This is a genomic window from Streptomyces mayteni, from assembly GCF_054783955.1.
Map to the genome: position 1 here is coordinate 1 of NZ_BAAGPR010000025.1, position 87,075 is coordinate 87,075.

General features: G+C 70.5%; 116 protein-coding genes. 65 read left to right on the forward strand and 51 right to left on the reverse strand.

The features are described from left to right. Nucleotides 1-534: 534 nt before the first annotated feature. A complete protein-coding gene (locus ACYVPE_RS13980) occupies nt 535-741 on the reverse strand; it encodes a hypothetical protein (RefSeq protein WP_461033868.1) in 207 nt (68 codons plus the stop codon). Nucleotides 742-816: 75 nt separating this feature from the next. Between ACYVPE_RS13980 and ACYVPE_RS13985 the strand changes: the two genes are divergently transcribed. Next, nucleotides 817-1,110: a hypothetical protein gene (locus ACYVPE_RS13985; RefSeq protein WP_461033869.1), complete on the forward strand. Its 294-nt coding sequence runs from the start codon at nt 817-819 to the stop codon at nt 1,108-1,110. Then, entirely contained in the window at nt 1,107-1,355 is a 249-nt protein-coding gene (locus ACYVPE_RS13990) for a type II toxin-antitoxin system RelE family toxin (protein WP_461033870.1), read from the forward strand. The genes ACYVPE_RS13985 and ACYVPE_RS13990 overlap by 4 nt, the downstream gene beginning before the upstream one ends. A gap of 51 nt (nt 1,356-1,406) precedes the next feature. Here the strand turns inward: ACYVPE_RS13990 and ACYVPE_RS13995 are convergent, their stop codons facing one another. After that, a complete protein-coding gene (locus tag ACYVPE_RS13995) occupies nt 1,407-1,532 on the reverse strand; it encodes a hypothetical protein (protein WP_461033871.1) in 126 nt (41 codons plus the stop codon). Between the two features lie 252 nt (nt 1,533-1,784). On the opposite strand from ACYVPE_RS13995, the gene ACYVPE_RS14000 reads away from it, so the two are divergent. Further along, nucleotides 1,785-1,979, forward strand: a complete 195-nt coding sequence (locus ACYVPE_RS14000) for a hypothetical protein (protein ID WP_461033872.1) — start codon at nt 1,785-1,787, stop codon at nt 1,977-1,979. After that, on the forward strand, nt 1,976-2,506 hold the full coding sequence (locus tag ACYVPE_RS14005; protein WP_461033873.1) for a hypothetical protein: 531 nt from the start codon (nt 1,976-1,978) through the stop codon (nt 2,504-2,506). The genes ACYVPE_RS14000 and ACYVPE_RS14005 overlap by 4 nt, the downstream gene beginning before the upstream one ends. 193 nt (nt 2,507-2,699) lie before the next feature. On the opposite strand, the gene ACYVPE_RS14010 is transcribed toward ACYVPE_RS14005, so the two are convergent. The 4 genes from ACYVPE_RS14010 to ACYVPE_RS14025 all read right to left on the reverse strand — a co-directional run bounded on the left by ACYVPE_RS14010 (nt 2,700) and on the right by ACYVPE_RS14025 (nt 4,822). Continuing rightward, nucleotides 2,700-2,993: a hypothetical protein gene (locus ACYVPE_RS14010; protein ID WP_461033874.1), complete on the reverse strand. Its 294-nt coding sequence runs from the start codon at nt 2,991-2,993 to the stop codon at nt 2,700-2,702. Between the two features lie 192 nt (nt 2,994-3,185). Continuing rightward, nucleotides 3,186-4,028 (reverse strand): hypothetical protein, encoded by an 843-nt coding sequence (locus ACYVPE_RS14015; RefSeq protein ID WP_461033875.1) that lies wholly within the window; start codon nt 4,026-4,028, stop codon nt 3,186-3,188. A gap of 6 nt (nt 4,029-4,034) precedes the next feature. Continuing rightward, the gene (locus tag ACYVPE_RS14020; protein WP_461033876.1) at nt 4,035-4,607 is read right to left on the reverse strand and encodes a sigma-70 family RNA polymerase sigma factor; all 573 of its coding nucleotides are present in this window, start codon (nt 4,605-4,607) and stop codon (nt 4,035-4,037) included. Between the two features lie 11 nt (nt 4,608-4,618). After that, nucleotides 4,619-4,822, reverse strand: a complete 204-nt coding sequence (locus ACYVPE_RS14025; protein WP_461033877.1) for a hypothetical protein — start codon at nt 4,820-4,822, stop codon at nt 4,619-4,621. Between the two features lie 633 nt (nt 4,823-5,455). Here ACYVPE_RS14025 and ACYVPE_RS14030 point away from each other — a divergent pair. Further along, nucleotides 5,456-5,629 (forward strand): hypothetical protein, encoded by a 174-nt coding sequence (locus tag ACYVPE_RS14030; RefSeq protein ID WP_461033878.1) that lies wholly within the window; start codon nt 5,456-5,458, stop codon nt 5,627-5,629. Nucleotides 5,630-5,881: 252 nt separating this feature from the next. On the opposite strand, the gene ACYVPE_RS14035 is transcribed toward ACYVPE_RS14030, so the two are convergent. Next, nucleotides 5,882-6,310 (reverse strand): hypothetical protein, encoded by a 429-nt coding sequence (locus ACYVPE_RS14035; protein WP_461033879.1) that lies wholly within the window; start codon nt 6,308-6,310, stop codon nt 5,882-5,884. 163 nt (nt 6,311-6,473) lie between these two features. Here ACYVPE_RS14035 and ACYVPE_RS14040 point away from each other — a divergent pair, with 163 nt between their 5' ends. The 3 genes from ACYVPE_RS14040 (at nt 6,474) to ACYVPE_RS14050 (ending at nt 7,860) form a co-directional block, all read left to right on the forward strand. Beyond that, nucleotides 6,474-7,052, forward strand: coding sequence for an endonuclease domain-containing protein (locus ACYVPE_RS14040; RefSeq protein ID WP_461033880.1), 579 nt, complete (start codon nt 6,474-6,476; stop codon nt 7,050-7,052). A gap of 215 nt (nt 7,053-7,267) precedes the next feature. Beyond that, nucleotides 7,268-7,609, forward strand: a complete 342-nt coding sequence (locus ACYVPE_RS14045) for a hypothetical protein (protein ID WP_461033881.1) — start codon at nt 7,268-7,270, stop codon at nt 7,607-7,609. Then, on the forward strand, nt 7,606-7,860 hold the full coding sequence (locus tag ACYVPE_RS14050) for a type II toxin-antitoxin system RelE family toxin (protein WP_461033882.1): 255 nt from the start codon (nt 7,606-7,608) through the stop codon (nt 7,858-7,860). Before ACYVPE_RS14045 ends, ACYVPE_RS14050 begins: the two co-directional genes overlap by 4 nt. Nucleotides 7,861-7,966: 106 nt before the next feature. Here ACYVPE_RS14050 and tpg read toward each other — a convergent pair whose 3' ends face one another. Genes tpg through ACYVPE_RS14065 form a run of 3 tightly spaced genes read right to left on the reverse strand, consistent with a single transcriptional unit; the run spans nt 7,967 to nt 10,917 of the window. Continuing rightward, the gene (gene tpg, locus ACYVPE_RS14055; protein ID WP_461033883.1) at nt 7,967-8,521 is read right to left on the reverse strand and encodes a telomere-protecting terminal protein Tpg; all 555 of its coding nucleotides are present in this window, start codon (nt 8,519-8,521) and stop codon (nt 7,967-7,969) included. Then, the gene (gene tap, locus ACYVPE_RS14060; RefSeq protein WP_461033884.1) at nt 8,522-10,615 is read right to left on the reverse strand and encodes a telomere-associated protein Tap; all 2,094 of its coding nucleotides are present in this window, start codon (nt 10,613-10,615) and stop codon (nt 8,522-8,524) included. Continuing rightward, nucleotides 10,612-10,917 (reverse strand): helix-turn-helix domain-containing protein, encoded by a 306-nt coding sequence (locus ACYVPE_RS14065; protein WP_461033885.1) that lies wholly within the window; start codon nt 10,915-10,917, stop codon nt 10,612-10,614. Before ACYVPE_RS14065 ends, tap begins: the two co-directional genes overlap by 4 nt. A gap of 78 nt (nt 10,918-10,995) precedes the next feature. On the opposite strand from ACYVPE_RS14065, the gene ACYVPE_RS14070 reads away from it, so the two are divergent. Next, complete coding sequence (locus tag ACYVPE_RS14070) at nt 10,996-12,837, forward strand: zeta toxin family protein (RefSeq protein ID WP_461033886.1); 1,842 nt, start codon at nt 10,996-10,998, stop codon at nt 12,835-12,837. Here ACYVPE_RS14070 and ACYVPE_RS14075 read toward each other — a convergent pair. Beyond that, nucleotides 12,801-13,085 carry a hypothetical protein gene (locus tag ACYVPE_RS14075; RefSeq protein WP_461033887.1) on the reverse strand — a complete coding sequence of 95 codons (285 nt, stop codon included), beginning with the start codon at nt 13,083-13,085 and terminating at the stop codon, nt 12,801-12,803. The genes ACYVPE_RS14070 and ACYVPE_RS14075 overlap by 37 nt on opposite strands. Before the next feature lie 206 nt (nt 13,086-13,291). On the opposite strand from ACYVPE_RS14075, the gene ACYVPE_RS14080 reads away from it, so the two are divergent. The 3 genes from ACYVPE_RS14080 (at nt 13,292) to ACYVPE_RS14090 (ending at nt 16,595) form a co-directional block, all read left to right on the forward strand. Next, nucleotides 13,292-15,967: an ATP/GTP-binding protein gene (locus ACYVPE_RS14080; RefSeq protein WP_461033888.1), complete on the forward strand. Its 2,676-nt coding sequence runs from the start codon at nt 13,292-13,294 to the stop codon at nt 15,965-15,967. A gap of 31 nt (nt 15,968-15,998) precedes the next feature. Further along, complete coding sequence (locus ACYVPE_RS14085; RefSeq protein ID WP_461033889.1) at nt 15,999-16,181, forward strand: hypothetical protein; 183 nt, start codon at nt 15,999-16,001, stop codon at nt 16,179-16,181. Nucleotides 16,182-16,262: 81 nt separating this feature from the next. Continuing rightward, the gene (locus ACYVPE_RS14090; RefSeq protein WP_461033890.1) at nt 16,263-16,595 is read left to right on the forward strand and encodes a hypothetical protein; all 333 of its coding nucleotides are present in this window, start codon (nt 16,263-16,265) and stop codon (nt 16,593-16,595) included. 123 nt (nt 16,596-16,718) lie between these two features. On the opposite strand, the gene ACYVPE_RS14095 is transcribed toward ACYVPE_RS14090, so the two are convergent. The 4 genes from ACYVPE_RS14095 to ACYVPE_RS14110 form a co-directional block, all read right to left on the reverse strand. Next, nucleotides 16,719-17,009, reverse strand: coding sequence for a hypothetical protein (locus tag ACYVPE_RS14095; protein WP_461033891.1), 291 nt, complete (start codon nt 17,007-17,009; stop codon nt 16,719-16,721). Continuing rightward, nucleotides 17,002-17,301 carry a hypothetical protein gene (locus ACYVPE_RS14100; RefSeq protein WP_461033892.1) on the reverse strand — a complete coding sequence of 100 codons (300 nt, stop codon included), beginning with the start codon at nt 17,299-17,301 and terminating at the stop codon, nt 17,002-17,004. The genes ACYVPE_RS14095 and ACYVPE_RS14100 overlap by 8 nt, the downstream gene beginning before the upstream one ends. A gap of 93 nt (nt 17,302-17,394) precedes the next feature. Continuing rightward, nucleotides 17,395-17,769 (reverse strand): toxin Doc, encoded by a 375-nt coding sequence (locus tag ACYVPE_RS14105; protein ID WP_461033893.1) that lies wholly within the window; start codon nt 17,767-17,769, stop codon nt 17,395-17,397. Between the two features lie 3 nt (nt 17,770-17,772). Further along, nucleotides 17,773-18,018: a hypothetical protein gene (locus tag ACYVPE_RS14110; RefSeq protein WP_461033894.1), complete on the reverse strand. Its 246-nt coding sequence runs from the start codon at nt 18,016-18,018 to the stop codon at nt 17,773-17,775. Between the two features lie 174 nt (nt 18,019-18,192). Between ACYVPE_RS14110 and ACYVPE_RS14115 the strand changes: the two genes are divergently transcribed. The 3 genes from ACYVPE_RS14115 (at nt 18,193) to ACYVPE_RS14125 (ending at nt 21,151) form a co-directional block, all read left to right on the forward strand. After that, entirely contained in the window at nt 18,193-18,858 is a 666-nt protein-coding gene (locus ACYVPE_RS14115) for a hypothetical protein (RefSeq protein ID WP_461033895.1), read from the forward strand. Between the two features lie 176 nt (nt 18,859-19,034). Continuing rightward, nucleotides 19,035-20,240, forward strand: coding sequence for a hypothetical protein (locus ACYVPE_RS14120; RefSeq protein WP_461033896.1), 1,206 nt, complete (start codon nt 19,035-19,037; stop codon nt 20,238-20,240). Between the two features lie 137 nt (nt 20,241-20,377). After that, entirely contained in the window at nt 20,378-21,151 is a 774-nt protein-coding gene (locus tag ACYVPE_RS14125; RefSeq protein ID WP_461033897.1) for a hypothetical protein, read from the forward strand. A 338-nt stretch (nt 21,152-21,489) separates the two neighbouring features. Here the strand turns inward: ACYVPE_RS14125 and ACYVPE_RS14130 are convergent, their stop codons facing one another. Further along, the gene (locus ACYVPE_RS14130; RefSeq protein WP_461033898.1) at nt 21,490-21,615 is read right to left on the reverse strand and encodes a hypothetical protein; all 126 of its coding nucleotides are present in this window, start codon (nt 21,613-21,615) and stop codon (nt 21,490-21,492) included. Between the two features lie 155 nt (nt 21,616-21,770). On the opposite strand from ACYVPE_RS14130, the gene ACYVPE_RS14135 reads away from it, so the two are divergent. From ACYVPE_RS14135 to ACYVPE_RS14150, 4 genes are all read left to right on the forward strand, one after another. Next, nucleotides 21,771-22,046: a hypothetical protein gene (locus tag ACYVPE_RS14135; protein ID WP_461033899.1), complete on the forward strand. Its 276-nt coding sequence runs from the start codon at nt 21,771-21,773 to the stop codon at nt 22,044-22,046. A gap of 147 nt (nt 22,047-22,193) precedes the next feature. Next, nucleotides 22,194-23,282, forward strand: coding sequence for a helix-turn-helix domain-containing protein (locus tag ACYVPE_RS14140; protein ID WP_461033900.1), 1,089 nt, complete (start codon nt 22,194-22,196; stop codon nt 23,280-23,282). A gap of 44 nt (nt 23,283-23,326) precedes the next feature. After that, entirely contained in the window at nt 23,327-23,524 is a 198-nt protein-coding gene (locus ACYVPE_RS14145) for a hypothetical protein (protein WP_461033901.1), read from the forward strand. Nucleotides 23,525-23,887: 363 nt separating this feature from the next. Continuing rightward, a complete protein-coding gene (locus tag ACYVPE_RS14150; RefSeq protein WP_461033902.1) occupies nt 23,888-24,571 on the forward strand; it encodes a hypothetical protein in 684 nt (227 codons plus the stop codon). A gap of 14 nt (nt 24,572-24,585) precedes the next feature. On the opposite strand, the gene ACYVPE_RS14155 is transcribed toward ACYVPE_RS14150, so the two are convergent. The 8 genes from ACYVPE_RS14155 to ACYVPE_RS14190 all read right to left on the reverse strand — a co-directional run bounded on the left by ACYVPE_RS14155 (nt 24,586) and on the right by ACYVPE_RS14190 (nt 32,938). Next, a complete protein-coding gene (locus ACYVPE_RS14155) occupies nt 24,586-25,917 on the reverse strand; it encodes a hypothetical protein (protein ID WP_461033903.1) in 1,332 nt (443 codons plus the stop codon). 117 nt (nt 25,918-26,034) lie between these two features. Further along, complete coding sequence (locus tag ACYVPE_RS14160) at nt 26,035-26,793, reverse strand: DnaB-like helicase C-terminal domain-containing protein (protein ID WP_461033904.1); 759 nt, start codon at nt 26,791-26,793, stop codon at nt 26,035-26,037. Nucleotides 26,794-26,995: 202 nt separating this feature from the next. Beyond that, nucleotides 26,996-27,553 carry a hypothetical protein gene (locus ACYVPE_RS14165; protein WP_461033905.1) on the reverse strand — a complete coding sequence of 186 codons (558 nt, stop codon included), beginning with the start codon at nt 27,551-27,553 and terminating at the stop codon, nt 26,996-26,998. Between the two features lie 463 nt (nt 27,554-28,016). Then, the gene (locus ACYVPE_RS14170) at nt 28,017-29,339 is read right to left on the reverse strand and encodes a cell wall protein (protein WP_461033906.1); all 1,323 of its coding nucleotides are present in this window, start codon (nt 29,337-29,339) and stop codon (nt 28,017-28,019) included. Nucleotides 29,340-30,468: 1,129 nt separating this feature from the next. After that, nucleotides 30,469-31,119, reverse strand: coding sequence for a GIY-YIG nuclease family protein (locus tag ACYVPE_RS14175; RefSeq protein WP_461033907.1), 651 nt, complete (start codon nt 31,117-31,119; stop codon nt 30,469-30,471). A gap of 114 nt (nt 31,120-31,233) precedes the next feature. Beyond that, on the reverse strand, nt 31,234-31,854 hold the full coding sequence (locus ACYVPE_RS14180; RefSeq protein ID WP_461033908.1) for a GNAT family N-acetyltransferase: 621 nt from the start codon (nt 31,852-31,854) through the stop codon (nt 31,234-31,236). Next, nucleotides 31,851-32,627 carry a GntR family transcriptional regulator gene (locus ACYVPE_RS14185; RefSeq protein WP_461033909.1) on the reverse strand — a complete coding sequence of 259 codons (777 nt, stop codon included), beginning with the start codon at nt 32,625-32,627 and terminating at the stop codon, nt 31,851-31,853. The genes ACYVPE_RS14180 and ACYVPE_RS14185 overlap by 4 nt, the downstream gene beginning before the upstream one ends. A gap of 77 nt (nt 32,628-32,704) precedes the next feature. After that, nucleotides 32,705-32,938, reverse strand: coding sequence for a hypothetical protein (locus ACYVPE_RS14190; protein ID WP_461033910.1), 234 nt, complete (start codon nt 32,936-32,938; stop codon nt 32,705-32,707). Nucleotides 32,939-33,189: 251 nt separating this feature from the next. Between ACYVPE_RS14190 and ACYVPE_RS14195 the strand changes: the two genes are divergently transcribed. From ACYVPE_RS14195 to ACYVPE_RS14275, 17 genes are all read left to right on the forward strand, one after another. Further along, entirely contained in the window at nt 33,190-33,687 is a 498-nt protein-coding gene (locus tag ACYVPE_RS14195) for a hypothetical protein (protein ID WP_461033911.1), read from the forward strand. Nucleotides 33,688-33,770: 83 nt separating this feature from the next. Next, nucleotides 33,771-33,959, forward strand: coding sequence for a hypothetical protein (locus ACYVPE_RS14200; protein ID WP_461033912.1), 189 nt, complete (start codon nt 33,771-33,773; stop codon nt 33,957-33,959). Nucleotides 33,960-34,069: 110 nt separating this feature from the next. Beyond that, on the forward strand, nt 34,070-34,393 hold the full coding sequence (locus ACYVPE_RS14205; protein WP_461033913.1) for a hypothetical protein: 324 nt from the start codon (nt 34,070-34,072) through the stop codon (nt 34,391-34,393). Between the two features lie 145 nt (nt 34,394-34,538). Next, entirely contained in the window at nt 34,539-34,832 is a 294-nt protein-coding gene (locus tag ACYVPE_RS14210) for a WhiB family transcriptional regulator (protein ID WP_461033983.1), read from the forward strand. A 328-nt stretch (nt 34,833-35,160) separates the two neighbouring features. Then, entirely contained in the window at nt 35,161-35,562 is a 402-nt protein-coding gene (locus ACYVPE_RS14215; protein ID WP_461033914.1) for a hypothetical protein, read from the forward strand. A 4-nt stretch (nt 35,563-35,566) separates the two neighbouring features. Further along, entirely contained in the window at nt 35,567-35,746 is a 180-nt protein-coding gene (locus tag ACYVPE_RS14220; protein ID WP_461033915.1) for a hypothetical protein, read from the forward strand. A gap of 63 nt (nt 35,747-35,809) precedes the next feature. Beyond that, entirely contained in the window at nt 35,810-36,007 is a 198-nt protein-coding gene (locus ACYVPE_RS14225) for a hypothetical protein (protein ID WP_461033916.1), read from the forward strand. Further along, nucleotides 36,004-36,318 (forward strand): hypothetical protein, encoded by a 315-nt coding sequence (locus tag ACYVPE_RS14230; RefSeq protein WP_461033917.1) that lies wholly within the window; start codon nt 36,004-36,006, stop codon nt 36,316-36,318. Before ACYVPE_RS14225 ends, ACYVPE_RS14230 begins: the two co-directional genes overlap by 4 nt. A 217-nt stretch (nt 36,319-36,535) precedes the next feature. Further along, nucleotides 36,536-36,790 (forward strand): hypothetical protein, encoded by a 255-nt coding sequence (locus tag ACYVPE_RS14235; RefSeq protein WP_461033918.1) that lies wholly within the window; start codon nt 36,536-36,538, stop codon nt 36,788-36,790. After that, nucleotides 36,787-37,401: a hypothetical protein gene (locus ACYVPE_RS14240; RefSeq protein WP_461033919.1), complete on the forward strand. Its 615-nt coding sequence runs from the start codon at nt 36,787-36,789 to the stop codon at nt 37,399-37,401. Before ACYVPE_RS14235 ends, ACYVPE_RS14240 begins: the two co-directional genes overlap by 4 nt. Further along, nucleotides 37,398-39,302, forward strand: a complete 1,905-nt coding sequence (locus ACYVPE_RS14245) for a DUF2637 domain-containing protein (RefSeq protein ID WP_461033920.1) — start codon at nt 37,398-37,400, stop codon at nt 39,300-39,302. Before ACYVPE_RS14240 ends, ACYVPE_RS14245 begins: the two co-directional genes overlap by 4 nt. 264 nt (nt 39,303-39,566) lie before the next feature. Then, a complete protein-coding gene (locus ACYVPE_RS14250) occupies nt 39,567-40,088 on the forward strand; it encodes a hypothetical protein (RefSeq protein ID WP_461033921.1) in 522 nt (173 codons plus the stop codon). Then, the gene (locus ACYVPE_RS14255) at nt 40,088-40,312 is read left to right on the forward strand and encodes a hypothetical protein (RefSeq protein WP_461033922.1); all 225 of its coding nucleotides are present in this window, start codon (nt 40,088-40,090) and stop codon (nt 40,310-40,312) included. Before ACYVPE_RS14250 ends, ACYVPE_RS14255 begins: the two co-directional genes overlap by 1 nt. A 1,026-nt stretch (nt 40,313-41,338) precedes the next feature. Continuing rightward, entirely contained in the window at nt 41,339-42,874 is a 1,536-nt protein-coding gene (locus ACYVPE_RS14260) for a hypothetical protein (protein ID WP_461033923.1), read from the forward strand. Between the two features lie 8 nt (nt 42,875-42,882). Next, on the forward strand, nt 42,883-43,302 hold the full coding sequence (locus ACYVPE_RS14265) for a conjugal transfer protein TraB (RefSeq protein WP_461033924.1): 420 nt from the start codon (nt 42,883-42,885) through the stop codon (nt 43,300-43,302). Nucleotides 43,303-43,534: 232 nt separating this feature from the next. Next, nucleotides 43,535-45,883 carry a hypothetical protein gene (locus ACYVPE_RS14270; protein ID WP_461033925.1) on the forward strand — a complete coding sequence of 783 codons (2,349 nt, stop codon included), beginning with the start codon at nt 43,535-43,537 and terminating at the stop codon, nt 45,881-45,883. Between the two features lie 105 nt (nt 45,884-45,988). Beyond that, on the forward strand, nt 45,989-46,492 hold the full coding sequence (locus tag ACYVPE_RS14275; RefSeq protein ID WP_461033926.1) for a hypothetical protein: 504 nt from the start codon (nt 45,989-45,991) through the stop codon (nt 46,490-46,492). A 120-nt stretch (nt 46,493-46,612) separates the two neighbouring features. Here the strand turns inward: ACYVPE_RS14275 and ACYVPE_RS14280 are convergent, their stop codons facing one another. Beyond that, nucleotides 46,613-46,906, reverse strand: coding sequence for a hypothetical protein (locus ACYVPE_RS14280; protein WP_461033927.1), 294 nt, complete (start codon nt 46,904-46,906; stop codon nt 46,613-46,615). Nucleotides 46,907-46,971: 65 nt separating this feature from the next. Between ACYVPE_RS14280 and ACYVPE_RS14285 the strand changes: the two genes are divergently transcribed. From ACYVPE_RS14285 to ACYVPE_RS14335, 11 genes are all read left to right on the forward strand, one after another. Then, entirely contained in the window at nt 46,972-47,103 is a 132-nt protein-coding gene (locus ACYVPE_RS14285) for a hypothetical protein (protein ID WP_461033928.1), read from the forward strand. Beyond that, a complete protein-coding gene (locus ACYVPE_RS14290) occupies nt 47,103-47,579 on the forward strand; it encodes a DUF3307 domain-containing protein (RefSeq protein WP_461033929.1) in 477 nt (158 codons plus the stop codon). The genes ACYVPE_RS14285 and ACYVPE_RS14290 overlap by 1 nt, the downstream gene beginning before the upstream one ends. A gap of 227 nt (nt 47,580-47,806) precedes the next feature. After that, nucleotides 47,807-48,094 carry a hypothetical protein gene (locus tag ACYVPE_RS14295; RefSeq protein ID WP_461033930.1) on the forward strand — a complete coding sequence of 96 codons (288 nt, stop codon included), beginning with the start codon at nt 47,807-47,809 and terminating at the stop codon, nt 48,092-48,094. A gap of 132 nt (nt 48,095-48,226) precedes the next feature. After that, nucleotides 48,227-48,637 (forward strand): hypothetical protein, encoded by a 411-nt coding sequence (locus tag ACYVPE_RS14300; protein ID WP_461033931.1) that lies wholly within the window; start codon nt 48,227-48,229, stop codon nt 48,635-48,637. Next, nucleotides 48,634-49,119: an AAA family ATPase gene (locus ACYVPE_RS14305; protein WP_461033932.1), complete on the forward strand. Its 486-nt coding sequence runs from the start codon at nt 48,634-48,636 to the stop codon at nt 49,117-49,119. The genes ACYVPE_RS14300 and ACYVPE_RS14305 overlap by 4 nt, the downstream gene beginning before the upstream one ends. After that, on the forward strand, nt 49,116-49,373 hold the full coding sequence (locus ACYVPE_RS14310) for a hypothetical protein (RefSeq protein ID WP_461033933.1): 258 nt from the start codon (nt 49,116-49,118) through the stop codon (nt 49,371-49,373). Before ACYVPE_RS14305 ends, ACYVPE_RS14310 begins: the two co-directional genes overlap by 4 nt. A gap of 17 nt (nt 49,374-49,390) precedes the next feature. Beyond that, a complete protein-coding gene (locus tag ACYVPE_RS14315) occupies nt 49,391-49,822 on the forward strand; it encodes an RRQRL motif-containing zinc-binding protein (protein ID WP_461033934.1) in 432 nt (143 codons plus the stop codon). 92 nt (nt 49,823-49,914) lie between these two features. Continuing rightward, a complete protein-coding gene (locus tag ACYVPE_RS14320; RefSeq protein WP_461033935.1) occupies nt 49,915-50,190 on the forward strand; it encodes a hypothetical protein in 276 nt (91 codons plus the stop codon). Next, a complete protein-coding gene (locus ACYVPE_RS14325) occupies nt 50,187-50,771 on the forward strand; it encodes a WhiB family transcriptional regulator (protein ID WP_461033936.1) in 585 nt (194 codons plus the stop codon). Before ACYVPE_RS14320 ends, ACYVPE_RS14325 begins: the two co-directional genes overlap by 4 nt. Continuing rightward, the gene (locus ACYVPE_RS14330; protein WP_461033937.1) at nt 50,771-51,541 is read left to right on the forward strand and encodes an Lsr2 family DNA-binding protein; all 771 of its coding nucleotides are present in this window, start codon (nt 50,771-50,773) and stop codon (nt 51,539-51,541) included. The genes ACYVPE_RS14325 and ACYVPE_RS14330 overlap by 1 nt, the downstream gene beginning before the upstream one ends. Before the next feature lie 92 nt (nt 51,542-51,633). Next, complete coding sequence (locus ACYVPE_RS14335; protein ID WP_461033938.1) at nt 51,634-51,798, forward strand: hypothetical protein; 165 nt, start codon at nt 51,634-51,636, stop codon at nt 51,796-51,798. 147 nt (nt 51,799-51,945) lie between these two features. Here the strand turns inward: ACYVPE_RS14335 and ACYVPE_RS14340 are convergent, their stop codons facing one another. Then, on the reverse strand, nt 51,946-52,926 hold the full coding sequence (locus ACYVPE_RS14340; RefSeq protein ID WP_461033939.1) for a ParB/RepB/Spo0J family partition protein: 981 nt from the start codon (nt 52,924-52,926) through the stop codon (nt 51,946-51,948). Further along, nucleotides 52,923-54,203, reverse strand: a complete 1,281-nt coding sequence (locus ACYVPE_RS14345) for a ParA family protein (protein ID WP_461033940.1) — start codon at nt 54,201-54,203, stop codon at nt 52,923-52,925. The genes ACYVPE_RS14340 and ACYVPE_RS14345 overlap by 4 nt, the downstream gene beginning before the upstream one ends. A 497-nt stretch (nt 54,204-54,700) precedes the next feature. Between ACYVPE_RS14345 and ACYVPE_RS14350 the strand changes: the two genes are divergently transcribed. From ACYVPE_RS14350 to ACYVPE_RS14360, 3 genes are all read left to right on the forward strand, one after another. Continuing rightward, on the forward strand, nt 54,701-55,612 hold the full coding sequence (locus ACYVPE_RS14350; protein ID WP_461033941.1) for a replication-relaxation family protein: 912 nt from the start codon (nt 54,701-54,703) through the stop codon (nt 55,610-55,612). 166 nt (nt 55,613-55,778) lie between these two features. Further along, nucleotides 55,779-56,630, forward strand: coding sequence for a hypothetical protein (locus ACYVPE_RS14355; protein ID WP_461033942.1), 852 nt, complete (start codon nt 55,779-55,781; stop codon nt 56,628-56,630). Nucleotides 56,631-57,165: 535 nt separating this feature from the next. Next, nucleotides 57,166-58,548: a replication-relaxation family protein gene (locus tag ACYVPE_RS14360; protein ID WP_461033943.1), complete on the forward strand. Its 1,383-nt coding sequence runs from the start codon at nt 57,166-57,168 to the stop codon at nt 58,546-58,548. Nucleotides 58,549-58,759: 211 nt separating this feature from the next. On the opposite strand, the gene ACYVPE_RS14365 is transcribed toward ACYVPE_RS14360, so the two are convergent. Further along, on the reverse strand, nt 58,760-58,969 hold the full coding sequence (locus ACYVPE_RS14365) for a LexA family protein (RefSeq protein WP_461033944.1): 210 nt from the start codon (nt 58,967-58,969) through the stop codon (nt 58,760-58,762). Continuing rightward, the gene (locus tag ACYVPE_RS14370; RefSeq protein WP_461033945.1) at nt 58,966-59,214 is read right to left on the reverse strand and encodes a hypothetical protein; all 249 of its coding nucleotides are present in this window, start codon (nt 59,212-59,214) and stop codon (nt 58,966-58,968) included. Before ACYVPE_RS14370 ends, ACYVPE_RS14365 begins: the two co-directional genes overlap by 4 nt. Before the next feature lie 180 nt (nt 59,215-59,394). Between ACYVPE_RS14370 and ACYVPE_RS14375 the strand changes: the two genes are divergently transcribed. Then, nucleotides 59,395-59,832, forward strand: coding sequence for a hypothetical protein (locus ACYVPE_RS14375; RefSeq protein WP_461033946.1), 438 nt, complete (start codon nt 59,395-59,397; stop codon nt 59,830-59,832). Nucleotides 59,833-59,842: 10 nt separating this feature from the next. Here the strand turns inward: ACYVPE_RS14375 and ACYVPE_RS14380 are convergent, their stop codons facing one another. After that, nucleotides 59,843-60,175: a hypothetical protein gene (locus ACYVPE_RS14380; RefSeq protein ID WP_461033947.1), complete on the reverse strand. Its 333-nt coding sequence runs from the start codon at nt 60,173-60,175 to the stop codon at nt 59,843-59,845. A 110-nt stretch (nt 60,176-60,285) separates the two neighbouring features. On the opposite strand from ACYVPE_RS14380, the gene ACYVPE_RS14385 reads away from it, so the two are divergent. Continuing rightward, the gene (locus ACYVPE_RS14385) at nt 60,286-60,645 is read left to right on the forward strand and encodes a hypothetical protein (protein ID WP_461033948.1); all 360 of its coding nucleotides are present in this window, start codon (nt 60,286-60,288) and stop codon (nt 60,643-60,645) included. A gap of 128 nt (nt 60,646-60,773) precedes the next feature. Here the strand turns inward: ACYVPE_RS14385 and ACYVPE_RS14390 are convergent, their stop codons facing one another. Beyond that, nucleotides 60,774-61,289 (reverse strand): hypothetical protein, encoded by a 516-nt coding sequence (locus tag ACYVPE_RS14390; protein WP_461033949.1) that lies wholly within the window; start codon nt 61,287-61,289, stop codon nt 60,774-60,776. A gap of 141 nt (nt 61,290-61,430) precedes the next feature. On the opposite strand from ACYVPE_RS14390, the gene ACYVPE_RS14395 reads away from it, so the two are divergent. From ACYVPE_RS14395 to ACYVPE_RS14410, 4 genes are all read left to right on the forward strand, one after another. Then, on the forward strand, nt 61,431-61,796 hold the full coding sequence (locus ACYVPE_RS14395; RefSeq protein WP_461033950.1) for a hypothetical protein: 366 nt from the start codon (nt 61,431-61,433) through the stop codon (nt 61,794-61,796). Then, complete coding sequence (locus tag ACYVPE_RS14400; protein ID WP_461033951.1) at nt 61,780-62,295, forward strand: DUF6879 family protein; 516 nt, start codon at nt 61,780-61,782, stop codon at nt 62,293-62,295. Before ACYVPE_RS14395 ends, ACYVPE_RS14400 begins: the two co-directional genes overlap by 17 nt. A gap of 8 nt (nt 62,296-62,303) precedes the next feature. Continuing rightward, entirely contained in the window at nt 62,304-63,158 is an 855-nt protein-coding gene (locus ACYVPE_RS14405; protein WP_461033952.1) for a helix-turn-helix domain-containing protein, read from the forward strand. 343 nt (nt 63,159-63,501) lie between these two features. Beyond that, on the forward strand, nt 63,502-64,074 hold the full coding sequence (locus ACYVPE_RS14410) for a TIGR02391 family protein (protein WP_461033953.1): 573 nt from the start codon (nt 63,502-63,504) through the stop codon (nt 64,072-64,074). 70 nt (nt 64,075-64,144) lie between these two features. On the opposite strand, the gene ACYVPE_RS14415 is transcribed toward ACYVPE_RS14410, so the two are convergent. The 4 genes from ACYVPE_RS14415 to ACYVPE_RS14430 all read right to left on the reverse strand — a co-directional run bounded on the left by ACYVPE_RS14415 (nt 64,145) and on the right by ACYVPE_RS14430 (nt 65,973). After that, complete coding sequence (locus ACYVPE_RS14415; protein WP_461033954.1) at nt 64,145-64,840, reverse strand: HNH endonuclease family protein; 696 nt, start codon at nt 64,838-64,840, stop codon at nt 64,145-64,147. A gap of 88 nt (nt 64,841-64,928) precedes the next feature. Beyond that, on the reverse strand, nt 64,929-65,282 hold the full coding sequence (locus tag ACYVPE_RS14420) for a hypothetical protein (RefSeq protein ID WP_461033955.1): 354 nt from the start codon (nt 65,280-65,282) through the stop codon (nt 64,929-64,931). Nucleotides 65,283-65,395: 113 nt separating this feature from the next. Continuing rightward, nucleotides 65,396-65,551, reverse strand: a complete 156-nt coding sequence (locus ACYVPE_RS14425; RefSeq protein WP_461033956.1) for a hypothetical protein — start codon at nt 65,549-65,551, stop codon at nt 65,396-65,398. Nucleotides 65,552-65,790: 239 nt separating this feature from the next. Beyond that, nucleotides 65,791-65,973, reverse strand: a complete 183-nt coding sequence (locus ACYVPE_RS14430; RefSeq protein ID WP_461033957.1) for a hypothetical protein — start codon at nt 65,971-65,973, stop codon at nt 65,791-65,793. Nucleotides 65,974-66,210: 237 nt separating this feature from the next. On the opposite strand from ACYVPE_RS14430, the gene ACYVPE_RS14435 reads away from it, so the two are divergent. Beyond that, nucleotides 66,211-67,521: a cytochrome P450 family protein gene (locus ACYVPE_RS14435; RefSeq protein WP_461033958.1), complete on the forward strand. Its 1,311-nt coding sequence runs from the start codon at nt 66,211-66,213 to the stop codon at nt 67,519-67,521. A 243-nt stretch (nt 67,522-67,764) separates the two neighbouring features. Here ACYVPE_RS14435 and ACYVPE_RS14440 read toward each other — a convergent pair whose 3' ends face one another. After that, nucleotides 67,765-67,920: a hypothetical protein gene (locus ACYVPE_RS14440; protein WP_461033959.1), complete on the reverse strand. Its 156-nt coding sequence runs from the start codon at nt 67,918-67,920 to the stop codon at nt 67,765-67,767. Nucleotides 67,921-68,567: 647 nt separating this feature from the next. On the opposite strand from ACYVPE_RS14440, the gene ACYVPE_RS14445 reads away from it, so the two are divergent. Then, a complete protein-coding gene (locus tag ACYVPE_RS14445) occupies nt 68,568-68,885 on the forward strand; it encodes a hypothetical protein (RefSeq protein WP_461033960.1) in 318 nt (105 codons plus the stop codon). Nucleotides 68,886-69,073: 188 nt separating this feature from the next. On the opposite strand, the gene ACYVPE_RS14450 is transcribed toward ACYVPE_RS14445, so the two are convergent. Then, a complete protein-coding gene (locus ACYVPE_RS14450) occupies nt 69,074-69,340 on the reverse strand; it encodes a hypothetical protein (protein WP_461033961.1) in 267 nt (88 codons plus the stop codon). 246 nt (nt 69,341-69,586) lie between these two features. Between ACYVPE_RS14450 and ACYVPE_RS14455 the strand changes: the two genes are divergently transcribed. Beyond that, nucleotides 69,587-69,784, forward strand: a complete 198-nt coding sequence (locus ACYVPE_RS14455; protein WP_461033962.1) for a hypothetical protein — start codon at nt 69,587-69,589, stop codon at nt 69,782-69,784. Nucleotides 69,785-70,302: 518 nt separating this feature from the next. Here ACYVPE_RS14455 and ACYVPE_RS14460 read toward each other — a convergent pair. After that, nucleotides 70,303-70,470 (reverse strand): hypothetical protein, encoded by a 168-nt coding sequence (locus ACYVPE_RS14460; RefSeq protein ID WP_461033963.1) that lies wholly within the window; start codon nt 70,468-70,470, stop codon nt 70,303-70,305. Nucleotides 70,471-70,775: 305 nt separating this feature from the next. Between ACYVPE_RS14460 and ACYVPE_RS14465 the strand changes: the two genes are divergently transcribed. Next, complete coding sequence (locus ACYVPE_RS14465) at nt 70,776-71,267, forward strand: RICIN domain-containing protein (protein WP_461033964.1); 492 nt, start codon at nt 70,776-70,778, stop codon at nt 71,265-71,267. Between the two features lie 145 nt (nt 71,268-71,412). Here ACYVPE_RS14465 and ACYVPE_RS14470 read toward each other — a convergent pair whose 3' ends face one another. Next, the gene (locus ACYVPE_RS14470; protein ID WP_461033965.1) at nt 71,413-71,685 is read right to left on the reverse strand and encodes a helicase associated domain-containing protein; all 273 of its coding nucleotides are present in this window, start codon (nt 71,683-71,685) and stop codon (nt 71,413-71,415) included. Nucleotides 71,686-71,811: 126 nt separating this feature from the next. Between ACYVPE_RS14470 and ACYVPE_RS14475 the strand changes: the two genes are divergently transcribed. Then, a complete protein-coding gene (locus ACYVPE_RS14475; RefSeq protein ID WP_461033966.1) occupies nt 71,812-72,912 on the forward strand; it encodes a hypothetical protein in 1,101 nt (366 codons plus the stop codon). Between the two features lie 6 nt (nt 72,913-72,918). Here ACYVPE_RS14475 and ACYVPE_RS14480 read toward each other — a convergent pair whose 3' ends face one another. Beyond that, on the reverse strand, nt 72,919-73,248 hold the full coding sequence (locus ACYVPE_RS14480) for a hypothetical protein (RefSeq protein ID WP_461033967.1): 330 nt from the start codon (nt 73,246-73,248) through the stop codon (nt 72,919-72,921). Nucleotides 73,249-73,667: 419 nt separating this feature from the next. Continuing rightward, the gene (locus ACYVPE_RS14485; RefSeq protein ID WP_461033968.1) at nt 73,668-73,826 is read right to left on the reverse strand and encodes a hypothetical protein; all 159 of its coding nucleotides are present in this window, start codon (nt 73,824-73,826) and stop codon (nt 73,668-73,670) included. 378 nt (nt 73,827-74,204) lie between these two features. On the opposite strand from ACYVPE_RS14485, the gene ACYVPE_RS14490 reads away from it, so the two are divergent. Then, the gene (locus tag ACYVPE_RS14490) at nt 74,205-74,504 is read left to right on the forward strand and encodes a hypothetical protein (protein ID WP_461033969.1); all 300 of its coding nucleotides are present in this window, start codon (nt 74,205-74,207) and stop codon (nt 74,502-74,504) included. Nucleotides 74,505-74,702: 198 nt separating this feature from the next. On the opposite strand, the gene ACYVPE_RS14495 is transcribed toward ACYVPE_RS14490, so the two are convergent. From ACYVPE_RS14495 to ACYVPE_RS14520, 6 genes are all read right to left on the reverse strand, one after another. Then, on the reverse strand, nt 74,703-75,110 hold the full coding sequence (locus ACYVPE_RS14495) for a PPOX class F420-dependent oxidoreductase (protein WP_461033970.1): 408 nt from the start codon (nt 75,108-75,110) through the stop codon (nt 74,703-74,705). An 89-nt stretch (nt 75,111-75,199) separates the two neighbouring features. Next, entirely contained in the window at nt 75,200-75,403 is a 204-nt protein-coding gene (locus ACYVPE_RS14500; protein ID WP_461033971.1) for a DUF1918 domain-containing protein, read from the reverse strand. Between the two features lie 213 nt (nt 75,404-75,616). After that, nucleotides 75,617-75,904: a helicase associated domain-containing protein gene (locus ACYVPE_RS14505; protein WP_461033972.1), complete on the reverse strand. Its 288-nt coding sequence runs from the start codon at nt 75,902-75,904 to the stop codon at nt 75,617-75,619. 32 nt (nt 75,905-75,936) lie between these two features. After that, nucleotides 75,937-78,393, reverse strand: coding sequence for a tetratricopeptide repeat protein (locus tag ACYVPE_RS14510; RefSeq protein WP_461033973.1), 2,457 nt, complete (start codon nt 78,391-78,393; stop codon nt 75,937-75,939). Further along, on the reverse strand, nt 78,390-78,821 hold the full coding sequence (locus tag ACYVPE_RS14515) for a hypothetical protein (RefSeq protein ID WP_461033974.1): 432 nt from the start codon (nt 78,819-78,821) through the stop codon (nt 78,390-78,392). Before ACYVPE_RS14515 ends, ACYVPE_RS14510 begins: the two co-directional genes overlap by 4 nt. A gap of 177 nt (nt 78,822-78,998) precedes the next feature. Continuing rightward, on the reverse strand, nt 78,999-79,301 hold the full coding sequence (locus ACYVPE_RS14520) for a hypothetical protein (RefSeq protein ID WP_461033975.1): 303 nt from the start codon (nt 79,299-79,301) through the stop codon (nt 78,999-79,001). Nucleotides 79,302-79,489: 188 nt separating this feature from the next. On the opposite strand from ACYVPE_RS14520, the gene ACYVPE_RS14525 reads away from it, so the two are divergent. Further along, nucleotides 79,490-79,870 (forward strand): hypothetical protein, encoded by a 381-nt coding sequence (locus ACYVPE_RS14525; protein ID WP_461033976.1) that lies wholly within the window; start codon nt 79,490-79,492, stop codon nt 79,868-79,870. 115 nt (nt 79,871-79,985) lie between these two features. Next, on the forward strand, nt 79,986-80,285 hold the full coding sequence (locus ACYVPE_RS14530; RefSeq protein WP_461033977.1) for a hypothetical protein: 300 nt from the start codon (nt 79,986-79,988) through the stop codon (nt 80,283-80,285). Nucleotides 80,286-80,346: 61 nt separating this feature from the next. Here the strand turns inward: ACYVPE_RS14530 and ACYVPE_RS14535 are convergent, their stop codons facing one another. After that, the gene (locus ACYVPE_RS14535) at nt 80,347-80,589 is read right to left on the reverse strand and encodes a helicase associated domain-containing protein (protein WP_461033978.1); all 243 of its coding nucleotides are present in this window, start codon (nt 80,587-80,589) and stop codon (nt 80,347-80,349) included. 208 nt (nt 80,590-80,797) lie between these two features. On the opposite strand from ACYVPE_RS14535, the gene ACYVPE_RS14540 reads away from it, so the two are divergent. Further along, nucleotides 80,798-82,015, forward strand: a complete 1,218-nt coding sequence (locus tag ACYVPE_RS14540) for a hypothetical protein (protein WP_461033979.1) — start codon at nt 80,798-80,800, stop codon at nt 82,013-82,015. A gap of 351 nt (nt 82,016-82,366) precedes the next feature. On the opposite strand, the gene ACYVPE_RS14545 is transcribed toward ACYVPE_RS14540, so the two are convergent. From ACYVPE_RS14545 to ACYVPE_RS14555, 3 genes are all read right to left on the reverse strand, one after another. Next, entirely contained in the window at nt 82,367-82,576 is a 210-nt protein-coding gene (locus ACYVPE_RS14545; RefSeq protein WP_461033980.1) for a hypothetical protein, read from the reverse strand. Nucleotides 82,577-83,402: 826 nt separating this feature from the next. Next, nucleotides 83,403-83,846, reverse strand: coding sequence for an RICIN domain-containing protein (locus ACYVPE_RS14550; protein WP_461033981.1), 444 nt, complete (start codon nt 83,844-83,846; stop codon nt 83,403-83,405). Between the two features lie 163 nt (nt 83,847-84,009). Next, nucleotides 84,010-86,493, reverse strand: coding sequence for a helicase associated domain-containing protein (locus ACYVPE_RS14555; protein WP_461033982.1), 2,484 nt, complete (start codon nt 86,491-86,493; stop codon nt 84,010-84,012). Nucleotides 86,494-87,075: the final 582 nt, after the last annotated feature.

Consider the following 87,075-nt stretch of genomic DNA (forward strand, 5'->3'; position numbering starts at 1 on the left):
GGTACAAGCGCGCTGCGCGCGCTTGCAGGACCGTCCGCTTCGCGGACGGAGCCCCGCGCTTCGCGCGGGGCAACGGATTCCCGCTTCGCGGAAATCCGACACGCAGTTCGATTCGCGCTTCGCGCGAATCCCGCCTCCGCTCCGCTCCGGCGGAAAAGCGGCACCTACGGTGGGGAGGGGTGGCTGCATCGCGGGATGATGCAGCCTGTGTAACTACAGGAATCCCAGGCAGGGCCCGGGTTGGGAGCCGGTGAGCGGGTCGAGTGTCCTCAAGGTGCGGACGGGCCTGGTCACGCACCCCGAGGCGTGGTGACGCGCGGGCAGTCCCGCGCCACCTTCCGGGTCCCGCCTCTCGGGAGGGGGACCCGGGGCGTCATCACACACCGTGCGGACGGTGTCGCTTCGCGGGTGACGGGTCATCAGGTAGAGTGTCGGGATGCCCTCCATCGCGCATCACTGCCAATGATGCATCCGTGTAGCTACGGGAGAAAGATGCCTACCCCGTATTGTCGCCCTGGTCGGCGGCTTTTCTTGTCACGGAACGAATTCCTGAAACCGGATGACGCCTTTCTCGTCGGGCGTGTAGATGGCGGCCTGCCCTTCTTTGGATTCTCTGGGAAAGGGGAGGTAGAAGCCTGCTTTGATGGCTTCCTCCGACATTCCGGTGACATCGAGGATTTCGCCGTCGAGCGGGCCGCCGAACAGCTCTCGCCGGTCCCTCTCCGCGTGCGTGGGCTCCATTCCGGCACCGTAGCGGGGCGTGGTACCCGGCGGCGAGTTCGCGCCCTACTCTGGCGCCGGACGCGGGAGGTGCGCATGGACGAGGTGGCCGGCCGGCCGGGTGGTCCGACGTGGACGACGTACGTGGACGGCGAGCAGGTGGTGTTGCCGGCGAGCATCGACGGGGTGCGCGCCGAGCTGCCGCCGGAGCAGCGCGGGGAGTTCGACGCGGCGATCGGGGCCGCCGCGGCGGAGGACCTGCACATGGTGCTGTGGGGCTGGGCCTCGAGGTTGCGGCCGGAGATCGAGGCGGCGAACGAGGCCGCCTTCCAGCGGCTGGAGGCCGGCGACTTCAGCGGGCTCACGGCCGAGGAGGACCTGGACGTATGAGTCGCCGCTACCGCCTCCAGTACTCGGACGAGGCCCTGGACGCGCTGAAGAAGATGACGTCGAAGCGGCGTCGGCGGTTCGACGCGGAGATCGCGCAGGTCGCCGCCGATCCGTACGCCTACGGTTCCGCGGTGGGCGGGAATCGGGATCGGCGCCAGGCGCCGCTGGCCGGCACGGTGACGGTCTACTGGGTCAGCCACGGCGTGCTGACCGTGACCGTGGTCCGCATCGCCCACACCGACTAGCAGGGGTGGGCCCCGGGCCATAGGGGGAGACCGGCCGCGGGGCCCGTGACGTCACATGTCGCGGTGCAGCAGATGCACGATGGCCATCCACAACGCCCGCGCGCTCAGCGCGCTGACGATGCGCTTGGTCATCTCCACGCACAGTTCCGTCGGGCGGGTCGACTTCTTGTCGCCCATGCCTTTCACCTCCTATCGGTTGAGCAGCAGCGGGCTTGGAGGCTCCGCAGTGCGGGCTCCCCGCTGCCGCCCTCCCCCACAGGTGAAAGGCGCGTCCAGGCTACCGACGCCGCCGCCCGCGTGGGTGACATTCCGTCAACCCCGACCAGCTGTCAGGAGGCCGGCGTGTCCCTCATACCGGTGAATCCCGCTCTGGGCCGGATCCGCAGATTCCCGTGCGCCGGCCGGGGCCGGTCGGCGAGGATCGGTTCCATGGCTTCCGAACTCCCCGAACCGCTGCCTGGTGACACCGCGCGCCTGGACCAGCTGGCCGCGCAGTGGCGCGAGACCCCGCCCGAGGCCCGCCTCGAGGTCGAGCAGGCCGCCGACGCGCTGCGCGCCAACCCGAGCCCCGAAGCCGGAGCGGCCCTCATGGAGGCACTGCGCCAGGCCGGGGTTTCCGAATGAGCAGCCCCCATGCCGACCGTCCGGTCCTCCTTCCCTCCAGCATCGAGTGGAACGCCGATGCCCGACTGGTCGGCGCGGCCTTAGAGATCGTGTGGTCGGCCGCCGCGTGCACTCTCGACGACACCCGCTACCGGGTGCCGGCCCTGAAGTGGCAGATCGCCACCGAGGTGGTCGGCGACTGCGCCAACACCGACGACCGTCCCGAGAACGTGCGGCTCCTGTCCCTACCCGCCTACGCCCTGGACGCGGTGTGGGCATGCCACGCGGCTCTTCACGCCGCTGACAGCGACCCCGACGACGCGCGCTTGGCCGACCTGCTGTCGTACTACCTCGACAGCGTCCACAGCACCGATCTACGCGGTCTCCTCGCCGCCGTGGAGAGAGTCCTCGCGGTGCTCACCCTCGACCTGCCCGCCACCCGCGAGCTGGTCACCCACCTCGTCCTGACCTCAGCACCCAGCCCGGAAACACGGGCAGCGCTCGACGAGGTCCTGGCGGCATGGCGCAGAGCCGGAGTCCCCTGCTGAGGCGCGCACCGGGCCTGAGCACCTGTAGGCCCCCGGCTCCGCACCCCACCACCAGGACGCACCGACCGCGGGTGTGTGCTGCCCCTGTGGTCAGGTCTGTGCCACCCCTGTGCCCCAGTAGGGCCGATACTGGCTTTTACCTGCGGTTTCGTCGCCTCGACGGGCTGACCATACGTGTGTGGGGCTCCGGCGGTCAGATGCGGGTCAGGCCCGACGGATGCTTCAGGACGAGACCGCTCGTCTCGCGGTGGGCCACGCCCCATCCAGCGGCGACGAAGGCGTCGCGGAAGGCGCACTCCACCTCCTGGCGGTGGGCGGCCCGGCGGTCGGCCACGCGGACGGTGCAGCCGTGGGAGTGGTACGAGATCAGCACGTCCACGGTGGGCACGGGGATGCCGAGCTCCCCGAGCGTGGCGAGCGCGTCGGCGATGGGGGCCGCGGCGGCGGCGATGAAGCTGGCGTCCAGGCGGCCCGGGGATGTGGTCACCCCCCGCACTATGCCCTGCGAGGGCCGCCCGGCGGGCCCGTTTGGGGTATGTGCCGCCTCTGTGCACCGGCGGTTGCCGCCCCCGGGCTGAGCAGGGACTTCGCCGCCCCGGCGGGCCGGCCATAGCTGTGTGGCCCTGCTGGGGCGGTGTGCTGGTCGGCCCACCGGCGGGGTGGGCCGACCCTGCTGCGGTTATGAGGCGAGGTATTCCTCCATGCGGGCGGCGAGGGTGGTGTCGGGGCGGGGGATGTCGCCGAACTGGGGGTCGTGGTCGACCTTGAGCTGGTCGACAGCTTCGGTGAGGTCGTCCGCGACGTCCGAGCCTGTGGTGCCGGTGTCCCCGAACGAGGAGAGCGTCTTCAGGAGCAGGGACTCCACGGTGGTGTAGCCGCGGCGGTAGAGGTCGGGGTCCTCCCAGGAGTAGAAGGCTCGCTGCGGCAGGTGCCGGACGCTGCGACGGGCTGATGGGGTGGTGTGGTGTTCGAGGACCTCGAGGCCGACGGCTTCGTGGGCCCAGTGTTCGGCGTCGCGGAGTTCGCCGCGTTCCATGTGGGCGAAGTAGAGGCAGAGGGCGGCGGTGGACTTGCCGGTGCCGGCGCTGAACTGCCACCAGAACTGGGCGCCTTCGAACCGGTCGGCGAGGTAGAGGAGGGAGGCGAAGACGAGGGCGCCTTCGCCGCCGGTGTCCCCGTCGACCAGGCCGGCGAGATCTGCGGCGGCGTGGGTCGTTCGGATGACTAAGCGGCACAGCTGTGTGAGGTCGCTGGCGGCCTGGTCCTGCATGGCCGCTGGGGCTGTTGGCGAGGCGGCGGCCACCGAGGGTCTGGGGCCGGTGGTGTCGATGACCCATTGGGCGCAGGCGTCGCGGTGGAGGGCCTGCTGCCAGAGGATCTCGGCGATCTCTTCCTCGATCATGCGCCGGGACGCGGCGATCTCGTCGGCGAGGTCGTCGGCGTCCGTGCTGGGGGGCACGGCGGCCAGGGCCAGGCGAACGTCGATCTCGCGGATGCTGCGGCGGGGGCGGCGTGTGCTCATGTCCTGTTACTCATCCTGGTCATCGTTGGGGTCCTCCGTGATGTCGAGGCCGAGGTCGCGAGCGAGCCGGGCCCGGGCGCGGCGGCGGTGCGCCCGCACCGTCGCCGGGCTGACGCCCATGATGGTGGCGACGCGGTCGGGAGGCGTGTCAAGGACGTACTGGAGCACGATGACGTCGTACTGGCGCTCCGGTAGTCGGGCGATCGCGGCGTACAGGCCCAGGTCGCTCTCCAGGGCGGCGAACTTGTCCCGGAACGTCTCGAGCGAGGCGCGGCGGAAGGCGGCGTTCGCGGTGAAGGTCGGCTCCCGGCCGATCTCGCGGAGGCGTTCGGCGATGGTGTGCCGCAGGATGCCCCAGGCGATGGTCCTCGGGGATTCCTGGGCCATCAGCCAGTTCCAGTGGACCGCCAGGCTTTTCATGACGTCCTGGACGACCTGGCGGGCCCAGGGCGGATCGTCGAGCTGGATCTCGGCGTAGCGCTTGTAGACGCCGTAGTACTGCTGGTGGAAGGCCCAGAAGGAGGTCGGGAGCCATTCCGCGGTGAGTTCGCGGACGGTCCGGTCGAACTCGGGAGGCATGTCGGACACCATCACAGATCACCGCCACGGTCCCGCGTCGCGGCGGGGGTCGCCGCGGGTGGGGTGAGGTGGTGCTGGCGCTGCGTCAGGTCGGCGACGCCGATCCGCACGCCGGTGCCGAGCATCCAGCAGACGCTGGTCTTCACGTCGGGACCGAGTACCCGCAACGCGAGGATCACCGTCAACACGCTGTTCGCGACATCGTGTGTCGTCACTCGGAGATACCTTCTCAAAGTAGTGGGGGCGGGGCTGACCAGGCATCTCCCCCTACGCCTGGCCTGCCGCCGTCGAGCGTCGTCGCTCAGGGTCATCAGCTTTGCCGATGGCACTGCGAAACGTTGACACCACTTAGCACTTTTTTCGGAAGTGCCACTTCCGGTATCCGGCATATGCCAGACGCACAAGGCAAGTTGAGGGACTGTCAGTTGGTGACATGTACTCAACTTCGCGCCTGAGCAGGGAAGACGCACGACATGCACGTGCATGGCCTCTAGGGCTCGAACCACCCCTCACGGCGGCATACCCCACCAGCCCCAACAGAGGTGACGCACATCACAGGGCGCACAGCGGATCCCCCACCACCACCGTGCGCTCCCACCACCCACGCCACCCCGCCGCCGCCCGTCCGACTTCGACGGAAGCACCACCGACAACCAGCACGCGGGCGAGAATTCCGGCCGTTTCTCCCCGCCCCGCCCAAGGCTCTGACCTGCGCCGCACGCCCCGGGTGGCGAGGTCCCGCAGGTCGCATGGAGCAGATCCCGCCACCTCTGTCCTGCTCCCCACCCGTATATGGGTGCCGGGACCGAACCGCCTCGGCATCCACACGTTCACCGGGAGGGGAATCCATGGGGAAGAAGACGTCGAGCAGCGGGCGGCGGTGGCGTCGGCGCGGCCGCCAGGAGGGCGCCGACCGCGCCGGTGCGGCGGCGGCCAGGGAGGTTAGCCGTGGCGTCCTGCACGGCCTCGGGTCGGCCGTGGCCCGGATCGCCGTCGACACCGCGCGCGGCTGGCTCCAGTAGCCGGCACCATCTGTGGGAGTGCCCGCCGGTATCCGTCAGCAGACGGTCGGCGGGCACCCGCACGACCAGGCCGCTCCAGCCGCCCGCCGCCGGGCCCGCGGCCACCACCGCCATCAGGAGTAAGGTCGGGCGCCCCGAGCGGTTCCGCCGCAGGCCAGAGCTGGGACGGGGGTGGGGCAGGCACAGGGGCGGCACAGACCCAAGCACAGGGGTGGCACATGTCTAGGGTGACCCGGGTGACGTGCGCTCTGGCTACCACACCTTCTGGTCTGGCGAACGGTCTACCGTCACCGCGATGAGTCTCGTGGTGCCGTTGTGGACGCCCAGCAGAACGTGTTCCCAGTCGGTTCGGCTGAGCCACACCTTCCCCATGAGATGGGAGGTCCATTCGAGCAGTTGGCGCCAGGTCCGGATCTTCTCGGCAGCGATGCCGTAGCTGCTCGCGTCCGGCTTCGGGTTGCATACGTGGTGGTGGGACTGCCAGCGAACGCTCGCGGGCATTTCCATGAAGGCGTTGATGTCGAAGGCTTGCCCACCGTCGGGCCCGGTGCGTGCGGATTCCCGCTCTCGGATGGCTCGCTCGGTCTGGTTCACCTCGCTGTGGTCCACCCACAGGAATCCGGTGCCGTCGTCGATGGGCTTGCCGCATTCATCACAGATCAGTTCGAGAACGCGCTCCATGCCTCTTCCTCCCCACGCTCCTTCTCAGGTGCTCAGCTTGCCCGGCCGCCGTGGCGTGCGCACGGGGATCGGGAGATTGTCCGTCCCCGCCGATCGGCGGAATCAGTTCGGGCCGGGTGGCGTGGTCCCGGGGGCTGGCTGTGCTGGGAAATACCGTCGCCGCGTGACGCTCGCCTTGTTCAGGTCGATGCCCTGCCGGTCCGCGCGGAACGATCCAGGCCGGGAAAGTGCCGATCCGCTGCTGGCTCGCCAGGAGCGCGGCGAGCGCGGGCTCTACCACCTGGACGGCTTCTGGGGCCGCAGGTGCGGTGGTCGTGGCATGGGCTGCGAGGTTCCGCGACCGGGGTCGGTGTTGGCGGCCTTGGTTCCCACCAAGGAACGTTGCTGGCGCTGTTGGGGTTGGCCGCCCCACGTTCCGCGTCCCTGGGAAGGGCCGCTGCCGCGGCAGTGGGCCGGAAGCAAGATCCCGCGCTGGTACGTCTGGTGGCGCCTGTTCGGTCTCCAGCAGGGCCGGTGCGCCGGCTGCGGGGCCCCGGCCCAGGCCATCGATCACGACCACGGCACCGGGGCCGTACGCGGGCTGCTGTGCCTGTCGTGCAACCGCGTGGAGACTATGTACGCCAGCGGGCAGCGCGTGTGTGTCCACGCGGATCCCTGCTTCGTCGACTACTGGAAGAACCCGCCCGCCGCCGAGTTCGGCTGGCTCAGGCTCCGGCCCGAACAGTTCCGCCACGCCGCCTAACAGCCAGGCTGCGGCTGCCGGCCCTCGAGGCGTGGCACCCAGAACCGCCCCGCCGATAGGCAAAGGGGGCGCGTTCGCCGCAGCGCGCGCCGGATCGAGGTTCGTGTGCGCTGGGCGGGATCGGTCACAAGGCGGGGTGCTGACGGGGGTGGTCGGCGTACCGTGGACGGGCGTAAGAGCGTGGCATGGGGAGGTCCGGGATGTGTGCTCAGCCGGTGGGTCCGCAGGAGTGGCCGACGCGCTCGCCGTACTGGATCGCCGAGGATGAGGGGCCGCAGTCCATCGCGGAGTTGAAGGCGGCGCTCGCCGACTGGCCGCAGGAGCTCCAGGCGTTCGTCGCCAGGTTGGAGACGGCGCGGTTCGAGGAGCTGCGGGACCTGGTCGCCGAGTACCGCATGGTGTGGCTGGCGCGAGCGCACCCAGCGATCCAGGACGCCATAGAGGCCAGCCAGGACGGCCCGAGCGCGGACGCGGTGCCGGCGGAGTCGGTGTGGGCCGCCTACGATCCCGAGACCCTCGAGGCGCTGCCGGATGCCGCAGCCGGGGCCGCCCGGTGAGCTACAAGGTCAGCTACAGCTCCGACGCCCAACGCGGGATCGGCACCCTCACCCCGCAGCAGCGAAAAGCCGTCATGGACGCCGAGCGGACACTGGCGCACCGCCCCCGGGAGGTCGGCGAGGTGTACGAGGGCAGCGGGCCGCAGGCGTTACGGCGCCTGGTTCTGCCCGCGGCGCGGGTGTCCATCGGGTACCGCGTCCACGACCACACCGTCCAGGTCGTGGTCGTCTGGCTCATCGGCCATCCCTAGAGCAGGCCGACCGCCGGCGGGGTGATCACGGGCGCGGCCATCGAACCACAGCCGGAAGGGCCGGCCTCACCGCATGGTGGGGCCGGCCCTTTTCGTTCGCAGGCGCTCAGAGTCCGATGTCGAGGTAGTCGATGTCGGTGACCTCAACGTCCAGGCCCTGGGCGCGGCGGCCGCGGTCTTGGAAGTAGGCGAATCCGAGGCCCTGACCCAGGAGCTGCCGGAGCTCGGTCTCGTCGGCGCCGGCCTGGTGGGCGGCGAGCAGCGCGCCCGCCGTGTTCGGCTCGATGGTCTCGGTGACGCGTCGCAGGCGCGGGTCGTCGGTGGAGCCGGGGGCGGCGGTGAACCCGAACCGGGCGCGCGTCTCGACCGCGATGCCGGCCTGGGTGGCGCGGCGGATCGCCCGCTGCCGGATCCGCGGCTGCCACGAGCGGCGTGCCTCGCGTTCGAGGGCGGCGGCCAGCTGCGGGCCGGGCCGGCGGATCTGGCCGGCGAGGTAGCGCTGCACGGTGCGAGGGCTGATCCCGAGCCGAGCGGCGACGGCCCGCGTGGAGCCTTTCTCAGCGCGGAGGATTACGCGCATTCGGGCCGCCGGAGTAGCCGGGAGCGGCCGGGTCTGGATGGCCTGGAGCGCGTTCTCGATGGCGTCCTGAACCTCACCCATTTATTCGTCCCCCCGGGAGTCGTCGTCTTTGATGTGCCGGGCCGGGTTATGGCCCTGCTCCATTACTTGGGCGGCCCACCAGAATTCGCGGGCGCCCTCCAGCTTGACCATTCCGGGGCTGACACCGAGCCGGAAAATGCCGGGCAGTGGCTTCCCTGATGTCGCGTCACGCGGTAGGAGGTCGGTCGGCGAGGGGGTGGCGGCGGGGTAGACGACGCAGTCGGAGAGGACGGCGAGCGGGTACCGGCCGGCGGCCGCCATCTTCGCCATCTTCCGGTGCATGTTGGTGCGCGCCTGGGCGATCACGGCGGCCCGGATGTCGGGGCGCCAGGTCGGGCGCTCCAGGGCCGGCCAGCGTTCGCCGGCTCGGTGCCTGATGCCCTGCGGTCGCTCGCGGAGCTTCCCGATGCCGCCCTTCACGGTCGCCTTGATCGCGCTCAGTACGGCGGCGAGGGCCGGGTCGGTGGCCTTGTGCTGCTCCATGGCGGCCAGGAACTCCGGCTCTGACATGTCCTTGGTGACGCCGAGGTCGGCCATGGTGGCGAGGTAGGCGTCGCGCAGCCGCTGGTACCAGGGATCGAGGTAGGGGCCGGCCTCGGGGCGGATCCACGCCTCGAGCGGGTGGACGGTGGCTCCGAGCTCTACGGCGTAGGCGACGGTGGGGGTGGCGTACCAGGCCGGCCCGGCCGGCCGGCGGCCGGAGGGCGTGAACGGGCTTGGGAGGCGCGGGTCCAGCTCGAGGTCGGAGAGGTCGACGTACCAGGCGCCGGGCAGCTGCTTGTCGAAGCGGGGGCCGTCGGTGTGCAGCGCCTCCCCCAGGCCCACGACGAGGCGGTTCGCGGCGGCCGCGAATGCCATGTTGACGTCCAGGCCGACCGCCCACGGCTGCGCGCACTCGTCGTCGTCCAGGAGGTCGACGTCGCGCACCCACTCGTAGGCCTCCTCGTCGAGGACCTGGTCCTCGCCGCGCCCTTGGGCCACCGGGTGCTCGGGCGGGGCTTCGGGCGGCGCAGGCTCCACAACGGTGGTGAGGGAGCCGGGGACGGTGCCCGACGTCCAGCCGTCTCCGTCTCGCACCGCGCGGGTGGGCGGGCGCAGGGCGGTCATCAGCTCGAGGCCGGAGACGGCCGTACTGCCGCGCGGGGTGAGCACCCGGGTCGCGTAGGTGCCGAGCACCCGCACGATGTCGCCCGCCGGCAACTGGTCCACGCCGCCCCAGGAACGGACGTCCAGGGCACCCCAGGGCAGCACGGTGAGCTGGACGCACTGGCGGGCCCCACCGGCCTCGACAGGCCGGTAGACGCGCGCCCACGGCCCGAACCCGCGCCGGGTGAGCTGCCACCCGGCCGCCGTCACGTCGCGCACGACCTCGTGGTCGTCGGCGAGCCGCAGGCCGCGACGGTCCGCCAGCTCGCCTGGGAGCCCGAGGTGTTCGGCTGCGGCCGCGGTGAGGACGACGAGGGGGTCGGCGTCCCGACCGGCGCGGTGTAGCCGTCCCTGCCCGAGGCCGGCGGCGAGGGCCCACTCCACGAGCTGCGGGATGGTGGCGGCCGGGCAGTCCAGGGTCCGGCCGTCGACCAGGTGGACGGTGCCGGCACCGTCGAGCACGGCGAGCGGCCCGGCCGGGAACCGCGCGTCGGTGGTGCCGGCCGGCGACATCGACGTCTTCGCGGCGCGCGGCGCGGCCAGCCGGCGCGAGCTCGTCGACGACCTGGTCGTGCTCGTGTCCGCCGACCCGGCCGGGGCCGGGACCGCGGCCGCCGGCGCGACGTCGACGGCGGCCTGGTCGGCCGGCCCGTCGTCGCGGCCGCCGTCCTCCGGCACGTTGACCTGCGGCGCGGCGGGGGCCGGGTAGCGGGCAGCGAGGCCTTCCAACAGCCGGCCGTAGGCGGCGCGCTGCTCGCCGGACGGCTCGGCTTGGCCGTTCTCCCATCGGGCCACGGTGCGCGTGCTCACCCGCAGCGCACTGGCCACCTGCGCCGGGGTCAGGCCCGACGCCTCCCGCAGCCGCAGCCGCTCCGCCGGATACGGCAACGGCTCCGCCTGCTCAAGGAGCGCGTCGACCGCGCCGAACAGATCGTCCTGTGCACTCATTGGTTCTCCCCTTCTTGTGGCGGGATGACGGTCTGAGTGCCTCCGAGAACGGCGGCGCGGCGGTGGGCGGGGAGCTTGGCGACGGCGTGGTCGACGCCGCACAGCAGGTCGACGGCGTGCATGCCGTAGTGGGCTGCGAGGCGGTCGAGGTCGGTCAGCGACCAGGTGGTCGTGCCGGCTTGACGGCGGGAGATGGCCGTTTGATCAAGGCCGATTCCGCGTGCCACGTCGGCCTGAGTTTCCCCTGTGGCGTACATCAGCGCGGCCACCGCGAGCCGCACGCCCTCCCCTGAACTGGCCATATGTGATCTCCGCATCTAGAATGTGAGAACAGCATAGCCGCTGGTGGTGGGATCTGTCCTGATTTTGAAGGGATGCAGGTGAGCGAACGCGAGGTCGTCCCGGTCGTACTACCGGCGGAGACGAACCGTCAGGTGCTGGACCACCTGATCCTGCCGGCGTGGACCAGCGGCGCCGTCTCCCAGGAGCAGCCGGTCGTCGTATTCGTCTCCGGTCCGCCCGGGGCCGGCAAGACGGAGGCGGCCGACCTGGTGGAGGCTGCGCTCTCCCGGCGTGGCCGCCCGGTGCGGGTGGGACGCGACCTGTACAAGCGGGCGCACCCCGAGTACGAGCGGCTTCTGGCAGAGGATGTGCGCACGGCCGGGGTGCGGGTGCGGCCGGACACAGCCGGGTGGCAGTTCGGTGTCGAGGAGCGCGTGCGGGACTTGGGGTTGGACGCGGTCGTCGAGACCGCGCTGGCCGATCCGGACGAGGTCCGCGCCACGGCGGCGGCATACCGTGCTTCCGGGCACCGGATCGAGGTGGCGGCGGTGGCCGCGCCGATGGCGCGGACGCAGTTGGGGATCGTCGACCGGTTCCTCGAGGAACTCGCGGCCGGGGGCGGCCGGTACGTGTCGTGGGAGAACCACGACACCTGCAGCAGGGCGCTGGCGCGGACGCTCGCGATGGTGGAGGCCGAAGGGCTGGCCGATCGGGTCATGGTGGTGCAGCGCGGCATGGAGGTGCTGTACGACAACGAGCTCGTGGACGGCGCGTGGCGGCGCCGGCCAGCGGCCGGACAGACCGTGGAGCGGGAGCGGGCCCGGTGGTGGTCGGCGCGGGAGACGGCCCAGTTCCGACAGGCGCTGGCGATCACGGACCGGCGCGTGCACAGCGGCGCGCTGGATGAGGACCGGCGGCTGGCGGTGCAGCGGGACGTCGAGCGGGCGGCCGCGTTCGCGGAGCCGGTCCGGCGCGTCGCACAGCCGATCCCGGAGCCGCCGGGCGTCGCGTACCACGGGCTGACAGCGGAGGAGCACCAATGGATCTACGACAAGCTGATCGTCCCCACCTTGAGGGCGATCACCCCCCAGGAGCGGCCGGTCGTCGTCTACGTGATGGCGCAGCCGGGGGCGGGCAAGACCCGGATGGGCCGGCTGGTGCGCCGCTCGCTGCGGGGGCGGCCGATGTGGATCATGGGCGACAACTTCAAGGCGGCCCACCCGGACTACCTGCGGCTTCTTCGTGAGGAGCCCCGGACGGCTGGCGCGCGGATCCGCACTGACTACAAGGCGTGGCAGCGCATGGTCGAGGCGCGGGTGCGGGCGGGGAGGGGGGACGCGGTCATCGAGATCGCGCCCGGCGATGTCGACGAGTTCGTCGAGAGCGCGGAGCTGTTCCACGACGCCGGGCACATGGTTCACCTGGTGGTGATCGGCGCGCGGGCGGCCGACAGCCGCCAGGGCACCGCCGCGCGCTTCGCCTGGGCCAGCCGCAAGGGGCTGCCCGGGCGGTTCACCACGCGGGCCGGCCACGACCGGTGCTTCGCGGCCGTCGCCGAGGCTGTGCGGGCCGCCGAGGACGGCTCGGTGGTCGACTCCGTGACCGTGGTGCGGCGCGACGGCACGGCCGTCTACCGCAACGAACGCCTGCCGGACGCGCGGTGGCGGCGGTGCCCGGCTGGCGCGGGCGTGGTGGTGGCCGAACAACACCGGCCCTACACCCGCCAGGAGGCGACCGAGTTCCTCGCGCTCCAGCGGCGGCTACGCCGGGAGCTGCCGCAGTACCGCGACGAGCTGCTGGACATCACCCGTCTCGCTGCGCCGCTTCTCCCCTTCGACATGCGGCCCCTGCGTCTTGGCCGGCCGGCCGCGCCCGCGTTCCTGCCCCTCCCCGCGACGGCGGGCTACTCCTCGCCGAGCGCCTTGAGGCGTGCCGCGTAGATGGCGGCGAGCCGCGCGACCTCCTGGTCGTCGCCGTCCTCAAGTGCGTCCCGGTCAGCGAGACAGGCCTGTTGTTCCACGGTCAGGCGCTCGATCCGAGCCTCGTCCGGCGTCGGGCGCCGTCGCTCGGCCAGGATCTCCTGGGTGTACCAGGCGATCACCTGGACGACCGCCTGCTGCACCTCCTCGAGGCCGTCGCCGGCGTCCTCGCTGGAGGATGGCTCGGGGGAGCTTGCTGGGTCGCGCACGGGATCCACCTTCGCTGTGGGGATGAACAGTGGGCTCATTGTCGAAGGCCGTCGCCCCGCCGGGCAAAGGCGGGGCGCGCCGGAACGTGGCGGCCGTGCGCCCGGCGAGCCTGATGGCGGCCGCGGGCCGGGGGAAGGCGGGGTGTAACGCCGCGGTGCGCGGCGTAGGTTGAGGGCTTGAGCAGCGTCTTCAGTGGGGGGTCGTCGTGGCGGGTCGGGATCTGCGGGCGTTGTTCGGCTCCAACGACGGGGCCGCGCGGGAGGTGTTCACCAACCGGGAGACGCAGTGGGCGACGGTCACCGGCGCGTTGTCGCAGCATCTGCGGCACGTGGCCACGCCGGGCTTCGACGTGCAGGACGTGGAGGCGCCGCGGACCAACCTGCTGGTCTTCCACGGGGTCGGCGGGATCGGGAAGACGACGCTGTCGCGAAAGCTCGAGGCGGCCCTGGCCGACGGCGAGCGGCGGCCCGAGGCCTGGGTGGCGCCGGCCTGGCCCGGTGGACGGCCGCGGCTGGTGCCGGTGCGGATGGACCTGGCCCGCTCGGCCGGCACTGACTTCGAGCGCCTGGTCCTCACTGTGCGGGCCGCGCTCGCCGGGATCGGCCGGCCGCTGCCGGCGTTCGATCTGGCGCTGCGCCGCTACTGGGACCACAACCACCCGGGTGAGCCGTTGGAGGAGGTCCTGCGCAGGGACGGGCTGGCTCGTGCCGGTCGGGCGATGCCTCAGCAGATACAGTCCGCGCTCGCCGACGTCGCCGGGATGCTGCTGCTGCCCGGCACGGTCGGCTCTCTCGTCGGCCAGGTGACCGGGACGCTGGTGGGTGCGTTGCGGGAGCGGCGGCAGTCGGTGCGCGCGTTGGCCGGCTGTCGGCGGCTGGCGGACCTGTTGGAAGCCGATCCCGACATCGAGGCGCTGTCGTACTACCCGCATCTGCTGGCGTGGGAGTTGGCGCAGGTGCCGGCCGGCAGGCAGGTGGTGCCGGTGGTGCTGCTGGACACCTTCGAGGACGTCGGCGACCGGACGCACCGCGACTTCGAACGGCTGGTGCAGCGGTTGGTGTGGCTGATGCCGAACTGCTTCTTCGTGATCACCGGCCGCAGCCGGCTCCAGTGGGCCGACGGCGCGCTCCATGGCCAGCTGGACTGGACCGGCCCGACGGCGTGGCCGGGGCTCGCCGACCACCCCGGCACCCGCGCCTCCGCCGTGCCCCCGGCCACGGGCGCGGGTGGGCGGCAGGTGCTGGTCGGTGACTTCAGCTCGGAGGACCGCGAGGGCTACCTCGCCCGCCGCCTCGCCGCCGCCGGCGGCCAGCCGCTGGCCACCGGCGAGGTGCGGCGGGTGATCGCCGACCGCTCACACGGCCTGCCCCTGTATCTGGACCTGGCGGTGATGCGCGTGCTGGAGATCCGCCGCACCGGCCGCACCCCCGAGCCGGCGGACTTCGACGCGGACTTCCCCGCGCTGGTGGCCCGCACGCTGCGCGACCTCACTTCGGAGGAGAGGCACGTCCTGCGGTCGGTGTCGTTGCTGGACTCCTTCGACCTGCCGCTCGCCACCCGGGCCGCCGGGCTGGAGCGGGAAGCCGCGGCGCGACGACTGGCCGAGCGGCCCTTCGTCCGCGAGAACCCGTTCGGGCTGTGGCCCTACCACCTGCACGCGCTCGTCCGCTCCACGATCCGCACCGCCCCTGACACCTCGGATGACGGCTGGACACCGCGCGACTGGCACACGGCCGCCCAACGCGCCCTGGCCGGGCTCGGTGAGCAGTGGCGGACCGGCCCGGACGGCGACCGGGCCCTGCTGGTCGGCTGCCTACGCCAAGGTCTCGCCCTCGCCGCCGACTTCCACCTCGAGCTGAGGTGGCTCGCCGACGCCGCCTGGACGTATGTCAGCGACTCCGTGTGGGAGCCGATCGCGCTTGCCGCCCGGCCCGACGCGACCTCGAGCGGCCTGAGCACCGCGGCCGACGCCCTCGTGGAGACGCTCTCCGCGTTGGCCCGCCGGCAGCACGAGCCGCGCACCCGCACCGCCGACCGCTTAGCGGCCGTCGTCGACGCGAACCTGCTGCCGGCCGGGCTGAGGGAGATGCCCCTCTACTACCTCGCCAAGGCCCACCGCGACCTCGGCCAGTCCGCAGCCTCCCGGCACGGGATGGCCCGGGTCGCGGCGGACGGCGGACGGCTCGCGCCGGCCGCCCGCCGGGGCCTGGCCCACCTGGCCCGCCTCGCCGGCGACTTCCCCACCGCGTTGGAGACCGCCGCGAACCTGGGGTGGGCCGGCCGGCACCACCGCGTCGAAGGCGACGTCTGGTGGCCCCACGCCGCGATGGACCGCGCCGCCGTCGCCTACGCCGCCGCCCGAGACGAAGCCGAGCAACACGGCGTGGCCGGCGAGCGGGCGACCTCCCAGGCCCAGCGCGCGTTCGTCCTCGCCTTCACCAACCCGGCCACCGCGGACGACGAGCTGGAGCTCGCGGAGCAGCTGCTCGCCGGCCTCAACCTCCGCGCCACCACGGTGACGACCCGGATCGCCGCCCTGGTCCGCGACGCCGGCACCGGCGGCGACGTCGAAGACCGGGCCCGCCTGCTTCGTGCTGAGGTCGACGTCGCCGGGCTGGCCTCGGTCCAGCCGACGCTCGAGCTCGCGCTCGCCTTCCACCACGCCGTCACCGGCAACGGCGAGCAGGTCGCCGCCGTCATCGCGCGGCTGCGTGAGCTCACCGCTGGAGGCGACTACGCCTACTACGTCGACATCGCCCACTTCATGGCCGACCTCCCCCTCGAGGCACCCTCGACGGCCCGGTGGATCGACGACGAACCGGCCACCCGGCAGCGGTGGCGGGCCCTGGTGACCGGCCGGCGCGACCAGCTGGCGGCGTGACGCCCGGCCGGGAAGCGGGAGGATACCGGGCATGACGACCCATCACGGCGACACGAGCACCGTCTTCGACGAGGACGTGCCCGTGCTGGAGGCCACCATCACCCTGGAGCCCGTCGACGGCTCACCGGCGCGCACCGCGACCGGCCCCGTCAGGGCCGACGAACACCTTGCCGACGACCTGCTCGCCCTCGCCGCCCGCGCCGCGCCGGCGTAGTGGTTTTGTCGATGTGGCGGACGTGGTTCCCAGGGCCGGCCTCGGGAGGGGTCCCCAGCACCCCGCTCTAGCCTCTGCGGCATGGGGTGGATTGTCGTTGCAGCGGTCTTCATGTTCGGCAGCGCTGGCATGATCGCCTACGTCAAGCTGATGGCCAGGGCGATGCAGAAGTACGCGGTCGGCGCCGTCGAGGTACTTCTGCTCCTCATCGGAGCCGGAATCCTCTTCGCCGCCGGGTTCTTCACCGCCCACCTCGGTCTCGGGATGGCGGAGCAGCCGAGCCTCTTCGTCGGCATGGCCGTTCCGGCGGCATACGCGGTCGGCCGCCTCTCCTGGGTCGCGCTGGGGCTGCCGACTCCCTGGAGCGACTACGAACGCTGGCGCGAGCAGGATCATCGCGACTACTGGAGTTGATAGCGAGCGAGGCGGGCGCCTGCGGCCGCGGCGCGGCCTCACGCCCGTCCCAGTCGCGATCCACGCCGGCATGTGCCCTGCCGATCATCCGGGTCCGGCGGGAGTAGCGGCCGCGGCGGACGGTCAGTAGGGCTGGACGCGGGTGAGGACGCAGTGGGGCGGTTCGGCGTCGGCGACGATGACGTACTCGGCCACGCCGAGGGAGCCGTCAGCGCCCAGCGGGATACGTCGCTGCTGTGGCCACTTCGACGAGGCCGTGCTGCCCGGCACCTCGCCGCGGTGCTCGTTGATCGCGACCGTCGCGGCGAAGACCGCGGAGAACAGCCGCGGGTCGGTGGCCGGATCTGCCAGGAAACGCTCGACACCGGGAGCGAGGTAGCAGGGCCACCCGTCGCCGTCGTCGTGGTCACTCAACGGGCAGTCCCTGGGCCCGTCGCCGCGCGATGACGTCCTCGATCGTCGCCTTGGGCAGCGTGCCGTCCAGCGCGGCCGCCGTGACGCGGTCGCCGTCCGGGTCGGTGTCGAGCATCGCCTCGCACCACCAGCGCCGCAGCACCGCCTCGGCCCGGTCCAGCGGCGCGGTGCCGAGCTCGCGGTAGAACTCCATACGCCTGGGGGCGGACAGCGCGCCGGCGATCCCGTCGATGGTCCGCGGCACCCGCTCGCCGCCCTCGGGCTGGTGGTAGTGGATCGGCTGTACGCTCATGCGCCTCATTCTCCCGTTCACGTCACGTCGCTGTCGACGAAGTCGACAACCGCGGAGCCACGAATCCGCGGCTCCCGGCGCGCGGTCGCGCCCTCAGATTCGCCAGCTGCGGATCCGGTCGGCCGCGTCGTAGACGTCGGCCCGGCCTTCCAGGATGTCCCGGGCGAGGTCGACCAGCGCACCGTAGGGCGGATCGATGCCCTCGCCGGAGATGTGCATGTAGGCCACGGCCATCGAGCAGGCAAACCGGATGTTGCTGGCCGGCAGGGGCTTGAGCAGCGCGAGCGTGTGCAACAGCGCCGCGGAGCGCCAGGCCGCGTCGGAATCCGTGCCGAGGCGGGGCGGGTCGACGCGGTGGCGGGCCACGGCGGCGACGAGGGCGGAGAAGTCGGAGATCGTCGGCTGCTTGGGCAGGACCTCTTCGTGTCGCTGGAGTAGCCAGGGCACGTCGATGAAGATCAGGGGCATCGGTCAGGCGGCCTGGGTCCTGGTGTCGTCCGAGGGTTCGTCGTCGGGGAAGGCGGCGGCGAATTCGGCGGCGTGCTGCTCGTAGAAGGTGCGGAAGACTTCCGCCCCCTTCTTCAGGGCCCGGTGCCGCTCGATGTCGGCGGCCGCTGCCTCGCGGACCAGGGCCTTGAGACTGGTCCCGCGTTCACGTGCGATAGCGCGGAGCGTCTCGAGCTCGCCTTCGCTGAATTCCACGTTGAGAGCTGGCATACCCCACACCGTAGCGCGCCGGTACCGGACTAACAATTTGCCCAGTTCAGGCGGCATGATGGCAGGTACCTGTGGGCGGACTCATGAGGAGCCCCTGTACCGAAGGGAGTGCCTGCGGAGCGAGGGCCGGGCCGGGTAGCGTGCCCTGGCAAACAGGGAGAGGGGTGCGAGGACGTGGCAGTGTTTCCAGAGTTCGTCCCGGATGGCAGGATCACCGCGGAGGAGATCGAGGCCCTCCTAGCAGTGGGGCGCGCCAGCGCCGATGCTCGGCACGAGCTGGAGTCAGCGCGCTCGCTGGGCAACCGCCTCCATTCACTCATGAGCACGGCGGAGAGCTACGGCGTCGGCATGACGTTCCAGCTCCACGAAGAGGCCCTCTTTGGGTTGTTCAAGGTCAGCGGGCGCTACGAGGACGCGGTGTCCGTGGCCGCTTGGCGCTGGACCAGCGCCTGCACCGTCCTGGGCATTTCGCTTCTGGACCGGATTGTGCGCGGTGCTCCGGCGCTGTCCGTGGCGACGCTGAAGCAACTCGTCAAGGAGCCAACCGTCGCCGAGTTGCGCGCCGCGTTGAGCATCCCGTGCGATCAGCTGATGGTGGCGCGGGAAGCCGACGAACGAACCCGCACACAGGAGACTCGCGACAAGCTCGTTAGCCAGCTCAATGTGATCGTGTCGGATATCTCCGATCAGCTGACCGTCCCTGAAGCTGTAGCCGAGGCCCACCGCGTGAGCGAGGTCAGTGATCCCCGCTGGGATCTGGTGCACGAGTCGGCGTTGCCCTCTCTGTTTCCTCTGGCTGAGCAGCTCCCCTACGAGATCAGGCAGTACCTCAAGCAGTAACCCGTGCCGTGGTTGGGGCGGGTTCCGGGTCGGTTGTTGGACGTTGTGGCCCTGCTGTGAGTGGTGCTGCGCGGGACGCGACCGGCCAGTAGCCTTCCGTGCTGAGCGAAGTCGGGGAGGGCGCGGTGAGGTTGGTCGGGGAGTTCGTCATCAGTAGCGTCGTCGGGGAGCGCTGAGTGCCGGCGAGCGCGTGGGACACCGCTACCCGGGAGGTGATCTGGCTCGGCGAGCAGATCTCCGGTCTTCCGGCCGGGCTGGCGCGTGGGCGGTACGAGTGCCGGGCGTGCGGCGGGAAGCTGATTCTCAAGGGGGTCGGGCCGGACAAGAAGGTCTCGCCGTACTTCTCCCACCAGGGCGGCGGTTCCTGTGCGGCGCCGGCGGAGGAGACCCGGATCGACGCCGAGACCGAGGTGGTGATCCAGCTGCGGGACACCATCCGCGCGATCCCCGGCGTGAGCGCGACGACCGAGGTCCCAGAGGACTCGCCAGGCGCCGGAGCGCAGCTCCCGCCGGTGATCATCGCCCAGTGCGATGACGTCACGGTGGCCATCGAGCGCCCGGGTGTGGTGTTGCCCGGGCCGGAGGTGCTGGCCCGCCGGGTGCGGGCGGTGGCGGGGCGTCATCCTGGCGCCCTGCACGTGTGGTTCCTCAAGCGGGACCCGGCCCAGTTCGGTCCGGCCGGGGAGCTCGAGGTGTTCTACGGCGGGAAGAACCACGTCCATCAGACGGTCGCCCCGACCGCGCAGCAGGAGGCCATCGTCGCCGCCGGCGGCCACGTCTTCTGGCTCGACGGGAAGCTGGTGCTCATCCCCTACGGCGTTCACGACTTCGTCCACGCACCGCGGCCCGAGCAGGACTGGACGAACTGGCCCGGCTGGGCCCGTGACCCACGCGAGGACTGGCGGATCAGCAAGCCAGGGCCGGCCGCGGACGCCGGCCGTTGGGGCCTGGTGCCCACCGCGCTGTCCTCAATGACCCGCACCCGCGCGTTCTTCCGCCCGGAGCAGGCCTACCGGGTGATGGACGAGCTGTATCGCAGCCAGGCTGGCCGGCACGCCTGGCGCAACCGTCACGCCCGCGAGGTCTACCAGCAGCGCATCGCCCCGTCCCAGGCACAGGAGCCGGCGCTTCCGGAGGGTCGCACGGACGCGCCGCCCGAGGCCCCGCTCACGGAGCAGGGCCGAGTCGCCGCGTCGGCGCCTCCGGCGACGACAACCTCGACTCCCCCATCCACCGCGACGCCAGCCAGCGTGCCGACGCCGCCGGGCGTCATCCCGCCTCCCCCGGCCTACCCGCCGAAGTCGCAACCGTCGGTGGCCGCTCCGGCGCCGCGGCCGTGGTGGCGGCGTTTCCTCCCCGCAGGGCGCGGGCCCGGGCGGTAGGCCCATCAGCGATGGTCTCCATCTGGCCCGGCTGCCGTAGGGCCACGGCCAATCGCCGGGTGGCGCGGTTCAGTTCAGCGGGTCCTGGACAGCGTCACGGTGCGCTCGAGAAGACATGGTGAGAGGGGAAGCTGCCGGTGCCCGAGTCCGACGTCGTTCTACCCGTCCCCGCACGGCTGTCGCCGGTACGCGACGACCATGCCTGGCACTTCCCGGACATCAGCGGCCACCGCGTGCATGTGCGGCTGCGGGTCTGGCCGACCAAGGAGGGCGGCCACCTGGTGGTCGCCACCGATTTGGGGCTCGGCGCCGGGCTGATCAACGCCGCCGAGAGCCTGGTCCGCGCCGCGCGGCACGAGTTCGGGGAGGACGTGACGGCCGTGCGGCACTTCCCTCCGCATTCGATGACCGCGTTCGAACGCGACACGTTCGACGTGCTGCTGCTCGATGACAAGGGAGTGGCCCGGCCCCGGCGGTGCACCGCCCAGGTCCTACGGCTCTTGGGCGCCAGCGTGGTCGGCTTCCCCGGCGACGCGCCGCCCGGCCCGACCGACGCTACCGCCCCGATCGTGCCGCCGCAGAGTGTCCACCTCGCTCGGCTGACGGCCGCCGCGCTGCGGCTTACCCAGAGCCGGGCGACCGAACGCCAGCCCAACGGCTACCCGACCCAGCGCGGCCCGGTCGCCGAGCCCGACCTCGACGCGATCAGCCAGCTACGCATCACCGCCCCCGTGCTGCAGCACCTCGCCCACTTCATCGCCACCTTCGTCGTCGACCACGATGGGACTGCGGCCGGCGCGAAACGCGAGAAGAAGCTGGAGCGGATCATCGACGCGCTCAACAAGCAGGCGTGGGCGCTGACCGAGTTGTGCGACGACCTCGTCGACGAGGAACGCGACCAGGCGACGTAGCCGAGCGCCTGGGGCCGGCGGCGGTTGGGTGCGCCGTGCTCAAGGGGATCGTCGCGCCAAACCGGCGACCTCTTGGCCTGGCTGGCGGGGCAGGGGCGCACACGGACGACGCTGCGAAACGCCCGCCGAGCAGGCTCATCTGCGTTGTGGGGACCTCTGGGGGCGCAGGAGCGGGTTCCGCGCGCCGAGGTAATCCCCGCATATTTGCCGCGTATGCGTGCATACCGACGGCCCCGCCAGCGTGATGATGGTCGGGCAGGCGGGTCGCGCGGAGCCGGGACCTGCGCTTTCCTCGGGTAACGACCACACACATCACAGATGCGTAACATCGAGAGGTTTCACCGCTGATCGGATTCGATCGAATCCCGACCATTCTTGCCGCGAATCGACAGGTCGACATGGCGGATCATGGCATTTTCGCGCCCGAACAGGCGAGCCTGCGTAATGCGCCCGGCGTTTCCCATTCAATGTGATGATTGCCTTCTATGGTGCTTCTGTGTCGCACAGTTGACCCGCTGCCGCTTCGGCAGGTACCAAACAGATACGAAAAGAGGCCCGGCGTGGAATGTCGAGCCCCACCGGACCTCTTTCACCTTTCCGTACGACCATGGAGCAATAGATGCCCCCTGATCACGCGCCGGACCAGCGCCATACCCAGCACTCGGCCCAGCGGCGGTTCGACCGTAGCATCCCGCGTTTTGAACGCGCCGAAACTCTCAACACCCATGCCTTCGGGGTCAACATGCAGCTGGGAACGCGCTTTCTCGCGCTGCTTGTCCTGCCCATCGTGCTTGTCTACGAGGTCGCACTCGTGCCCATGGTGGCCGGTTTGATCGCCGGCCCGGCCGCTGCCTGCCGCATCAGGCTGCGCTACCAGCGGATCCGCCCCGCCTGATACCGCAGGGGTGTCGGCCGGACATGCTCCGGCCGACACCCCGCGGCCCACCGGCACACCGCCCTACCCGCCTGGAATTTCCGCCAGGCCGGCCGTAAACAGCCCAGCACCGAGGCGAATTTCCCGGTGCCCCCCTCGAAGGCATTCATGAGCGACGACAGCGACGACCTGGTGTGCCACAACGCCGGCTGCACCAACGCCCTCCTCAAGAAGCCCGGTGCCGGACGCCCCAGGAAATGGTGCTCCGAACAATGCCGGCGTTCCGCCAACCGCACCCCTGCCTCCGAGCCCTCCGGCGACGCCGCCGCCCGACACACCGGGTACGTGGTCGAACTCGCCGAAGAACTCCGGGGACGGGCGGACGAACTCCTGCGCCTGGCTCGCGATCCCGCCCTGGCCGTCGATGTGCCGATGCGGTTCCTCGACCTCCTCGAGACGGTCCGCCGGGACCTGAACGACCTCCAGGCGGCGGCCATGCAGCAGGCCCGTGACCGCGGCGCCCGGGTCGTCGACCTCGCCGCGCGCCTCAGCGTCAGCGCGGACACCATCAGCCGCCTGTGGCCGGCCGACGTGATCGACCGCCGCATGGCCAAACGCCAAACTGTCGGCGAGTCCCACCCCATCGCCCCGGCCTCCGACCCGCCAGCCGCCGACAGCGTCCCGCCGCCGCGGCGCCCCCGAACCGGCACCGGCCCCTCCGAAGGCCCCGTCGCCACCCTCGCCCGCGCCCTCTCCCACCTCCAGCGCTCCAGTGGCCGCCGGCACCGGCGCCTCGGCTACGACGCCGGCGTCTCCCCCTCCTACATCTCCCGCGTGATGTCCGGCGAGCGCTGTCCCTCCTGGCCGGTCGCCCGCTCCATCACCCGCTCCTGCGGCGGCGACCCGGACGATATCCGACCCCTGTGGGAAGCCACCCGGGGCATCATCACCCCCACCCCCCACGGCTTCCACGCCGCCCTACGCGGCCTCTACCTCGCCGCCGCCCGCCCCGACGACCACACCCTCCGCCGCAGCACCCAAGGTCTGCTGACCAGCTCCGACATCACGCGCCTCCTCCACGGCGCAGGACCCCCCACCGACTGGCCCACCGTCGACCGCCTCGTCCACGCCCTCCACGGCGACCCGACGACCATCCGCCCCCTGTGGGAAGCCGCCCGCCACGCCGCACCCCGCTCGCACAGCGCCACCCGCCACGGGCCCGTCCCTCGAGGCCTGCCCGCAGCGGCCTTCGGCTGACCAGCCCCCTCGCCCCTGACCGCCCGCTGCCCACGGAGACCATCATGACCACCACCGTCACCGACCCGCCGGCCACCAGCCGCGCAGGCATCGCCACCGCCATCAACGACAGCATCGGCCGCCTCGTCCGACAGCGCGCCGGCATCTGGAGCACCGCAGCCCTCGACGAACTCACCCTGCTCTACCAGCGCTGGCACCACGCCGTGGACGGCACCGCCCCCGGCCACAGCTCGCGGGCGTGACGGGCCAACAGGCAGCGTCCATGGCTGCCGCCTGCGGGCGACTGGTGCAGGGGTCTGGTGCCGAAGTCACCATAAACAGACAATGACTCCGGGGCAGCGTTCTGTGAGGAAGCTGGGAGACAGTGCGTCGTCCCCAAGGGCGCGTGTCGAACCCTCACAACGCTGGTACTGGCCGTAGACCCGGCTTCGGTAAGAAGGAATAGTCGTTGCGTCCACCGAGGGGGAAACATGGCGGGTGAACAGCTTCCGGGGGTTCCCGGGCAAGGAGGTCGTCGTGCACTACCGTCAGGCAGTGGTTTTTCGCCTGTGCAGCGGGGCAAGAGGGAAACACACTTAGGCGCTCCGCCACCACCTCCTCTCCTGATGGCGCCGATCCATCAGCCCGGTGGCTTTCCTACCGATGCTTCCGCCCCCGACCGGCGACAATGCTGGGACATGCTCGGCCCGAGTGTGCAGAACAAGCTTCGGGAGATGGCTGGCACCGTGCTGGAATGGTGGGCCCGGTTGGAAGACGGCGATGATGGACGTCCCACCGCCTACGTCTTCGGGCCCAACGGCCTGTGCAAGGCCACTCCCACGACCCGGAATGGCAAGCCGGCATATCTGGTTGAACGTCTCAGGTTGGACGCAGGAGCGATACGGCAACAGTCCTTCAGCACAGCGGCACCCCCGATCCGGTCACGAGCCGTCTCCCGCATGTTCCGCCGCGCCCCGACCGCCGCCCCTCCGCGCACCGAATCCGTGCACCCGCTGAACCTGTCTGCTCACACCCTGGCCGTCCTCGGGAACTTCCCCGTCGAAGTACAGGACTTCCTCCAGCGCCCCTTCCTGCGGGACGACCGACGTGTTGTCGCGGACTTCTACTACGCAGAATCAGTCGAGTTCGCGAGCCAGCGCGTGTTCGCCCTCTTCTGTCTGTCCGCCGACCGGAACGTGACGCTGGCCACAGGAACCCGCATCCTGCCCCGAGGCAAGCCGCTGGACCGCGCGCAGTGGCAGATCGAGTGCTATCACTCCCTGGTCCGGACTCCACCCCGGCCGCGGTGAGCACTGCCCCGCACTCAGCGATATCGGTACAAGTGCTGGAGGCGCAAGGCATCCTTCTGCCAGTGGGCGCGGGCCGCGTTCGCCTCGAGTGGGACGTCTCGTCCCAGGCGGGTGGCCAGATCCCGGTACAGGTGAGGGGGGTTGGTGTCGGTGGAGGCGAGCAGCACGGCGAGCAGTGGTTCGTCGGGCGGGGTGTTCTGGTCGATGTGAAGCAGGACGGTGAGCTGGTCGTCTGGCCTCAGGTCGGGCAGGGCGGATCCGAGAGCACGTCGTAGCCGAGTCCAGGAGGTGGTCGTCCGTTCGCGGGCGGCCTTCTTCAGCGCTCCCGTCACGGCGGCGCTCATGCCGGCCAGCGCGTCGGACGACAGGGCGGGCGGGCCAGGGGGCGGCGACTTCTTCGCCTTGTTCTTCGGGGGCTGCTGGGTTCTGGTGGGCTCGCGCTTTCGCTGTGCGGGGGGCGGTGCGGCGTCCTTGCGGCGGGTGCGGGCCGCTCGCCGGGACTCCGCCCTTTCGCGGACTGACCGAGCGCGGGCGATCCACGACTCCGCCTCGCGGCGCTCCGCCGGGGTCACCCAGTGCCGGGCGGTGGAGAGGCAGGTGGCCAGGGCGGCGGCTTCGTTGACGGCCGTGCCCTGGTGGTGCGGTGAGCGGCGCTCGGCTTCGGCAGCCTGCCAGCCCTCGGCCTGGGCCTGGGGGCTGCGTGCGAGGGCGGCGAGCGCGGCCGCGCGGAGTTCAGCGAGGGCGCGGTCGGCGACCAGGCGGGTGAGCAGCGCCAGCGTCTCGGTGGTAGCGCCGGCGGCGCGTGCTTCCTCGAGGGCGGCGGCCAGCTCGGAGCGGATCCGCCGCTGGGTCCGGCGCGCGACCTCCAGGGCGCCGTCCGGGGTGGTCGTGCCGTCCCATCCGGGCAGCGTGGAGGCGGCGACGTCGCCGGCCTGCACGATGAGATCCTCGGCATCCCGCGCGGCCACGCACGTCGCGCACAGGCCGGACGCATCGGCCGCGCCGCAGTCCACGCAGGGCAGGGCCCGCTGCGCGGCGAGGTCGGCCTCGTAGGCGGCCCGCGCCGCGGCGCGGGCGGCTTCCCGCTGCGGGGCGGCCGCTTCCCATGCGGCCTCGTCCCTGGCGCGGGCGGCGGCGTCCTGCTCCCGGTTCTTGGCGGCCACGGCCAGCTGTTCGTGGGTGAACTCCCGCATCCGGCGCTCGACTTCGGCGCGCCGCTGGCCGGCGGTGAACTGGGGTGCGGGCATGGCGATGGCGACGTCGGCGGCGATGCCCAGGCGTAGCGAGCGCCGGTTGTCGCGGACGTCCTCGCACGGGCCGCAGGGGCCACCGGTGTCCAGTCGCATCCCGTCGTCGCATCGGGGCCCGCCGCAGGCCTGCGTCGTCGCTGTGGGCCTGGAGCAGGTTTGCCGGGACGTCGATCCCTAGAGCGGTCAAGGCGGTGGTGAGCTGGGCCTCATCGGTCATCGGTCGCTGTCCTCTGAGGTGATGAAGCGGCAGTAGGGGGCTTCGAGTAGCAGGTATGCGGTACGGCCGCTGGGGGCACCCTTGAGTGCCTGAACGGTGGTCTCTGGCTTCTCGGGGGTGTTCCTGTCCCAATAGGGGATCTGTCGGTGAAGCGAGACAACGGTGTCAGCGTTAGCGACGGCATCGGCGTGGATGTCGTTGAGGCCGGGGTGGCCGGTGGCGTGGGGCTCGGGGAACGCGACGACGAGGACGGCCGCGTTGTGCTCGACGGCGAAGCGCCGGAGGCTGCGCATGTGGCGGGCGATCGCATTGGGCGCGGAGGGCTCGCTGAAGCCCTGGATGGAGTCGATCACGATCAGCGCGGAGGGCTCGCCGCGGTCGGTCAGCTTCATGAGGCCGCGCTCGACGTCGACCAAGGCGCTGTTGTCATCGCGGCCCGCGCTGGCGAAGTTGAACGGGCCTCGGTCCATGTGTTCACCAAGCGCGTCGGCGTCCGAACGTCGTTCTGCTGGCAGGCCCTGGAGGATGTCCAGACCCAGGTGGGCGGCCAAGGCCTTCTCCTGAAGAGTGCGCAGGTCCCACTCCGACGATCCGAAGACGACCCCCCGGCCCGCCAAAGCGTTGTGGGTGGCGATGTTCAGAGCGAAGGTGGACTTGCCGACCGTGCTCACGGACGCGACGACCGAAACAGCGCCGGAGCGGAGCCCGAGCAGAGGTGTGACCTGCGGCCAGGGGGTGGTCCAGGTAATGCTCATCAGAAGTCGCCCTCCGTGGTGACGATGCGGAAGAAGAGGCCCTCGTCCTGCGTGCTCACGGGTCTTTCCCCATCCCGAGATGACGGTGTGATGCCGGCAACGCCGGTGTCGTCGGCATGGGGAAACGGGCCCCGCCCGAGCGCTGAACACTGAGCCCAGCCTGACGCTCCCAGGCGACCTGCCACCCGGGAGCCTCCGTGTTTCAAACGACGGCCTCGAGGGTGACGCGTTGAGGCGCAGGAGGCGTCGGTGCGCATACCTTGCAAAGCCGGTACTTCGTCCCGCCTCTGGGGCCAGTGCGTTCTTCCATCCATTTCACCAAATCGTCGGGCGAGAGGATGTTGAAACTTGAGACGATGCCGCTTCGGCTGTTGTGGTGCGTGTACGAGAACAGCAGCTCCTTGAACAGGGCGTCTTCTGATACCTCGGGGCTACGCGGTTCCCACAGTCCTCCGGGACATGCCACCGTCTGGCAGGTCACGCGGTGAATGGCTGTTGTGCCGACCGCATACGGGTAACCGGCCTGGTCGGCGAGGCGCCTCTTGTCTTCCAGCCCCTGCACCCGTAGTTCTTCGAGCTCCGGGATCTTGGCGAGACAGTGCTCGCAGTCTCCCCGGCATCCCTCAGCATCTTCTCTCCGGACATCATCCCCACGCGGGTCATGGCGAGCGGCCAGCAGGGAAGCGCCTTCAGCGATGACAGCACGCGCTTGGGCGGCCGTAGCTTTCCCTGCGATGACTGTGTCCAGCAGCTCCAGCACAGCCGGGACTTCCACGGAGGCCCCCCAGCCGTCCTGAGCCCGTCGGGGCCTGGGCCAGTCTCTGCCCCAGGCCCACAGAGTCTCAGGCAACGTCTGGCCCGCGAACTGCAGGTCGAATTCGTCCCTCACCACCCTTCCCCCGAACTGTGGTGCAGGTTGCCCGTTAGGAAGAAGGTATTGAACGTCGACCAGCTCGTATTGCGGACGTCCCGCGCTGGCGACTCCCTCGTCGGTGCTGGTGTCCTTTTCCGATTCCGCTCGTACCGGCGGGTGCGGGTGACGCCGAACAGGTTTACGCATCTTCCTGCGCTTCTTCGGCACGATCTTCCCTTCGGCGAGCACAGTGGGAACTCAACGGCTCGCTATTATCGCTGACTTACCCGGCTGAGATGGGCGATTCGAACGAATAGCCCACCCCGCTGGCGGCCTCAGGAACGGTTCCTACCAGGAGCTGGGTATCCCGTCATCGCACGTGCGGAGAAGCTGCTAGGCCTTGAGCCCAGGCGGTCATCCGCCAGCCGTAGAGGTCGAAGGTGTCGTCCTCGCCGTGCTCCTCCAGGTGGTCCAGGAGCTTCCAGGGCGCGTAGCGGGCGGCGGCCCGGGCCTGACGGCGGTCTTCGTCCGTGCGCGCGGCCGCGGCCCGCATAGTCGCGGCAGCGGCTTCGAGCTGCGCCATCACCTGGGCCGCCTGGCGCTGCGCGAGGTAGGCCTGCCACGCCGGGCTGTCCTCCGGAGACACGGCGGCGGCGCGCGCCGCCCGGGTGGTAGTCCGGTCCTTCAATTGGGCGGTGATGTACGCGGCCGGCCTCGAGGGGCGCCAGTCGAGGTACCAGGCGTGAAGTTCGGCGACGATTTCCTGCACGCCCATGCCCTCGTCGATGAGCGGTCGCAGGGCGAACGCCAACCGCCGCAGCCGCTCGGTCTGGGTCCAGGCCACCAGCGGCCGCACGCGCCGGGCGATCGCGATGTCCATGGCCACCTGGAGCGGGCTGCGGCGCCGCCGGGCCGCCTTGCTGCTGGTCTTGGTGGGGGAGGTCGATGTGGATGAACGGCTCGCGCGCTCGCGCGAGGTGTCCTTCAACCCACCACCTACCTCAACTTTCTGTCCTACGGGGTACTGACCACGAGAATGGGGCGCACGGCCCGCCGAACTGCCGCCCGGCCGGCGGTTCTTCACCGCCCCATCCGCAGCGTTGCCGGCAGCAGCGGCGGCTTGCCGCGCGGCGGCGACAGCCCGTGCCCGGCCGGCCTCGGTCACACCGACGACCCGCGCCTCGTAGCCGCCCCCGGACAACCGGTGCCCCATCGCCGCGTCGAACACCGGAGGGATCACCGCACCGTAGATCGTGGCCGTCGCCGTGTAACGCCGCCCCGGCAAGTGGAGGTTCGCCTTCGACCCGTGCCGGACCCACGCCAGCGCCCCCAGCTCCCGCAGCACCGCGACATGCCGCTTCACCGTCGCCACCGACACCCCCAACCGCGCCGCCGTCCCCTCGAGGTCGTACAACACCGTGCCCAGCGTGTAGTCCATCCGCCGCGCCAGGTCCTGAGCCACTTTCAGCGTCCGCTCGCCCGCCTGCGGATGCAGCCCCGCCCCGACCAACCACGACACCGAGCGCAGCCACACCCGCGGCTGCGCCTGCCGCGATGCCGTTGCCTTCACCTCCTGCGCGGCCCCGCGCACCAGCCGCACGTCCAAGACGTCGACCGCAAGCGTCTTCCCCGCCAGCACCTGGTCGTCGACGGACGCCGGAGTGGGCGGAACGATGCCTGCCGCGGCGCTCATCGGATCGTCCCCACGAGCTCTTGGCGGCCGCCGCGGGACACGACGAACGGCCGGGCGGTGTGGCGCCGGCCGCGGGGGCCGGCGTGGGCGGAGAAGGTCTTCACACCCACCCAAGGACCCGGCGAAGCGCCTTTGTGACCGGCCGGCGCCGGCAACATGACCAGACGGGCCACACGGCGAGCGGAACGACACGGACCACCCGAACGGGTGGCACGACAGGCCGCGAGACAGAGATTCCCCTTCATACCCGTGACAGGGATCTCCGAGGCGCCGATTGTGACGCCCTGGGCAGCCGAACCGCCGATGACGAGGGACGAAGGCGAGGAACTCACCGCAATAGAGGTCTCAACGGACCCTGCGGTGTGACGCCCCAGAGCGGGAAATCGTGTGACGTCTGCCACCCAGCTGGCACGCCTGGGCTGACAGACGGCATGGAGGTAGTGCAAAATGAGGACAGCTCCTCTCCATGAGAGGGCGTGCGAAAGGCCCTCCTGGTGGGGGTTGGTTCTGGTGAACCGGTACTTCGCTCAGATCCACCCGGGTGGTGCTGGGAGATCGGAGCCTTCGCCGGGGTTGGTAAGACCCCAGGCGGTGGAACGCGAAGGCCGCAGGATCCGCAGGTGGTTGGTAGCCACCACGCGGGCGCGGCCGGCGATCTACGTCATCCTCAACCCCTCGGAGCAGAGGTCTGTCCGCTGCCAGATCCGGCGCGGAAGCACGAGGAGGCACCCGACCGGAGCGACGCGCGAGTCGCTACCACGGCGGGTGCCGGTGTGTGTCTGTCGGTTGGCAGGGGTACCCTGCATCATGTCGACATCCTCCGCTGAGAGATAGAGGGTGTTCGGCGCGGCCTCGGACCCCCGGCAAAGACGGTCCTTGGCCACCGGGCCCCAGCCACTGGCTGCGGGCCCGTTTACATATGGATCAAGACTTGTGGGCGACACCCTATCTCGGCTGCGCGCCCCATGGGGCAGCCGGGGCAAACGTGTCGTACCGTCAGTGAGGTTCTGGCAGGCCATCAGCCGATCCCACCATCGGCCGCGTTCTCCACTCGTTCGGAGGACTCCGGCTTGATCGATGCCAATGCAATCGGTCAACTCGACCAAGCCGACGCACGCTCGCTGCTCCGTCACGAGCCGCCCTCCCCCACAGCGTTGTCCGGGCCGAGCGAGGCGATGGTGTCGAGATACGGGGCATCGATGGCCCACTCGGTGCTGTGACGGGGGTGTGTTGCTCGGACTCGCGCGTAGGTCGCTGGCGAGTCATCATACTTTCCGCAAAGGCAGTAATTTTCGCACCATACGCCGTTGAATGGCACCTCGCCGCCACAAGGATGTGGCGGCTCGAAGAAATGACTCCCGGCTTGGTGGCCACACGCGCAGCGGCCAGGCTCTGGTTCTGCGGGGTACCCCCAATGCGGCTTAGCTTGGTCATATTTTGGCCAGGAGCGAGGCTGGTCGATTCCCCCATTCTTAAGCCCGCACCCCCGGTGGTTCAGGACGTCTTCGCCGAGAGCGACCGCAGCCTCAATGGTTGACACAGGGTCAATTTCGCCAAAGTCGAACCATTCACCGTGAGTCCGCAGGGAACGGAAGTGCCGATGTAAGGCTGACTCCAAGGACGAACCCCCAGAGAAGGAGCCTAGAATCACGAGAGGAAGAGGAGACATCCGTTGGATTGCTTTCAGGCGCTCCGGGAGATTGCTTGACCTGCCGATCTTCACCACTCGCGAACCAGGGGCGCCGATCACATAGACCTGTTGTCGTGGCTGGTCGGTCATCGTTGGTCTCCTCGGTTCAGACAGCGTCGATGTGACACGGTGCTTGGCGCTAGGGGATTAGATACATTGGCCACATGTCTATGGGTTAGGGAAGTTAAGACGGCGCGGAGTCCGTCAGGAACAGTTGGTGCGCCCCCAGTCCTCAACTGGGTTCCCGTTTGCATCGGACCGCGGGTACTGCACGTCGTGCAGCGTCGGACCGCGGAACGCCTGAATGGTAGAGCGCCGCTGGAAAAGAGCCCCCGACCGTCGATGCGGTAGCTCCACAGTACGCACGTGTGCGAAACCCTCACGGTGGTAGTAGGCGTGAAGGGCCTTGTTTGTTCGCCAGGCGTCCAGCCGTACCCACGAGTGACGAGCACGTTCAGCGCGAAGCGAGGCCCAATCGAGGAGCGCAGAGCCAATTTCGTGGCCGCGCATATCGGGACGCACGATGGCGCGGTGAACGTAGAGGGCGTCACTCGGGGTGTCGCTAGCGACCCAAAATTCAGGATCAGCGACCTGGTCAACGGTAATTGTCGCTACTGGCGGGTCAGGGTCGAAAACGTAATTCCGGACGACGACAAAGGCGGTGGCGGCCGCTATATCGGTGCGGATCTTATTCAAGTCCGGAGGGTATTGCCATTGGTCGCTGCCGTGACTTCGGAGCCATTCCGATGCCTGACTCCAGAGATCTGCGATGGCTGGGGCGTCGGCCTCTCCAGCGGGGCGAACCGCGAACCAACCGCGTGTCATGACGATCCCCACTGCTGCTGACGCGCGCGCTCGTAGATGATGACGTGCCGGTCGCCTGGGAGAACGTTGATCGTGACCTGAACGGGACGGCCTCCTTCGGCGTAGGTCGTTGCGATGTGCTCGGCGACTGGAGTCCCTGGGCCCAGCAAGAGCCTGGTTGCCTCGTCTGGTGTCGGCATCCTGATGCTGATCTCGTCGAGGGCCTGCACGATTTCGTGCCCCAACTCGGCCAACACTTGGTTGGTCCCTCGTGCTACGTCGCCCGGGTTCATCCACTCCGTGCCCTGCACTATGCGCAGTGGCACGTGCGAGTCCTGGATGTTGTACGGCTCGCCGTCGAGGGTCCGAGTTCTGCGCCGAACGGCCACATGCTCACCGTCGGCGACTTGGAGGCGGTCCCGGATCTCGGTCGACGGGGCAACGATCACCACCTCAATGGTCTGGGCGGCCTCGCGGTCATCGCCTTCGTCCGCTACGCGCTGGCGAAAAATGTCGAGGTCTGGGGCGGGCGCTCGGAACTCTTTTTGAGGCCTGTAGATCATGGGCTCCCGCCGTCGCACGAAGTACCCGCGTGGGCGGTCCGAGACGATCAGCCCTTCGTTGACCAGTACGCGCAACCCCTGAACCGCAGTGGTGCGCGAGGTCTCCCACGCTTTGGAGATCTCGGCTTCGGTCGGCAGTCTCGAGCCCGGCCCCAGCTTCCCGGCGACGATGTCGGCGCGGAGCTGGTCCGCGATGCGCTGGTAGAGGGCGCGCTTCCCAGTGTTCGACATGGGATCTTGTCTACCTCCCAGAGGTTGAGTAGTCAATGTAGGCAAGCTCTTGACTCTCGATGTCAAGGGATGCCAAGCTACGTGGCGTAGCTCATTGAGTAGTCAATGTAGCCCATAGGAGAGCCATGTCCCCCGCTTCCCCTCACCAGTTCCTCGCCGAGCACGGCGACCCCACCAGCTGGTCCGTCGCTGACTTCGACACTCATCAGCACTTGGTTCAGACCGAGGGCATCACCGTTGACCAGGTCCTCGCTGAGAACCACGTCGTCGACGGTTCGGTCGCCGCCTGATCCCGGCTCGCCCGCGGTCACCAGCGCTCCTGGGTGCTGGTGACCGCGAGGGAGCCGGGCCGGAAGGCCCGACACCCGCAACTTCATAGCTGGCTGCGATCAGCCCCCCGGCTTCTCGCCGGTGCCGCGGTGACGAAAGACGTAAATCCCAAGGCCCGCAGTGCAGCACCCCTCTCGTGAACCGCATCCGCGTTTCCGACCCGGCACGGCCCCGATCACACGGGCCCGTGACAGGTCGAAAGCGCAGACCAGCAGACCAGTGAAGGGGCACCATGCGTAGCAACGGAAAGCCGGCCATCAAGGTCAGCGAGATGCGGTTGGGCGACGTCGACGTCCTCCCCGAGGGCCAGTTCTGGTTCGCATGCCAGGAACCCGGCTGCGGCGCCTGGCACGTCTGTAAGCGGAATCTGCTCCTGGCCCACGGCCGCACCAACGGCAAGGGTCGCTGCCCCGGCAGCTGGCAGCGGATCGAGCCCGACATCACCCCGGAGCAGTGGATTCGCCGCCGGGACAACCTGATCGACCCGAACACCCGGCGCAGCACCACGGTCCACAAGAAGACCAACCCGAAGACGCCGGCCGTCATGCAGATGAAGGTCGCCACGTATGCCCAGCTCCAGGGTGCTCGCCGGGTCCACCGCCTCTACGGCTGCAGGCGTTGCGAGTCGGGCCAGCCCTGTGAGACCGGCCGCTACCTCCACGACCGCATCCAGCAGCTCGTGCAGCGCGAGGCTCAGCGGCTGACCAAGGCGTCGCCCACCCGCGCCTGACCCACACCATCCCGCGCCGCCGACCGAGCTACGCCGGGCGGCGGCGCGGCGTGTTTGCCTCTACTCGCCTGAAGGAGTTCCTCGTGCAGATCACCGGCGTTATCGAACGGATCCTCATCCGTGCCGCAGCGCACCCCGAGCACCAGGTCCACAGCCACAACGGCCCTGCCCTGATGGCGATGGCGGAGGCCGGCCTCCTCGAGCGCGGCGCGCTCACCAAGAAGGGTCTCGCGGCTGCCGAGGACATCGCGGCCATCCGGGCCGCGAGCTGACGCCTGCGTTCCCCGTCGCCACCGCCCACCGCCGAATCCAGGCGGTGGGCGGTGGCGTGCGGAGAGCCGCAGGAACACCCGTTCCCGGCCACCCCCGATGGGAGAAGACCATGCCGAGCTTTCGCAGCATCCACCGTGCCCTCAGCGCCACTGCGACCGCGATGAAGCAGGACACCACCCTCGACCCCAGTGGCGCGGCCCGCCAGGTCATCCTGGGCGACCGCGACGCCGTCCACGACGACAGCCAGAGCCCGAGGATGGCGCTCCTCGATGAGGTCGAGTCCGCCATCGAGTGCCGTGACGCCGACAACAACGACTACGACCCCGGCAACGGCATCCAGGACATCCCCCGCGGTGACGCGATCCGGGCCGCCAAGGAAGAGGCCGCGCGGTTCCGGAGCATCGCCAACCGGCAGCGCCAGCGCGGCTGGTGACACTGCCTGTCACCCGTACCCCGTGCCGTCATGGTCGCCGACACCCCCCTCGCCCTCACTGGCCGGCGGCGGGGTGTCGGCGGCCACGGCAGTTCGAGCCGCGAGCTGACCGCAACCCACCGATGAGGAGCCTGAGTTGACCACGATCCGCGACATCACCACTGGCGCCGCTGATTGGCGATTCGGCGCGGCCTGCGCCGACGAGGACCCCGAGCTGTTCTTCCCCGACAGCCAGAACGCGACGAGGGCCCGCCGCCAGACCAACAAGGCCAAGAAGGTCTGCGGCCGCTGCCCGGTGATGGAGATTTGCCTCCAGTGGGCCCTGGAGACGCGCCAGGAATCCGGGGTGTGGGGCGGGCTGAGCGAGGAGGAGCGGTACGCGTTGAAGCGTCGTACCGCCCGGCCGCGGCAGGAGGCCCAATTGCGGTCGGCGGCGTGAACCCATGCCCTTCGCCACGAGCGGCGGGCTCTGCAGTTCCGTGGCCTTACGCCGAGCGTTCGTGGTCTTCGGCAGCCCGCCCTTGGGGTGCCGGACGACGAGTTCGCCCGCCGCCGGGGAATCGCCACCTCGTAGCGAGCACCGCAGCATCCTGCGCTGCCTGTCACCACCGTCCACCCCCGGGAACCTCCCCGGCCCGGTGGGCGGTGGCGTGCAGGGGGCCGGCAGGACCCCACCCCGCACAACGATGCGGCCCCGCAGCGTGGACAAGACGTTACGGGGCCGCTGGCGAATCCACCCACCTCAACTCCCCGAGGAAGTGAACGCGTTGGGCACGATCATGCCCCACATCACCGCTGTCCTGGAACCCGGACGGTCCTTACTGCCTCTGCCGACCGGCACCGGCTGCACGTGCTCGCAGACCCGCGGAGAGGCCTGCGGCGTCCACGGCAGCCTCCCGAAGAGCCCCAACCGCCCCACCCCGCCGACGGGCCTCGCACCCGCCATCGTGCTGCTCGGGCTCGCCGTCGACGCCGCGCTCGCCGACGAGATCCGCCGCATCGGTGACGAGGACAACCGCCGCGGCTATGAGCGCGACGAGACCGACACCGAGGACCTGGTCCCGGCCGGCCCGACGATGGGCTGCGGCGCCTGCAACGGGTGGGGCACGATCGTCGATCACGGGTCCGGCGAGCTGAAGAAGTGCGGCGTCTGTAACGGCAACGGGTGAGCCAGTGAGCGACACCGCGACGCCCCAGCCCGAGCAGCAGACCGTGTCCTGTCACCACTGCACCGGGATGGGCGAGATTCGGATGACCGCGGTCATCACCAGCCCGGGTGACGGCCAGACCTACCACGGCCTGACCAGCTCCCAGTGCGGCCTGTGCGGCGGCACCGGCCAGCGCACGTTGTGACCCGAGTGGGGCTCGAGCAACCGCTCGGGCCCCACGCCTTCTCCCACGGACCCCAGTAGCCGCGTGACCGACCCACCCGACATAGCCGCCCGCCGGGCAGTCGCCGCCGCGTACCGCACCATCACCCGTCGCTCGCTGCGCAGCGGGGACACGGCGGCCGCCCTGGTGGTGGCTGATCAGGCGACCAACGCCGCGTACGACCGCGGCCACCGCGTCGCCGACATCCACCCACCTCTCCACCGATTCGAAGGAGTTCGATGAAGAAGCACCGAAGCAACCACATCCTCGCCGCCGGCGCCGCGTTGGCCGGCGTCGGGATGGCCTGGCTGATGTACGAGGGGCTGCGCGAGTACGACGTCCCGTTCGTCCTCGCGTTCTGCATCGCCGTCGTGATGGGCCTGGACACGCTGAACAGCGTCTTCAACATCGCGACCAGGGCGCGAACGATCACCCATCGCTGCACGGAGCCCGACTGCACCTTTCGGGTCAGCGTGACCGCCGTGGACGCCGCGGAGTCCCGCCGTTGGCAGGAGATCGCCGCCGCGCACCCCCACCGCTACCGGGCTTTCTGACGTCCCGGCGCCCGGTGTCGCCCCTGGAATCCGCCCTCGGCCTGGCCGCGCGGCGCATTCCGGGGGCGGCCACGGCCGCCCGGCCGAACCCCCGCACGCACGAGAAGAGGCCCCGGGCGAGGGGCCTCTCGTGCGACCGCTGTAGAGGAGCGAATCGCATGTTCAACGGTAGCAAGACCAGGCGGGTCGGTGGCGAGTTATGAGGCCTTTCTCCCGCATGACCAAGATCTATGTCCCCCACCGTCTGTGGCGGCCGGCCGGCTACGCGCCGGACCGCTCGCTGCTGGCGACCACCATCGCGCTGACCACCACCGGCCTCGCGCTGCTGGACCTGCTGCTCAACGGCCTGGCCACCACCGCGCTGCACGCCGTCTTCGTCTTGGTCGTGTTCACCGCCGCCCGGCTGATCGCAGGTCTGTCCCTCACTCCCCGCTCGCCGAGCCCCGACGACACCCCGGAGGCCACGCCATGATCAAGCTGATCCGTACCGCGACCCTGAGCCGCCTCCGGCGAGACCTCAACGGGAACAGGCGAGACGTCTTCTTCGAGTGCGAGAGGGCGGAGTGCCTGCGCGAGGAACTGGCTGTGGCCCAGGAGGCGCTCGCCGAGTCCCAGCAGCTGGTCGCCACCTACAGCGGCCTCGCCGAGCGGTGGCACGAGCGGCTGCTGGCCAAGGGCGCCGCGGCCGACGCCGAGTTCGCGGGCATGCTCGCGGTCATCAAGCAGGTGACCGGCGAGCGTGACGAGGCCCGCGAGCAGCTGCACGACGCCCAGCGGGCCCTCGCCGGCCGCGACCAGGAGCTCGAGGAACTGGGCCTGCTGCGGGCGGCCGCCCGCCAGGAGGGCCTGGTCCTGCTCCTGGAGTGGGGCCGGCTGCACAGCATCCACCGCAGCGTGGAGGCGGCCAAGGCATGCGCGGAGAAGCACGGCGCCTCGCCCTTCGGGTGGGGCCGTGAGTGGACCGCGCCCAACCCGGACCGCGCGCCGGCCTCCGAGGTCTGGTGGCGCTGGATCCAGTACGTGAGCCGGCTGGATCTCCCGGCCGGCCAGAAGGAGCCGACTGGAAAGGAGACGACCCCGTGAACATCACTGTCAACTCGGTGCTGGAGCAGTTGTCCACGCTGCCTGCGTGGGTGATGCCGGTGCTCGCGACGGTCGGGCTGGGCCTGGCCGTCGCGCTGGTTTTGTGGATGCGTAACACTGCCCGGTCGTGGGTGTCGGGCATCGGCCCGCAGGCCATCGTCGCGTTGGGCGGCGTCGCGGTCAGCGTGTACGGGCTGTGGGGCTTCGCGATCGACACCGCGAAGCTCCCCGCCGTCCTGGCGATCGCGTTCATCGCGGTGTTCGACGCAGCCGAGATGGTGCTGCTGATGATGCTCTACCGCGCGGCCGACCCGGCCAAGGGGTGGACGCCGCAGCTGCGGTTGATGCACCGCACCGCCTGGATGCTCGTCAGCTTCTCCTGCTCGATGAACGCGGTGCACGCGCCGAACTGGTGGAGCAGGCCGGTGCTGGCCGCGATCCCCGCCCTGGCGACGTGGCTGATCGAGCTCCAGCTGCGCGAGAAGCTCGGGCAGCACGTCGCGGCCGACGACGAACAGCGCGTGGGGCGGCCCGGCCCGGTACGGCTCGTGGTCGTGGTCTGGCAGCACTTCTGGGCCCGGCTGTTCGCCGCCTTCGGGTTCGACGCCCGTGCGCAGGGCTCGGAGGTCGCCCGCGCGGCGATGGCCCGCCGGGCCGCTCACCGCGTCTACCGGCTGCGCCTGATCCTCCCGCCGGGCAACCCGGAGCCGACCGGTTGGTGGGACCGCCGCAAGCTGCGCCGGGCCCAGGCCGCGCTGGACCGGGCCGACATCGCGACCGATCCGGCTCAGGGCCTGGCGTTCGCCCGCCGGATGGCTGGCCTCACCGGCACGGTCAACGTGGCGGCCGCGAACTACCAGGACGCGCCGGCGGTCATGACGCTGCTGGAGTCCCTGAGCGTCACGGCGGCCGCCGACCGGATCACCGCGCAGAGCGGCGCGATGGAAGCCGAGGCCGCGCGGCAGCGCGCGGAAGACGCGCGACAGCGCGCGGAGACCGCTCGGCAGCGCGCGGTAGAGGAAACCGACGCCGCGCGGACCGTGCTCGGGGAGCTGGAAACCCAGCGCGTTCAGGCCGAAGAGACCGCCGCCGACGCCACCCGCCGCGCGGAGAACGCGCGGCAGGAAGCGGAGCGCGCGGAGACCGCTCGGGACCGCGCTGAGGCCGCGCGGCAGCGCGCGGAGGACGACGCGACCACCGCCGACCGCCGCGCGCGGCAACTCGCCGACGAGGCCGACCTCTCCAAGGAACGCCTCGAGCGCACCACCCAGGAACTGCACCGCCTGGAGGACCAGACCACCACCGCGCGGCAGGGCCAGCACGGCACCCAGGACCAGCTCGCCACGCTGCGCCGGCAGCTGGGGGACCTGAAGGACCAGCATGACAAGGCCGACCAGGCCGCCCGCCAGGCGGCCCAGCAGGCGCGGGACACCCGCGCCGCGGTGGACGCGGTTCGGCAGGAGCTGGCTGGTCTCCACACGGCTCGTGACCAGGCCCTCACGGCGCAGGCCGACGCGCGCGAGGCCGCCCGCCGGGCCCAGATCGAAGCCCAGGGCGCCGCGGAGCGGGCCGCCGCGCAGCAGCGTCAGGCCCGCGAGATCAGCGGGTTGCTGGAGCGGCTGCGGGGCGAGTTGGCCGACCAGGTCGGCGACGGCCCCGTCCCGGTGCCGGGTCGGCGGTTGTTCGAATCGGACGCCAAGCAGGCCGGCTGGGAGCACTACCGCGCGGAGGTGAGCGCCAACCGCGCGGAGCCGAGCGCAGCCGAGCTTGCCGAGCAGTTCGGCGTCGTCGCGGGCAACGCCCGCAACTGGCTGCGCGACTTCAGGGCCGCCCGCGCCCGCGAGCTCGCTCAGCCAGTCGCGCGGCACGAGTCGGTCAACGGCACCCCGATCTCGGTCTGACGCGCACCCACCGCGCACCCACCGCGCGGCATCGAGCGGCATCGAGCGGATCCGCGCGCATCCCGAGCAGCACCGCGCGCTCGCCGAGCGGTCAGCTCATCACCGCACTGTCCGGGCACTCATGGTGACCGCCAGCCCCTTCGTCCTCAGCTCGAGGACGGCGGGTCTGGCGGTGGCCACGGCCGCCCGGCCGACCGGCACAACCCCCCACCCCACCACCCGCCGGGCGGCCGCCGCCGCCCGGCGGAAGACAAGGAGCAGCACGTGAACGACGAGCACGCACCCGCGAAAGTCGACTACAGCCGCCTGCTGAACCTGAAGTCGATGAACAACTGGACGCTGGAGGTGCAGCAGACGGCCAGCGACGACGGGAAGACCTTCGAGGGCGCCCTGGCCAGCGTCCAGACCCACCTGCGCTCGCAGCACATCGAGGGCGATAATTCCAGGTCAGCCAAGCGCCGGGCCCGAAAGGTGGAGAAGCACCTGCGGCGGATGGCCAAGGCCGCCCAGGCGATCTCCCAGTCCGCCGAGGCGCTGCGCACCACCTACGCCGACCACGTCGCCGAGGTCGCTGCCCTGCCGGGACAGCGACAGGAGAAGGCGGCCCGGCGGGCGCAGCGCCGCGGCGCTGCCGCCGAGATCACCGCCCGTTCCCTGCGCACCACGGCGGCCCGGGCCACGCCGCGTGAGCAGGAGACCGGCTCGGAGTCCGACGGCCAGGTGCCGCCGGCCACCGAGCCGCTCCGCTCGGTCAACGAGCTGTTCGACCGCGCGCGGGGGGCCTGATGGCGCAGCTCCCGACCCCGGCGCAGCTGCGGGCAGAACGTCGGCGGCAGCACTGGGCGAAGCGGCAGGCGGAGCAGGCCGCGCTCGGTCCGCGGGGGGTGGCTGCCTCCTGGTGGGACCGGGCGCGGATGCTCGCCGCGGAGGAAGAACGCAAGGGCAATCCGGAGGCGTGGGACACCTTGTGTCACTTCCTGGAGAACTACTGCCAGCAGTACGGACAGTAATCGTCATCACCATCATCATCGCCGGCCGGCGCTCGCTGACGGGGCCCCTATGCGGGCGCCCGGGCGCGTGGGCGCGCGGGCGCGCGGGCGCGCGAGGATGCCCGATCCGGTGACGTTCTGTCAACTCGCAAAGGAGGGCTGGGAGGGCCCATGGATGACGACAACGCCAGGGATGACAGCACCAGGAACGTGATCAATCTGCGGCCCCGGGCGGCCTCTCCCCCGGGACTGCCGCCCCTGCCAGGGGGCGCCCCGCCGCCGCCCGCCGCCCCGCCTCCGGACCCGACCGGGGACGGGGCGGACCTGCTTCCGGCCCGCTCCCGGCGGTCGGCCGCGGACGCGTTGGCGGCGCTCCAGCCGGCGCCCCCGGCGCTGCCGGGCCAGGCCCCGGCGGGCCAGTCCGGCGGGGCCGGCGACGGTGGTGAGGAGCCCGGCCTGGGCGCGCTCGCGACGTCGGCGGTCCTGGCCACCACGCTGGCCGCGACGCGCGGGATCGCCACGCTCGTGGAGGACACCCGTAAGCGCCGAGCTGAGCGTGCCGAAGAGGACGCGCCGGCCCGCCAGGCCCGCCGCAAGGAGCAGCTGGCCGCCGAGGAGGCGCACGCGCGGCACGCCGCGGCGATGCAGGGCATCGCCAACCAGGCCGCGCAGCAGCGCAGTCGGGCGGCCGCAGCCGGCGCTGGGCCGGGGTCCCGGCCGCAGGGCCCGCAACGGCCCGGCGGCGGCACCTCAGGCCGTGGCGGGGCGCCCGGCGCACCCAACTCGCCGCGGTCCCCAAGGAACACGTCGCCAGCGGCACCGACATCGCCCCGGGCACCGGGGAACCGGTCCGGCATCACGCCGGCGGCACCCTCGCGGTCCTCCAACAGCTCGGGCGCGTCGCCCAGGCCGTCGTCATCCTCCGGGTCGGTGTCCGGCGGCGGGGGCCGGGGCGGCCAGGTCGCGCCCGGTCCAGGGCGCGGGAAGACCTCGAGCGGGGGCACGTTCGGCGGGGGGAGTGGTGGGGGCGGAAGGGCGAGCGACCCGGTGGCGCTGGAGCGGGTCAAGAACCGCGCGGCCCGCCAGGCCGCGCGAGACCAGCGTGCCGCGCGCCGGCAGGAAGCGCGGATTGACCGGTCCCGGCCGGACCGCAAGAGCCCCGACACGAACAGCCCGAAGAACACGGGCACAAGCGGGGGCACGAGCGGAGCCGGCCCGGGGCGCACCACCCTGCCCCAGGCCATCGCCGAAGAGTCCGGTCGCCGGCTGACGGACCGCCGCACGAAGCTCCAGCCCGTCCTCGGCAAGACTCAACCGGCCGGTGGTAGCGCTGGGGCGGCGGGTCCGAAGGTGGACCTGTCCAAGCCTGCGAAGCCGGCGGCCGGGACGAACGGCACTGCCGGCCCTGGCGGGTCGGGACAACCCACCCGTCCGAAGGTCGACTTGTCCAAGCCCGCGAGGCCGGCGGCCGGGAAGACGAGCGCGGCCGCCGGCGGCGCGGCTGGGACGACCGGTCCGAAGGTGGACCTGTCCAAGCCCGTGAAGCCGGCGGCCGGAACGAACGGCACTGCCGGCCCTGGCGGGTCGGGACAACCCACCCGTCCGAAGGTCGACTTGTCCAAGCCTGCGAGGCCGGCGGCCGGGAAGACGAGCGCGGCCGCCGGCGGCGCGGCTGGGACGACCGGTCCGAAGGTGGACCTGTCCAAGCCCGTGAAGCCGGCGGCCGGAACGAACGGCGGCGCGAAGGACGCCTCCGCGACGACGTCACCCGGGGACGGAAGCCAGCCCGGCGATGCAGTCGGAGCAGGCCAGGCCCCGCCGTCCGGCCAAGGCGCCCAGGGCCAGCCCGGCGCTGACGGCCCGAAGGGCAGCGCCGGCTGGGAGTTCTGGCGGCCCCCTCCACGCGGCCAGCGGCGTAGCGCCGAGGAGTCGATGAAATCGGCCACCGGCCAGGAGACCGTGATCACCGTGGAGCGGGCGGACAACGTCGGCGACCAGGCCCCGGCCCCGTGGGAGCCCGCCGCCATCACCACCGGGACCAGCACGCTGCCGGCGGCCGCACAGGCGCAGCCCCCCAGCGACACCAGCACCAGCACCAGCACCAGCGCGAAGAAGGAGGCGCCGATGAACACACCGGCGGTAACAACCTCGACAGGCAGGCTGGCCGTGGCCACCCCGATGTCGTCCGGCATGCACGCCGAGCACGCCACCGAGGTCACCATCGACGACGTCCTGGAGTTCCTCGAGGAAGTGACCAAGGAGTCCTTCGAGGCACACGACGAATGCGTCGTCCTCGCCCGCAAGGCGAGGGACCTGCGCTACGAGCTGGACGACCTGGCGGCGATCCTGGCCGCGAAGCACAACATCATCGGGGACCTGACCAGCATGGCCATGGCCAAGCTGGCGGAGTCCATGGAGGTCGTCGCACGCAAAGCCGACGAAATGCAGGTCGAATCCCTCATCGCCGCCGAGACCGCCGAGACCGCGAGCACCGCCATGGCCGACGAGCACAAGCCGATCCAGCAGGCGACCGCCGACGCCGGACTGCGCACCCCCAGCGCCCGCATCCACAACGAGGGCTAGGAGCAGCCATGTCCAACGAGATCGTTCCGCGCCCCACCTACCTGCCCGACGTCCCGGACGGCGAGGGCCTGGGCTTCCTCGTCTTGGCCGCCCGGGTGACCGCACTGACCGCGCGGGCCCTGCTGCTGAAGGAAAAGCTCTGGGCCCTGCAGAGGCACATGGCCCGCAACGCGGACAAGGCCCACACCACCTCAGAGATGTGCGATGCCGCCGAGGTCAAGCCCGAACAGACCGCGCTGATCCTGGAAACCTCCACAGCGCTACGCAAAGTCGCGGACGCCTCCGGAGAGGTGGCGAACGCGGCGGACGACATGCAGACCGACGCCCAAGCGTTCGGTGACGCGCACGAGACGGAATACCGGGGCGTCTACGAAGCCGTGCAGGTCGCCGGCGGGCAGGCCAAACCCGGCTTCTACGAGGTCAGGTAACCACACCCGCGAAGACGAGAGGGCCCGGGCGACAGCCGCCCGGGCCCTCTCACCTTCCCCCGCTTCTGACACGCGGCCACACCGCCCCTCGACGCCCGCGCTTGGGCTTCGAGGGGCGGTGTGGCCGCGTGTCAGCCCGAAGACGTAACCGGCCGCCGAAGCGCCCCTCCGGCGCGCCTCGGCACCACACGACGCGGCCCACCCCTGGGGGCCAGTGAGGGAGAGACCGACGATGACGACCGAGATCACGACGAACGAGCCCCCGGTGCTGGTGGAACGCGGGCTGTCGCCGGCCGCCGCCCGCCGCCTGACGAAGCTGGAGCGGCTGATGTACACGGCCGGCGGCGCGCTGGGAGCGGTCGGCCCCCAGCTGGACATCGTGCCCCTGAACATCGGCGCGATGACCGTCGGGGTCGGCGCGGTGGCCTACCTGTGGAACCGCACCGACAACAGCCCCAACCTGCTGGTCTCCTGCCAGCGCGCGCTGCCACTGCTGACCTGGTCCGCCACCTACACGGCGAGCATGGCCGTCCCGGGGAGCTCCTGGTGGGAGTTCGCCGCCCCGGCGGCCTGGACGGCCCTCAACTGGCTGGCGGTACCGCTGACGCGTTCACGTGGCCTGCGCCGCGCGGTGGACAACCTCCCCCAGCGGATCACCACCCAGGACCAAACCCCCGCCACGCACGGCGCTTCGGCGGCCGGCCCGGCAGGGACCGGGAACCCGTACGCCGACGGGCTGGCGCGGATGTGGGCCGCCTCCCCAGCGACCGGCGACACCAGCCTCGTGGGCATCAGCCAGTACGCCCTGGAGCGGCCCGACTTCGAGGCGATGATCCTCGCCCCCGCCGGACAACCGCTGCCCCGCACCCTGGACCCGGCACCGCCCTACACCGCGGCCCGCCGCACGATCGCCGCGGTCTTCGACGTCCCCGAAGGGGCCGTGACGCTCAAGCCCGTCCCCGGCTACGGCCCCGGCCGCCTCGCCATGCGCGTCGCCCCCTCCCTGGCTGCCGAGCAGGCCCCGCAGGCCGCCGGCGCCGGCGGCCTGGAAGAACTGTGGGCTACCTACGTGTTCGCGCCCGACGGCGCCGCGCCCGGCGTCACCCTGGTCGACTACCGCTTCGAGGACGACGACCACGGCCGCCCGCACCGGATCACGATGCGGATCGCTGCCCGGCAGAGCAAGAAGCTGCGCATCGACCCCGACGCCCTGTGCAGCGCCCTGGACCTCCAGGACACCTCCCGGCTGGTCATCGAGGGCGCCGGCCCTCGAGAGGCGGTCGCCTACGTCTACCGCACCAACCCGCTGTTGGACGTCCGCCCGCCCACGACGGAGGACCTGACGATGGACGCCTCCGGTCGGGTCGCCATCGGCATCGCCCACGACGGGAAGCCCGCGCGCATCGCGTTCTTCAACCCGCAGACTGGCCGCGCCCAACACGGTCTCACCGCCGGCACCACCGGCGCCGGCAAGTCCGGGCTGATGCGCATCCTCGGCGCCGCGCAGCGCATCTCGGGGATCATCTCCTGGATGGCCGACGTCCAGGGCGGCATGTCGATGCCCGAGATGGACGGCCGCATCGACTGGTTCGCCCGCGGCCCCGAAGAGACGATGGAGCAGCTGCGCACCCTGCACCGGGTGAAGGTCTACCGCGAGGCTCACAGCAACGCCCAGGGCCGCGGCGACTTCGACATCAACGGCCCCTGGCGTCTGATCATGTGGACCGGCGACGAAGTCAACCGGCTGCTCTCCTCGCTGGACCAGGAGATGCGCAAGGAAGCCGCGTGGATGATCGGCGACCTGCAGAAGACCGGGCAGAAGGTCGGCATCGGCATCGACCTGGCCCTGCAGTCCTTGCACCTCAAGGAACTTGGCGACAACCACGAGATCCGCGAGAAGGGCAAGGAAGGCCACGTCCTGTTGATGCGCACCGCGTCCTCCTCCACACAGAACATGGGCCTGGACGGCATCCTCCCGCCCGGCCAGCACGTCACGCTCATCCCCGAGCGGATCTACGAAGGCGCCAGCGCCGAGGCCATCTTCGAGGGGAACGAGGAGGAAGGCGTGCCGACCTTCGGCATGGCCAACCTGATCACCGAGGGCAAGGTGATCCTGATGCGCACCTTCGTCATGAACAAGGTCGATGGCCGCTACCCCGAGCTCGAGCAGCTGATGGACTCCCGCCCGATGCCGGCCCTCACCGACGGAGAAGCAGCGGCGGCCGGACCTGCCTACACCTCCCGCCACCTCGCGGCCACGCCGGGCACCACCCCGGCCCGCCCGGCGGCCGACGCGATGGAAGCCCAGGCGCCGGCCGAGGCGGCGGCCACGCCGGCCACGGAGCAGGAGTCGTTCCTGCCGCCGCCACCCGCGTTCGGGAAGAAGCCGACGCTCAAGGACCGCGTCCTCAAAACACTGAAGGACCACCCCGACGGGCTCGCCCGCCGGGAGATCCGCAAGGCCGTGGGCTGCGGCACCGACGACGGCCCCGCCGCAGGCAGCGTCAACAACACGATCGACCAGCTCACCGAGGAAGGCACGATCGTCGCCTGCGGCGGCTCCGTGTACCGCCTCCCCTGACCCGCCTACCCACCACACCGCCGAAGGGCGCCGCCGATCCCGGTGGCGCCCTTCGCTGTCCGGCAGCCCACCCGGCCTCCAGCCAGCATCGATCGGAGCGAAACGATGACCGACCACATCCACCGGAGCCTGTCCGACGCCCAGGCCACGGCTGAGGCGGCACGCCTCATCCACGAGGCCTACCAGCCCGAGGCCCCGCCCCAGGCGCAGACGTCCTACCGCGACCCCAGCCCGGTGCCGCGCTACGGCACCACCCCGCCCGTCCCCCAGCCCGACCGCCGCATCGTCCCCCAGTGGGCCGTGGGCACCGCGGTCGCCTCCATCGGCGGCGGCACCGGCCTGCTCGCCATCGCGCTCGGTGCCCGCCTGGTCCTCGACGGCGCCGCCGCGATGAGCATGACCGGAGTCGCCGCGCTCTCCGCGCCGTTCATCGCGGTCGGCATGGCGGCCATCGGCATCGGTGCGGCCGCCTCCCGCGCCCGGCAATCCTCCGAAGACACGCACATCACGAACGTCTACGAGGGGCCCGTCACGCAGAACACCGAGATCAACGCCAGCTCGCACACGCGCGGCATCTTTTCCCGCACCCGCAACGACCTGCAGCACTGACGACCAACCCGTCACCCCGAAGCTGCGGCACACCACCGGCCCACCTGCCTGGTCCCCGCCCCCTCGCTCCTCCCACGCAGGAGCGTGATGGAGCGGAGGCCGGGCAGGCCGACCGGCACTTCACCAATCCACCCACAGACGCCCGTGCTCATCCACGTGGGCGTCGTAGATCACGCCGGCCACGATCGCGCCGTCGATGACCCCCTCGCCGATCTCGTCGGTGTCCAGCACAACCACGCCGTTGTCGTCCTCCCAGAAGTCGTAGATCACCCCCTGGCAGATCACCTTGTCGACGACGACCGGCTCGACTTCATCCGGCGTGAACCAACCCACGGCCCGGCCCTCCCCTTCTCCACGTCTGTCGCCACCAGCCTGACGCACCACCAGGCCCTGGCGACAGAGCGCGAACTCCAACGGCCCACCAGCCAATCCCGGTCGGTGGGTTTCTCCACGTCACAACTCACAAGGAGCACAGCAGCATGACCTCCCGAGCGGCACGCAGCGCCGCCGTCTACGCAGCCCTGACCGCCAGCCACAGGTTCGCGGACTACCCCGTTAACGCGGTACCCCCCATGACCACCCGCTCCCACGTCTCGGTGGCGGTGGCCTGATGACGAACATCGACCAGGCCGTGATGCTCGCAACGTTCGGTGCGGTGTGGGGAGTGCTCTCGGTCGGCCACAACCTCGCGGACCACGTGTTCGGGCAGACCGATTACCAGGCCGACAACAAGGCGGCACCGGCGGAGGCCGAGGTTGCCGCCGGGGCCAGCCCGAGGCAGGGCTGGGGCGCGTGCCTCGGCCACGTCGCCCAGTACCACGTGGTGATGGCCGGCATGCTGGCCCTGGCTTGGGCCGTCCTACCGCTCCAGATGTCGTGGACCGGTATGGGCGCCGGGTTCGTCGTCTCGGCGGTCACCCACGCGTTCTTCGACCGCCGATGGCCGGTCCGCTGGCTTCTGGAACGCATCGGCTCCAAGGGATTCGCGGAGCTGAAGGCGGCCGGGATGAACGGCATGTACTTGACCGACCAGGCCCTGCATCAGACCGCGCTCCTCGTGGCTGCCCTGCTGATCACCCGCCTGTAGGGGGCGAAGTGAGGCACAGCAACAAGCAGCGACAAGGGCGCCGGCGCTCTACTCGATCAGTTCTGGCCCAAGACCTGGATCGGCGTCGCCGCCATCGCCGCCCGCTAACCCTCGTCTGACGGCTGCCTGATCCACCCGCGCCCCGCACCGGCCACCGCTGGCGCGGGGCGCGGGTGGTGACGGGGAGCCGGACAGCCCGGCCTTCCGAGAGCGAAAGGAACCCCACGATGACCAAGCAGGCCACGCACCACGCCACGATGACCATGCTGGCCGCCGGCAAGGCGACCGGAGAGTGGAGCACCCGGGAGCCGCGGACGATCAGCGTCCACAGCGCACGGGCCGAGATCCGATACGCCCGCCGCGAGGGCGCCACCGTCCACATCCACGAGACGACCAGCCACGGGGGCGTTCAGATGCACGTCGCCCACGCACACTTCCCTGCCGGCACCTGGGACGACTCGACCGAGATGGTTCACATCTACGAGATCCCCACCGCGGCGCTCACCGCGCTCTGACCACGCGAGCCCAAGTGGCTACCCGCTCTGGCGGCTGCCTGATCCACCCGCGCCCCGCACCGGCCACCGCTGGCGCGGGGCGCGGGTGGTGACGGGGAGCCGGACAGCCCGGCCGTCGACGAAGGGAACGACGTGACACCCACCACCGCTACCGCCCGCCTTGAGCCGGGCACCATTCTGACCCCCGATCAGATCCGCGTCGACGCCACCTACTACGGCGTGCGCATCGTCGTGATCGAGGACGCCGACGCCCTGCTCGCCATCGGCACCCACGACCTGCGCCGCGCCATCGCCGCCTGGTCCCGCTACCTGAGGGAGACCACCGGCGAGACGCTTCAGGAGCACCTGGCGCTGTGCGCCCCCGGCTGCACGGCCTCCTGGTGCACCCGATACGGCTGCCGAACCCTGCCCCGAATGCTCGACCTCGACTGGCTGCTCTTCCGCGTGCCGGACCTCGCCGAGAACCGGGGACCCGACCGCGGCTGGGACATCGTCTTCGCCGCCGCCGATATCCCCGGCGCCATCCCGGTGGTGGCCGTATGACCCCGCAGCCCGGCGCGGCCATTGTGCTGGTGGGCCCGAGCGCCGCCGGAAAGTCCACCTACGCCGCCCGTTTCGCACCCACCCAACGGATCTGCCTCGACACCTTGCGGGGTGCCATCGCTGACTCCGAGGTGGACCAGTCGGCCACCACCGTCGCCGCTCAGATCCAGGACCTGCTCTTGGATGCGCGGCTTTCGCGGAACCTGCCGACCGTCCTTGACAGCACGAATCTGCTCGCGCACGTGAGGGCGAAGATCCTTGCCCGAGCCCGGGCCTACCAACGCCCGTGCGTCGCGGTGTTGTTCAACGATGTCGATCTCGACGAATGCATCCGACGCAACGCTGGCAGGGACCGGCAGGTCCCGCTTGAGATCCTTCGCTGGCAGCACACGCTCATTCCCAGCCGCGAGCAGCTGGTGGCCGAAGGGTTCACCGAGGTGCTGCCCGCCCACGCCGAAGCGTTGGCCGGCGGTGCCCGGTGAAGCTGCCCTGTCTCTGGCGGCCGCGGCTGTGTGTCGGCCGCTGGACCGCCGGCTGGCACCGGGGCGTGCTGTTCCTCGAGCAGGCCCCCGACCCGCGCTGTGTCAACTGCCATGGCGCTGGCGGCACCTGGACGGTCTACGAGTCCGGCGACGCCGACGCGGATGCCTGCTGGTGCTGGCACCCCGGCTACTGCCTCCGGCTGTCGCCCACCGCGCGCCGTGCCCGCCCGTTCTCCGATGAACCGCCGTTCTAGCGCGAGGGGAGGGCCCTGTGCTGGCCAGCGACTGGGACCCCACCGGCGAAGAGCACGGCGGGATGCCCACCTACCCGTGGGGCCAGGCGCCCCGCGACCGCTTCGCCACCCGGCGCCAGTTACGGGCGATGGGCCTGCGGCCCGGCGGCCAGCCGGTCGCCGCCCAGATGATCCGGCACCGCAAGAAACAGCCGGACCAGCCGCTGGTCGCCCACCTCTACGAGATCGCCCTCGCACTCCCGAAGCGCACCCCGACGCTCGCGCAGGAGTGGGCGCTGGACCGGGCGATGGCGGCGAGGCAGACCTGCCCCCTGTGCCGGGTGCGGTTCACGTACTGCCTGCCGCTGCGCACCCTCGGCTCCTGCTGGGACTGCTCGGACCAGGCGGCCGACCTGGCTGCCGTCCAAGAGCGCCAGGACCACGACCAGGTCCAGATCCTCGCGGCCTGAACACCCAAACGAACGACCCGGAGCAGCCGCGTGCTTGGCGGCGGTGGCTACTCCGGGCCTCATCTCCCCATCTCAGAGGAGGGACCCTCAGTATGACCCTCACCCGACACACCCCCCGCCCCGCCGCCGGCCACCAGCTGGCGGCCGCCGCGATGCGCGGCATCGGCCAGCGCCGCCATCACCGGGCCGGCACCAGCGGGCACTTCGTGTGCTCGCCGTGCCGCGTGGCGTGGGCCGGCGCGGAGGCCGACTGCTGGAACTGCGGCAGCCCGGCAAGCGCTGAGCACTCCCACCGTGGCGCCGCCCTGCAGCGGCTGCTGGCCGCCGTCACCGCCCGTCCCGCCATGATGTGGAGGTCCCGACGGTGACCGCCTTCCACAGGGACATGGCCCAGCCCGATCCTCGGATCCCGTTTCCGCCCACGCCGAGCCCGACGCCGTGTAGGGCGACACCCGACCTGTTCTCCCAGGACACCCCGGGCAATCTCGACCCGGAGCAGGCCGCGCAGGCGAAGCAGGCGTGCCGTGGCTGCCCCATCGCGGAGGGTTGCCTGAAGTGGGCCTTGGCCAACCCGCACCTGACCCGTGGCGGCGTGTGGGCGGCCACCACGCCTCGGGAACGCATTCGGCTCGGCCGGCGCCTGGCCGAACGGCTCGGCGACGACTGGATCGAGGTCGTCGCGGCACGAGACTCCGCCCGGGCCCGGCGCCGCGAAGCTCCCCGACCGGCGGGGCCCGTCGCCCCGGCCACCGCGGCCGCTGCGCCCCTCGCGCCGACCGAACCTCCGGATCCGGCGCCGGCCAAGCTCCGCGAAGAGGAGCTCGCTCGCCTGGAGCTCGAGCTCATCCCCCACCGCCCACCCGCACCGCCTCCGCAGCCCAAGGGGATCAACCCGCACCAGGCCGCCACCAACCGAGCCGCGTTGCTCGCCGCGTTGAAGGCGGCGTGATGCTGCCCGAGACCATCTCCGCGGCCGCTGACGCGCTGCCCCTGACCCCCAACACCCCCGCGCAGGAAGCCGCCGCCGCCCGCACCCTCGCCCGACGGGCGAGCGACAAGGACGACCTGGTCGACCTCCTGCACACGATCGGGCTGCCCGCCAGCGAAGACGACATCGCCGCCCTGCTGCCCCTCCTCCCCTCTACCGATCCCACCCACCAGGAAGGCACCGTCACCGTGACCGCGACGAAGACCGAGCTGTCCGCGTTCGAAGCGATGGCCCTCTCGATGCACGCCGCCGGCGACCCCATCGAGCAGATCACCGAGGCCACCGGCCTCAACACCAACGAGCTCGCCGACCTCGGCATCGCCGACGCGACCCGGCTCGACGACGCCGGCGTCGAGAACCTGCTGGCGTGGGCGGAGCGGCACCCGACCAAGGCCATCCAGTCCCGCGCGACCCGGATCCGCACCGACCTCGCCCGCCTCGCCGAACAGCAGAACACCGAGCGAGCGGTCGCCGCCGCCGAGGCCGACGTCGCCAAGCTCCGCGCCGAACTCGCCCGCGCCGAGAACACCCTCCGCACGGCGAAAGCCGGCCCGACCACCACCAACGCCCCGGTGGCCACCCCCAAGGACTCCAAGGAGGAACTGCACAGGATCCGGACGTGGGCCCGCGCCAACGGCCACCAAGTCGCGGACAAGGGCCTCATCCCCCGCGCCATCCGCGAGGCCTACACCGCCGCCCACACGGCCCCCGAGCTGGCCAAGGCCAGCTGACCCCATCCCTCACCACCGCCAGGGACACCCTGACCCTGACCACCCGCAACCGCCACGTCTTAACGGCAGCACAGGCTGCGGCCGACGCCGCGATGGCGCTCAGCGCGATCGCCCCCGACATCGCCACAGACGGCCGGTTTAACGCCGTGATCGAGCAGGAGCTGGCGGAAGCCCGGCCCCACACGCAGAAGACCCACACCGCCCTCCGCGAGGCCGGCGCCCGCGCCATTCACCCCGGCAGTCGCCACTCCGTCTGACCGCTCGCAGGCAGTTCAACACCGGCGACCAGATCACCATCACCACAAGGCCCCGGCCCTGGAACCACGTTCCAGGGCCGGGGCCTTTCTGCGTTCCGGCCTCTTCGAAAGCTGCCAGGCCTATTACGGCGTAATAGTCGCCGCCACTCACCCGGCCAGCAGCTTGGCCAGGGTGAGTCGATTCTCCTCGGTCATGTGCTGACGAAGGAGACGGTCCAGGGCGTCCGGGGCGTCCCATGGGAGTCTCGGCAGGTCCTCCTGCGGGGCGGCAGAGTTCATTACGCCGTAATGAGATCCCTCGGTCTCCCCCGGCGGTTCGTCGCGGGGGGCTGGGGCTGCTTCCTGCGCGGGCGGCACCTGGGGCGCGTCCGCGCCGGGCTTGTGGCTCAGACGACGACGCTCCTTCTTCTTCACGCTGCGCTGCTCGTGTTCTTGCCTGAGCCGTTCGAGCTCTTCCTCCTGCTGCTCCGCCGGCTTCTTGCCGACGCGCCGCAGGAGTTCTACCGGCTCGTTCTCCTCCACGAGGCGACGCTGCAGTTCCGGTGTAAGGCTCAGCAGCGCCAAGCGCTGAGAGACCCACCCCTGTGACCGGTGGAGGCGCGTAGCCAGCTTCTCCTGCGTGCCATGGATCGCGAGCAGCTCCTGAAGCGCCTTGGCCTCTTCTAGCGGCTCGAAGGCCTTCCTGTGGATGTTGGCGACCAGCGATGACTCAAGGATCTCGTCTGGTGTGCTGCCGAGCGTGTCGTCCACCGTCACCTTGATGGTGGCCAGCCCCGCTTCCCGAGCTGCGACCAGACGCCGGTTCCCGTCGATCACCACGTAGTCGGCTTCAGCCTCGAGGTCGCCCTCTCGGTCCGGATTCGCCGCCAAGTACGCCTTCCGGGACATCAGCAAGCATGCCTGCTTCTGCCCGTGCTCACGCAAACTCGCCGCCAACTCGCTGACGTCCCCGATCTCCTCACGAGGGTTGTCAGGGTTCAGGCTGATGCGCTTCAGGGGCATGCTGGGCGGCTCTTCGGCGCTGGTCGTCGGGGCCGTGGTCGCCGCTGAGATCGCCACCCTACGGGCGCTGACGGACCGGGCTTGCCCGAACGACGCACTGGGGCCCAACTTGTCGGCCTTGCTCATGACAGCTCCCGTGCGAGTGCGCGCATCCCGACCGACTGGTCACATGCGGGGGCGTAGGCGAGCAGGGGCTGCTTCTTGCGCACAGCCTCTTTCTGCTCCTTGAGGTCGCCGATGACGCCGATGACCCGGGGGTCCCTTATATCCATCCATGCCTGCAACGATGACGTGGCGATGTAGCCGCGGCGGGCATCGTAATGGTTGACGACGATGCCGAGGTAGTCCAGCTCCAGTGCGAGGTCGGTGCGGAGGTCCTCGATCTGGGAGGTGAGGAGGCTGTAGGCGTCCGCGGAGCTGTCCTCGGCCTGCACAACGACGAGGGCGCCGGAGGACCCCGTGGGCTCGTTCTCCCGACGGCGGCCGTAGTAGATGGCCGCGTCCATGCTGAGACCGAGGCTGGGCGGGCAGTCGACTACGATCACGTCGAAGTCCGCCTCAAGGGGAGTCAAGGCCCGCTCTAGGGCGCCCTCCCGGGCACGCACTCCCGCGAGCTTGACGTCGAGGAGGAAGGCATCGTTGCATCCGGGCAGCAGGTAGAGCCGATCGCCGAAGCGCTCGTCCTCGACCGGCACCACCAGGTCGCCCAACTTGCCCGTTGATTCGCCGGCCATGTGCTTGGTGAGGCTGTCTCCGCCGATGGGCAGCGGCTCGTGGCCCAGCTGGGCGGTGAGGTGGCACTGCGGGTCGAAGTCCACCAGCAGCACCCGCAGGCCGAGCCCCAACACGTCCTCCAGAGCGGGGACATTCAACGCTGGGTCGAAGCCGGCCGGAACGATGATCTCGCTGCCCGCCGTAGCGGCGGCCTTGAGCGCAGCCGCGAAGTGCTTCGAGACCTGCACGCCGTACAGGACGTTGGGGTCCTCGGCCATCGCTTCGCCGACGCCCGCAGCGATTGCCGTCTTGCCCACACCGCCCTTCTGGTTGCAGACGATGATGCGTCGCGCGACCTCTGGACGCTCGACGGTCGGTGCGGGGTTCTTCTGCAGCCAGACTTGCACGGCCTGGGCGAGTCCCTGAGTGAGCGACACCTTCCGGTTCGTCGCCACGCCCTTGAAACGATCCCACTGCCCCGGCGGGAGCCAGGTGGAGAACGAGTCGGCGCCAGAGGTGTCGACAGCGGCAGGCGTCGAGGCCAGGCCACACCAGTCATCGATGCCTTGCTCAACGGCGAACTGCATCTCGACGCCCAACTGGGCGGTGCGGACCTTGAGCTCTTGCCTGATCCGCCCGGGAAGTTTGGAGACGACCTTCTCTCGGTCGCCGGAAGCGGGGGAAACCATACGCGAACCTTACTAACGACCGGCTGGAAGGCAAGCGCTGACACGTTACCGAGGTATCGAAGCGGGTGGTGCGCTCCGTCGCAATGGCCCGCTGCCTGGTCAAGGAGGGACGCCGACACTGCCGGTAGCGGACAAGGGGTGTGGCCGAAGGTCGGCGGTCGTCGTCGACAGGCCGCGGACAAGGGGGTGCTGTTCATCGTGGCGGATGGCTCTGCCGCCTGGCGTCGGACTGGCTGTTCGCGTGTGCCTGGTGGGGAGCTGGCTGTTGCCCGTCGATCGGAAGGCCATCTCTCATGGCGATCTCGCCCAACCAGCCGACGCCCCTGTCCGAAGGGCCGGTTGTTGATCAGCTGCCCGCTGCCGAACACGGTCACGAGCCCACCGCCGCGCCCAATGCCAGGCACGAAACCGGGCACACGCCACTCGGTGCTGCGGGCGGTGTTTCTGCTGTTCGCAAGGGGGGATTCCGGGCCGATCGGGGCGCTGACTCCTCTCTTGTGCCCCCGATCACCGACCGCGGTGTCGAGCACGAGGTGAGGATCCTGCAGTTGCTGGCCTGCACCCGGGTCGCCACGCCCGACCAGCTCCACGCCTGGCTGACCCCAAGAGCGGTGGACACCAGCACGGTGCGCCGGTGCCTGAACCGGATGCGGAAGGCTGGCCTGGTGGCCGCGAACACCGTGCGGCGCCCGAACATTTGGTTCCTCACCGAGGCCGGCCTCGCGGAAGCACGTCGGGCTGGGCTCGCGGCACACCGCACCACCGCAGTGACTGGCGAACATGTCGCTGCCTCTCCGGCGTTCGCCCACGCCTTGGCGGTGACGACCGCCGCCATCGCCTGCTCCCGGAACCTCGCCCCGGAAGCTCGCCACGGAACCGCCCTCGCCGAGGTAGGGGACTGGGAGGTCGAGGTCGCGCACCCGCTCGGCTCCGAGGGGCTGCTGGTGCCGGACGCGGTGCTGCACCTGCCCTACTCGAACCTGCCGCACGCCTTCGTGGAGGTCGACCGCGCCACCATGTCGATCGGCCGGCTGATCACCAAGGTCGCCGCCTACGACAGCTACCGCACCCACCGCACCCCCGCCGGCCGCCGCCCCGCCGCCACGGATTCGGAGACGGGCCGGCTGCACTGGCGCGCCCGCTATCCGAGGGCCGGCCACCGGTTCCCGCCGCTGTTGATCGTCCTGACCGACAAGGCCCCCGCCATACTGGCCGCCCGCCGCATCGCTGTCTTGGACGGCATCCCGCACCTGCCTGGCGTCCGTCGCAGCCAACTCGCCGTCGCCATCACCACCCTGGCCGCCATCCAGGAGCAGGGCGCGCTCAGCGCCATCTGGCAAACAGCTCACCGGAAGGCCTCCACGCGACGCCTGGCCGAAGCCGTCGGGGATGTGGAGGCGACGTCCTAGCCCAGGCGGTTCGATCCGCCTCGCCGGCGTCACTCGACCGCACGAGGAAGCGTGACGCGGGCCGGACTATCACGTTCCTGAGACGAACAAGCCGACCGCCTAACCAGAGCCGCCGGGGGACGGTGCGCACCGTCCCGTTCGCTGTCCCACGGCAGAGAGGATGCGCATGATGCCGACCGTCGACTGGCGGACCCGCTGGCAGGCCGCCGACGAGAAAGACCTCGCGGCGGACTGGCTCGGGGAGTTCCGCTGCGTCAACGCGGACCAACTGCCTGAGCCGGTGGACACCATCACCGTGGCCTGCGCCATCGCGGAATCGGCCAGTGCCCTCCCAGTCGCTCTGGGCACAGAGTGGTCCCTCTACACACCTCAGCAGGCCGCTGACGTGGCCTCCGCCGTCTTCTCTCAGATCGAAGCCGCTGCCCAGGCCCTGCGAGCACTGAGCGGCGCCCTGTCCCGCATCATCGACCGGGGTGACACCCAACTGCCCCCGCCTGACGCCAACACGCTGCCGCCCGCCGGCCCGGCCACGGCGACAGCTCGGCTGCAAGCCGCCGCCGATGACATCGAGCAACTTCTTGACCGCTACGCCCACAGCTGTGTCAACGAACTGGACGCCATCCCCACTACGGTGGTCCTCCCCGCCGACGCTCATGACACGGTTGCCGCGGTCGCCGCGTGCATGGGCGAGGCCGCCACCTTCATCTGGCACCACGAGCCCGGCGCCTACGATCCTGACACCGACGGGGGATTCGGCTGTGGCTGTGCCGTCGAGGTGACGCACGACGGGGAGACCTGGAACTTCACCCGAGGCGATTGCTGCTGGAGACTTCTCCGTCTGGGCGGCGGGGAACCAACCCCAGACGGTGGACGGATCTACTCGTCACGAGATGGCTCGTCCTGGATGGACTTGGACGTCAGTGAGGCCACGGCATATCCCGCTCACCTCGTCGAGGAGATCTGGGCCAGCCTCGAGGCGGCCTCGGTGAAGTCGCGGGCTCTGTCCGGCACGACATGAGGCGAGGAACGCGAGCCGAGCGGTTCCGCGCTGTCGCGGGAGGTCCCATCGGCGGCGCCGCGGCAGATCCGCGCGCACTCCCGGGTGGCAACTGCTGCCAACGCGATTGCCACTCGTGTTGGCACCAGTTGCCACCCCCGTGTTGGCAGGTGCGGCCAACGCTCTGACCTGGACGTCACCCATGAACACCGGGGGAGTGGCATCGACGGGTGTGGCTGCCGGGCTTCGGGCGGTCAAGCCTTGGTCGACGTCTGCTGGTCAAGCCCTGTGGGGTGCTGGTCAAGCCAGGCTTGACCGCGGCGTCGCTGATACTCGGGCCCGTACCGATCTCCCTACCGTGCCCCCTACCGCCAAGGCCCGCCTGAGGGCGCTCATCACCGCAGATCAGCCTGCTCGACAACCCTGGTCCGGGATGCCGATACCCCACTTCGGGTGGGGTCGCGGGGGGAGGGGGGGAGGGATGTGGAGATGGGAATGACTGCTGGAACCGGAGGCCGACCTTCGGAGTTGGTCTCGGCAGAGGGGGAGGAACGACGTGGCCGCTGTGCTCTATCCGTACGGATCGACCGCGCGGATGCGTGCCGATGTGTTGTGCGCGCTCGGCGTGCTGAAGGTGGCCACCGCGAGCCAGCTGCAGCGCCTGGCACGCCCTGACGCCCGGGACAACAAGGTCGCCCGCAACGCGCTGCTCGACCTTGCGCACCACGGCCTGGTCGTCTCCGACGGCAACACCCAGGGGCCACCGGGCCAGTTCGGCCGCGCGCCCACCGTGGCCGCCGCCGGGCCGGGCAGGCATCCGAAGTCGCAGAAGATCTGGCGCCTCACACCCGCCGGGCTCGATGCCGCCGCCCAGCTGCTCGATCCCGACCGTCGCCTCGGTGGAACAGCCCGTGGTGCCGGCCGGCACGGCGCCCCGCACGCCATGGCGACGAACGAGACCCTCATCGCGTTCATCCAGCCGCGCCCCGAGCAGCCCGCTGCCGACGCCGCGCTCCCGCCGGCGGGCATCGGCACGATTGCCTCGTGGGCGACGGAGGTGGTGCTGCCGGTCACCGGCTCGGTCAGCGCGCCGTCGAAAGGTAGCCCCCGGCCGGACGCGGTGCTGCGTGCTCCCGAATCCGAGCCGGCTATGCCGTTCCTTGCGGTGGAAGTCGACGGCGGGACCGAGACTCCGGCGCGGATCGCGGAGAAGTTCGAACGGTACCGCCGCTTCTTCCGCCGCACCGTGAGCGCGCCCGCCGGTCCGGCTCGGGAACGGCGCGTGCCGTACTGGCGCACCCTCTACGGCCCCACCGACCGCGAGGGGCACCCGCCGGTCGCTCTCGTCTTCACCGGCGCCGGCCCACGCGGCCTGGCCAACCGGATACGCGCCGTCGGTGAGCTCACCGAGGCCTACTGGAGCGGCAGGACCGCCTACACCACGAACTACAGCCGCGGAGGCATGGACACCTGGACGGACTTCAGCGACGCCATCCCGATCCTGGCCACCACCCTGAACGCCCTACGCGCACATGGCCCCTACGGCCCGATCTGGCGCCGCTACGGCCACTCAGCCGACCAGGAGGACCTCGCGGCGGCGCTGGCCAACCCAGACGGTGCACAGGCCCGCAAACAGCGCCTCGACGACCAACGGATCCGCGAAGAAGAGGAGCGCGAGCGGGAACGCGAACAACACTTGCGTGAACGACAAGAGCGGGAACGGCAGCGTGAGCGGGCTCAGCAGATCGCCATGGCGCGGGCCGCGCGACGGGGGACGTGCCAGCGCTGCGGCCAGCCCCGCGCGGACGACCAGCCGGTCACAGACTCCGAACTACGCCGCGTCCCGGCGCCGGACGGTCTCCACTGCGTCGCCTGCCGCCGGGAGCTCGCCACCCGGCCCGACCGTGGCCTCCTGGGACGTTTCCGGCGCGGCTCCTGACCGAACGGCGGCTTGGTCAACCGCAGGTCGAAGCGGTGGTTGACCTCGATGGACAAGCCTTTGGACAAGCCTTTGGACAAGCCTGAGGCGGCCACGGTCAACCTCCCGCCGGAGTGAGTGCTGATGGGCAGCGCGCGCAGATTCGGCGAGAAGCCCGCGCTGCTGCCGGGAGACCGGAGGCGACTTCGTTGGAAGGCGTGGAGGCGGCGGTTCAGCGGGCGGGAAGGTAACAGCCGCGACGGTGACCGGTGCGGCGCACGAGGCCCTGCTCCTCCATCCGCCGAAGGTGGTGGACGACGGTGGAAGCGCTGGACAGCCCGACGGCGTCGGCGAACTGCCGCACGGTCGGGGCCTCGCCGTCCTCGATGACCGCCTCGCGCAGCGCGTTCAGGATCTGCGCCTGCCGCTGGGTGGCTCTCATGCCGCCCGGGCGAGGAGCTGGTCGACCTGCTGGTGCTGCTGCGTGTAGCGGCGCAGTTCGGCCCAGCCCGCGGGCGAGCGGCGCCCGGCCCAGTGAGGGTGGTAGGCGATCCGACAGGACAGGTGGAGCACTCGACGACGGAGCACCGCGTACTCCTCGGGCCGGCAGGTGCTCAATCGCTGGTAGGCGTGGTTCCAGGCGTGCTGATCGCGGACCAGGTCGTCGGGGAAGCCAGGGTTCACCATGACCCGTATTCAATCACTTGTTCGATTTTATGGAAGGCTGCCACGCCCCGACCTGGGTGCTTCTGCACTGTCCGGCGCCGCAAAATGATGACCGGTGGCTGCCGGTTTGCCAGACACTGGCGAGTGTTTTCTCGGCGAACGCCACCGTGCGTTCCGGGAGTTGGCCTACTCTGCGGTGCCATGGACATTGAGCTGACTGACGATGAGCACCTGCGGGCACTGGCCGCGTTGGAGGCCGTCGTCGGAAACAACGACGATGTCCTGACGGTCCTGGCGGGTGGTGCTGGCGAGCGTCCGCTACCAGCTCTGCTGGCTGCCTACGGGCAGCACACACTCCACCGCATCCTCATCTCCGCATTCGGCATCGACGCCACCATGGACTACGACGAAACGGGCCGGCTGGTCGCGGAGATCAACAGCGATCCGATGGCCCGCATGGTCTTCGTCCTGACCGACGCCCTGCACAATCAGGCCGCCCTCGCTGGCGACGATCCCGTCACCGCGAAGCTGGTCGCCCGATCCATCCTCCTGGCGATCCACGCGTTCACCGACGCCGACGACCGGGACGCCCTGACCCTGCTGCGCGCACTGCGCAACGAGGTTCTCCGGGCCGACTAAGCGACACCGGTCAAGATTCAGTTGCCGGCCGCCACAGTGAAGGCGGCACGACGGGCACCAGGTGCAGGAGGTGGCTGGCGCGGTGCTGCATCACGACATCGTCGGTCGTGATGCAGCCGCCGGAGTCGTCGACCGGCAGGTGCGCGAGGAGCTCGCTGCACGTCGCGCAGGTCTCCGGCACCGGCTCGGGGACAGGCGCCTCGGGGTGTTCGGTGAGCACGTGCAGGCCGAACAGCACCTCGGTGCTGCGCCGGGCCGTCACGTCCTCGCCGGACTGCCGGGCCTGGCGCGCCAGGTGCCGGCACGTCTCGCACGCTTCGAAGCCGAGCCGAGTCTCGGTCATGGGTCCCTCCGGGCTGCGCCGCCTGACCTGCTGTCGCCATGGTGCCGCACATCGCCCGCGGCGAGGTGACGGGGTGTTCTCGCCGTCGGCGCTCGGCATAGGCTGGGGCTATGGCGTTGCCGTCGGAGATCGCGACCTGTGTCGTGTGCAGGGACCTCGCCCAGGTCTACTGGAGCGTTGCCCCCGACCGGACGGACCCCGACCGCTCCAAGGAGTCCGCCATCTTCGACGAGTTCCACGAGATCGAGATCTCCATGGAGTGGGGCCTCCATCTACAAGAGGACCATCCCTTCGTGCTCGGGCCGGTCAACGGCTGCCCGAACTGCCAGAAGGTTCTGCAGATCCTGTCAGCACCGTTCTCCCCGCCAGGCGAGACGCTGCGACACCCGGACGGCCGGAGAGGCCTGCATCCCTCCCAGGCGCACTTTGCCAAGCATCTCCTGCAGCAACTGCGCGACATCGACGCGTAGCCCGGAGGCGGCACGTCGTCGCCGGACTCGTTCCTGCCTGCCGTGGTTGCGCTTGTGGTCGCGGCCGGCGCCGAGCCCGGCGGTGCGGGGCACTGCCGCGCCGCCGCCCCGGCCAATCTGACTACCGTTCAGGCATCCGTCGCTATGGGCAGGACGCCGGGCTCCAGCGCGGTCGTGGGGGCGGTCCATTCCCGGCCCCCGCCCTCGGGCCGTAGCCACACTCTGGTGCCGCGCGCGTCGTATTTCATGCACACGCCCGTGCGGCCGCGAGCTGTGTCCCGGACGACGTCGCCCTCGTGGGGCGTCCAGGCCGTGGCGAGGAAGCACGCGCGATGCTGCGCCCACAGCTCCATGTCGGTGTAGGCGTCGCGGCCGATGGCGATCATCGGGCCGGCGTAGGTGAGTACGCCGTGTGCCCAGCCGCCGACGACCAGCTCCCGCAGCTGTCGCCACCCCGGCCGTCGGGTCGTCGGCAGAAGCGGGTCGGCGATGGCATCCGTCAGTTCCGCGGCCACCCGCCACGGGCGGGCCTGCGCATAGCTGCGGCAGAACTCCAGTATCGGCTGGGGAGCGTGGTCGACACAGGTCGCCACGTACAGGACCACCGGGACTCTGTGAAGCGCCGTCGCTGCGGCGGTCGTCATTCAGCTCTCCCCAACGTGCGAAGTCCGGCGGAGCGGGAGCGGCTGCTCCGCGGGGACAAGACGGTAGAAGGGCCGCACGGCGCCGGTCCATGACCTTGCCAGAACTTGCCAGCTGATTCGTCGCCGCAGGTTGAGGCGCCTGTGGCGGTCTTGACGGTCGACCGTGGCGAGGGGATGGTCAGGCAAGAGACAGCAAGGTGCTACGAGCGGGAGGCCGCCATGGGGTTAGTGTTCGTCGGCATCGATCCTGAGACCAAAGGAGAGGACTGCCCCGCAGCCTGGGTCGACGTCCAGGAGCTGAACTTCGTTCTCCAGGGCTGGAAGGCCAGCGAGGCCATTCGACAGGAGACCCGGGAGCGCAGCCCGCTCCCGGACACCGAGGACGTCATCCTGATGCCGGCACGGATGCTGCCGGTCCTCAGAGCAGCATGTGACGAGATGGAGCGCGCCATGGCAGGCCGCAGCGGGAACGACAGCGGAGCAGGCCGGGTTGACCTCGTTCGCTGACCTGTTGGCCGGCTGCACGCGGTCGGCCGTGCACCTGGAAATGCGCGACCAGTACGCGGCCGACAGCGAGGCCCAAGAGATCGCACGGTGGCGGACCGGCCACCGCATCGACTGGGACAACCAGGCGGAGTGGTGGATCCCGTTCTACGGCCACGTCACCCAGGCAGTGGCCCGCGGCGTAGTGGTGCGCCGAGCCCGGATCATCTCCGAGCCGGTGAGCGAGTACATCCGATGGGAGCACTACGTCACCGCCGGCAACCTGCTGGCGGGGGAGCAGGTGCGCTGGCTGCCCCGGCGCCGCGCCGCAGATCTCGCGCTGCCAGGCACCGACTTCTGGCTCTTCGACGACCACGTAGCCCGGCTGGGGCACTTCTCCGGCGACGGCCACCTGGTGGAGCACGAGGTCACCACCGACCCGGCGACGGTGGCGCTGTGTACCGGCGCGTTCGATAGGGTCTGGGCTCGAGCCATCCCGCACCAGGAGTATCAGCCCCGCTGACCCGTCCCATGTCCTCGCCATCTCCCTCCACCTCAAGCGTCCAGGCCGCGCTCGCAAGCCTCGCCTCGCGGCTGCGGGAGCTCCGCTTGGACGCGGGGTTGAACGGCCGCGAGCTCGCCGAGCGCTGCGGCTGGTCGGAGTCCAAGCGCTCCCGCCTCGAGGGCGGCCAGCGGCGGCCATCCGACGCCGATATTCGGGCGTGGTGCCGCGCCTGTGACGCCGGCGACCAGGTCGCGGACCTGGTCGCAGCCAACCGCCAACTGGACGCGATGTACGTCCAGTGGCGTCGGCAGATGCGCACCGGCATGCGACGTCTGCAAGAAGCCAGCGTCCCGCTCTACCAACGCACCCGCCACTTCCGCGTCTACAGCTCCGACCTGGTCCCCGGCCTTTTCCAGACCCCGGCCTACGCCACGGCGGTCATGCGCAGCATCAGCGACTTCATCGGCACCCCGGACGACATCGACCAAGCCGTGGCCGCCCGCATTCGGCGCTCCCAGGTCATCCGGGAAGGAGACCGCCGCTTCGTCGTCCTGCTGGAGGAAACGGTGCTGCGGCACCGGCTCGGCGACACGGAGGTGATGAGCGGCCAGCTCGGGCAGTTGATGGCCGCGATGAGCCTGCCCTCGGTCTCGATGGGCATCATCCCGTTCGCCGCAGAGCGCGCTGTCCTCCCGATGGAAACCTTCATGGTCTTCGATGACCAGCTGGCCCGAGTCGAGCTGCTGACCGCGAAGGTGACCGTCTCCGCCCCCAGCGAGATCGCCGACTACGTCAAGGCTCACCGGGAGTTGCAGCAGCTCGCGGTATATGGGGCGCGGGCCAGGGAGCTGATCCTGGCGGCCATCGAGGCGTTGGCCTGATCCGCTGGCCGCTGTCACCGGGTATCGCAGAGCGCAGCGCCGGTGCTCGCCCGGCGCTGCCGCCGGCCGCTGCCGAGGAGCTCCTCGCTGCGGCCATGTGAGGATCAGCGGCATGAAAGCAGACCGTGATCCTGAGTACCTGAGGGAGACCGCTCAGTCGGTCGCCGACTTCAAGAGCGCGTTGGAGGAGTTCCTCTCCCTTCATGACGTGAACCGTGCCCATCGCGGTCTGCTGCCAGCAGTGACACCGCGGCGAGGTGTTGACGCTGCCGACATCAAGAGCGCACGCGTGAGGGTCGCCCGGGCTGCCGGCCGAGCGTGCCACGCGCCTGGAATGACACGCATGTTCATCGACGTGGAGAAGCATGGACCGGTGGACCCCGTCGCGGCCTGGTCGTCGATGACCAACCCCAAGCCGGTGCTGGAACCGGACGATGTGTTGGAGGCCTGCGACCAGATGCTGGGGCGGTTGGAGGCTATGGAGCGTAAGGCCGCAGCGGAGGCACAATCCGTCTCTGGAGTGGAGTTGTTGCATCCTTTGGTGTGGGGCGCCGCCTCTCGGCTCTGGACGAACGAACACTTCCGGGAAGCCGTCACCTCCGCTGCTGAGACCCTGGTCGCACACGTTCAAAGTCGTACCGGCCGACGGGATCTCGCCGCCACCAGCCTCTGGCAGCAGGTCTTCTCTCAGCGGGAGCCACGCCTGCGCTGGCCCGGTGACCCAGACGATCAGACGGTCCGCAGCATGAACGATGGGCTGCGCCTCTTCGCTCCTGGCGCGCAGATGGCGATACGCAACACGTCGGCTCACGGCACGGACGAGATGACGGCCCAGGATGCTCTGGAACGGCTGGCTGTCCTGAGTCTCCTGGCTCGTTGGGTCGACGCATGTGAAGACGTCACCGCCTCAGCTTGAGTCCTGTAAGACGTCGCCCTCGCCTGTGTTCATGGCGGGCGAGGGCGCTTGCTTAGTGGCTGCCTCCGGTCTATCGGGCGAGGGTGACGGCGACGTCGTGGTCGTTGTGGCAGCCGGCCGCCGTCTCGTTGATGGCGGCGAGCTCGACCGGGTCGACGGCGAGGCCGTAGCGGGTCTTGATGGCGACCCAGTCGGCGATGTACTGGCAGGTCGCGGAGGGGGCGGGCGGCATCCACTCGGCGGGGTCCTGGTCGCTCTTGGACCTGTTCGAGCGTCCGGAGACCGCGACTAGGGCGCGGGGGTCGTTCAGGTCGTTGGCGTAGGCCTCGCGTTCGGCGGCGGTCCATGTGCTGGCGCCGGAGTCCCAGGCTTCGGCGAGGGGGACCATGTGGTCGATGTCGATGCCGGACTTCCCGGTCACGGTGGTCTCGTCGTACCAGGACCACCACTGGCCGGTGTCGGCGGTGATGGTGCACCGGCCGGTGACCTCGGGGGCGACGATGGCTTCCTCGAGGAGGACGTCGTTGCGGGCGTTGCAGCCGTTCTTGTCGGTGTCGGTCCAGTGCTTGAAGTTCTCCCGCCGGTACCCGTCCCGAGACTCGTCGCGGACGGGGAGGGCGGCGATGAGCTCGGCGAGCGGGGCCTGGACGGTCTCGCCGGGGCCAGCGGGCACGGCGGCGGTGGCGGGGGTGGCCGGCCACAGCGCCAGAGCGGGGAAGGCGGCCAGGGAAATCAGGGTGGTGAGGGTGGTGCGCGGGATTCTCATGGCGGGTGAACCCCGCCGGCCCGCGCGGGTTGCGGCCCGGCCGCGGGGTTCACCCGAACGCGCACCCGGCACCTGCTGAACTGTCTCGTCAGGCCGGGGAGTCCCGCTCCCGCTGCTGGCGCTTGGCTCGGTCGGCGAGGATCTCCTCCACCAGGTACGGGGAGGGCACCGCCGCGACGCCGGCGATCTTCGGGTCACCGCCGACCTGTTCGGCGAGGTCGGCGGCTTGGTTGATCGCGGCCTCGTAGTGCTCGTGGACGACGTCGGCGAGCTCGATCGCCCACTCCTCACCGCGATCGAGTTCGTGGTTGGCGACCGCGATCATCTCCATCAACGCCCTGGGGGTTTGCCCGTGCCGTGTGATGGTCTGCTTCGCCAGCTCGGTCACCTTCTGCCGGGTCGACGGGCTGAGCTGAGCGGCGAAGGGCATGTCATCGATCACCCGGGGAACCGTACTCGCCCCCGGTTGGCTCGGGGCCGCCCGCTCACTCGACTGGACCACCAGCCCGGTGCGATCTCTCGGGCGGTCGGATCCGCTCAAGCGTTCCGTTTGCGTCAGAGGCCGCGGGTGTGGAGGAGGCGGTTGGGTGAGTTGGGGCCGAGGCGGGTGAGCACGTCGAGTTCGTCGAGCACCGCCTCCGGCGAGAAGCCGGGCTTCACGGTGACGGTGTACTCGCCGGGAACCGCCGCCAGGGAATCCGTGACCGTCACCGGACGCTCGCCGGGCCTGGTGGTCGCACTGACGCCACCGGCGCTACCGAGTGACGACGCGAACGGCAGGAGAACACCGCCAGCCGGCGGGAACTCACACGCGTACACACTCCAACACACGGGACGGGAAGCGCCTCGCGGAGCCGAGCACCGCCAGAGGGACACGTGGCTCAGGCCCGCGGAACGACGGGGGTCCTGGAACCGCGGGTTCCAGGACCGGACGGAAAAGGACGGAAGGATCAGCCGGCCGTGCCGGCGTCCTCCTTGTTCGCGATCGCCTGGGCGCGCTGCCGCAAGTCCTGGGGAACGTCGTCCCGCTGAGCGACATCGCGAACCAGGTCGCGCACCTCCGCCGACGCGTCGGGGGCGTCCTCGTCACTGTTCTCGTCGTCAGTCGCGCTGTTGATGGCCAGGAAGGCCATGGGCATGCTCCTCATTCCGGTTGTCGGGCGGCTGGTGCACGATCTTGCACGTCAGGCAGGCACCGTAGGCGATGCCACCACGCGAACCCTCCGAAGGAGTGAAGCCAGGGGGCCGGAGACCTGTGCTGGTCGGGAGTCGCGGTGATGTACTCGTCTGGGTGGATTCACACCGATGGGGGACGCACGGCGTGGGCGGTGTGTGATTTTTGGAGGTGCCGCAACCGCACAATCGCCGGTTTGGAGCGCCTTGGTATGGCCGAGCAGGATCCGGAGATCACCGACGCTGACGACGAGCTGCTGGACCTGGGCGATCAGGAACTGGTCCGGGATCCCTTCGGCTCCTATGCCCGGATCCGGGAACGTGCCTCGATGGTGCGGGGGCGGGTGCGGGGCGCCGACCCGATGTGGGTGGCCACCCGCCACGAGGACATCCGTACCGTCATGAGCGATCCCCGCTTCACGAACAGCGCCAAGGCCTGCCCGGTCGCGTCGGTCGCGAACCGCACCGAGCAGACCTGGAAGGACCGCGGCATGCGCCCGGGGTACGAGAAGTACCTGCGCGCCGGGATCTTCGATGTGGACGGCGCCGACCATCGCCGCCTGCGCGGCCTGCTCACCGCCGTGTTCTCGCCCCGCCGGGTCGCCTCACTCCGCCCCAGGATCGACGCCATCGCCGCCCAACTCCTCGACGACCTGCCAGGCCACGCCGAAGACGGCGTCGTCGACCTCGTCGAACACTTCGCCGGCCCGCTGGCCATCACCGTGATCTGCGAACTCATCGGCATCCCCGAGCCCGACCGGGACCGTTGGCGAGCCCGCAGCACCACCCTGGACGCCGGCGTCCGCGGTACCGAACTCGGCGACGCGCTCGTCGGCATGATCGACGACGCCCACATCCTCATCGATCACCGCAAGGCCCACCCCGGAGACGACCTGATCTCCGACCTGCTCGCCCCCCACCACCGCGACCGACTGAGCACCGACGAACTCGTCACCCTCATCGTCAACCTCGTGGTCGCCGGGCACATCCCCACCGTCAGCCTCATCGCCAACGGCACCGAGGCTCTCCTCACCCACCCCGACCAACTCGCTCTGCTCCGCGCGGACCCCACCCTCATGCCGCACGCCATTGACGAGCTCGTGCGCTACTGCGGCCCCGTCGTCCGCGCGCTGCCGCGCTACGCCACCCGCGACATCGCCCTCGGCGACACTCCGGTGCGCGCGGGGGAAGCGGTCCTGCCGATCGTCTCCGCGGCCAACCGTGACCCGGCCGCGTTCACCGACCCCGACCGCCTCGACATCGCCCGCACCCGCCGCGGCCGGGAGCCGCACCTCGGGTTCGGCTACGGCGCCCACCGCTGCGTCGGCGCACACCTCGCCCACGAAGAGATCGCCAGCGCCCTGACCGCGTTGTTCGGTCGATTCCCCGACCTGTGGCTGGCCGCCGACCCGGCGGATCTACATCGGGGCACCAACCCGGTCGACTGGCACCAAAAAACCCTCCCACTCCGCCTGGGGTCGACCGTCCCAACTCCTCATCGGCCCTGAGGCCACCGAATCCTCGAACACGTCGAGCCCGCGTATCCGCACCAGCCCGGCGGCGGGGAGCGGCGTGGTGCTGCTGGCGTGGCGGGAGTTCGCGAAGCGCCGGCAGCGTCCGGCCGTCGCGGTCGCAGGGTCTGTGGTCCGGGGGCGCCGGCACCGCGCGCCAGGCTCCTGGTCCTCGTCGCCGTCGACGACGTCCTGGAGGACCAGGTGCTCGATGTGGCCGCGGGTGAAGCGGGGTAGAGGTCAGCCGCAGTTCGAGCCCTGGACCGTGGTCGACACGGGTTCGTCGGGGTTGGAGATGACGTCGATGGAGATGCACGGGTTGTCGTTGAACCCACTGAGGACAGCGACGTCCGAGTCAGCGGAAGCGGTGCCGGCCGTGGTGAACAGTCCGGCCATGGTGAGGACAACAAGGCGAGCACAGTGCGGATACGCACGGGGAGTCTCCTGATCTCGCGATAGCGGGCAGCCTTTGTGCGACCCGACACGACAGGGGAACTACCGGCCGCGGCCCTCACGCTTCCCTGTTCCACGCTGGGGGACGAACAGGACCACCCGATCAGCCGCCGTGATCCCGACCGGTGGGCCCAGCAACTGGAGCGTGGACGCCGTCACGGGCCGCCCGATACCCGGTCAGCTGGCACAGTGGAGCATGGACCGAGACGCCTACAATCCGAGCACATCGAGGGAGGACTGCTGCTCCACGGACAGCGTGTGTCGCGACCGCATGTTGGATCTCCGCACCCCCAGATTCACCGACACCACCTCGGGCTGCTCCTGGCCGCCGCCGCTGTCGCCGTCGAGGGCGAGGTGTTCGACGTGGCCGCGGGGAACCCGGAGTGGTCATCCGGGGGCGCTTGGGTTCTTCGCCCGCGCGCGATTCCACCCGAAGGCGCCACCTCGACCCCGCCGTCGACAACGGGATGCGCTCAGCCGGCCTGCACGACGGGCTCACCGGCGACCCGGGGGACGATCCCCGCCCGGTCTCGCTCCGGGTTCGTCGGAATCCCCACCGGGCCGGCGCTGTTGGGGCGAGGATGGGCGATATGCGTCATCCCAGGGACAGCGAGTTCTACCGCTGGATGCTCCACCAGGCCCGGACGGTGGGCTGGGACCTCGAGGAGACCGAGGACGTCGACGGCGTCGCCGCGCCGCGCTCGCACATCCTGTTGGTGTGGGCGGTGATCGCCCTGAGCGAAGGTCTCACACCCGAGCAGACCGCCCACCTCGCCCGAGGATTCGGCGTCGACCCGCAGGAGGTCACTGACGCCTACCTCCCCGAGATGCGGCAGCGGGTCATGGACGACATCCTCGCCAACCCCGACCTCCGCCAACTCGATGAGCACCTGGACGGACTCACCTGAGACCCGAGGGTTGACCAGGTTGGTCAAGCTTCTAGGCAAGCCCCGATTGCGTGGTCAACCAGGCGTGGCGGGGGGCGCGGGGCGACGAGAGCGCCACCGGACGCCCGTGAACGACCTCATGGAGAAGCCCCCGCCCGGCGGCCGGGGGCCGAAGAACGGGGCACGGTGTCGAGCAGTGGGTGGCGTGGCTAGCCCTGCTGCCAGGTAGCGCCGGAGCCGGTGAAGGAGCCGGAGACGCCGGTGTCGTCGGACCAGATCCAGAAGTCGGTGTGCTGCACACCGTCCGAGGAGGCAGACGATTCGGTGCCTGCGACGCCGGCGCCGTTCTCGTTGACGACGAACTGACCTTGGCCGAAGCCGGCATCGAAGCCTTCCTGGGCGGTGGCGGTACCGGCGGCGCCCAGCAGGCCCGCGGCAGCGAGGGCGAGAGCGGCAATCGTAGTGCGGATACGCATCGAGACTCCCGAAGGTGGTCGTCAGGCCGCTGGTCACAGCCCGTCGCCCCGGACCTGCCCGACCGATGCGGTGGAGTCACCTGTGGCCACGCCCACGAGTGAAGGGCGTCACCCGGCCAGCCGGGCGCGCGAGGTGATCGTGTGGGGGTCACTCAGAAGAAGTAGTTCATGGTTTGTGCTGGATTGGGTGGACAGGGTTGCGTTCGGGACATCCAGTTCCCGTTCGTATCGTTGAAGGAGGACTTCATGCGCCGCACCATCTCCACCTTGATTCTGCTCGGTGTCAGTCTGGCCGCGCCGCTCACCCTCGCCGCCAGCGCCGAAGCGGCTGGGTCCGTCTCCCAGGAACTTTGTCTGGCCGGCGGTGGGAACCCCGCTTACGTGCCCGGCGGATGGGTATGTCAGGGCGGTCAGTTCAACGGCTCCCCCATCTATGACATGTGACGCCGCCCCGTACAACCTGAAGGATGGTGTCCGGCCCACGAAGGGGCGGGCACCATCGCCGTATCCGTCGCAGACGAACACCCCATTTCTGTTGGTGAGCACCCCACGCTTGAGGCGCCCACGTCTACCGCCGCTCTTGTCCGCCGCCGGCACAGTGAGCACGCCGATTCCCACTCATCAAGAACATCGCCGGACAACCGTCGGCCAACATGAACGACGGGCGTCCCCCGCCTCGGACCCGCGCTACGCCGGGACGAGGCGGCCCGTCGTGGCACAGGACCGATTCCGCCTTCCGGGGACGAACGGATCGGCCGCCGCACCGGCCCCCACCGCGATCGGCGCCGCACCGTCTGCCGGACGCCTCTGTCGGCCCCACACGCCATGCGATGACAGGCCGGTTCCACAATCTCGCCCGTGCCCGAGCCGCCCTTACAACCCCAACTCGTCGAGGGCGACCTGCTGCTCGACCGGCAGGGCGTCCCGCCGGCTGCGCATGTTGCTGCGCCACACCCCGAGCTTCACGACGACGGCCTCAGGCTGCCCCTGGCCCCCGCCGCCGGGGCCGACGTCGTCGACATCGAGGTGTTCGACGTGACCACGGGGAACGCGGAGGCGGCCTCCCTGGCGAGGTACTGCCGGGCGGCGGCCAAGGCCCGCTCGAACTGGGGCTTCCTCGCGGCCAGCACGTTCCGAGGCCCACTACCGGGGGTGGGGAGGAGCCGAATCGGCGCTGTTCCTGGCGTCGTATCGCCGGGATTGCGCGCCCTTCCACTCCCGGCAGCAAGACCGGGCTGTGCTCACCCAGAGGCTTCGGGCGCTCCCACCTTCGAGGGAAGTAACCGGAGTCCGTCTTGTCGCCGGAATCGTGGCTGCTGTCGGCTTGTCACAACAGCGCTCGTCGCCCGAGCGGCGAGCGTGATCGAGGCGATTGCTCCGGCGAGGAGGAGGTCAAGTGACTGTGAGGTTTCCCAGGTCGCTTCGTCTGCTGGGTGTGGCGGCAGCAGCGATGGCGGCGGCCCTGTTGTCCGTGTTCAGCGGGGCCCAGGGCGCCGCTGCATCCGGTCCTGATCAGGCAGACGTGCGTCAGGTCGTGGGCGCGGAGATCATCACCTCCGCGGGCGAATGCCTGACGGTGCAGAACGGCTCCGACGGCGCGTTCATCGTGACGCAGCCCTGCACGGGTCAAGATCCCCAGCGGTTCCGTCTGCGCCCTGTCGATGTGGGGTGGTACGAGATCGTCACCTTCGTCGACAAGTGCGCCGTCGTCTATCACGACTTCCTCGGCGGGACGCTCCGGCAGGAGCCGTGTGGCGTCTACACCGATAGCGAGCGCTTCTCCGTTGTCCCCCTCGGGGACGGCTGGTACGAGATCGTGGCCGCCGACAACGAGTGCCTCACCACCGTGGAAAGCAACATCATCGAGACGAAACCGTGCACAGGCGACCAGGCCCAGAGGTTCAGGTTCCGTTCCATGAGTACGTGAGCCCGGTGACGCCCCGGGCATGAGCAGCCCCGGTCGGCGCTGCGACTGGCCGTCCCCGGCCACCCGACGCCGCCCCACGGCCGGCCGCCCTCGCCAAAGGCGGCCGGCCGGTTCCACAACCTCACCTAGCCGTGTCTGAGGCGCCCTACAGCCCGAGCTCGTCGAGGGCGGTCTGCTGCTCGACCGGCAGCGCGTCCCGCCTGCTGCGCATGTTGGATCTCCAGACACCAAGGCGCACGGCGACGGTTTCGCCCGGCTCCTGGTCCCCGCAGCCGGCGGCGTCCTTGAGGACCAGGTGCTCGACGTGGCTGCGGGGAACCTTCAGGTGGCCCTCCCGGGCGAGGTACTGGCGGGCGGCTGCGAGGCCCCGCTCGAAGGACCCGGCGCGCCCGCCGGACGGCTTCCTCGCCGCCGGCACAGTTGGCGCCGCCGGCTCCCGGTCCGGGCCGGCTCCTGCGCGCCCTCCGCGGTGCCCTGAGGGGCCTCAGGAACCGCGTGGAGCGGGCCGACGCCCAGATGCACTATCGGGTCGTGGGCGACCGAGGTGCCGCTGCCGGCGACCGGCACCTGGGCCACCGCCGGCCGTGGCGGTGCCCAGGCCGACGCCGTCCTGGCCGCTCCCGAGGCGGGGGTGCCGCTGCTGTTCGTGGAGGTCGACACCTGCCACATGGACGCCCAACGCATCGCCACCAAGCTCGGCAAGTACATGCGGTTCCTGCAGCGCCGCGTCACGGACGTCGACGGCAAGCAACGCGCGATGTGGCGCACCCGCTGGGAACACCCCGACAGCCACCACGGCCAGGTGCTGTACCCGCCTCTCCTGCTGGTCTTCCACCAGCTCGGTGCCCGCTCCCCGGAAGCCTCCTTCGAGCGGGTGGCCGACCTCACCCGCCCGCACTGGGCCGGCCGCTGGGAAGCTGCGGAAGAGTTCCACGACTACAACGACAAGATCCCGCTGCTGTTCACCACCATCGACCTGCTGACCGAACACGGCCCCGCCGGCGCGGCGTTCCGCCGCGCGGGCCGGCAACACTTCCAGACCCTCCCCAACGCGATCGGCAACGCCCGCCGGGACGCCGCCCTGGCCCGCAGCCACGCCCGTAACCAGGAGCGGGCCCGCCAGCACGAGGCAGAGCAGGCAGCCGCCCGCGAGCCAAGCGACCCACCTGCGGCGAGTGCGGCACCAAGTTCACCGACGACCACTGGAAGTACACCCAGGACCGGGACGCCGCCTACGACCCGCACCGGCACCTGTGCGGCCCCTGCGCCAAAACGGCCGCCGACCGCGCCCGAGCCGAACGAGAAGCCGCCAGGCGCCAGGCCTGCCGACGCTGCGGATACCCCCGCGACGACGACCAACCCACCACCGACCCCGTCCTTCGCCACGCCCCCGCACCGGACGGGCTCCACTGCGCCGCCTGCCGCCAGGAGCTCACCCCTCCGCCCGGCCGCAACCGGCTGGCCCGCTTCCTCCTTGGTGACTGACGGCCCGCCGGATGGTCAACCGCAGGTCAGACCGTTGACCAACCTGGTCAAGCCCTCCGGTCAAGCCTCTCCCGGCCTGGTCAACCGGGCGCAGGGGCTTCCCGGTCCGCCGGCGTGGCGCCAGGCTGGGGGCGGGGAGAGCGCCACCGGATGCCCGTGAACGGCCTTATGGAGAAGCCCCCGCCGGCGGCCGGAGCCGAGGGACGGAGGCGGGGTGTCGAGCGGCGGGTGGCGTGGCTAGCCCTGCTGCGCCGGAGCCGGTGAAGGCGCCGGAGACGCCGGTGTCGTCGGACCAGATCGAGAAGTCGGTGTGCTGGACGCCGTCTGACGAAGCAGAGGATTCGGTGCCTGCGATGCCGGCGCCGTTCTCGTTGACGACGAACTGCCCCTGGCCGAAGTTGGCGTCCAGGCCTTCCTGTGCGGTGGCGGTGCCGGCGGCGCCGATGAGGCCGGCGGTCGCGAGGGCGAGGGCAGCGAGCGTGGTGCGGATACGCATCGAGACTCCCGAGGGGGATGGTAAGGCCGCTGGTCACGGCCCGTTCGCCCCGGACCCTGCCCGACCGGATGGGTGGGGCCACCTGGGGTCACGCCGACGAGTGAAGGGTGTCACCCGGCCGGCCGGGCGCCCGGCACGTCGCACAGGCCCAGTGCCGGACTGCCCATGCGAGCGGTCACACAGACGGGGGGCCGGTGCCGGCCTCCCGTCTGTGCCGAGCGCCGGGTGTACTGGCTCGGCCGGGCCGTCCTGTCCGAGGGCAGGGCCACCGCTTGGTCACGTTCCTGTGGGTGTCCCACGGTGAATGGGATGCACTCAGCCGTCGCGAGTCCGGAGTTCGTGGTGGCGTTCTTCGGACTCCCGTTGTGCGGGGCTCGCTGCCGGTTGCTGTCTACCGAGTGTTCCGGAGGGGCGGGGGGTCAGTCTGGGATCGGGGTGTTGCTGCAGTTGTCGGCGGTGCACAGCTGGATGTTGAGGGCGCCGTAGCCGAGGTCGAGGTTTCCGAAATCGTCGGCGGTGGTGGCGATGAGGCCGGCGGCGGTCAGGGCGAGGGCGGTCAGTGTGGTGCGGATGCGCACGGGATCTCCTGAGGAACGCGGCGATGGGCTGCCTGGTGCGGCCCGTTGTGGCACAGGTGCCCGGTCGTGAAGGCTTCGATATCGCCTCTTCGTGCGGCTGGGTGAACGCTGTCACCCCGTCGTGCAGGTGCCACGAACCGCTGGCCGGTTCGGCCGGACGTCCGTCCCTGCGACTGGAGCACGGAATGCGAGAAGTCGACCGGTCCTCAGGCGCCTGGGGCCCGAGTTGCACGTCGGTGTTGCCGACATCCTCAGTCGTCGAGGGATGTTCTCTTCGCTCGTTCGGGGGAGGGGGTGCATGGCGGGGATCGCGGTGGGAGAGGGCTTGGGCGATCACTGATGAGCCTGCCGAGGCGGGCGATAGCCATGGAGCTTGCGATGACGATGATTCAGACCGGCAAGGTGCAGCTGCGTTCGGACAACGCCACCGAGCGCACCGGGGGTAACACCTCGACGTTCACCCGGGTCACCTTCCCCACGCCGTTCCCGGCGGGGACGGAGGTCGTGGTGTTGCCGCTGACCCAGACGTTCAACGGCGCTGAGACCCCTGGGATCCGGATCCACGAGGTGACCCGGGAGGGGTTCTATATCCGGTTCAACGAGGTCGTCATGGGCTCGAGCAACAGCGACGGGAAGCACACGGAGGAGACGGTGGGCTGGCTGGCCACCACCGTCTGACCCAACCCTGGAGCGGGGCGGTCCGCGGGGGCGGCGGCCGTCGCGGACCGCCCGGCCCCGGGGATCGGTCGAAGCACGGACGTGGCTGGGTGCCGGATCCCAGGCGCTCAGGCCCGGGGGCAGGTCACCAACGTGATCGCCCGCGTTCTGAGCAGCTGATCCTCATGACCTGCCCCTACCAGCCCGCTGGGCGGCACGTCAGATCGATCCGACGACCTTGCGTGGTGTCACCCGGACCACGACCCGTTGGGGATCGTCTCCTGCGGCGGGGTTGAAGTCGGCGTAGTCCTTGCCCGTGTACTTGCGCGACAGGGTGTCGATCAACTCCGCCGCGCCCTCGGTGGTGATGGTCGCGGTGCCGCGGACCTCGGCATAGGTGTACGGCGCGTTCGGCGGGTTGATCATGATGGTCGTGCGCGGGTCGCGGCGCAGGTTGAGCTCCTTGCGGCGGCCGACGGTGGTGGACAGCAGCAAGTCGTCGCCGTCGCGCGTGATCCAGGTGATCGACTGCTGCGCACTGCCGTCGGGCTGGACGGTGGCCACGCACGCGAAGACGGGGGAGTCGTCGATGAGCTTCTTCAGATCATCGGGGAGTACAGCTGACACAGCGGGTTCTTCCTCCAAGGTCACAGGACAACGCGGCACTGGTGGGCGGGTTCGCGGTTGAGGAGCCGGCAGCCCCTTTGGCCGCGCGACTATCCCTGGGCGTCCTGCGGGGCACGCTGTTCGATGACGCAGTCAGGGCCGGGGTAGACCAGTGACTCATGCCCATCCGCGAACCTCACGAGATAGGGCGGCTCACCTTCCAGCCCACGAACGTCAACGATCTCTCCGGACTGCTCCCGCATGCCGACGGTTCGCCCCCTGATGTGAACCCTGTCACCAACTGATGCGCGCACGCTCTTTCCTCCACACCTCGGGTACCAGCCTCACGGTTACTCACGCTGCCCAACGCGTGAGGCGTGATGGCGTTACTCAGGGCCGCCATCAGCAGTCCGACGCCCGCCCCGTCGGACCCGTCTCATCCGCAGTGGGAGCAACACGAAAGACGCCAGCACGTCCTTGGCAGCCACTGCGGTAAGCCTCTTGAAGCCCAGTCACCTCACCCATCCCTACAGCCCGAGCTCGTCGAGGGCGGTCTGCTGCTCGATGGGCAGGGTGTCCCGCCGTGAGCGCATGTTGCTGCGCCACACCCCGAGGCGCACGGCGACGGTCTCGCCCGGCTCCTGGTCCCCGCCGCCGGCACCCTCCTCGAGGACCAGGTGCTCGACGTGGCCGCGGGGAACCTTCAGGTGGCCCTCCCTCGCGAGGTACTGCTTCGCGGCGGCGCGGCCCCGTTCGAACGACCCCGCGCGCCGCTGGTGGGCATCTCCGCGCCCAGCATCTTCGGCGGTACCCATGGTGGGTGAAGGCTGTCCGCTCCCTGGTCCGGTCACGATTCTTGCTGCTGCTTCCACTCTTCAAGAAGGCGCCGGGTGGTGAGGGTGTCGGGGTGGTGGGGCCCTTGGGTGCGTTCGCGGTCGGCGAGGACGGCTTCTTGGGCGCGGCCGGCTTCGGCGTAGAAGGTGGCGAGGCTGTGGCGACTGTTGAGGGTGTGGGGGTGGTGGGGTCCGAGGATGCGTTCGCGGTCGGCGAGGACGGCTTCTTGGAGGGTGACGGCTTCTTGGGCGCGGCCGGCTTCGGCGTAGAAGGTGGCGAGGTTGTTGCGGGTGTTGAGGGTGTGGGGGTGGTGGGGCCCTTGGGTGCGTTCGCGGTCGGCGAGGACGGCTTCTTGGAGCGTGATGGCCTCTTGGGCGCGACCAGCTTGCCAATAGGAGATGGCGAGGTTGTTGCGGGTGTTGAGGGTGTCGGGGTGGTGGGGCCCTTGGGTGCGTTCGCGGTCGGCGAGGACGGCTTCTTGGAGCGTGATGGCCTCTTGGGTGCGGCCGGCGTCGGCGTAGGAAGTGGCGAGGTGGTTGCGGGCGTCGAAGGTCTGGGGGTGGTGGGGCCCTTGGGTGCGTTCGCGGTCCGTGAGGACGGCTTCTTGGAGGGTGACGGCTTCCTGGGTGCGGCCGGCGTCGGCGTAGGAAGTGGCGAGGTTCGCTCGGGTGGTGAGGGTGTCGGGGTGGTGGGGCCCTTGGGTGCGTTCGAGGTCGGTGAGGACGGCTTCTTGGAGGGTGATGGCTTCCTGGGTGCGGCCGGCGTGCCAGTAGGAAGAGGCGAGGTTGTTGCGGGCGGCGAGGGTATGGGGGTGGTGGGGGCCGAGGATGCGTTCGGCGGTTGTGGCGAGGTGTTCGTCGTAGGTGACGATGGCCGTATACAGGCCGGTGGCGCTCAGGCTGTGGCTGGTGTGGAAGAGGATGAGGTGGCAGCCGTCGTCCTCGCTCCACAGACGGTGTCCGGCGTGGTGGTTGAGCGCTTCGGTGTTGGCGCGTAGGGCGGCAGATAGGTCCGGGTGTTCGTGGTCGTCATCGGGCCACACCTCAAGGAGTGCGTCGGCCGCTGCGCGGGCAGCCGTTTCGAGCTCGGCTTCCGACGTGGTTTCTTGGGCGGCGCGGGCGGTGAGGGCGTGGATCCGGACGGCCGTGTGCTCGCTGGCTGGGGCGTGGGTGAGGAGGCCATAGCGGTGGAGGAGCCGCATCGCGGACCGTGCCCGAGGCGCGTCCACCGTCTCGTTGTCCTCGCCCGCGGCGCTGGTGGTGAGGTAGATGGTGATGGCCTGGGTGGTCCAGAGGGTGTCGGGGTGGCCTGCGGGGTCGAGGAGCGCGGCGAGGGCGAGAGCGGGGCGGGCCAGACCGGCGGGCTCAGCTTGGTTGGCGGCATCGAGGGAGAGCAGGAGTGCAGCGTCGACGTGGCGGCCGTAGCCGTCGGCATCAGCATCCGCTGGCAGCGCCTCGGCAAGCCTTCGCCGCTGGTCGGTGAACAGGGCGAGGTAGTCGCGGCAGGTGGTGTCTTGGTTGGTCATGTAGGCGGCGGCGTGGGACAGCGCCAGCGGCAGATACCCCAACGCTTCCGCCAACTCGCCGGCCGCCTCGTCCAGGAGGTGGGCCGCACCCGCCGTGGCGAGGCGCTGGGTGAGGTAGGCGACGGCTTCCTCGGAGGCGTAGACGTCGATGTTGACGAGGGTGCGGCCGCCGCCGGTCAGGACGGCGTCGCGCAGCCGGGTGGTGGCCACCGTCCACCCACCCCCGTCAGCGCCCGCGCTCCCGCTGGCGCCGGTACGGCGGTTGGTGGGGGGCCACCAGGGGGCCAGCGCCGTCGGGTTGGTGATGTCGTCGAGGACGATCAGCCAGGTGTGGTCGGTGGTGGCCAGCCACTCCAGGAAGCACCGCGCGTCGGCCTCCAGGTCGTCGCCGGCCGTGCCGGGGGCGTGGACACGTGCGGCGGCTTGGGCGTAGGAGGTGATGACCTGGTTGGCCTCGCCGGCTGGGACCCACATCACCAGGTCGGTGCCGGCGTTCAGGGCGTCGGCGGCGCAGGCTCCGGCCAGCTGCGTCTTGCCCACCCCGCCCCCGCCGGAGATGACCTGGGTGAGCACGACCCGCCCGTCCGTCTGCCGGCCTTGGGCGATTGCCTGGCGCAGGGCGCTGCGGGGCTGGAACGCGGACGCGAGCGGCGGGAGCGGGCCCAGCTGGACGGGCCAGGACACCGGCCCTGCAGGGGGCGGGAGGTGGTAGTGCACGGAGCTGTTGTCGACGACGGAGCTGTTGTCGCCGAGGGCGGAGTGGGCGATGTCCCGGCCGGCCCCAACACCGCCCTCGGCGACGCGCAGGTTCACCGACCCGGGAGCGGGACCAGAGGGTGTGCCGGCGTCGGCCACGAGGACCTCCGACACGTCCTCGCTGGCGCCGGCGCGGCTGGCGCCGCCGGCGTTGGGGCGGGCCTTCCGTCGCCGGAAGAACGGAGTCACGGTTCACGCCGGCTATCGTCGCCCAGCGCGCTGTCGATGATGTCGCCGCCGGCGACGACGCCGCCATCGCCGACGCGCACATCCCCCGACCCTGCGGGCGGGGGGCCGGCGACAGGGGCAGTAGCGGGTCCGCTGACCTGTGAGCGGTCGCCCAGCGCGCTGCCGATGATGCTTCCCCCCGCGACGACCGCGTTCTTCCCTGCCTCCACACTGCCCCCGCCTGTCGAGGGTGCCGGTGCGGGGGCTGGTGGTGGAGTGCGGGCCAGGGCCGCCGCGGCGACGACCACGGTCGCCACCCCGGTGATGGCGCCGCTCACGGCGATGACCCGGTTCGTCGTGTCCTGGTCGGTCAGGATGGCGACCAGCGTCAACCCCACCGCGGCCAGACCGCCCACCACGGCGACCGCCCACACCCCGACCTTGCCCACACCACGCACCCCAGCCACCTGCATCCCCCCTCAGCCGACGTGACGGCCCGTCACACCACATCCAACATAGAAGAGAGCGGGCCCTCCCCGCACCATCCGATGCAGAAGGGCCCACGCTGCCAGGTCAACCGGCGCCGGCCGGCCCGTTCCACAACCTCGACCGCGTCCGAGGCGCCCCTACAACCCGATCTCGTCCAGCGCGGTTTGCTGCTCGACCGGCAGCGCATCCCGCCTGGAACGCATGTTGGATCTCCAGACACCGAGGCGCACGGCGACGGTCTCGCTCGGCTCCTGGTCCCCGCCGCCGGCGGCGTCGTGCTCGGGTACCCAGCCGCGGCCGCCGCCGTGCTCGATGCCGGCCGCGTCGGTCCAGGGGCGGGGCGGGAGCGCCTCCAGGCGGAGCTGGAGCGTCTGCCTGGTGCGCTCAAAGTCGACCAGGTCGGTGGGGAAGTCGATGACAGTGTCGGTGTCGTTGGGCACGACCGGCATAGTACGTGCGTGCGAATCCCGTGGGTGGGGTGGACACGCGGGTTGGTCAACCGCAGGTCAGACCCGGTTGACCAGATTGGTCAAGCCCCCCGGTCAAGCCTCTCTTGGCCTGGTCAACCGGGCGTGGGGGTTTCCGGTCCGCCGGCGTGGGGCCAGGCTGAGGCGGGGAGGTGACGTCGATGCCGGCCGAGAAGCCGAGGCGGCGGCGGTGCGAGTACCAGCGGTGCCGGCGCCCGTTGCCACGCGAGGCTTCGCCGCGGCGCCGGTACTGCGGCCCGAACTGCGTCGCGGCCGCGTACCGGCTGCGGAGGCGGCGCGAGCGGGCCCTGGTGCTGTGGGACGTCGTCATCGGCGCGAAGGCTGCGGAGATCCTTGAGACGAGCACCGGCCGCCAGGAGCAGCTGCTCGCGGGGCAGACGTGCGGCGGTCCCGTCTGCCGGGTGGTGCTGTGGGCCGGCGTCCGGCGGAGGCGGACGGCCCGGTACTGCAGCGCGCGGTGCCGCCAGGCCGCGTACCGCGAACGCCGACGAACCCGCGCCGATCATGACGCGGTGCCGTAACGTGCTGTCGATTTCCGAACCGTTGGTGACGTCACCACGTCATGATCGGCCGCCGGCCGGGCCGGATGTTTCGAACCGGTCCCGTCGACGGCGGGCGGGTTGAGAAGATGAGTGCATGAGTGATGGTGAAGCGCTGGATGACCCGATCTCCCAGTTGAACGAGGACATCAGCCTAGCGGTGAGCGGTCTCGGTGGAGCGATGATGGGGATCGCGGACTCGTACATGGAGCTGGCCTACGGCGCCGGCCGGGGATACGGCGTTCACGCCGACTACCGAAAGAACAACCTCATCACGGGGATGCCGGTCACTGAGTTGGCGAGGGAACTGTCGGAATGGGCTGCGGAGATTCTCGCCATGGCCAAGGCGCTGGATGCCCAGAGAGCCGCCCTCAAGAAGCTCGAAGCCGAAGGCTGAACCGACCGACCACCGGATGGCGGCCGGCCGGTTTCAGAATCTCGCCCGTGTCCGAGGTGCCCTACAACCCCAGCTCGTCCAGCGCGGCCTGCTGCTCGATGGGCAGCGTGTCCCGCCTGGAGCGCATGTTGGATCTCCAGACACCGAGGCGCACGCCGACGGTCTCGGGCTGCTCCTGGTCCCCGCCGCCGACGGCGTCCTCGAGGACCAGGAGCTCGATGTGCCCGCGGGGAATCTTCAGGTGGCCTTCGCGGGCGAGGTACTGGCGGCGGCCGCGAGGCCCTGCTCGAACGCCCCCGGGCACCTGCTGGTGGGTTTCCTGCCGCCGATACGGTTGCGCCGACCAGCCGTTCCGCCCGCCGGGCCGATGACTCGCCTTGAGGCGGTTGCCCAGGGCTGCGGGCCTAGGCATTCCGCGTAGCGCCTTCGGCTGCGCTGGGTGCTGCGGTGCTCGGGTTTTGAGGCCGCGTACGCGAGGTTCATGCCAGTACAGGGCTTATATGATGTTTGGTGTGGATCTTCAGGATCTGGCGGACCCGGTGAGGGTCTGGCACTACGCGGAGCGGTATCTCGGCGGTGGGACGCGTACGTACAGCAGGTTCGCCGCCGACATGGATGTCTCGGTGGCGTGTCATCCGCAGCGGGGCGCCGCCTCGTTCACGCTGCCCACCTTCCTGGTGCCCGCAGGGTTGGGTGAGCTGCTGACCAACAACATTCACTCGCCGCTGCCGGACCTGTACCGGGACGGGAGGCACGTGGTGTTTCCGGTGCATCCGGACACGCTGTCGTTCGAGCACCTGGTCGGGCGGCAGGAACTGCTGCGGTGCGAGGCCGGTCCGGGCCTGGAGGTGGTGCCGCTGGCCAACACCCGTACCGTGTCCGTCCGCGCCCTCGACGGGGAGCCGGTCGAGCCGCATCTTCTGAAGCTCCACTACCCTCGCCGGTTGTCACGGTTCACCCGTCAGCAGCGCCGGGGGGAGATCGAGCTCCAACTGTGGGTGGCCGAGCAACTCGTCTCGACGGGCGTACCGCTGCTGGCGGACGTGTGCGGGGGACTGTTCGGAACAGGGGCTGACGCTTGGGGTTTCCTGGTCCGCCAGCCACCCCCGCCACCGACCCGCCCCGGCCAGCTCACCGTGCCGCTGTTCGCCCTCTACGGCCAGGACCTCCACGCCCCCAGCGACCCCTCACTGCTCGAGCAGCTGGCGACCGCGAGTGGGGAGCCAGCCGCCGACTTCATCACCGAACGCATCGTTCGCCCCATGATCCGGCTCTGGACGCGCACCGCGCTGGCCACTGGGTGTGCCCTGGAACTCCACGGCCAGAACACCCTGGTGTCCTTCACACCCGACGGTGGGAGCCTGGAGGTGCTCTACCGTGACTGCCAGATCCACATCGATCCCGCGATCCGTGATCGCCGGGGTCTGCGGGGAGTGTTGCCGCCCACTTCCGTGATCTCCCGCGACGTGCGCTACCCCGCACCCGGGGTCTTCAGCCTCACCTACGACGGCTTCATGGGACACCACGCCCTGGACTACCTGGCCGAACTCGCGCACGCCCGCCTCGGAGTCGACCCCACACGACTCCACGAGGCGGCGCGCGAGACCTACACGGACGCGCGCGGAGACGAGGACCTCCTGGCCCCCACGGTCCACTACTACGGCGACGCCCACTACTCCGGCGACGACTGGCACCTGGTCGACACCGGACGCCCACCCCGATGGAGATAAACCCCAGCCAAGGCCAGCGCACGCGATGAGGACCGGTGCACGGTTCCATTCCACCGGCGCACCCACCGCGCGCACCACACCGACGAAGACCTCCTCCTCACCACAATCTGGCCAGTCCGGCCGGGCATCCTCGGCGAGCTCTCGGGCACCCCCTTTAGAGTCCGATCTCCTCCAGAGCGGCCTGTTACTCCACGGGCAGCGTGTCCCGCCAGCTGCGCATGTTGGATCTCCAGACACCGAGGCGCACGACGACGGTCTCGGGCTGCTCCTGGTCCCCGTTGCCGGCGGCGTCCTCAATGTCCTCGCCGTCCTGGTGCTCGACGCGGCCGGCGAACCGATGCGGTCGGGCCGCTAGCTCTCCGCGCCGGGTTCGACTTCGGGGATGGCGTCCTGGCCGCCTTCCGCCGCGGGGCCTCCGTTGTTCTCGATGATGTCCTCCGGGGTGCCGCCGCTGCCTTGCCATTGGGCGGCGATCGCCGCCTGCTTGGCCGGGGACTGCTTCTTGAACCATTCCAGCTGTGCGCCTGAGAGAAGCTCGAGGAAGCTGTCGATCGCGCCCAAGGCGTGCTCCTTGCCGAAGAAGGGGTTCTCCCGTCCCTTCTACGCCCAACCGGTGTTCACGGCATTCCAGGCGGCGGGCTACCCGCTGCGGGATCACTCGTTCAGCTCAACGAGAGGCCCAGCGAGGGGAAACGACGACCGCAGCATCACACAGCGCTACACGTCCGGTGGCCGACCGTATGTTGGATCTCCAGGCCCCGAGGCGTACGACGATGGTCTCGGGCTGTTCCTGGTCCCCGCCGCCGGCGGCGTCCTCGAGGACCAAGTGCTCGTCGTGGCCGCGGGGAACTCGGAGGTGGCCCTCGCGGGCGAGGTACTGACGGGCGGCCGCGAGGCCCCGCTCGAACGACCCCGCGCGTCCGCAGGACGGTTCCTTGCGGCCGGCACCGCAGCGCCGCCGGCCCTTGGACGCGGTGGGCTCCTCCACGGCCTCCACGGCCCCCTGAACGCCTTCAGGGGCGGCGTGGAGAGGTCCGCCAGCAACCCGCGCTGCGCCTTGGTGAGGTGCTTCCAGCCGTGCCGCTGCCGCCGGAGCCACGTCCCGACGTCCACCCCGGCCACCGTGACGCCGGGGAGGACGTCGTCACGTTCGGCGCCGCCGTCGACGCACTGCTGTACTCCCGCGTAGGCGCGCTGCCACTCGATCGGCCAGGCCGGGTTCCGGAACGGGTCGATCGCCTCCAGCTGCTCGCCGCGGCGAGCAGCCCGCGCCGGTTCCTTCCCGAGCCCGCCGGGCCGCCGCAGGTTGGCCAGGAACATCCCCCACGGGCGTCGAGGATGGTGGCGGACCGGGGGCGGCGAGGGCGCCGGTTGACCATGGCAGCGGTCAGCTGACGGCTTCGAGCTTCCACTCGTTGTGGTGGCCCAGGGTATGGAGGTTCAGCCCGGAGCCTTCGTCGCCGTAGGGGGCGTTGAGGTAGAGCCCGTCATCGCCACGCGACTTCAGCTGGATGGTGTAGGAGTTCTCCGCGCCGGTGGGCACGAACCTCCACAGGTAGGTGTTCTGGTCGGGCTTGTCATTGCCGAGGGTGATGGGCGTGCCGTCGTCGTCCATCCCGTTGTCGCTCCGCACGACGCCGTTGGCCCGGTGGTTCTCGATCCAGTAGTACCCGTCGTTGTGCGGGTGCAGTTCCCACTGGAAGTAGCTGTCCGAGCTCGGCGGCCCCTCCGGCGGCTTGTTGACCTGTACCTTTTCGAGGGACTGCCGCATCCACAGACTCACCCCGGTGTTGAAAAACGTGTACGGCACATTCGACTTCAAGTCGATCATCGTCGCCCCTGTCCACGGAGACCACCAGAGCGCGGCCCCTCGCACCGAGCATGGCCTGGCCGCCACCGGCACTGGGCCCCTCGCCACACCCGAAGCGAACCAGGCCACCCATCCGGCCGCCCGAGCGCGGCCCGTTCCACGGACTCGACCCGGGAGCCCCGCCTCACAACCCCAACTCATCAAGGGCAGCCTGCTGCTCGACCGGCAACGCATCCCGCCTCGAGCGCATGTTGCTGCGCCACACCCCGAGCTTCACCACGACGGTCTCGGGCTGCTCCTGGTCCCCGCCGCCGGCGTCCTCGAGGACCAGGTGCTCGACATGGCTACGGGGAACCTTCAGGTGGCCCTCCCGGGCGAGGTACTGGCGGGCGGCGGCCAGGCCCCGCTCGAAGGACCCCCCGCGCCCGCCGGAAGGCTTCCTCGCCGCCGGCACCGCAACACCGCCGGCCTCGGGCCCGGCAGGCTCCCGCACGGCCTCCACGGCGCCCTGTACGGCCTCAGGTGCCGCCTGGAGTGGTCCGATGCCCAGATCCGCGAGCAACCCGCGCTGCGCCTCGGTGAGGTGCTTCCAGCCGTGCCGCTGCCGGAGCAGCCACGTCCCGACATCGACGCCGGCGACGGTGACGCCGGGGAGGATGTCGTCGGGGTCGGCGCCGCCGTCGACGCACTGCTGCACCCCGGCGTAGTTCCTCTGCCACTCCACGGGCCAGGCCGGGTTCCAGAACGGGTCGATCGCCGCCAGCTGCTCGCTGCGCCGCCTTGTCCGGGCCGCGTCCTTGCCGAGGCCGCCGGGTCGTCGGAGGTTGGCCAGGAGCATCCCTACCGGGCGGTCGAGGATGGTGGCCGACCTCGGGGCTGCCAGGGTGCCGTACTCGCCGTGGTAGGCGCGTAGGACGTCGAGGGTCTCCTCCCACGCGAGTTCGCGTTCGTCCCAGACCATGCCGAGCGCCTCGAGGCGGCGGGCGCGGTTCCCGTTCATCTGGCCGGCCTGGAAGACCTTCCGCTGATCCGCCAGCCACTGCCCCAGCGGAAACGCTCCCTCCCGGTGCGAGAACGGCACCCTGCTGTGGCCGACCCGCTTCCGGTAGGCGCGCAGGGACTCGAAGCCGCGGCCCCAGTCCTGGCGTTCGGTGTCGATGACGTTGTACGCGATCCACTCCGCGACCGCCGCCGGATCTCGCTTCGAGGAGAACCGGAGCAAGAGCCGACCCTCTTCCTCACCATCCTCCGGCGGGACGCCGATGTCGGCCGTCGGCGACGTAGAGTTCGTGTTCGTCTGCGGAATCGCCAGCCACTCGATAGCCTGCTCATCATGTGCGCGCAGCCCTTCAAGGACCTTCACAAGGGGCTTGTACGAGGCGGAAGAGAACATGTCGTCGGGCTGTTCACCCGGTGCCAGGAACACCGGGACGATAAGCGAGGCGAGCTTACCCTCACCCGGCTTCTGTCGCAGAGCACGCCCGATGGCCTGGACGATATCGACTGGCGATCCCTTCGGATCCAAAAGAGCCACGGAATCCACCGCGCGAATGTCGACGCCTTCCCCGAGGACGCGGCAGTTCGAGAGGATCGCGAGCCCGGCGCGGGTGCCGAATTCCCCGAGCACCGTTCGGCGGTGGTCGGCCTCGTGCTCGCCCTTCAACCACCCCGACCAGACCCTCGCCGGGTACCGCTCAGGCTCCACGGCGTGCAGCTTCTTGCCCACCGCCGGCAGTCCGGTAGCGAAGGCTTCGGCCTCGACGGTCCGGTGGTGGAAGGTGATCATCGTCTTCAGATCGTGCTCACGGGCCGTCTTCAGCATCGCCGCCTGGAGCGCCCCGAGCCGAAGGCCGCGGATCTTCTCCTCGCGCTTCTCCGGTCCGTAGAGCTGGTCGGGCGGCAGCTGGGGGTCGACGAGTTCGACGACGATGATCTGGTAGCGCGCGAGCAAGCCGCGGGCCACACCCGAGGCCAGGTTCATGCGGTAGACGACCGGCCCGAAGACGGCCTCGTCATCCATGCTCGCCGCCATCTCCTCCGGCAGCGGGTCCCGCAGCGGCTCGGTGGGCGGGCGCTCCTGCCAGATGCGGGGCGTCGCCGTCAGGTACAGCCGCCGCAGCGCCGGCAGCAGCTTGTTGTCGTGGACGTCCGCCCACGCCTTCCCCATCGACCCGGACGTGCGGTGCGCCTCGTCGACCACCACCAGGTCGAACCGGTCCATCGGGAGCCCGTAGGAGCCCTCGAACGCCTCCACCAGGACCGGCAGAGACGAGTAGGTGGCATAGACGGTCACCGGGCCGGAGCCGTGCCACAGCGCCAACTGCGGGGCGCTCGTGGTCGCCCGCACCCCGCGACCCCAGAGCACCGGGTCGTCCTGGAGCGAGCAGACCGCGACCGCCGGGCCCTTGTGGCCGGCCGCCTGCCACGCGGCGACCGTCTGGGTCAGCAGATCCAGCGTCGGCACCAGAACCAGCACCCGGCCATTCCGTGCTACCTTTCGTGCCGTGAAAGCGGCCACCATCGTCTTTCCCGAACCGCACGGCATCACCACCGTCGCACGCAATCCCGCCGCCGGAATCCGCATTCCCGGCGGAATATCCAGCGCCCGCGCCCCGGCCTCTACCGCCTCAATTTGATGATCCCGGAGCTTAAAAGGCGTCGTCGCCATTTCATCTCTCCCGACAGAGAACCGAAACACTGAAGACCACAGACACCCTCCCCGCACGCTCAACCGGGAGGCAGTCACGATCCCTGAGTCTACACAGATGCATCCCGCCTCATGTAGAGCTTGATGCACTGTGACGCATGTCACGCGAACAGCGTGATGGATTGCCAGCACCTGGGGTGGTCAGCGCACTTGACGCCCCGAGAAGGCCAGTCGACCGGGCCGCGCGCCCTCGCTCGTCAACCCGACGCCACACGGAATCCATCCGATCGAGACCAGCCGTGCGGCTCCACCCGCGCGCCGGTTCGCCGGGCCTGTCGACCGTCCCAAATCCCGGCACCTGCCTGGGATTCCTGTAGTTACACAGGCTGCATCATCCCGCGATGCAGCCACCCCCTCCCCACCGCAGGTGCCGCTTTTCCGCCGGAGCGGAGCGGAGGCGGGATTCGCGCGAAGCGTGAATCCGACTGCGTGTCGGGATTTCCGCGAAGCGGGAATCCGTTGCCTCGCGCGAAGCGCGGGGTCCCGTCCGCGAAGCGGACGGTCCTACAAGCGCGCGCAGCGCGCTTGTACCCGCTCCGCGGG

Excerpts from the sequence above, each read along its gene's own strand:
- ACYVPE_RS14450 (WP_461033961.1), bottom strand. The coding sequence starts at position 69,340 with ATGCGTATCCGCACTACGATTGCCGCTCTCGCCCTCGCTGCCGCGGGC.
- ACYVPE_RS14030 (WP_461033878.1), top strand. The coding sequence starts at position 5,456 with ATGGGGAAGAAGACGTCGAGCAGCGGGCGGCGGTGGCGTCGGCGCGGC.
- ACYVPE_RS14345 (WP_461033940.1), bottom strand. The coding sequence starts at position 54,203 with ATGGTTTCCCCCGCTTCCGGCGACCGAGAGAAGGTCGTCTCCAAACTT.
- ACYVPE_RS14530 (WP_461033977.1), top strand. The coding sequence starts at position 79,986 with ATGAGTGATGGTGAAGCGCTGGATGACCCGATCTCCCAGTTGAACGAG.
- ACYVPE_RS14110 (WP_461033894.1), bottom strand. The coding sequence starts at position 18,018 with ATGCCAGCTCTCAACGTGGAATTCAGCGAAGGCGAGCTCGAGACGCTC.
- ACYVPE_RS14100 (WP_461033892.1), bottom strand. The coding sequence starts at position 17,301 with ATGAGCGTACAGCCGATCCACTACCACCAGCCCGAGGGCGGCGAGCGG.
- ACYVPE_RS14380 (WP_461033947.1), bottom strand. The coding sequence starts at position 60,175 with ATGACCGAGACTCGGCTCGGCTTCGAAGCGTGCGAGACGTGCCGGCAC.
- ACYVPE_RS14365 (WP_461033944.1), bottom strand. The coding sequence starts at position 58,969 with ATGAGAGCCACCCAGCGGCAGGCGCAGATCCTGAACGCGCTGCGCGAG.
- ACYVPE_RS14150 (WP_461033902.1), top strand. The coding sequence starts at position 23,888 with ATGGCGCCGATCCATCAGCCCGGTGGCTTTCCTACCGATGCTTCCGCC.
- ACYVPE_RS14445 (WP_461033960.1), top strand. The coding sequence starts at position 68,568 with ATGCGTCATCCCAGGGACAGCGAGTTCTACCGCTGGATGCTCCACCAG.
- ACYVPE_RS14330 (WP_461033937.1), top strand. The coding sequence starts at position 50,771 with ATGCTGCCCGAGACCATCTCCGCGGCCGCTGACGCGCTGCCCCTGACC.
- ACYVPE_RS14270 (WP_461033925.1), top strand. The coding sequence starts at position 43,535 with ATGACGACCGAGATCACGACGAACGAGCCCCCGGTGCTGGTGGAACGC.
- ACYVPE_RS14135 (WP_461033899.1), top strand. The coding sequence starts at position 21,771 with ATGCCCCCTGATCACGCGCCGGACCAGCGCCATACCCAGCACTCGGCC.
- ACYVPE_RS14405 (WP_461033952.1), top strand. The coding sequence starts at position 62,304 with ATGTCCTCGCCATCTCCCTCCACCTCAAGCGTCCAGGCCGCGCTCGCA.
- ACYVPE_RS14285 (WP_461033928.1), top strand. The coding sequence starts at position 46,972 with ATGACCTCCCGAGCGGCACGCAGCGCCGCCGTCTACGCAGCCCTGACC.
- ACYVPE_RS14230 (WP_461033917.1), top strand. The coding sequence starts at position 36,004 with ATGAAGAAGCACCGAAGCAACCACATCCTCGCCGCCGGCGCCGCGTTG.
- ACYVPE_RS14160 (WP_461033904.1), bottom strand. The coding sequence starts at position 26,793 with ATGAGCATTACCTGGACCACCCCCTGGCCGCAGGTCACACCTCTGCTC.
- ACYVPE_RS13985 (WP_461033869.1), top strand. The coding sequence starts at position 817 with ATGGACGAGGTGGCCGGCCGGCCGGGTGGTCCGACGTGGACGACGTAC.
- ACYVPE_RS14255 (WP_461033922.1), top strand. The coding sequence starts at position 40,088 with ATGGCGCAGCTCCCGACCCCGGCGCAGCTGCGGGCAGAACGTCGGCGG.
- ACYVPE_RS14550 (WP_461033981.1), bottom strand. The coding sequence starts at position 83,846 with ATGATCGACTTGAAGTCGAATGTGCCGTACACGTTTTTCAACACCGGG.
- ACYVPE_RS14195 (WP_461033911.1), top strand. The coding sequence starts at position 33,190 with ATGCGTAGCAACGGAAAGCCGGCCATCAAGGTCAGCGAGATGCGGTTG.
- tpg (WP_461033883.1), bottom strand. The coding sequence starts at position 8,521 with ATGGGTGAGGTTCAGGACGCCATCGAGAACGCGCTCCAGGCCATCCAG.
- ACYVPE_RS14240 (WP_461033919.1), top strand. The coding sequence starts at position 36,787 with ATGATCAAGCTGATCCGTACCGCGACCCTGAGCCGCCTCCGGCGAGAC.
- ACYVPE_RS14385 (WP_461033948.1), top strand. The coding sequence starts at position 60,286 with ATGGCGTTGCCGTCGGAGATCGCGACCTGTGTCGTGTGCAGGGACCTC.
- ACYVPE_RS14140 (WP_461033900.1), top strand. The coding sequence starts at position 22,194 with ATGAGCGACGACAGCGACGACCTGGTGTGCCACAACGCCGGCTGCACC.
- ACYVPE_RS14505 (WP_461033972.1), bottom strand. The coding sequence starts at position 75,904 with ATGGGTACCGCCGAAGATGCTGGGCGCGGAGATGCCCACCAGCGGCGC.
- ACYVPE_RS14415 (WP_461033954.1), bottom strand. The coding sequence starts at position 64,840 with ATGAGAATCCCGCGCACCACCCTCACCACCCTGATTTCCCTGGCCGCC.
- ACYVPE_RS14305 (WP_461033932.1), top strand. The coding sequence starts at position 48,634 with ATGACCCCGCAGCCCGGCGCGGCCATTGTGCTGGTGGGCCCGAGCGCC.
- ACYVPE_RS14005 (WP_461033873.1), top strand. The coding sequence starts at position 1,976 with ATGAGCAGCCCCCATGCCGACCGTCCGGTCCTCCTTCCCTCCAGCATC.
- ACYVPE_RS14340 (WP_461033939.1), bottom strand. The coding sequence starts at position 52,926 with ATGAGCAAGGCCGACAAGTTGGGCCCCAGTGCGTCGTTCGGGCAAGCC.
- ACYVPE_RS14020 (WP_461033876.1), bottom strand. The coding sequence starts at position 4,607 with ATGCCTCCCGAGTTCGACCGGACCGTCCGCGAACTCACCGCGGAATGG.
- ACYVPE_RS14000 (WP_461033872.1), top strand. The coding sequence starts at position 1,785 with ATGGCTTCCGAACTCCCCGAACCGCTGCCTGGTGACACCGCGCGCCTG.
- ACYVPE_RS14170 (WP_461033906.1), bottom strand. The coding sequence starts at position 29,339 with ATGAGCGCCGCGGCAGGCATCGTTCCGCCCACTCCGGCGTCCGTCGAC.
- ACYVPE_RS14440 (WP_461033959.1), bottom strand. The coding sequence starts at position 67,920 with ATGGCCGGACTGTTCACCACGGCCGGCACCGCTTCCGCTGACTCGGAC.
- ACYVPE_RS14265 (WP_461033924.1), top strand. The coding sequence starts at position 42,883 with ATGTCCAACGAGATCGTTCCGCGCCCCACCTACCTGCCCGACGTCCCG.
- ACYVPE_RS14275 (WP_461033926.1), top strand. The coding sequence starts at position 45,989 with ATGACCGACCACATCCACCGGAGCCTGTCCGACGCCCAGGCCACGGCT.
- ACYVPE_RS14295 (WP_461033930.1), top strand. The coding sequence starts at position 47,807 with ATGACCAAGCAGGCCACGCACCACGCCACGATGACCATGCTGGCCGCC.
- ACYVPE_RS14235 (WP_461033918.1), top strand. The coding sequence starts at position 36,536 with ATGACCAAGATCTATGTCCCCCACCGTCTGTGGCGGCCGGCCGGCTAC.
- ACYVPE_RS14335 (WP_461033938.1), top strand. The coding sequence starts at position 51,634 with ATGGCGCTCAGCGCGATCGCCCCCGACATCGCCACAGACGGCCGGTTT.
- ACYVPE_RS14355 (WP_461033942.1), top strand. The coding sequence starts at position 55,779 with ATGATGCCGACCGTCGACTGGCGGACCCGCTGGCAGGCCGCCGACGAG.
- ACYVPE_RS14130 (WP_461033898.1), bottom strand. The coding sequence starts at position 21,615 with ATGGGAAACGCCGGGCGCATTACGCAGGCTCGCCTGTTCGGGCGCGAA.
- ACYVPE_RS14290 (WP_461033929.1), top strand. The coding sequence starts at position 47,103 with ATGACGAACATCGACCAGGCCGTGATGCTCGCAACGTTCGGTGCGGTG.
- ACYVPE_RS14410 (WP_461033953.1), top strand. The coding sequence starts at position 63,502 with ATGTTCATCGACGTGGAGAAGCATGGACCGGTGGACCCCGTCGCGGCC.
- ACYVPE_RS14455 (WP_461033962.1), top strand. The coding sequence starts at position 69,587 with ATGCGCCGCACCATCTCCACCTTGATTCTGCTCGGTGTCAGTCTGGCC.
- ACYVPE_RS14090 (WP_461033890.1), top strand. The coding sequence starts at position 16,263 with ATGGGGTGGATTGTCGTTGCAGCGGTCTTCATGTTCGGCAGCGCTGGC.
- ACYVPE_RS14525 (WP_461033976.1), top strand. The coding sequence starts at position 79,490 with ATGCCGGCCGAGAAGCCGAGGCGGCGGCGGTGCGAGTACCAGCGGTGC.
- ACYVPE_RS14145 (WP_461033901.1), top strand. The coding sequence starts at position 23,327 with ATGACCACCACCGTCACCGACCCGCCGGCCACCAGCCGCGCAGGCATC.
- ACYVPE_RS14180 (WP_461033908.1), bottom strand. The coding sequence starts at position 31,854 with ATGACACGCGGTTGGTTCGCGGTTCGCCCCGCTGGAGAGGCCGACGCC.
- ACYVPE_RS14390 (WP_461033949.1), bottom strand. The coding sequence starts at position 61,289 with ATGACGACCGCCGCAGCGACGGCGCTTCACAGAGTCCCGGTGGTCCTG.
- ACYVPE_RS14370 (WP_461033945.1), bottom strand. The coding sequence starts at position 59,214 with ATGGTGAACCCTGGCTTCCCCGACGACCTGGTCCGCGATCAGCACGCC.
- ACYVPE_RS14480 (WP_461033967.1), bottom strand. The coding sequence starts at position 73,248 with ATGCGTATCCGCACCACGCTCGCTGCCCTCGCCCTCGCGACCGCCGGC.
- ACYVPE_RS14175 (WP_461033907.1), bottom strand. The coding sequence starts at position 31,119 with ATGACCGACCAGCCACGACAACAGGTCTATGTGATCGGCGCCCCTGGT.
- ACYVPE_RS14320 (WP_461033935.1), top strand. The coding sequence starts at position 49,915 with ATGACCCTCACCCGACACACCCCCCGCCCCGCCGCCGGCCACCAGCTG.
- ACYVPE_RS14430 (WP_461033957.1), bottom strand. The coding sequence starts at position 65,973 with ATGGCCTTCCTGGCCATCAACAGCGCGACTGACGACGAGAACAGTGAC.
- ACYVPE_RS14015 (WP_461033875.1), bottom strand. The coding sequence starts at position 4,028 with ATGAGCACACGCCGCCCCCGCCGCAGCATCCGCGAGATCGACGTTCGC.
- ACYVPE_RS14155 (WP_461033903.1), bottom strand. The coding sequence starts at position 25,917 with ATGCGACTGGACACCGGTGGCCCCTGCGGCCCGTGCGAGGACGTCCGC.
- ACYVPE_RS14490 (WP_461033969.1), top strand. The coding sequence starts at position 74,205 with ATGACGATGATTCAGACCGGCAAGGTGCAGCTGCGTTCGGACAACGCC.
- ACYVPE_RS14065 (WP_461033885.1), bottom strand. The coding sequence starts at position 10,917 with ATGGCCAGTTCAGGGGAGGGCGTGCGGCTCGCGGTGGCCGCGCTGATG.
- ACYVPE_RS14555 (WP_461033982.1), bottom strand. The coding sequence starts at position 86,493 with ATGGCGACGACGCCTTTTAAGCTCCGGGATCATCAAATTGAGGCGGTA.
- ACYVPE_RS13980 (WP_461033868.1), bottom strand. The coding sequence starts at position 741 with ATGGAGCCCACGCACGCGGAGAGGGACCGGCGAGAGCTGTTCGGCGGC.
- ACYVPE_RS14205 (WP_461033913.1), top strand. The coding sequence starts at position 34,070 with ATGCCGAGCTTTCGCAGCATCCACCGTGCCCTCAGCGCCACTGCGACC.
- ACYVPE_RS14035 (WP_461033879.1), bottom strand. The coding sequence starts at position 6,310 with ATGGAGCGCGTTCTCGAACTGATCTGTGATGAATGCGGCAAGCCCATC.
- ACYVPE_RS14185 (WP_461033909.1), bottom strand. The coding sequence starts at position 32,627 with ATGTCGAACACTGGGAAGCGCGCCCTCTACCAGCGCATCGCGGACCAG.
- tap (WP_461033884.1), bottom strand. The coding sequence starts at position 10,615 with ATGAGTGCACAGGACGATCTGTTCGGCGCGGTCGACGCGCTCCTTGAG.
- ACYVPE_RS14105 (WP_461033893.1), bottom strand. The coding sequence starts at position 17,769 with ATGCCCCTGATCTTCATCGACGTGCCCTGGCTACTCCAGCGACACGAA.
- ACYVPE_RS13995 (WP_461033871.1), bottom strand. The coding sequence starts at position 1,532 with ATGGGCGACAAGAAGTCGACCCGCCCGACGGAACTGTGCGTGGAGATG.
- ACYVPE_RS13990 (WP_461033870.1), top strand. The coding sequence starts at position 1,107 with ATGAGTCGCCGCTACCGCCTCCAGTACTCGGACGAGGCCCTGGACGCG.
- ACYVPE_RS14085 (WP_461033889.1), top strand. The coding sequence starts at position 15,999 with ATGACGACCCATCACGGCGACACGAGCACCGTCTTCGACGAGGACGTG.
- ACYVPE_RS14375 (WP_461033946.1), top strand. The coding sequence starts at position 59,395 with ATGGACATTGAGCTGACTGACGATGAGCACCTGCGGGCACTGGCCGCG.